Here is a 109,563-nt window from a genome sequence, read left to right as displayed (position 1 = left end):
CGCCACGTCTATCTGCCGTCGGCCACGACGTGGATCCTGTCCAGCCTGCGGGTGTCCGTCGGCATGGCGGTGATGGGCGCCGTGGTAGCCGAATATCTCGGCTCATCCGCCGGCCTCGGGCACCTGATCGCCCAGGCCGAGGGCGTGCTCGACGCTGCCGGCGTGTTCGCCGGCATCATCGTGCTGTCCGCCTTCGTGGTCGCCCTCGACGCGCTGGTCGATCGCGCCGAAAAGCGGCTCCTGGTGTGGCGTCCCGCACCTGCTCACGAAGTCTGATCGAACAATACGCAAACATGGAGGTTCGCATGCGTGTCTTCACCCGGCTGATCCTCGCCGTATCGGCGATCTGTCTTTCCGTCCTCACGGTGCAGGCCGGCGAGCCGGAAAAGGCGAAGCTCAAGATTGCGGTCGGTTCCCAGATCCTCAACTACATGCCCCTCGAGCTCGGCGTGAAGCTCGGCATGTTCAGGGACGAAGGACTGGATGTCACCGTCGAGAACTTCCAGGCCGGCGGCTCGAAGGCGCTCCAGGCGCTCATTGGCGGCTCGGTCGACGGCACTGTCGGCTTTTACGACCATACGATCCAGATGCAGGCGCAGGGCAAGGAGATCTCCTGCGTGTTCCTGCTCAACGACATTCCGGGCGTTCTGCTCGGCGTCCGGAACGACCTTGCCGACAAGGTCAGGACCGGCGCGGATCTGAAGGGCCTCAAGCTCGGCATCACGGCGCCCGGCTCGTCCACCGACACCATGGCACGCTATTACATCAAGAAAGCCGGGCTCGGGCCGCGCGACGTCAACATCATCGCGGTTGGCAGCGGCGCGCCGGGGATGGTCGCGCTCGAGGCCAAGAACATCGACGCGCTGGTGTATTTCGATCCGGTGGCGACGCTGCTCGCGCGCAAGAGCTCGGCGACGCCGCTGTTCGACGCGCGCACGATCGACGGCTCCAAGCAGGCCTTCGGCGGCATCTATCCGACGGCCTGCCTCTATCTCCAGCAATCCTTCATCGACAAGAACCCGGAGACGGTGCAGCGCCTCGTCAACGCGTTCCTGAAGACGCACCGGTGGATCAACTCGGCCCCGACCGAGCAGCTCGTCGATGCGATGCCCGCCGGCTACAAGACCGACAATCGCGACGTCAACATCGAGATCATGAAGGCGTCGAAGGCGCTGTTCTCGCAGACCGGCCAGATGGACGTCGAGGCCGCCAAGGTGCCGCTCGCGGTCCTGAGCGACTACGATCCCAAGATCGCGGCTGCCAAGATCGATCTCACCAAGACCTTCACCAATCGCTTCGCTGATCGCGCGGCTCAGCAGTTGAAGTAAGAGGATACTGGAATGTCTTTGCCGCTTACGGGTATCCGCGTCCTCGACCTGTCCAACGTGCTGGCGGGTCCGTTCTGCGGCTACCACCTCTCGCGCCTCGGCGCCGAGGTGATCAAGATTGAGAATCCGAATGGTGGCGACCTGGCGCGGCGCCTCGGCGCCGATCCGAAGCGGGCGCAGCGGCTCCAGGGCCTGTCCTTCGTCGCCGTCAATGCCGGCAAGCACTCGGTCGCGCTCGATCTGAAGTCCGAGGCGGGCAAGGAGGTATTCTTGCGCTTCGTTGCCAAGGCCGACGTGGTGCTGGAGAATTTCCGGCCCAAGGTGATGGAACGGCTCGGCCTCGGTTACGAGGTGTTGAGCCGGCGCAATCCGCGATTGATCTATTGTGCAATCTCGGGCTTCGGCCAGAGCGGACCCTGGTCGGCGAGGCCGGCCTATGACCAGATTGTGCAGGGCCTGTCGGGCGCCATGAGCGTGACGGGTGATGCGCGGTCCGCGCCACTGCGCACAGGATTTCCGATCTCCGATACCATCGCTGGGCTGACGGCAGCCTTCGCCATCTCGTCCGCGCTGGTCGATCAGCGGCAGACCGGCCGCGGCCGCTTCATCGATGTCTCGCTGCTGGAAGCCACAGTTGCGGCGATGGGCTGGGTGGTGTCCAACCATCTCAATGCCGGTGTCGAGCCGGAGCCGATGGGCAACGAGAATTTCACCGCGGCGCCGTCCGGCACGTTCAGCACGGCAACGGGGCCGCTCAACATCGCCGCGAACGAGCAGAAGCAGTTTCAGGCCTTGTGCGATCTGGTCGGCCGGCCCGAGCTTGCCACCGATCCACGCTTCGCCAAACGCGAGACGCGCAAAGCCAATCGTGTAGCGCTGAACGAGGCGCTGAACGAGGCGCTGGGTACGAAGGCGGCAGAGGTGTGGGAGCGTGAGCTGAATGCGGCCGGCGTGCCCGCAGGATGCGTGCTGACGGTTCCGCAAGTCCTAAGAGAGCCGCAACTGCTGGAGCGTCGCTTCGTGGAAACACTTCCAGCCCAGTCCGGCGAGCATGACCGGCTGCGGATCACCAGACCGGGCTTCCGGCTCGACGAGGACTTTCCGCCGCCAGCATTGCCTCCGGAGCTTGGCGCGGACACCGAGCGATGGTTGGAGCAGCTCGGCTATTCCGCGCAGGACATCGCCCAATTCGTGGCGAGCGGCGTCGTGGCGGGCACGCCAACGAACCAAAGCGTCGCAAAGGAGAACGTTCAGTGAGCGATGAATCCGCATTGCGAGAGGCGGCTGCACAATGGTGGCGGACGTCGATCTGCGATATCGCCCCCGGGCGGATCGCCTATCGGGGCTATCCGATCCAGGATCTGATCGGCCGGATTTCCTTTCCGGCGATGATCTGGCTGATGCTGCGCGGGGAGCTGCCCTCGGCGGCGCAGGAGCGATTGCTCCAGGCCGCGCTGGTCGCCTCCGTCGATCACGGGCCGCATGCGCCGTCGATCGCGATCGCCCAAATGGCGGTAAGCTGCGGCCTGCCGCTCAACGGCGCGATGGCCTCGGCCATCAACACGCTCGACGACGTCCATGGCGGCGCCGGCGAGCAGGCGGTCGAGCTTTATGACGACGTGCTGCGGCGGAGTGAAATCAAGGACATCGAGGCGGCGGCAGGCGCGGCCATCGATCATTTCACCGCGACGCGAAGCAAGTACCTGCCAGGGTTCGGCCACCGCTTTCATCCGGTCGACCCGCGCACCGCGCCGCTGCTGGCGCTGGTGGATGCCGCGGCGATCGAAGGCAGCATCAGCGGTCGCTATGCCGCCGCGGCTCGCGCGATCGAGCGCGTAATGCAGGCGCGCAAGGGCAAACTCATTCCGATGAACATCGACGGCGCCACGGCCGTCATCTATGGCGAGCTCGGCTTTGCGCCGCCGCTCGCGCGAGGGGTGTTCTGCCTGTCGCGCGCGGTTGGCATTTTGGCACATGCCTGGGAGCAGACCGGGCGCAAGGACCGCAACAAGGGGCCGATGCCAAAACAATTTGCCTATAAATACGAGGGGCAGCCGCGCCGCGCGCTCGGCGAGCGGCCATGATGTATCTCGACACACCGCCGCAGCGCCTTGAGACCCGCGTTTTCTCGCGATGCCGGCTGAGTTTCGCCGATCCGGCGTCCGCTCCGACTGGGCCGATGCCAACCGTGGCGGTCATCCCGTCGACAGTTTCATCGAGGGGCCGGCGTTCGATGCGAACGGCAATCTCTACGTCGTCGACATTCCGTTCGGCCGCATCTTCCGGATCGCGCCCGACGGCATGTGGTCTCTGATCGCGGAATATCGGGGATGGCCGAACGGCCTGAAGATTGCGCCCGATGGACGCATTCTCGTGGCCGACTACATGAACGGTATCATGGAGCTCGACCCCGACCGCGACACGATCAAGCCGCTGCTGGCGCATCGCAACTCGGAGTCGTTCAAGGGCTGCAACGATCTGCACATTGCCTCGAACGGCGACGTCTATTTCACCGACCAGGGCCAGACCGGGCTGCATGATCCGAGCGGCCGTGTCTTTCGCCTTCGCACCGATGGCCGTCTCGACTGCCTGATCGACAACGGACCGAGCCCGAACGGCCTCGTGCTGAGCCCGGATGAGACGGTGCTGTTCGTCGCGATGACGCGCGACAACAGCGTCTGGCGCGTGCCTTTGATGCGCGACGGCGGTGTTGCGAAGGTGGGCCGCTTCGCCTCGTTCTTCGGCACCAGCGGGCCGGATGGGCTGGCGATGGATCGTCAAGGACGGTTATTCGTCGCCCATGCATCGCTCGGCCATGTCTTCGTGCTGGCGCCGAACGGCGAGTGCATTGTGCGGATCAGCTCGTGTGCCGGCCCGACCTGCACCAATGTTGCGTTGGATCGGACTGGCACCGCCTTGGCGATTACCGAATCGTCGAGTGGTTCAGTCCTGATCGCCGACCGCAATTGATCGCGACGATTCTCACGTCCCGCAGAACGTCTGTAACACCCGCTGGTCCGGCAGCGGCGGATCGGCGTAGGCGGCGTAGTCCGGCTGGTCCTGGTAGGGTTTCGCCAGCACGCTCACCAGTTCCTCGAACGGGGCATAGTTGTCATCATTCATCGCCGCCTGGATCACCGCCTCGACGCGGTGGTTGCGCGGGATGAAGATCGGGTTGACGGCGTGCATCGCGGCTCGCCGCTCGGCCGCGCTCTGCGGCTCCAGCGCGGTGCGTTCACGCCAGCGTTTGGCCCACTCGTCAAAGGCCGCGGGGTCCGTGAACTGCGCACGCGCATCGCCGTTGCCGTTATCGCCTGCGGCATCGCCGAGCTTGCAGAAGGTGAGGGTGAAGTCCGCCTGGTTCTTCGCCATGGCGTCGAGCAGGTCCTGGATCAAGGCGTCGTCACCGTCGCGCTCGGTGAACAGGCCGACCTTCTTGCGCAGGCCGGCCTGATAGGCGTTGCTGAATGTCTCGCTGAACGCGCCGAGAATGTCCTGGGCTTCCGCGACCGCCTTCTCCTGCTCGTCCGAGAACAGCGGCAGCAGGCATTCGGCGAGCCGGGTCAGATTCCACAAGCCGATGCGCGGCTGGTTGGCATAGGCGTAGCGGCCCATCTCGTCGATCGACGAGAATACCTGCGAAGGGTTGTAGGCGTCCATGAAGGCGCAGGGGCCGTAGTCGATGGTCTCGCCGGAGATGGACGTATTGTCGGTGTTCATCACGCCATGGATGAAGCCGATCAGCAGCCAGCGCGCGATGAGCTCGGCCTGGCGTGCGACGACGCTGGCGAGCAGCGCGTGATAGGGCCGCTCGGCGTGAAGCAGGTCCGGGTAGTGCCTCGTGATGACGTGGTCGGCGAGCCGGCGGATCGCGTCGGTGTCGCGGCGGACGGCGAAGAACTGGAAGGTGCCGACGCGGATATGGCTCGACGCAACGCGCGTCAGCACCGCGCCGGGCAGCGCGGTCTCGCGAATGACGTGCTCGCCGGTGACGACCGCGGCGAGCGAGCGCGTGGTCGGGATGCCCAGCGCGAACATGGCTTCGCTGACGATGTATTCGCGCAAGACCGGCCCGAGCGCGGCGCGGCCGTCGCCGCGGCGGGAGAACGGGGTGGGACCCGAGCCTTTGAGCTGGATGTCGCGGCGGATGCCGTCCCTGTCGATGACCTCGCCGAGCAGAATGGCGCGACCATCGCCGAGCTGGGGCACGAAGTGCCCGAACTGGTGGCCGGCATAGGCCATGGCGATCGGATCGGCGCCTGATGGAACCGTCTTGCCGGCCAGGATCTCGGCCCCCTCCGGGGTCTCCAGCAGGTCAGGATCGAGCCCGAGCTGGACCGCTAAGGGCCGGTTCAGCTTGATCAGCCGGGGGGCGGCGACAGGGGTCGGCGCGACGCGGGCAAAGAAGCTGTCCGGCAGCGCCGAATAGGAGTTCTGAAAGGGGAAATGGACCGTCATGGGCTCAAGATAGGGCTGGAACGCCTGATGGCAAAGGCTCGGCCTCTGATAAGCCAAAAATGGGCATTCCGGGTCCAAAACAGGCCGTTCCATTAGTTGCCGCGTTGGGCCTCGTCGGGTAAACCCTGCCGCAACTTCGGACCGGCCGCTAGAGGTCGTTCGATTCGCTTCCTCCGACATTGATTTTGGGACGACCATGCATCGCTACCGGTCACATACATGCGGCGCGCTCCGCGAGAGCAACATCGGCGAGACCATCCGCCTCTCGGGCTGGGTCCATCGCGTTCGCGACCATGGCGGCGTGCTGTTCATCGACCTGCGCGACCATTACGGCCTGACCCAGTGTGTGGTCGATCCGGACTCGCCGGCGTTCTCGCTGGCCGAAAAGCTGCGCTCGGAATTCGTGGTCAAGATGGACGGCAAGGTCCGCCGCCGCCCCGAAGGCACCGACAATGATGACCTACCGACCGGCAAGGTCGAGGTCTATGTCAGCGAGATCGAGGTGTTGGGACCTGCCGGCGACCTGCCGCTGCCGGTGTTCGGCGATCAGGAATACCCTGAAGACATCCGCCTCAAGTACCGCTTCCTCGATCTGCGCCGCGAAAAACTGCACCAGAACATCATGACGCGCGTCGAGATCATCAAGTCGATGCGCCGGCGCATGGAGGGGCAGGGCTTTTTCGAGTTCAACACCCCGATCCTGACTGCGTCCTCGCCGGAAGGCGCGCGCGATTTCCTGGTGCCATCGCGCATCCATCCCGGAAAATTCTACGCGCTGCCCCAGGCGCCGCAGCAGTACAAGCAGCTGCTGATGATGAGTGGCTTCGACCGCTATTTCCAGATCGCGCCCTGTTTCCGCGACGAGGACCCGCGCGCTGACCGCCTGCCCGGCGAGTTCTACCAGCTCGACGTCGAGATGAGCTTTGTCACGCAGGAAGACGTCTTCGCGGCGATGGAGCCCGTGATCACCGGCGTGTTCGAGGAGTTCGCGAGAGGAAAGCCGGTGACGAAGGGCTGGCGGCGGATTCCGTTCGCGGAGGCCTTGCGCAAATACGGCAGCGACAAGCCGGACCTGCGCAACCCCATTGAGATGCAGGACGTCTCCGAGCATTTCCGCGGCTCCGGCTTCAAGGTGTTCGCGCGTATGCTCGAAGACCCCAAGAACCAGGTCTGGGCGATCCCCGCGCCGGGCGGCGGCAGCCGCGCGTTCTGCGATCGCATGAACTCCTGGGCGCAAGGTGAAGGCCAGCCCGGCCTCGGTTACATCATGTGGCGCGAGGGCGGCGAGGGCGCTGGTCCCCTTGCGAACAACATCGGGCCCGAGCGCACCGCTGCGATCCGCGGGCAGCTCGGCACCAAGGAAGGCGATGCCGCCTTCTTCGTCGCCGGCGATCCCGACAAGTTCTGGAAGTTTTCGGGCCTTGCCCGCAACAAGGTCGGCGAGGAGTTGAACCTCACCGACAAGGAGCGCTTCGAGCTCGCCTGGATCGTCGACTTCCCGATGTACGAGTACAACGAGGAGGACAAGAAGGTCGACTTCTCGCACAACCCGTTCTCGATGCCGCAGGGCGGCCTCGAGGCGCTGAAGGGCCAGGATCCGCTGACCATCAAGGCGTTCCAGTACGACATCACCTGCAACGGCTACGAGATCGCCTCGGGCGGCATCCGCAATCACGTGCCGGAAGCGATGGTGAAGGCGTTCGAGATCGCAGGCTACGGCGAGCAGGAAGTGGTCGATCGCTTCGGCGGCATGTACCGCGCCTTCCAGTACGGCGCGCCGCCGCATGGCGGCATGGCCGCGGGGGTCGACCGCATCGTGATGCTGCTCTGCGGCACCACGAATCTGCGCGAGATCTCGCTATTCCCGATGAACCAGCAGGCCATGGATTTGCTGATGGGCGCGCCCTCGGAAGCCACGCCCAAGCAACTCCGCGAGCTGCATGTGCGGGTGAACCTGCCGCAGAAGTGAGGCTGTGTTGGTTCTCCCTCGCTTGTCGCGCCGAAGCTCGGCGAAGGCGGATGCGGAGGGAGGTCGCGCTGTATCCATACCGTCATTGCGAGCGCAGCGAAGCAATCCAGAGTCCCTCCGCGGAAAGATTTTGGATTGCTTCGCTGCGCTCGCAATGACAGGGAGGAGGGATTGACGCCGTGCAGTCCAGGGAAAGCTAGCGCTGTCAGATATTTGGCCGTGCGTTCTGTGAATGGCATCGCAATCCGATGTTGCCACCGGGGCTTCTGCCGTGCTTCATCCCGTTTCCATGACCCGGAAATAGCGTCCGCAGGGGCGGCCGGGTGCATCTTGAGGCCGGTAACGCGAGGCGAGACACCGCATGTCGTCCTATTCTGAAGATCTCCACCAGGCGGCGCTGGCCTATCATCGTCTGCCGCGCCCCGGAAAGCTCGAGATCCAGGCGAGCAAGCCGCTTGCCAACCAGCGCGACCTCGCGCTGGCCTATTCTCCGGGCGTTGCCGCAGCCTGCACCGAGATCGCCAAGAACCCGGCGGAAGCCGCCTCGCTGACGACCCGCGCCAATTTGGTCGCGGTGGTCTCGAACGGCACCGCGGTGCTCGGTCTCGGCAATATCGGCCCACTGGCCTCCAAGCCGGTGATGGAGGGCAAAGCGGTCCTGTTCAAGAAGTTCGCCGGCATCGACGTGTTCGACATCGAGATCGCCGCCGACACCATCGACCGCGTGGTCGAGACCGTGGCGGCGCTCGAGCCGACCTTCGGCGGCATCAATCTGGAAGATATCCGCGGACCGGAGTGCTTCGAGATCGAGAGCCGGCTGAAGGAGCGCATGAAGATCCCGGTCTTCCATGACGACCAGCACGGCACCGCGATCATCGTTGCCGCCGCCATCACCAATGGCCTCCGGCTGAACGGCAAGAAGCTGTCCGACGTCAAGATCGTGGCGTCGGGGGCAGGGGCGGCCGCCATCGCGACGCTGAACCTGCTGGTGTCGATGGGCGCGCAACGCAAGAACATCTGGGTCTGCGACATCGACGGCCTGGTCTATGACGGCCGCAACACGCAGATGGACCGCTGGAAGGCGGTCTACGCGCAGAAGACCGACAAGCGCACGCTCGCCGATGTCATCGGCGGCGCCGACATCTTCATCGGTCTCTCCGCACCCGGCGTGCTCAAGCCGGAAATGGCCCAGGCGATGGGCGACAAGCCGCTGATCATGGCGCTGGCCAACCCGACGCCGGAAATCATGCCGGAGGAGGCGCGCAAGGTGCGCCCTGACGCCATGATTTGCACCGGCCGCTCCGACTATCCGAATCAGGTCAACAACGTCCTCTGCTTTCCCTTCATCTTCCGCGGCGCGCTCGACGTCGGCGCCAGCGCCATCAACGAGGAGATGAAGCACGCTGCCGTCGAGGCCATCGCGCAGCTCGCGCGCGAGGCGCCATCAGACGCTGTCGCGCAGGGCTTTGACACCGGCGAGACGCAAGGTTTCGGCCCGGGCTCGCTGATCCCGAGCCCGTTTGATCCCCGGCTGATTCTCCGCATCGCGCCGGCGGTGGCGAAGGCGGCGATGGAATCGGGCGTCGCGACGCGCCCCATCACCAATTTCGACGAATACACCGCACTGCTCGAGCGCTTTGCCTTCCGCTCCGGCCTCGTCATGAAGCCGATGTTCGCCAAGGCCAAGACCCAGCCGGTGCGCGTGATCTACGCCGAGGGCGAGGACGAGCGCGTGCTGCGCGCGACGCAAGTTGTGCTGGAAGAAAAGCTGGCGCGCCCCATTCTGGTCGGACGTCCCTCCGTCGTCGAGGCGCGCATCAAGCGCTTCGGCCTCTCGATCCGGGCCGGCAAGGACTTCGACCTCGTCAATCCCGAGGACGATCCGCGCTACCGCTCCTACGTGCAGTCCTATGTCGAGGTCGCCGGCCGCCGCGGCGTGACGCCGGATGCGGCGCGCACGGTGGTCCGCACCAACAACACGGTGATCGCGGCGCTCGCGGTGACGCGCGGGGAGGCGGACGCCATGCTCTGCGGCGTCGAGGGCCGCTACATGCACCATCTGCGTCATGTCCGCGAGATCATCGGCTTCTCGCCTGAGATCAGCGACTATGCCGCGCTGGCGCTGCTGATCACCACCAAGGGCGCGTTCTTCATCGCCGACACGCAAGTGCGCCCCAATCCGAGCGCGGAAGAGCTCGCCGAGATCGCCTCGCTCGCGGCGGTCCATGTCCAACGCTTCAACATCAAGCCGAAGATCGCCTTCGTCTCGCATTCGGATTTCGGCAGCTACGACACCGACTCCTCGCGCAAGATGCGGCGGGCGACCCAGCTCTTGAGGGAGAAGCATCCGGAGATCGAGGCCGACGGCGAGATGCAGGGCGACACCGCCCTCTCGGCCGCCGCGCGAAAAATGGTGCTGCCGCACTCCAAGCTGGAGGGCGAAGCCAACATCATGATCATGCCGAGCCTCGATACCGCCAACGTCGCCTACCAGATGATCAAGTCGCTGGCGGACGCGCTGCCGGTCGGCCCGATCCTGATCGGCCCGGCGCGCCCAGCGCACATCCTCACCCCCTCGGTGACCGCGCGCGGCATCCTGAACATGACCGCGGTCGCCGTGGTCGAAGCGCAGGAGCGCGCGGCCCGGCAGCAGCCGACGTTGTTTACGTAGGATGTCGTCGTACCCTCTTCCCTTGCGGGAGAGGGTGGCCCGCCGCGGAGCGGCGAGACGTGCCGATGCCGCCAACTTTGAATTGCGCGCAGTTCTTCATTTCCCCGTTTGTAAACCGGCCAATGACTCATCATAATCGCCAGGCGCTTTCGTCCAAATTCCGATTTCAATAAGCCCTGAGCCAAGAGGCCGATCATGCCAGCGTTCGTGACTTTCGGGCGGATCCTGTTCGCCGTGCTGTTCATCTACACGGGCGCGATCAAGCTGTTCGCCATCCAGGCGACGGCGGACGTCATCGCCGGCAAGATCGTGGTGCCCGAAGCGATCGCGCCATACGCCAAGCAGGTTGAGACAGTCACCGCCATGACCACGCCGCAACTGCTGGCGATCGCGGGCGGTGCACTCGAGATCATCGCGGGACTGCTGATCGCGCTGAATTTCGGGGCGCGGTTCTTCGCGATGCTTCTGATCATCGACGTCGCGGTCGGGACCTTCTTGTTCTCCGATTTCTGGAATCAGGTGCCGCCCGACAACGCCAAGATGGTGGTTGACGCGCTCAAGAACCTCGCCATCATCGGGGCGCTGTTCATGATTATGGGTTATGGTCGCGCCACGCGCCCGGCCGAGACGGCTTACGGCGACGTGTGAGGTGGGCGGGACTGCAAGTGGTCAGCGCTAGCGCAACCGCCACTTTTTCTTCGCGTCCGGCGGAGCAGGCGTGGTCATGCTGGCACCACACCGCGCGAAGCGTGAGTCAACGGGCGCCAAGAATCCGCTGCCAGAGCGTGCCACCCAGCACCTTCCAGCCGAGATAGAAATACAGGACGATCCCGGCGAACAGCACCAGCGCGGACGCGCCATGCAGGCTGAAGCCGTCCTTTGTCGTTTCGCCGGTCGCCGCGCCGATGACATAGCCGCCGGCGAAGAACACCGTGAGGAAGTCGAGAAATCCGGCGAGGCCGCGGCGCCAGAACGGTTTTGGCGTCGATGGAGCATCGTCTGGCATCGAAGCGTCCTCCTCCCGGCGAGCGCTGCCGCACCGGATTGCCGGCTCAGGATCCTGTCTTATGGCTTCTTGGCGTCGACGTCGATGCCGATGACCTTCCAGGCCTCGCTGTCCTGCGCGAAGCGCAGCTTGTATTTCAGCTGGACGTCGTCGTTCTTGAACTCGCCGGCCAGAACCAGCGCGCCTTCGGAATCAAGCTTCGCCTTCTGCTGCGATTCGTAATCGTCGGTGACGATGCCTTCGAAGAACAGCTTCTTGCTGCGAAAGGATTCGAACGCGACCGTCAGCTTCTCCACTGTCATTTGTTCCCGGAACTGCTTCGATGCCTTGGCCAGCAGGACCGAGTAGTTGCCAGTCATGTTGGCGTCGTTGAAGGTCATCAGTGTCGTGCGCACCAGGACATCCTGCTCGTCATCTGTCGGAAGATCTATGGCATAGGCCGGCGACAGCGACATCGCCGAGAGGAAGCTCAGCGACATCACGAGGGCGATCGCGGCGAAAAATTTGCGAGAAGCAACGGAGGTAAAAATCGAACGCATCGTTTCCTTGTCCTTAAAAAAGAGATCGTGCGCAGCGCCGGTCACGAAGCGATGTCGCTACGGTACGCCCTACCTAAGCGGAAAATCGCTGAGATTTCGCTGGGGCGCGGCCGGGTTTTGGGCTCGCTGCTTCACGCCGAATTAATGAGATGTCGGCTTGTCTGAGCGCAGCTATTTAGCCAATTTCGCTTTTCAATGTGACGACCGCGGAGATTGCGGCGCTAGCTGCGACGCCACGGCGTCACCGTGACCTCATGCGCCGCGTCGAGCAGGTATGGCGCGCCCGGCGTCATCCCGTGTGCGGCCAGCACCTGATGCGGCGTCCGCGCCGGTACGCCGACGAAGCAGCCTTCGCCGCCGGGCAGCCGCACATGCGGGGCTTCCGACAGCCAGAACGTGTCGTAGCGGTCCATGAACATGTCGAACACGACGGGGCCGCCGATGATCGCGACGGTGCCGGAGGCGACGTCGGCAAAGGCGCAGGCTTCCGCAAAGCTCGCGTGCTCCGGATTCCATAACGTCGCGTTCGGCATCTCCGGATCGACGGTCAGCGCCTTGATCTTGCGGGTCAGGATCAGGCGCTTGCGCTTGGACGAATTCGGCTGCTGCTCGTGCGAGTGCCGGCCGTGCACGACCAGCGTGGCGCGATCGAGCGCCTGCTCGAAGAACAGCTTGTCGCCTTCGAACTTCAGGCTGTCGGGCATGACGTGGCTGGCGTCGGCGAGCATGCCGTCCGCCGAGACGATGACGTAGCCTTCAAAGCGGAAAGACAATGTCTATTCGGAAACTGTGGTCACCACGGAATTGACCGGGCGCTGGCTCACGGTCGGCAACTTGACGTCTTTGAGCAGCTCCTGGTCGTATTCGGGCAGCGTCGAGGCCGGAAATTTGGCGCGCATCGCCACCACCTTGTAGCCGCCGGCCTTCAGGCGCTTGAGCAACTCGGGCAGGGCTTCGGCGGTGTGCTTCTGGAAGTCGTGCATTAGGATGATGCCCTTGCCCTTGTTCTCGAGCTTCTTCATCACGGTCTCGATCACCTTCTCGGGCTTGGAGGCCTTGAAGTCGAAGGAGTCGATGTCGCAGGAGAAGATCCCGATGTTGCGGTTGCCGAGATAGGTGACCATCTCCGGCGGATGCTGCAGCGCCGGGAAGCGGAAGAACGGCGCGGGTGAGATGCCGCCGAGCGCCCACTTCACCGCGGACAGGCCCTTCTCGATCTCTTCTTTGCGCTGCGCCTCGCTAAGCTTCTTGTTGTTGAGGTTGGCATGCGACCAGGTGTGGCTGCCGATGGTATGGCCGGCCGCATAGACCTGCTTGAGGAGCTCCGGCTCGTAGGTCGCGTGCTTGCCGATCGAGAAGAAGATGCCGGTGGTACATTCATCGGCGAGCGCCTTCAGCACGGCGGGTGTGTTCTTCGGCCAGGGGCCGTCGTCGAAGGTCAGCACGACCTCGTGGTCGCGCAGGAAGTCGAGCTCCTTGAAATGCTCGAAGCCGAAGCCGGGACCGCCTGTCGTGTCGATCTCGACGGTGCGAGCGACCCCGAGCGCGTCCGGAGTGTTACAGGCTGCGCGCGCGGGCTGCGGCGGCTGTTGCGGCGGCGGCGGATTGACGAAACCCGCCGGCGCAGCGGCGGCGGCGGGAGCAGGGGCAGCCGGGGCTGAAGCGGTCGCCGGGGTTGCCGGAGGAGCAGCCTGCGTCGCGGCAGCGGGCTTGGCCGCCGGGGTCTGCGACCATGCCGCGCCTGCCATCGCCAGAGACATCGCGCTTGCCAAAATCAGTCCTGCCGCTACACGCATGGTGTTGTCCTCGAGATTGATCCCGTTGTTCCGCCGTGGCTTTTCGCCTCCGGCAAAACCCTTCCTGCCCCAAGCGATCCTAGCCTAGATGGTAGGCCCTCGCCATTGCAACGGCTGTTTGGCGGCCCACCACAATTGTGCCCAACCGGATTGTCCCGTGGAGAAAATACCTCGGCGATATAGCGGCCAATCAGGTCCTTGTGGAAGTTCCAGCCGGGAACTTCACATGTTACTCCGCCGGCGCTTCAATACAGGCGAACGATGAAGTCGGTACCTTCGCCGGTCTCGCCCTGGTTGATGCCCTGGTCGGAGACGATGATCGAGCTGCCCGACGTCAGCATCTCGTTGATCTTCGCCATGGTGTCGGCGGGGATCGCGATGCGGTCGAGCGCCTCCGTCGGGCTGTCCGGCGTGACCACAGGCTTGGCTGTCACAGGCTTGGCTGTCATAGGCCTGGCGGCGACGGGAATCACGACGGCGCCACGCTGGCGGCGCGATACACGTCCGTCATCCTCGCGCGCGGCGGCGCGGACCGAGACCGGCAGCGACACCACCGACCAATGCAGCACGTTGGGATCGGTCTTGTCGGCTTCGGCGGTGAACACATGCGTGCCAAGCGGCCGGTCGCTCGCGGCGATCGTAACCGGCATCTCGAACAGCGGCGCGAAATTCTGCCGCACGTAGAGTTTTGAATCCTTGCGGCTGATGAAGACCGCGATCTGGCCGGCCCGCCTGGGCGCTTCCGGCTTCGCCGCGGGCGCAGGCTCTGCGGCCGAGCTCTCGTCTTTCCTGGCGTCGGGCGCAGGTGCGGCCGTTGTCGTCGGCGCCTCAGGCTTCTTCGCGGCTTCGACGGTATCAGTCTTGGCCGGCTCGGCTCTGGCGGCCTCGGACTTGGCTTCAGCATTCGCCGCCTTGGCACCGTCTTCCGATTGCGGCTTGGCCGCCTCGGATGCCTCGGCGGTCTTGGTCTCGGACGTTGCCTCGGCCTTGTCGGCCGGCGCGGTGGCCTCCTCGAGGACCGGCGCATTGCCGGTCGTCACGTCCGACATCACGGTGTGACCGACCGAGGAGCGCAGCTCGAGCACGCGGTCGGCGCTCGCTGTCTTCGTCTCGACGGGCTTTGTCTCAGCAGGCTCTATCTCAGCAGGCTCTATCTTAGCAGGCTTTATCTCAGCAGGCTTGGCTTCAGCGGCCTTGGTGCCGGCTGCGCCCCTGTCGGCCTTGTCGCCGACATTGGTTTGCGGCTCGAGGCTGGCGGCGGGCTGCGGCGGCACGCGCACCGAGGCGAGCAGCGGATGCGAGAAGTTCTGTGGCGACATCTGGCCCGGCGAAACGATCACGCGCGCGCCCATCCTGGTCCAGTTCCACATCTTCACCGCGAATGCCATTGGCATGCGGATGCAGCCATGCGAGGCCGGATAGCCCGGCAGCACGCCGGCATGCATGGCGACGCCGGACCAGGTGATCCGCTGCATGTACGGCATCGGCGCGCCGCTATAGATGTTGGAGTGGTGGAATTTGTGCTTCTGGATGACGCTGAACACACCCATTGGCGTCGAGTGGCCCTTCATGCCAGTCGACACCGGCGACTCCGCGAACAAGCCGTTGCCGTCGTAGATCGTCACCTTCTGCCGGTTGATCGAGACGACAACGACGAGCGGCCCTTGCGGCTTGGTGCCGGCTTCCTTCTCGGCAACGGCTTCCTTTTTCTTGCCGGAGGTGCCGTGCTTTTGCGGCTTCTGGCGCGGAATTTCGGGATGAGGCTCCTGCCGGGCGTAGTAGGAGCCGTCGGAATAATCGGTCCAATAATAAAATGCTGCGTCCGCCTGGCTGGTCGTGCCGATCGCACCTGCCGCCGTCAAGATGGCGACCTGCCACAGCCGCTCCGGCTTGGCAGAAAAACCGGACCCGTTCACGCTGTTCATCCTCGAATCCATAATCCAAATCAGACATTAGTGTCGCAGAGGGGATACGCGTTCACTAGCAGGGCGGTTCTGCCATCAGCTACTTTTGTCCAAGACGTAGCAAAAAAGCCTCACAGAGCGGTAAACGGCGGCCGCAGTTCGCCCCCAGCCGTCTTCCTGACCGGCCGCCCGATGTCTACATTGCTGGGACTTGTTACCGGAGAACTTCATGTCATCCCGTTTCCCCGATCTTTCCGGCATCCGCTTGAAAGGCCTCGCTTTATTCCTCCTGACCGTGGCGGTGCCGTTGGCCTCCGCATCTGCTGCCGACGAGCCCGATCTGATCTTCCGCCGCTCCACCGTCTTCAAATGGATGAGCCCGAACGACAAGCTCGCGACCTACGGTCTCGACGACCCCGAAGTCGAGGGCGTTGCCTGTCACTTTACCGTGCCGGAGAAGGGCGGCTTCAAGGGCTGGCTCGGCCTTGCCGAGGAGGTCTCGGACATCTCGCTGGCCTGCCGCCAGGTCGGCCCGATCAAGTTCAAGAACAAGATGGAGCAGGGCGATGACATGTTCCGCCAGCGCCGCTCGCTGTTCTTCAAAAAGATGCAGATCGTGCGCGGCTGCGACGCCAAGCGCAACGTGCTGGTCTACATGGTCTACTCGGACAAGCTGATCGAGGGCTCGCCGAAGAACTCGACCTCGACGGTGCCGATCATGCCGTGGGGACCGGCGGACGCCAATATCCAGAAATGCGGCGACTTCTTCACTCAGTGACGCGATTGCGTTCACTCAGTGACGCGCTTGCGTTGCCAGTGACGCGCTTGGGTTACGCGGTCACGGTGGCGCGGCTGGCCTGCGGTGACACGAGATGCGAGCCGGTCAGCCGCACGAAGGCTTGTGGCGCGGCGTCATAGCCGCGGCCAGACTGCAGCGACATTGCGCCGGCTGAGGCGTCGTAGCGCCTGGATTGTTGCTCGACGCGGCCCGTCTCTGCGTCGGGCGCCGCTGCGCGATCTTGCGCCATCATGATGGCCATCCCTCACGTGGTTGCGCCCGGTGTGCCGGGCGTTCTGGTTTCGATGGCTTGGGTCGCTGCCGAAGCGTCTCCCGCTTGGCCGGACCCAGCCTTCGTTCGGGCTTCTCTTCAGCAGAAAAACGTAAAATGCTTGTGAAGCGCGCAAGGCGCTGGCGCGCCGGCATGCTGTGCGCGGCATCCCCTGCCGCTTGGACGGAGCTTGCGAAGCGACTTTGATTCGCCGGGCGAGCTGCCTGAAAAGATTGGGATTTTCCGCCGAATGTTTCGTCCCGCCGGGTGCGACGAAACAATTCTCGCGAAGATGAAACCATTTTCAGCTTTTGGCGCATCACGCGCGAAACGACGCATGGTTATCAGCGTCACAACGACGACGCACCGCCGGCCACGGAATGGGACACAAGATCATGCGCGCGCTCAGCTTCATCCTTGCCTTCGGTTTCGTGCTCGCCGGCTCCTCGTTTGCGGGCGCGCCGGATGGCAATCTGCCCGGTGTCGGCACCTTCCAGTACAGCGGCTCGCCCGTCATTCCGGCGCCGCAGCCAGTCGTGCTTGCCGCGCGCTTCTGATCGCCTTCAAGAAAATCAGCCAATAAAGGCCATCATGATTGCCCGCTTCTGCGCCGCCGCATTCGTAGCTCTTCTGACCATCAACGCTGCCGAGGCGCAGGTGCGCGCTCCCTCCAGGCTACCGGATCCCCGCAGCGAATTCGTGCGCCAGTGCGCGCCGCGTATGCTCGGCCGATGGGAGCACCCCGAGGAGGTCTGCGGCTGCCTGCACGATCACGCCGCTGCCGCCGTCGAGGACCGCGATTTGCGCGACGCGCTACTGCGCGGGATCAGCGAGACCGGCGTGCCGACGATCGAGACCGAGTGGGTGCCGGCGTCCAAGCAGAGCGAGATCGGCCCGACCTTCACCAGGATCGCCAAGCCGACCCTTCAGTGCATGTTCGATCCGGCGAAATCCTAAGCCATCATTTCGATTTCGGACCGTAGCGCGGCACGCAGGCGGCGGTCCGCGCCACGCCCTTATCGGTCATCTTCGAGCCCCGCACTTCCTTGACCTGCCCGGCGGGGCAGGTTCCGTCATCCACCTGCACGCGTTGGCCGAGCTTGAGATCGGTGATGTCCTGCTCGCGTCCGACGGTGACGGCATGCGCTGTGGTCACGAGCGCGGCGGAGATCAGGAGCGAGAGGCAGGCTGCACGGCGCAGAAGCATGATGAGAGATCCCGGCATCGATACGACAGTGTAGGGATGAGCCGGCGATTCTGATAGTGAACCTTCGTCACGCCCGCCGGGCCGACCTCGCGCGCAGCGCCGTGCGCGATGCCCGCGCGAGCCGTTCGGCGGAGGCGACGAGCTGTGGAACCGCGTGTCCGGAAAATCCCAGCACGAAGCCGGGCAGGGAAGGGGCGCGCGAATAGGTGTCGGCGAGCAGCCAGCCCTCCGCACCCGCGGCCTGCTTGGCCTCTGCTGCGACCGACAGGTCGACCGCCGGATCGAAGCGGGCGACGAGGTGCAGCCCTTGCGAGGGCACCGGCACCGACAGCGCACCGCCGGAGGCGGCTGCCAGTGTCTCAGCCAGCGCATCGCGCGCCTCTCGATAAAGCTTGCGCACCCGCTTCAGATTCGCGGCGAAGGCGCCGGAATTGAGCATGTCGGCCACCGCGCCTTCCATCAGCGTGCCGGGAAAGCGGTCGAGCGCAGCGCGCGCGGCGGTCACGTTGGCGATCAGGCGCTCGGGCAGGGCGCAATAGCCGATGCGCAAGCCAGGAAACAGCGTCTTGGCGAACGTGCCCATGTAGATCACGCGCTGGAGGTGATCGATGCCGGCAAGCGACATCAGTGGCGCGCCGTCATAGCGAAACTCGCTGTCGTAATCGTCCTCCAGCACGAAGGCGCCGGCTTGCCTCGCCCAATCCAAAAGCTCCAGCCGCCGCGGCATCGACATCTGTACCCCCAGCGGAAACTGGTGCGACGGCGTGACGTACGCCGCGCGCGCGGACGGCGCTGCCGTGCGCCCCCTGGCGACCCGCAAGCCATGCTCGTCGACGGGAACGGGCACGGCGCGGTAGCCGCAATGCGCGATGGTGTTTCGCGCAGCGGGGTAACCTGGGTCCTCGCACCACACTGGGTCGTTGGGTTTCAGAATTGCGCCGAGCACGATCCGCAGCGCGTGCAGCGTGCCCGAGGTCAGCATGATCTGATCGGGATCACAGCGCAGTCCGCGCGCCGACAACAGATGATCAGTGATTGCCGCACGCAGCTCGCGGCTGCCGCGGGGATCGCCATAATGCAGATGTTCGGCCCCGAACGCGCGCATGCGCCTGCCAACGAAGGCGCGAAAGCGCTGCACCGCGCGCTCGTCGATATGAGTGCAGCCGAGCGAGAACGCGCCTTGCTTTGGAGCTTCCACTACGATCTTCGGCTTGTTCGGTTCAGTTGCGCGTGCCGGGATACGCTTAGCGACGAATGTGCCGGAGCCGACGGTCGCCGCGGCAAAGCCGTCGGCGATCAGCCGCTCGTAGGCGATGATGACGGCGTTGCGGCGGAAGCCCGTCTGCCTCGCCAGCGTCCGCGACGGCGGCAGCGCCTCGCCGGGCTTGACGAGGCCGGAGACGATGATCTCGCACAGCGCCTGATACAGCCGGTGCGCGGCCGACGCGCCTGGCGTGATATGCGCCCCGGTAAGGTCGAGCGGCAGCTCGGCTTTCGTCGGGGACTTGGCAGGCACGGGAGAATTGGTCGGAATTTTTTGCATGGAATTGGCACTATCGCAGACCAAATCGGCCGCTACAACTCGCCTGGAATTGTTCCAATCCCGACAGGAGCGGCCGTGGGCGAGACCGAGACTCAAAATTCCTATCCGACGTCGGCGCGCAGCCAGGTGAAGCGCCGCCACGACCGCGGCTTCTACGATCACGAGACGGTTCATCGCATCCTGGATTCCTCGATGCTCTGCCACGTCTCCTATGTCATCGACGGCCAGCCCTATTGCACGCCGACCTTCTTCTGGCGCGAGGGCACAAAACTCTACTGGCACGGCTCGAGCGCCAGCCGGATGCTGCGCAACCAGAGCAAAGGCGAGCGCGTCTGCCTGACGGTCGCGCATCTCGACAGCCTCGTGCTGGCGCGCTGCGGCTTCAACCACTCGGCGGATTATCGTGCCGTGATGGCGTTCGGCACCGCCTATCTCGTCACCGACGCGGCCGAGAAGGAGCGGGCGGCGGTCGCGATGGTCGATCGCTTCTTCCCGGCGCGCACCGCCGGCCTGCGGGCCAGCACCGCGCAGGAGATCAAGGCGACCTCCTTCATCGCGATGGAGATCGAGGAGGCCTCGGCCAAGATCCGCGCCAAGGGTGTTGCCGATGACGATGAGGACTACGAACTGCCAATCTATGCCGAGCGCATTCCGGTCCGCACCGTGCTCGGTGCGCCGGAACCGTGCCCGCGCCTGCTCGGCGGCGTGACGCGCCCTGCGACGCTGAGCGGCTATTCCGAAGGCCGGCTGCTCGAAGATGCATTGCGGGGTGCTTATTTTGTGGAGTACCCGAACGGCTGAAATCGGCTAGCTTCGCACTCCCTGAGCCATCCGAACGCCTGGAGTTGCCCGATGAATGCCGAAACGCAGCAGAGGATTCTTGACGCCGTCGACGCCGGCTTCGAAGCCCAGCTTGCGACCACACGCGATTTCGTCGCGATCCCTTCGACCCGCGGGGCGGAGGGGCCGTGCCAGGACATGATCGGCGACCTCCTGCGTGCGCGCGGCTATGAGGTCGACGACTGGCACATCAATGTCGATGATCTCAAGGCTCTGCGCGGCTTCGGTCCGATCGAGCATGATTTCTCCAAGGCGCGGACCGTGGTCGGCACGTATCGTCCGGGGACCGAGGCCGGCAAATCGCTGATCCTCCAGGGCCACTGCGACGTGGTGCCGGCAGGGCCGCTGGAATTGTGGGACACCCCGCCGTTCTCGCCTGTGATCAAGGACGGCAAGATGTTCGGCCGCGGCGCCTGCGACATGAAGTCCGGCACCATCGGCGCGCTCTATGCGCTGGATGCGATCAAGGCCGCGGGCCTCAAGCCGACAGCGCGGATTCACTTCCAGTCCGTGATCGAGGAGGAGAGCACCGGTGTCGGCGCGCTCTCGACGCTCCAGCGCGGTTATCGCGCCGACGCCTGCTTCATCCCCGAGCCGACCGGCGGCAAGATGGTGCGCTCGCAGGTCGGCGTGATCTGGTTCCGCCTGCGCGTGAAGGGCCATCCGACCCACGTCGCCTTTGCCGGCTCGGGCTCCAATGCAATCATGGCGGCCTATCATCTGATCCAGGCCCTCCAGAAGCTCGAGATCGAGTGGAACGAGCGCGCCAGGGCCGATCGGCACTTCAAGACGCTCAACCATCCCATCAACTTCAACCCCGGTATCATCAAGGGCGGCGACTGGGCCTCCAGCGTGCCGGCCTGGTGCGATGTCGATTGCCGCATCGCCATCCTGCCGGGCTGGTCGGTGGCCGATCACCAGAAGGAGATTCTGGCCTGCGTCGCGGCCGCGGCGCGCAACCACCGCTTCCTCGCCAACAACCCGCCGGAGATCGAATGGTCCGGCTTCCTGTCGGAAGGCTATGAGCTGACCGGCGCCGCCGCGCCGGAGGCCGCGTTCGGCAAGGCGTTCAACGCCGTCTATGGCGACGCCGTCGAGGATCTCGTCTTTACCGCGCTCACAGACACGCGCTTCTATGGCCTCAATCACGGCATCCCCAGCCTGTGCTTCGGCGCCAGCGGCGGCGAGATGCACGGCTTCAACGAATTCGTCGATCTGGATTCGCTGAAGAAGTCGACCAAGGCGATGGCGCTGTTCATCGCGGAGTGGTGCGGGGTGGAGAAGGCGTAACTCGAACGGCATCGGCGATGCGCTCCCTCTCCCGGTTGCGGGAGAGGGTCGGGGAGAGGGTGTCTCCGCTGGAAAGACCCCCCAACTGTGGAGAGAGCCCCCACCCGGCGCTTCGCGCCGACCTCCCCCGCAAACGGGAGAGGTGTTACGGAGAACCCCGCAGCCACCTGCCGCATCCAGATGCTTTAAGCTTAAAAGAAACACTAGGAGGTCGGGCGCACCAGTGGCAGACTGGCGCCCGAAGACCGGGGCCCTGGGAGCAATGATGCGCGATTGGGATGATGCTTATGCCAATTCAGCCCATGTCCCGGGCTCGGACAAGCTGCCGGCGCAATGGGCCGAGCGGGCTGCGGCCTACCGGGCTGGCCTCAAGGATTTTCACGCTGACATCGCCTACGGGTCCGGCGAGCGCCAACGCCTCGACCTGATCCGGCCCGACAGTGACAGCAAGGGGCTCGTCGTGTTCGTCCATGGCGGCTACTGGATGCGCTTCGACAAATCGACCTGGACCGATCTGGCCGAAGGCGCGCGCCATCACGGCTGGACGGTGGCGCTGCCGAGCTACACGCTGACGCCGGCGGCGCGCATCTCCGACATCACCGCCGAAATCACCGCCGCGATTGGCAAAGCGGCCGCGCTCGTCGCAGGGCCGATCCGGCTCGCCGGTCACTCCGCGGGCGGCCATCTCGTGACGCGCATGTTGTGCGACGACAGCCGGCTGGATGGCGCCATCTACAACCGTATCGCCGGCACGCTCTCGATCAGCGGGCTGCACGATCTGCGTCCGCTGCTGAAGACGAAGATGAACGACACGCTCCGCATGACCATGGAGGAGGCGAGCCTCGAAAGCGCCGCGCTGCATCTGCCGCGCGGACATTCGCCGCTCACCGCCTGGGTCGGCGGCAGCGAGCGGCCGGAATTCATCCGCCAATCCGACCTGATCGCCAACATCTGGACCGGGTTCGACGTGCCGACCCGCCTCGTCGTCGATCCCGGGCTCAACCATTTCAGCGTGATCGACGGATTGAAGGATCCATCGTCGCCGATCACCGCACGCCTGGTCGGCCTCGATTGAGCAAGGGCAGGGATGATCGATCGGGAGGGACTGTCATGACGTCCAGCGACTACGATCCCACGAGCGAAGGCGCGGAGACCGATTTCACCCGGCGCATGTCCTACGGTGACTATCTGGCGCTGGACAAGATCCTCGGCGCACAGCATCCGCTGTCGGAGGCGCATGACGAGATGCTGTTCATCATCCAGCATCAGACCACGGAGCTGTGGATGCGCCTTGCCATCCACGAGCTCAGCGCCGCGCGCCGCGCTATCGCCCAAGACGAGGTGCAGCCCGCGATGAAGATGCTGGCGCGGATGTCGCGCATCTTCGAGCAGCTCAACAACGCCTGGGACGTGCTGCGCACGATGACGCCGAGCGAGTACACCCGCTTCCGCTCGCAGCTCGGCCAGTCCTCCGGCTTCCAGTCGCGCCAGTACCGGCTGATCGAATTTTTGCTCGGCAACCGCAACCACGCCATGCTCAAGCCGCACGCGCACGATGCGGCGACCACAGAGCTGCTCGAAGCCGAGCTCGCGACGCCGAGCCTCTATGACGAGGTGCTGCGGCTTGCCGACCGCCACGGGCTCAAGATGCCGGCCGCGGTGCTCGCCCGCGACGTCCGCGAGACCCACAGTCTCAACGAAGGCGTGCTGCAGGCCTGGCGTATCGTCTACGAGGCGCCGGAGACGCACTGGATGCTCTACGAGCTCGCCGAAAAGCTGGTCGATTTCGAGGACTATTTTCGGCGCTGGCGCTTCAACCATGTGACGACGGTCGAGCGCGTCATCGGCTTCAAGCGCGGCACCGGCGGCACCGGCGGCGTCAGCTATCTCAAGCGCATGCTGGAGGTCGAGCTGTTTCCCGAGCTCTGGCGTGTCCGTACCATTCTCTAGAGATGACCATGACGAAGTTGCGCGTCTATGACGACACCAAATCGCTGTTTCATCTGCCTGACGGCGTGATCTATCTCGACGGCAACTCGCTCGGCGCGTTGCCGCTTGGCGCTGCCGCGCGGGTCAATCGCGTCATCACCGACGAGTGGGGCAATGAGCTGATCCGCGCCTGGAACAGTGCGGGCTGGTATGCCCAGCCGCGCCATGTCGGCGACCGTATCGCGCGGCTGATCGGCGCCGAGGCCGGCTCGGTGATGGTCGGCGACACGCTGTCGCTCAAGGTCTATCAGGCGCTCGCGGCCGCGCTCGAGATGAATGCATCGCGCAAGGTCGTGCTGTCAGACACCGGCAATTTTCCAACCGATCTCTACATGGCCGAGGGCCTGATCGCGACGCTCGGGCGTGGTCAAAAATTGCGCCTGGTGGCACCGGAAGAGATCGAGGCCGCGTTGTCGCAGGAGATTGCCGTCCTGTACATCACCGAGGTCGACTACCGCACCGGGCGCCGTCACGACATGGCGGGGCTCACCGCAAAGGCGCATGCGCTGGGGATCGTCACGGTCTGGGATCTCGCGCATTCGGCCGGCGCGCTGCCGGTCGATCTCGCCGGCTGCGGCGCCGACTTTGCGGCGGGGTGCACCTACAAATACATCAATGCCGGTCCCGGCGCGCCCGCCTTTCTCTACGCCGCGCCGCGCCATGCCGATCACGCGCGCGCCGCGCTGTCGGGTTGGATGGGGCACGCCAAACCCTTCGCATTCGAGCTTGGCTATGCGACCGCCGGCGGCGTCGAGCGCATGCGCATCGGCACGCCGCCGGTGCTGGCGATGGCGGCGCTGGAGGCCTCGCTCGACATCTGGGATCGGGTCGATATCGCCGAGGTCCACACGCGCTCGCTGGCGCTCGGCGATCTCCTGATCGCCGAGGTCGAGCGCCGCTGTCCGTCCTTGAAGCTTGTCACCCCGCGCGCGCACGAGCACCGAGGCTCGCAAGTCTCCTTCGCCTTCGAGGGCGGCTACGCCGCGATCCAGGCCCTGATCGCCCGCGGCGTCATCGGCGATTTCCGCGCGCCCGATATCATGAGGTTCGGGATCACGCCCCTGTATATCGGGAAGGATGAGATCATCCGCGCCGCCGAGCTCATCGAGGAGGTGATCGCAGGTGAGGTGTGGCGCCGGCCCGAGTACCAGGTGGTGAAGGCGGTGACGTGAGGGGGCAAAGTCAGCCCGGCCATTACCTCCGACGTCATTGCTTTGCCGCAAGGGGCCATTCACCTTGAGAACACAACGAATTGGGAGGAGATCCGATGACGCCGCTCGAGAAACTTAAAGCGATGAAGATGCCCTTTGCCGAGCTCAAGGGCGTCGAGTTCGTCGAGGCCGAGAAGGATCGCGTGGTGGCACGGATGACGGTCAGGCCCGATCTCTGCACGCTTCATCACACCGTTCACGGCGGTGCCGTGATGGCGCTGGCCGATTCCGTTGGCGCGGCGGCGACCGTGATCAACCTGCCCGAGGACGCCAAGGGCACGACCACGCTCGAGAGCAAGACCAACTTCATCGGCGGCGCCAAGGAGGGAACCACGATCATCGCCACCGCCACCCCAGTGCACCGGGGCCGGCGAACCCAGGTCTGGACCACCCGATTGGAGACCGAGGACGGCAAGCTGGTCGCCGTGGTGACCCAGACCCAACTGGTCCTGTGAAACTGCGGGATGCTTGATTTTGTTAACTAATTCGTCGCTCTGATGCCCAAAACTTGAGCGGGTTCCCTCTTGAAAGATTTGCTGCGTCGCACAATATTGGAGGCCTAGGGATTCGGAACGCCTCCTCGAGGGACACCAAGAGGAGTTTGATGTGATACTTGAAGACACCACCCGCATCGCGACCGTTCCCGGCTATGTGCGGACCCTGAGCCAGCAGGAAGAATTGCCGCTTCTGCGCGATCACTTGCTCAGGCTGGATGCCGCAAGCCGGCACGACCGCTTCAACGGCTTTCTCGACGACAGCTTCATCGAGCGTTACGCGGCCCGCTGCGCCGAGGATGGCACCGTGATTGTTGCCTATATCGTCGACGGCGTGGTCCGCGGCGCGGCCGAACTGCATCCGCCGGAAGGCGATTCGCTGCCTGAGGTCGCCTTCAGCGTGGAAGCATCCGTGCGCCGGCAGAACGTCGGCACCACTCTGTTCAGCCGCCTGATCGCCGAAGCGCGCTGGAAGGGTTTTAGGCGCCTGCGCATCACCACCGGCGCCGAGAATCACGCGATGCGAGCGCTCGCCAGGAAGTTCGGCGCGCATCTGGAATTCCACCATGGCGAATCGACCGGGACGATCGATCTGACCAAGACGACCGAAGCCGAACTTGCCGACCTCGCGGCCGCGCCGTTCAAGGCGGGGCGCGCGCTGATCAGCTTCAATTCGGCCTGCTGGAAGATCATCTCCAGCATGTACGGCAATCGCGCCGCCTGAACCGGAAAGCGGACTGGAATCAAAAAGCGGACCGGCAAAACCGGTCCGCTTTCGTATTCTGGGTCGTGAAATGAGCGTTCAGGTGCCGGTGCGCTTGTCGTTGCCGAATCGGCGAACGACACGGCGTTCGACCACCACCGAGCGCTGTGCGCCCTGTTCGCCGGCGATCACACGCGTCGCGGTGATGCGGCTGTTGGTGCGGGCCTGCTTCTTCACCTCGGCCTGGACCACGTCGAGCGGCATGCCCATCAGCGCTGCGGCGATCTCGGCCTGCTGCTCCTGGTCGTCGGTGATGCCGACGGCGGCGAAGATCGCCTCGTCCAGAGTGGGCGGATCGTGGCGCACGCGCCGCGTGCCATATTTGGTATTCCAGTCTGCGCTCATAACGGCCTCATCTTGATGCCGGGATACCTAGTGCCGCGGATGTTGCATTGCAATATGGAATCGGTGTGACATCACAGCTATGCGCCGGTCGGGTGTCACGGCGGTGACGTGACGCCGGAGTCGACCTCAACCCATTGCTGCGGCCAGCGTTTCAGGGCCGCGCGCCCGGCCTCGGTTAGCCCGTAGATTCCCCGGTCGGCACGCGCGAACCAGCCGTACACATTGTTAAGCAAGATCTTGCCGGCATCGGGACAGCGTTCGCGTAATTCGCGCACGCGCCGCGGACCGTCGGCGAGCGCCGAGGCGCAGGCCAGCGCCTGCTGCCGATAGGCTGTCATGATCGGCGCACGCGTGCTGCCGCCGAGCACCGGATCGCCCTGGCGGCGCTGATGTTCGGCAACGAGGCGAGAGCGCACCTTCGGCTCGCGGCGCGGTGCTGCGGTCGGCGGCTTGACCAGCACCTCGACCTGGCCGCGCTCGGTGATCCCGAGCATGCCGAAGCCGAGCCGGCGGCAGAGATTGCGATAGCGTGCATCGCTCTCGCGCCCCTTGCCGCGGATCGACATCTTGGCGGCGATCCAGACCTCATCGGCTGCCGATGCGCGATCGACCGCCTGCAGGATCAGCTCGAGATTGAACGCGAGCTTGAGTTCGCCGATCACGACGACCGGCGGATCGCCGGCGCTGAGGCCGACGAGATCGCAGCCGCCGATCTCACCCTTGACGGTGAAGCCGAGCTCTTCGAGGAAGCGTTTGACGGGAAGGTAAAGCGTAGTTTCCACGGCAGGTCCGATCGGAGAATCAGGTGCGGGGCAGTGTAGAGCCTTCCCGGCTCGGATTGAATCCAAGCCGGCGCGCAGCACTGCGATCCGACTGCAATTACACCCGCCCAGCCACCGGGATCAGCGCGCCGGAGATGCCACTCGCGGCATCGCTGGCGAGGAACAGGATGACTTCGGCGAGTTCCAGCGGCGTAACCCATTTGGAAAAATCCGCCTTCGGCATGTCGGCACGGTTCGCCTTGGTGTCGATGATCGACGGCAGCACCGCGTTCACGGTGACCTTGCCTTTCCATTCGTTCGCCAGCGCTTCGGTCAGGCGGTGCACGCCCGCTTTCGATGCCGCGTAGGGACCCATGCCGGAGCCGGCCTGAAGCGCGCCCATGGCGCCGATATTGACGATGCGACCAGCCTTCGAGGCGGCCAGATGCGGCAGCGCCGCGTGCGAGCTGTTGAGCGCGGTCAGCAGGTTGAGCGCGTGCATGCGCTGCCAGGTCTTGATGTCGCCGTCGCCGACGGTCTCGAAGGCGAAGCCGCCGGCGATGTTGATCAGCGCGTCCAGCTTGCCGAAATGTTTCGCAGCAGCTTCAATCGCAGCCTTCGCCTGCGCTGCATCGGACAGATCGACGCCACCGATCTCGATGCGCTCAGGCGTTGCGGGGGCTTGTGAGGGCGCATGGTCGATGCCGGCAATGCGCGCGCCGCGCGACAGCGCGGTCTCGGCGACCACCTTGCCGAGTGCGCCGAGCGCGCCAGTCACGACAATGACTTTTCCCTGCACGAGACTCTCCGTCGTTTCGCTTCGCGCCGACTATTGCGCGCGGTGAATTGGACTTGCAATGGCGGCGGCTTCAAGGCTGAATGATCGGTGCAACTTTAGATCGTTTCAGGGTTTCCCTGCATGGCAGATAATTTTCCGACCGTCGAATTTCCCGCAAGCATCGTCACCCTGGAACACCCGCTCGCACATTTCCGCCAGGCGCTGTGCGGAAGCGGCCCGGTGCAGATCGTAGCGATGGGATCGTCCTCGACCGCAGGTCTCGATAATGTCGTTCCCTATCCCGCCCGGCTCGAACTCTATTTGAGAAAGCATTTCAGGGATCACGATACTCATGAGAGCATCCGCATCGACGTGTTCAACCGCGGCCGGGGCGGCGAGGAGGCGCCAGAAGAGTTGGCTCGCTTCCAAACGGATATCTTTCAGGACAATCCCGCGCTGGTCATCTGGCAGGTCGGAACGAACGCGGTCTTTCACAAGGAAGACTACAAGGTCGCCGACGTGATGGCCGCAATCGAGGAAGGTCTGGATCGGCTGAGCGGCCACAACTTCGACGTCCTGCTGATCGATCCGCAATATACGACAGCAATGCTCACGGACGATCGCCGCGCGCTGTCCGAAGAGATCGTGCGGTTGATCCGCGCCGCGGCCGAAGATGCGGGCGTCAACCTGTTCCAGCGCTGGGCGCTGATGCAGCACTGGCACAAGCACAACAACGTCTCGCTCAAGCAGTTGGTCGCTCCGGACGATGGCTCGAAACTGCATCAGAGCGACTGGAGCACGATGCAGGTGTCGCGAGCCCTTCGTGCGGCGATCATCAAGGCGATCGGGTTGACGAGCTCGACGGGGTGCGATTGCTGGATCACGACTGAAGGTAACGTGTCTTCAACTCATCCCGCTCCGGCGGACCCAGCCTGAGCCCGTCGCGCAAATAGGTTTCGAGGTCGCCATATTCCTTGGCGATGGCGTCGAACGCCGCGGCAAGATACGACGCCTCGACGCTGCCGATGGCGTTGCGGACGTCCTCGGGCAAGTCGATGGCGACCGTCGCGTCGCGTTTGTAGTGCTGGTTGGTCAGCAGATAGTCCTCGGCAATGATGTCGTCGGGCACGCCGAGCGCATGCAGGATCAGCGCGCTGGCGAAGCCGGTGCGGTCCTTGCCGGCGGTGCAGTGGATCACGAGCGGCGCACGGTCTTCGAGGAGATGGCCGAACAGCATGCGGAAGCTGTGCGTGTTGTGGCGGACATAGTTGCGGTAGGAGTCGCGCATGATCTCGAGCGCGACCGGCGCCGTCAGCGTGCCCCTATCGAGCTCGGCGCGCAGCGCGGCGACGACCGTCGGCTCGATCGGCAGCGAATACACGGCGATCTCATCCATTACGCAGACGCCGGCGGCGCGTTCGTTCAGCCCCCGAAAGTCGAATGCGCTTTTAACGCCCAGCGCGCGCACGATCTCGACGTCGGCAGCCGTGAGCTGGCCGAGATGGTTGGACCGGAAGATGTGCCGCCAGCGCGTGGTGCGGCCGTCGACGGTCGGATAGCCGCCGAGATCGCGAAAGTTGCTGGCGCCTTGCAAAGCGAGGTGACGGGCAGGGCAGCCGCTTGAGGAAGAGTCTTGCATGGGCTCGGCTTGGGTTATGGTTCCACTGGACGCGCGGCTGGCGTCCTTTGAGTCTATTACGGGGGCGATCATGGACCGGCACAAGGCCATTGTTTTGGCGATCACCATGCTGGCGGGCGGAATTTCCGGCACGCGGCCGGCCGACGCGCAGACGTTCCGGACCTACCACTGCGCCGATGGTACGGAATTCATCGTGGGGTTTTATGACTACGACAAGCGCGCCTTCCTCCAGATCGACGGCGAGCCGGTCACGCTCGCCAAGCGGCTGGCGGTCTCGGGCGCGCGCTATTCGGGAGGCGGGATCACGCTGAGGATTCCCAGGAACGGCGCCACCACGGTCAAGCATCTGAAGCGGCCGGTGACGGCCTGCGCGGTGATCTGAACGGCGCCCCGCCTGCAAGAATCAAAAAGGGCCGAAACCTCGTGGCTTCGACCCTTTTTCCAATTGCCATCCCGCGCAGTGAAAGCGCGGCGGTAACCCTGCCACAGGCATCAGCGGTCCCATTTCGGCTTGGCTTCGTCGACCGCGTCCTGGTGGTACCAGCTGTCGCTGCAGATCGAGACGTTCGCGGGAGGCGATGTGTGATCAGCGGGAAGGCGGGTCTCGCCATCGCGGCGTCCGGCGAGAGCCGCGCGGCCCCCGACCGGAAATTGATAGATCTTCGCAGATCCCTGACTTAGACCATTGTTCATCATGGCGATTTCTCCTTGGTCAAAGCGCCTTGGCCTCCATGGTGCGCCCGACTCGTTCGATTGTGGTTACTGGAATCCCCATATCGGCCGCGCCCTTCGAATTGGAAAGTGCCCAAGAGGAAATCAGTTGCCGCCTAATTTTTGGGCAGCCGACCCTTTGCACCCTCCAAGGCATTGGCTTGGTGACCAACGCCTCGGCCATTCCAAAGGTTGCTGGGCAGGGGCGGGTCGCTTTACGGAAATTGCCGGGCGTTGATGCACGTTTGATCGGCAACCTCCGGCATGGGCCGGCATGCTTCAGAATCGTGCGTTTTCCGCGGGATTTTGCAGCGCAGCTTCACGCGAAGGTGCGCGGCTATGACGCACGTCACTATGGACGATCCGCCGGCGGCGGCGCGCGCCCCGCGGTGGTGGAAAACCTCGCGCTCTGCGGCCTTTTGGCACGCAAAATGCTTGTAAGGGGCCGGCCGATGATGGCCGGGTACAAACGTGCGGGGGCTCTCAACCCCACCTTTCGCATCATCTACAGAGAGGCTCAATGACCAAGTATAAGCTCGAGTACATCTGGCTCGACGGATATACGCCGACTCCGAACTTGCGCGGCAAAACCCAGATCAAGGAATTTGCGTCATTTCCGACGCTCGAGCAGCTTCCGCTCTGGGGCTTCGATGGCTCCTCCACCCAGCAGGCCGAAGGCCACAGCTCCGATTGCGTGCTGAAGCCGGTCGCGGTCTTCCCGGACGCCGCCCGCACCAACGGCGTGCTGGTGATGTGCGAAGTCATGATGCCCGATGGCAAGACACCGCATCCGTCAAACAAGCGTGCCACCATCCTCGATGACGCCGGCGCCTGGTTCGGCTTCGAGCAGGAATACTTCTTCTACAAGGACGGCCGTCCGCTCGGCTTCCCTGCCTCGGGTTATCCGGCGCCGCAGGGCCCGTACTACACCGGCGTCGGCTATTCGAACGTCGGCGACGTCGCCCGCAAGATCGTCGAGGAGCATCTCGACCTCTGCCTGGCTGCCGGCATCAACCACGAAGGCATCAACGCGGAAGTCGCCAAGGGCCAGTGGGAATTCCAGATCTTCGGCAAGGGCTCCAAGACCGCGGCCGACCAGATGTGGATGGCCCGCTATTTGATGCTGCGCCTCACCGAGAAGTACGGCATCGACATCGAGTTCCACTGCAAGCCGCTCGGCGACACCGACTGGAACGGCTCGGGCATGCATGCCAACTTCTCGACCGCCTATATGCGCGACGTCGGCGGCAAGGAGTATTTCGAGGCGCTGATGGCCGCCTTCGAGAAGAACCTGATGGACCATATCGCCGTCTACGGCCCGGACAACGACAAGCGCCTGACCGGCAAGCACGAGACCGCGCCCTGGAACAAGTTCAGCTACGGCGTGGCCGATCGCGGCGCTTCGATCCGCGTTCCGCACTCCTTCGTCAACAACGGTTACAAGGGCTATCTGGAAGACCGCCGTCCGAACTCGCAAGGCGACCCCTACCAGATCGCTTCGCAGATCCTGAAGACGATCGCGTCGGTGCCGACCGACAAGAAGGCCGCGGCCTGACATCCTCCCGGCCCGGGCTGGGGGCTGGCCCGGGCTGCTCTTCGATCCGCCGGAGCAGATAGGCTCCGGCGGATTTTTGCATTCTGATGACGGCCGTTGCGCGGTCGGCGGACCTTGCCTTGCGTGAAACTTGTCCGTCGCTGCCGAAACCGGGATAGACTGCCGGCGGGATGTGCGCTGGGGCCGGGGACACGGCTGGTGTTTGAGGGTTTCTACAAGGTGCGGTTTCAGCTCGGCGACGCCGTCGGCCACAGCGTGATGCATGCCGGCAACGGCACGATGCTCGGCGGCAATTCGGCGTTCGCCCATATCGGCACCTACGACAAAACCAACGACGGCGTCGACATCGTGATCAAGACGGTGCGCCACAACCCCGATCCGAACTACCGCGCCATGGCTGGTACCGACGATGCGACGCTGATCGCAAAAGGCTGGGCCGATGGCGATCTCTATCGCTTCAAGGGCGAGCTGAAGGAGTTGCCGGGCGTGCCATTCCAGTCGGTGATGACGCCGATCACCGAAGATGAGGTGCCGATCGCCGGCGGAGTCGGCGAAGGCGGCATCACCGATGGTCTCTACTCGATCCATCTGCGCATGCTCGACGGCGTCGACGGCGGGCTGACCGGCGTGATGCTGCTCAACCGGGGCCGCATCCTCGGCGGCGACGCCTCGTTCTATTATCTCGGCAGCTACACCGCTGCGAGAGGCCGCTGGAAGGGCCAGATCCTCAACCAGGAGCACACGCCGGCCAAGGACGATCCGATCTTCGGCGGGCACGAGGTCGGCATCGGCTTCTCCGGCAGTTATGACGGCGAAGGGGCGGTGCTGGACGCAACCGCGCTGGCCGGCAAGCGCAGCCTGCGCCTCACCGCTGCGCTCAAGCTGATGCACCGCGCCTGAAATTTATCCGGGAAGACACATGGCAAACACCATTCGCATGCTCTCGACGCTCGGCCTGATGGGTGCGATGCGCAGCCTGTCCTCCGCTTTCGAGACCGCCAGCGGCATAAAGGTCGATGCCGATTTCGCGCCGACCCTCGCGCTCGTCAAGCGTTTGCGCGCCGGCGAGGCCGCCGATCTCGTGATCCTCACCCGCGAAGGGCTCGACGAGATGATCGGCGAGGGCCGGGTCATTGCCGAGAGCGCGGCCGGTCTGGCGCGCTCCTTTGTCGGCATCGCGGTGCGGCCAGGACAGGCCCATCCCGACATCACGACCGCAGCCGCGCTGCGCACGACGCTGCTCGCGGCCCGGTCCGTCGCCTATTCGCGGCTCGGGGCGAGCGGGGTCTATTTCGCCCAGCTGCTTGTACGGATGGGGATCGCGGCCGAGATCAACGCCAAGGCCACCATCGTCGAGCAGGGCTTCACGGCGGAGCGGCTCGTCAGCGGCGAGGCTGATCTGGCCGTGCAGCAGATCAGCGAGCTGAAGCAGGTGCAGGGCATCGAGGTCATCGGACCCATCCCGCTCGATTTGCAGACACCGGCGGTGTTCTCCGCCGGCCGCATGGCGAACGCGGCACATGCCGAGGCAGCCGATCGTCTGCTGCGCTACCTGGCATCGCCGGAGGCCATACCCGTGCTGCGCCGGTCAGGACTGGAGCCTTGAATTTGCCGGGGCGGGGCCGCAACGTGGCACGCATGCGGACTTGTCTCATTGCCATCGTTCTTACGCTGGCCGCGCCGCTCTCGGCGCAGGCGCAATCGGCCGACCTCGTCCTGTGCGACCGTGTGGCCGCCGATCCGAGAGAGACGACGTCGCGGCGCGCGCGTTGTTCGAGAAGGCGGCGGCGCAAAACCATCCCGGCGCGCTGGAGCGGATGGGCGCCTTCGCGCAGGAGGGCAGGGGCGGGCCGAAGGACAAGGAGGCCGCAAAAGGCTATTACGAGCGTGCGGCGGCGCTCGGCGACGAGGACGCCAGGAAGGCGCTGGAGCGGCTGCGCTGCCCTTATGCGATCAAGAACAAGCAGGGCCAGTTCGTCACCACGCTGTGCTTCTGAACAGACCCGGCACGTGCCGGAACCTGGCTCGCGCGTCCGCCGTTGATAACCAGACAAGACGGAGCGCAACCATGATCCGCAAACTCGCATCCGGCGAATATCGCCTCTATTCACGCAAGGTGAATCCCAAGACCGGCAAGCGCCGTAATCTCGGCACGTTCAAGAGCCGCGCCGCGGCCGAGAAGCACGAGCGCGAGGTGCAGTACTTCAAGCGTCACTGACGCCCGATGAGCGCCGTCGGGGCCGCGCAAACAAAAGAGTCGAAAACAACCCCATGCACAGTAGCCGGGGCGCTGAAATCACAACGAAATCATGTTTTGCGGATTCACCGAAGCAAAGCTTGACCCGTCGGGCAAAACAGGGGCATGGATGGCATCATGCAGGGCGGAGTCCGCGAACGACCCTGCGCGGAAAAGCCGAGATGCTGAACCAGGAGCACACGCGGGTCATATCCGCATGGCGGACAGTCGCGCGGCAAGGACATCGATCGCGGCGCGGACCCGCCGGGGCATGGCGTCGGCGGCCCGCTTGGGCCAGACGATCTGGAGCGGAATGGGTGGCGGCTCGTGGCCAACCAGGATCTGCTCGACGTCGCCCCGATCGATCAGCCGACGCACCTGCCAGAGTGGGGCGAGGCCGATGCCAAGACCGGACGCGACGGCAGCGTTGCGTGCCGCCGCGCTTTCCGAGCGAAAACGACCGTGCACGTCGATGCGCCGCTTGGTGCCGCCAAAGGCCCATCTATCGTCGTCGCTGGCGCGCAACACGCATTCATGGCGGGTGAGCTCGCGCGGATGTTCGGGACGACCGTAAGCTTCCAGATAGGCGGGTGCCGCGAACACGGCCCAGCTCAGTCCACCAAGGCGGCGGATTCGCAGATTCGAGTCCGGCAAATGCCCGATGCGGATGGCGAAATCCAACTTTCCGGCGACGAGGTCGACATGCTCGTCGGACAGGACGAGTTCGATGGCGATGTCCGGATTCCGCGTCAGGAACTGGCCCAGGGCAGGGGTCACATATTCGGGGCCGAACAGGCTCGACGTGCCGATGCGGATGGTGCCGGCAAGCCGCCGGTCGCTGGCGAGCAGATCTTCGCGCGCGGCGTCGATGGTGGTGAGGGCGAGGCGGATGCGGCCGGCAAATTCGAGGCCGGCCGCCGTCGGACGCAGGCGCCGCGTCGTTCGCGATATGAGCTCGACGCCGAGATCGTCCTCGAGCCGCGCCAGCGACCGGCTGACCGACTGCAATGTTTTGCCGAGACGCGCGGCCGCCGAGGTCAGGCTGCCCTCGTCGATGACGGCCAGAAACGTGGTGTAATCCGCAAACGAGGTCAGGGCACTCTCCCGAAAAGCGAGATAATATATCCCTTTTGACGGATATTATCACGGCGGCTCGGACGTGTTGTGAGTGGGGCTCCCGATGACCAGGAGCTTCCCATGATGACGCCAGACGCCTCCACCGCAAGAGGCCCTCTCGCAGCCCTGACGCCTCTCTATGGCGACCCGATCACGTTCGATGAAGCAACGCTCATTGCGGAGGCGGCGCGTGCGGAGGCGCAGCGCCATGGCTGGCCCATGGTGATCGCCATTGCCGACAGCGGCGGCCATCTCGTTCTGCTGTACCGGCTCGACCAGGCGCAGCATGGCAGCGTGCTGGTCGCGCAGCAGAAGGCGAGGACCAGCGTCGATTTCAGGCGGCCGACCGGGGCGTTCGAAGCCGCGCTGGCGGATGGCGGCCTTCACCTGCGGCTGCTGGGCATGACCAATTTGACGCCGCTGGAAGGCGGCCTTCCGATCCTGCGCGAGGGCAAGGTGATCGGAGCGATCGGCGTATCGGGCATGCAGTCGACTCAGGATGCGCAGGTTGCCGCAGCTGGACTTGCGGCGTTCGCGGCTTGACGGCCCGCAGGCGGCCTCTTTGGAGTAGCCAGCTCTTCGGCTGAGAGCGCACGGGCAATCTCATCCGGTCGATTGCCCGCTGACCCCGCGAGTTATTGTCTCTCCAGGAGAACGAGCCGCTGCCGGATGCGCGAGGCGACCGCCGAGCGGCGCGACAACCACGTCCCGCGCTAGAACGTCTCCTCATGGCGTCCGGTTGCTCGATTCTTGGCGCTTCCAATTCTTGGCGCTTCCAATTCTTGGCGCTTCCAATTCTTGGCGCTTCCAATTCTTGGCGCTTCCAAGGATCGATGCGCCAAGGATTGACGGAATCCCCCCGTCCACCATACCCTCCCGCGACTGCCGTCGATGACTCCGGCGTGAGGGAATAGGGGAGGCGCCACGTGAAGATCCTTATGTTCGCGATTCCGGTCTTCATGGTCACGATCCTCGTCGAGGCGGCGATCGCGTGGCGGATGGGGCGTCGCGGGGTATACGACGTACCCGACACCATCACGAGTCTGCACCACGGCGTACTGAGCCAGGCCATCGGCGGCTTCGCCAAGCTTATCGACGTCGCGCTCTATGTCGCGGTCTACGAAGCCTTCCACCTCGTCGAATGGAGCCGCGACAGCGTCCTGCCATGGGTCGCCGCGTTGCTGCTCTACGACTTCTCCCATTACTGGTACCACCGCTTCAGCCACGAGATTCCCGTGCTCTGGGGCAGCCATGTCGTCCATCATTCGTCGGAATATTTCAACCTTTCGACCGCGTTGCGGCAGCCCGCGACCGCCGCGCTGTTCACCTGGATCTTTCACCTGCCGATGGCCGTGTTGGGCGTTCCGCCGGTGATGTATCTCATCGTCGGGCTGGTCGATCTGCTGTACCAGTATTGGGTGCACACCGAACTCATCGGCCGGCTCGGCGTGCTCGACCGCATCCTGGTCACTCCGTCGAACCATCGCGTGCATCACGGTCAGAACGACTACTGCATCGACAGGAACTACGGCGGGATCTTCGTCCTCTGGGACCGGATGTTCGGCACCTTCGTCGACGAGCGCGACGGCGAAAAGATCGCCTACGGAGTGCGCAAACCGCTGCGGAGCCTGAACCCGCTCTGGAGCAACCTTCAGGTGTACGCGGACCTGATCCGGCAGACCCGCGCGGCTCGCGGGCTCGCCGGCAAGTTAGCGGTCTGGTTCGGAAGGATACAGGCGCCGGAGCCGCTGGATCCGTCGGTCGTGCGTCGTTACGACCCCGAGACGCCGCGGGCGGTCGCCGCCTACGGAGCAGTCCAGTACACGCTCACGATGGCGATGCTTCTGCATTTCCTTTACGGCTTCGAAGCCTTTCCGGTGCAGGTCTCCGTCACCTATTCCATAGTCATCTTGGTTTCATGCGTGACCATCGGCGGCGTCCTGGAAAGAAGTCGGACCGCCTTCGCGGCCGAAACGGTGCGACTGGGCGCGCTCGCGCTGGCCTCGATGGCGTTGCCGGACTGGTTCGGCCTGCCGCTGCCGACGGCGGCCCGCGCCATCGCGACAGCGGGCGCGCTCGCCGCCGGAATCTGGTTGCTCGCGCTTCGCCGCGAGCGACGGTCCGCCCCGGCGGCGGCCTGACCGATCGGAGGCCGGAACGAAACCCAGGCGGCCCGTCGCGACGAACCGGGCTCGTTCTCCGGAAGGAGGGCCAGCGCCGGCGCTGTGCCGGAGAACGTCGAGCCCGTCACGTTCCGGGTCGAAGCGAGCGAACGCGCAGTCGCGAGAAATTCGCTGCGCACAACGTGATTGAGGCGGTCCCCGATTGAACGCGGCCCTTAGGCCGCGCCTTCCTCGACCGCCGCCGGAGCCGACCGGGGCGCGGAAACCAGCGCGGCGAAGCCCCCGAGCAGCGGCATGGCAACAAGAAGAGCGACCGCAGCGACGTCGAAGGCGACACCCGCACTGCCGGCGCGGTGCGCGAAGACGCCCGAGATCGGCGGCAACGCCAGCATGCTCCCGTAGAACGCGGAGAAGAAGATTCCCATTCCGACCGCGCGCGCCTGGACGGGAAGCGCCCATGACGGCAGGCTGGCGAACGTCGCTCCGGATAGCCCGGCCACCAGCCCCAGTGCTGCGAAGATGAGAACGTCGTGATCGGACACCGGAATGGCTGCCATCCCGACCGCGGCGAGCAGCAGAGATGCGGCAGCGATCCAGATGCCGGGGCCCCGCCGGATCGCAAGCGCGCCGCCGACTGGGATGGCCGCGATTGTGACCCACAGCGCGACGCTGACGTGAGAGGCGGCGATCTCGGCCGTATAGCCCCTCTCAGTGAGAAGCAACGGACCGAACGCAAACGCATTGGCGAAAGTGGCGTTGGCAGTGCCACCGACGACGCCTGCAATGGCCACCGCGGCCGTGACGGCCGCGCTTGGGAAGGCCGCGGACAACGGCGCGCCCGGTCGCGCCTGCTTCGGCAGCGCGAACAACAGGATTAGCGCCATCAGGGTCAGGATCACCAGTGCTACCGACGCCCCGATCAGCCCGAACTTGTCCGCGATCGGCGGCAACGCGATCAACGCCAGCGCTATCCCGCACGGCCACGAGCCGGCGAGAGCCGCCATCGCAAAGCCGAACTGCCTGCCTGCGAATATATCGGCGATCATCTTGGTGCCAGCGATGGTAAACACCACCGCGCCCGTGCCCGCGATGACTCTGGCCAGCAGGCGCGCGTTCCAGTCGCTCGACTGATCGACGACGGCGCCGGCGAACATCAGCGCCGCGCACAGGAGAAGCGTGGTTCGTTCGCCGAGCCTTTGGACCACTATTCCTCCAGGAAGCGCCACGAGGACGCTGGGCGCGAGATAAGCGCCGACCAGGATGCCGAGCCGGGCATAATCGAGGCCCTCCGCTCGAAGCAGCGGGCCGAGCGCTCCGACGCTTTCGAACTGCATGCCCATGACGCAACGCGCCGTGAAAAGCAGCGCTAGAATTCGCCATTTCGATTCCACAGGGCCTCCGCATCCGACGATTGCATCCAGCCAGTGTCACGTCAAAGCTTTCGCGAAGCAAGCCGCGATCTCGGCTTGACCAAAGGATCCTGAGCTCAAAAATCGAAAACGACGGGTCAACCGGGATGAAAATCCAATCAGTGTTACCGCATGTGTCGGCCCATTTCTGCCTTCGGGCCCCGGTCGCTGCTTCAGTGACGCATAGATGCGTAGTTGTCGCCATCATACTGCGTAGTCGCCCTCTGGCCCTTAGCCGTCTCGTTAGAGCGAGTGGATGATGTCCGCTCGCAAACCGTGGGGGAGATGGCAATGAAGCGGAGCTCGGCGGACGGCCGCTGGAAGGGCGAGATGCTGAACCATGAGCACACGCCGGTGAAAGGCGAGAAACCCGGTATTCGGCGGCTGTGAAATCGGGATCTGTTTCTCCGGGACCTGCACGGAGGCTAGCGGCGAGCTCGAACACATCGCGCTCGCCGGCAAGCGCAGTTTGCGGCTTGCGGCTTCGCTCAAGCTGTTGCGAAGAGCATAAGCTACCGATCATTTCGGCGCGTCTGCTCTGCTCTCAGAGGCGACATTGAGGTCGTGCATCTGGATGTCGCCGTTGGGCCAATTCCTGAAGTCGCTTCAACGGCAATTCCTGAAATCGCTTCAACGATGTCAGCTCGGGGTCAATGAGCGCCGTTGGCGGCTCGGCCGGCCGCTTCCGGTTTACCTCGATGAGCCGACAACAGGGAGGCCGCCCGGACCTGCGCCCTTCGGACCAATGGGTGACATGCAGCGCGATACTAGTCTACGAACAGCAGCCCGGCTCTTTATCGCCCTCGAACGTATTTCCACCGTCGAACAGCCGCTTCCGCTCGAGCAGCCCGACGGACGGCCGCCCGAGTTCTTTTGGGGTCAAGCAGGAAAGCGACAGCCAGTCGGACCCTTTTCCGCGGCGTCCCGAGACGTATCAGCGTCGAGATCGCGATGCTAGATTTCCTGCTCCTACCGAACAGGAGGCCGACATGGCTGATAGCGTCTACAAGGTCATTGAACTGGTTGGTACCAGCACCGATTCGTGGGAGAAGGCGGCTGCCAATGCGGTCGAGCAAGCTGCAAAGTCGCTCCGGGATCTTCGCGTTGCAGAGGTCGTCAAGCTCGATATGCAACTGGATGACAAGGGAAAAGTCGAGGCTTATCGCGCCAAGCTCAACGTGTCGTTCAAGTTCGAGGGATCCTGAGCCTCGGCACCTCGCCCCACTTGCGGGGCGAGGATGGCTCATTGGAAAAGGCGCGTTGCGCGGTCCGTCCAGCCGGGCGCTGTGGCCCATCTCGCGAGTTGGCCCTAGTCCGACAAGGACCGATATGCTTTGATGCGAGAGGGGCGCGTGGCGCGTGGTGGCCCCATGTACATGGTCATTCGCAAGTATGCCAAGGTTCGTTCGGTAGCGGACGCCGCTCGTCGCGCCAAGAGCGGCGTCGGTGAGATCCTGAGGCAATCGCAGGGATTCAGATCTTACCATGTGCTGGATGCGGGCGACGGTGTCGGTATCGCCGTGATGATATTTGACGACCGCGAAAGCGCCAACGCAGCCAATGCCAAGATACTGGCATTTGTTCAGGCGAGTCTACATGAGCTCGATCTTGGGGTTCCCGAAGTCACCAGCGGCGAGGTTTTGGTGAACATAGAGGCTGATAGGTCTTCAGGCATAAGGTAGCGGCAAACGTCACCGATGGCGTGGCGGGTGGCCCGCCTTGCTCTTGTAGTCGACCGGATGTCCCCCTCGCGTTTGCACGATCACGTCCTGGACATGTGCGTGCCGCCCGTCAGGGATATTCGACTGCGAGTGCTTTTCGAGGAGCAGCAACGACATGAAGCAACACACCTCCGAAGCATTTTCCACCACAGCGATCGGCTGGACACCGCTCCTGCTGATGGGCACCGCGATGCCGCCCCGGGATCCTGATGAAGACGAGGAGGATGAGGAAGACGACGATGAGGAAGATGATGCTGACGAACCGGCGGTCGTGCGCGACCCGGACGAAGACTAGACTAGCCCGTGTCTGGCAGTCGGCCCTATAATATCTGCCATGGGCTGGGATGCGAAAGACATAGCGCTTCTCAAAAAGCTCTGGTCCGCAGGACAGAGCGCGGCGCAGATTGCGCGCCGTCTCGGGTGCAGTCGTAACGCGGTCTGCGGCATGCTGACCCGTCTGAGCCTGAAGCGCGGCCACAAGCCGCCCACAGCACGACCCAAGATAAGGCCGGCCCCGAAGCTGAGGCCGTCGTCCGCAGCCTGCGCCCGTCCAGTCGCCCAGAAAGTGTCGTTCAGGACAGCAGAGAGGCAGCAGCCGAAGGAATTCAGCAAGCAGCAGCTTCACGCCATCTTGGCTGAGGCGGTCAGAAACACCGGCTAAGAGCTCACCACGAAATTCGTTGCGCTCCCGTGAGTGCCTAGCTCAGTTCGACGGGTTGGCTGTCGTGTACCTTCCCAAGCCCTCGTCTGCTTCGGGTCAAAAGCTGACAGTCGGCCAGTGTTGTGTTGAAGTCCCGCTAAGCGCCAGAAGCGGAACTGCGACAAACAATTTACCGAATTCTAGCGCTCATTGTTGCACATCCGAGGGATGTTGCCCTTTCGAACGACGGATCAAGGTGCTGAAACTGAACGCTGCGCGCGGCAGCGAACCATCGCGCAATCGCCAGCACTGCGAACTCATCTCGTGAGCAACTTTGCACCGGCGCTTCACCGCCGGTAGCGGCAATAGGACCTTTCGCTCACGTCAACAAACCGTACTGATGTGGCGCGAAAATAAAGTCCTGAGGCCTGAGTGCTTCCTCGCTATGGACAGCGACATCGTTGCCTGGGCTGAAGGTAATCAAGCTCTCGTGCGTTATCGGATCGAATTGCGAGATAGTAAGATCGGCGAAGCTCTGGATACCGAGCGCAGAGACATCGATGAGGTCGATACCTAAATTCGAGAGACCCTGCCCGAAATCCTCAACCCTGTCGTGGCCGTTCTCCAAATTGAATACGATCGTGTCGTTCCCGCCTTGTGCAAAATCAAACATCATCCGGGCATCTCCCCAGACGTCATCATTTCCGGTGCCGCTCACGATCTTGTCGCTGCCGCCGCGAGCGTGGTCGGACATGGATTGGGCATCGCCGACCAGAATGGTCTCGTAGCTGCCTGCTGGATGCGGATTCGGATCATCGCCACCTACCAGCGTGTCGTTACCGCCTTTCGCGTGGCCCGACATGGTCGACGCGTCCCCAAACGCCTGGTTGACGAGCTGCGGGAATACGTTGCCACCGATATAGATATCGTCGCCGCCAACGGCCCGATCACCCATGTTGCCGCCGGCGTCTCCGTAGAAGATATTTTGGTGTTGTGCGCCTGAGGCCTGGAATGTGTCATTGCCGCCCGCGGCACGATCAGACATATCGCCTGCGGCATCGCCATAGAATGTGCTCCCCCTAAGCCGGTCTTGTTGAACGTGTCATCCCCGCCGCGGGCAGAACCGGACATGTTCCCGCCAGCGTCGCCGGAGAAGACATTTCGATCGGCCAGCGTCGCGTCGCTCGAGTCATTGAACGTGTCATTCCCGCCGGCGGCGGAGCCGGATATGCTTCCACCGGCATCGCCAAAGACGAAATTGAACGGATTGGCTCCCGTGACCGCAAAATCGTCGCTGCCGCCAGCCGCATGGCCGGCCATGTCGCCGCCAGCATCACCATAGAGATAGCTATTGTACTCAGATCCGCTCGCAGCGAAGCTGTCATCGCCGCCGCGGGTGTGCCCGAGAAGGCTACCGCCGGCATCGCCGTAGAACACTACGTTACTATCCGGTCCGATGTGGCCGACGAACGTGTCGTTGCCGCCCGCCGCGCGGCCGATCAGGTTTTCACCGGCGTCTCCGTACACCGTGAGGGTTTGATGCGCGCCACCGGAAACGCGAAAGTCGTCGTCGCCACCAAGGGCGTGATCGGACAAGGTTTGGCCAGCATCGCCGTAGGCATTCACTTTCACCCCGGGCGTAAAGGTCTGGGGTAATTCGAGATTAAGGGTGTCCATCGCCGGCAATGGCCCAGTCCGAGATATCACTGCCGGCATCGCCGTACATGTTCAGGGTGAAAGTCTCCCCGACGGTCACAGCAGACGCGAGCACCTGGGCTGACAACGTATCATCGCCGCCCCGCGCATGATCGGAAATATTAGCGCCCGCATCGCCGAACAGACTTCCCGCGCCGGAAGTCACCAATGTGTCGTCACCGCCGACTGCGAAGTTGAGCAAGTTCAAACCGGCATCCCCGAACAACGTGTTCGTCGGGTCCGAACCAACCAGGGTTTGGCTTCCGCCATGCTGCCTTCCAGTCAGGGATCCACTTGTATCGCCAAATAGAACAGCCATAGGCCCCTCCATCGATTGCGGATTCCGTGGAGCTGCGTAGCGGAGGTTTACAACGTTTCGTTGTCAAAATTAAATTACATTTTAAATCAACTGAAATCATTAATTTAAATGGAGAGTTTCGATGAGTTCGCCCGCTGCCACTTCGGAACAATGCGCCGTTCCAGGAGGGGAATACAGCTTCTGCGGGATGTGTGAGGTATGTCACATCGTGTACGTGAAACGATGCTACCGTTGAAAGTCTTGTTTCCCGGCCCAAACGTCAGCATTTTTGGCAGCTGCAGTTCTAGGGGCTAGTAATGTGTAGTCGTCATCGGGTCTGTGACCGTATGGTCATTCTGCACGAACGTGTCTGGTCGCTTAATTCTCAACTTGCAGAGCTTCGAAACCTCAGCACTCAGGTGCAAAAGGCGTCGGGAAGAAACAGTCGCAAGCGTTTAAGACTCCCACGTATCGGGAAAGTGCGGCGTCGATCTCGGGGAAAGCTCGGCATTGACAGGTATGAGGCGTAGCTCGGCCGTGTGACCGTAAGCCGCAGAAGGTAAGGCTCTCTGTCAAACGTCTGCTATGGGCCAAAAGCGCTCTGTGCCGCGTACCGCCGCCAGCGTCGGCCTTGGATCAACAACAGGAGTCGATCGATAAAGCCGCGAGCTAATTCTTCATCTCGCTCCTGTCGAAAATAAATGCGGTCTGAAACACGCGCCCACCGTCGGTCCGCACTTCGACGGAAACATCTTGCCGTATGTCAGCGAATTCCTTCGCCAGATCCGCGAGCGACCTTGCGGCTTCGATTTCAGCCTCTTGCTGGGTGCGAAACTCCAACCCTTCCTCGTCGACAGAAAGGCCGGAATTGTCGCGGATATCGAAGTAGTAGCGGATCATGAGGGCATTCCCAATGCAGGCGGGAGCGCACGTCTCAGCCACCGATGGCCACGGCTTGGTCTTGGCCGGTGATGGAGAGAAAATAGAACAGCTCTGGGGAGGTTGCCATGATCTACTCTGGCGGTTGAAGCCTGGGGGATCGCAGCCACTCGCTCATATGTGAGCCAGTCTCGCATTGGTGGGCCTTCCGTAGAAGATCGTCACGAGCGGCTCCAGGTGTGAGCCTAGTGGCTTCCTCGCGCAGCCGTGTCGCTTCGGCTGCCAGACGCTCCTCGAGACCGACTGTCTGTTTGAAACGACGCCGCTTTTGAGTCATGGCGTGCACCTGATCAGTACTTCCGACGAGGCACGATTTTAAGATGCGGCAAAAAGCTCCGTCTTCAACATAAGTTAGATCAAATCGGGACTTCTGGAACTCAAGCTATGCAGCGAGTCAGGAACAGGCATCTTCCCCCCGAAGTGCGCCCTCGGTCAGGCGACCGGCTCCTGCCTCGCGGCGGTACCTGCCGATGGCAAGGGCAGTTCGATGTGGCACGTGACCCCGTCAGCGCCGAAATCAAGTTGAGCTTTTGCCCGCAGTGTGAAAGCGAGCGCCTTTTCAATCAAGGTTCTTCCGAAGCCCTTTCGGTTCGGTTCGGGCAGATCTTCAACTCCGCTCTCGATCCAATCCAGCAGCAGCACTGGTGCACTCTGTCCGTTGGTCTGAACACGCCACGACACATCGAGGTGCCCCCGGCCGTCCTTGAGAGCGCCATGCTTGACCGCGTTGGTCGCGAGTTCATGTAATGCGAGCGCAAATGTCTGGACGAGCTCGAGGCCTAGAGTGACGGGCGGCCCTGACACAGAGATCTTGTTCTCGACGGCGCCCATGGCTTCCAACTCCAGGCGAACGATGTCGCCGAGGTCAATCTGATCGCTCATGGTCCCGCCAACGAGGCTCTGAACGCGGCCGAGCGCCGCAAGCCGGGCGGAAAATCCTTCCAGCGACCCTCCTTTTCCAAGACTTTGTTGGGCCAAGGATTGCACGATTGCGAGCAGGTTCCGCGTGCGGTGTTGGAGCTCTGCAACGAGCATGCGCTGCTTCGCCTCCGAGCGCGTCAGGGTTGTGACGTCGATGAATGTAACGACGATTCCCTCGGTCTTCTGATCGCTGCCTCGATAGGGGGCGAGCCGGACCAGGTAGTGGGGACCCTTTCGGTCGCTGTCGATGCGGCGCTCGATCGGCTCTCCGCTCGAGAACACCTTGCGGATGTCATCGGCAAAACCTTCCAGACTCAAACGGCTCGAAAGGTCGGTGATGGGGCGACCGCGATCGGTCGGCAAAATATTGAAGATCTTGCTTACGGCCGGCGTGAAGCTCCGGATCACGAGCATCCGGTCGAGGAACACAGTTGCGACATCTGTGCTCTCAAACAGGTTTTGCAGATCGCTGTTGGCTCGATCGAGAGCGTCGATCTTTCCGTTAAGCTCGGCGTTGACGGTATGAAGCTCTTCATTGACCGATTGCAGCTCTTCCTTGGAAGCCTCCAGCTCCTCATTCGTCGACTGCATCTCCTCATTTACGGAAACCAGCTCTTCGTTCGAAGACTTCAGTTCCTCGAGCGCAGTCTCATATTCCTCGATCATGGATTGAAGGCGGTCGCGGGTTTCGCGCAGCTCCCGCTCGGTATGCACGGCCGCGCCGTCATGACCGGTTTGCGCGCGGTTGAGACCGTCCTCGCGGCTGAGCAGCGGTCCCTGGTCGGAGAACAGCACCAGAAAAAGCGGCTCGCCGACGCTCCGTTCTCCCAACGGCTCGATCGTAAGATTGACGAATTGGATGCCGCCTTCGTCGATGTCCAATGCGACGCCGTTGCGGCTGGCTGCACGGCCGGTCTCCACGACCTCGCGAAACAGCGTGCGCAGGTCGAGCCGCAGCCCCTTGCGCGCCATGGTCAGAAGTTGCCGTGTCGGTGCGCCGGCCGGCGCCTCCAGATACTTGCCTGTGCGGCTCGAATAATAGATCACGTCGCCGTCGTGATTGACGACGACGTGGGGCGGAGCAAAGCGTTCGACCACCTGCTCGTCCACGACCTGTCTCAGCGCGAGCCCTGACAGAGGCGATCGACGCGGCACCGATGCCGCGCCGTGCCCTGGGCGAAGGCCGTGAAGAACAACGGGAAGCCGCACCGAGGAGGCGCTATCTGCCCGTCGACGAAAAATGCGGTGCTGCTTTTCGATCGGCGAGAAAAGTTCGGTGAATTGGCTGACGTTTTCCGCCGTGCCCAGGAAGAGGTATCCGTCGGGGCGCAGCGCATAATGGAAGGTGGGGATGACCTGGTTCTGCACATCGATGCCGAAATAAATCAGCAGATTGCGGCAGGATACGAGATCGATGCGTGAAAACGGCGGGTCGCGAATGACGCTGTGGGGAGAGAAAATGCAGAGTTCGCGCACATCCTTGGCGACGACAAAGCTGCCGCCATCCGCGATGAAGAACCGTTTGCGGCGTTCGAGGGAAACGCTGTCCAGCAGAGCTTCCGGATAGCGGGCTGACCTCGCAACGGCGAGGGCGCGTTCATCGATATCGGTGGCGAATATCTGCACGCGCGGCAGCGCTGACAGCGTGTCCATATGTTCGCGCGCCAGCATCGCGATCGAGAACACCTCCTCGCCTGTGGCACAACCCGGAACCCAAATGCGTACGGTATCGTCCGCGCCTCGGCCCTCGAACAGCTTGGGGATGACCGACGTCGCCAGCGCCTGGAATGCGTCTTCATCCCGGAAGAAGTTGGTCACGTTGATCAGCAGGTCGCGGAAGAGAGCGCCGACCTCTTGCGGCTCCTGTCTCAGGCGTTCGAGATAGGCTTCGATGGTGCCGAGCTGCGTGACCTGCATCCGGCGCAGGACCCGGCGAACGAAGGTCTTGGTCTTGTAGCCGCTGAAATCGTGCCCGATCTGGTTACGCAGGATGCCATAGATTTCCGGCAACGACGGTCCGATCGTTTGATATTCCGCATCTTCCGGAGCTTCACCGACCATTCGCTCGAGCAATTCGATGCTTCGAACAAATTCGACGAGCTCGGGACCCATCTCCTCGACCGGGAGCGCAAAGTCGATCAGCCCGGACGAAATCGCAGCGTCAGGCATGTCGGCATGCTGCGGACCGTAGCCGTCAGCCACTTGAGCGAATGTAACCCCACCACGTTCCTTGATTGCCTTGACGCCCAGAGTGCCATCGGCGTCTCCGCCGGACAAAATGATGCCGCCAGCAAGCTCACCGACATCGACTGCGAGCGCACTCATGAAAATGTCGATTGGCTTGCGTTCCCTTCGGCTACTGTTCTTCTTGACCGAAAGGTGCCGATCCTCGATCGTCATGACGACGTCAGCCGGCATGACGTACACTTGGTTGTTTTCGACCTCCATTCCGTCCGAGGCGACGCTCACGGGGAGATCCGTATAGCGGGAAAGAATGTCGTGCAGGAGGCTTTCCCTGTCCGGGCTGAGATGGGTTACGATGACGAGCGCAACGCCGGGATGCGGCGGCAGCCCACGAAACAAGCCTTCTAATGCTTCGATGCCGCCCGCGGACGCTCCAACGCAAATGATCGGAAACCTGGGAGCGGATGTCACGATCGTGACCCCCGCATTCGCTTCGACAGGATTTGATGCGGACCCAACGCGCGGGGGGCGCCGGTCAGGGGCGCGCTTAGGCTGTGCTTCGTGGGCATCGGACTCCCCGAGGTGGCGACTTCCGCACCCTCGCAGTATACCGGGGCTTGTCAAGAACCCCGGGCGCCACGATCCGGTTCCTGGCCGGAAGGTCCATATTGCTGGCATTCAGCTTGGCGAGGGGTGCTCAGCGCAAAAAGAAGATCAAGGTGCGCTGCTCGAAGAAATTGGGGCCATGGCCGGTTATCCGCGTTATTGCTGGCCGGTCCGGACAAGCCGGCCGGGGCAGACGAGGAGAGGCCGAATGCCGCTATTCTTCTTCGACTTCACTTTTGACGGCATCATCGAGACGGACGATACGGGGGTACACTTCCCGTCCCTCGAAGCGGCCTACCTCGAAGCTTGCGCGGCGGCCCTCGACATGTCCTTCGAGAAGCTTCGGGCCCGCGGAAATCCTCAGTCGGATTCGGTTGAGATTTTGGACGGCAGTCGGCGGTTTCTAATGCTTGTACCGTTCTCTGAGGTGCTGCAGCCGAAAGCTGCGCATTTGGCTGTGCAACGCGATTTCGAGCGGCTTGCTCTGTCCTGCCGCCGGCAAATGGCGCGCGCAGAGCGGTTGAAGGCCGAGCTTGCCTCGGAGATCGAGAGTATTCAATCCGCCGCTGACCTCATGCGCGCCAGACTGGCAAGATTGCAGGCTGCGCCCACATTTTAGGAGTCGTCGGCCAGTTCGGTTTGCAGATACTGAGGATCGAATTCGGCAAACGCGTAGAGATCGTTCTTCTTCCAGATCACGAGGCGGCCGCGGCTGAACTCGACCAGTCTCCTCCCTCGCAGATGTTGCAGCACGCGATTGACGTGCACCGGTGAGAGACCGAGCAAGTCTGCAAGTTCGACCTGGGTCAAGGGGAGTTCGACCGCGTCGCCGTCGCGGGCATCTTTCTGCAGGCGATAGGCAAATTCACAGAGGACATGTGCCAAGCGGGCCTCGGCGGCTTTGCGTCCGAGGCCGATGAGCCGCTCCCGCTGAATGGAGGCCAGCAGCGCGGTCTCCCGCCACAGCGCACGAACGATCGAAGGCCGATGCGTGAGCAGCGACCGCAGCTCGTCAGCCGGGATCGATAGAACGAGTGAACTGGTGAGCGCACTGATCGTCGTCGGAGACCGGCCAAGCAGGACGTCTCCCGGATTGAGCGCATCTCCTGGCAGGAAGACCGACACGATCTGCAAATTTCCACCTTCCAAGGTCCGACTGGCGCGCGCCGCGCCACCGCACAGCATGTGCAAGGCGTCGCATCGTCCGCCTTCTGCCAAGACAACATCATCGCGTTCGAAAGTTCTTGCTCGCGCTGCGGAAATGAGCGCCTGTTCGTCTTCCGCCGAAAGCGCCATTCGAGACATCAAACGGCCCAGTGTCGAATGCCTGAGCGGGACTAACCCTGTCTCGGGCCGCGACGGAAGAGCGGATTCGCTAAGGGGGCGCGCGGACGAGACCATCCAGATTCTCAGATCTGCGTGAAACTCCAGTAGCTTAGCCTCATTTAGCAGGAGGGCTTTGAGGCGACCGGTCTTCGAAATGGCAAGTTCGCGCCGGTCTCGCGCCAAAGCGCGAAGCTCTTCCGGCTTACGGTTGTTGATCGAGAGACCATGCAGCAATGGCGATGCCTTTGCAGGTCAACGCACGAAGGGAACCGGAGTTCCAAGACCGACCGACGCTGATCGGGAGGGTCGAAAGCTAACAGCGCGGCCGGGCTTCCCCTCACGTCCCGCATGGCCTATGACGCTGCAACGCAAAAATCCCCGCAAAAAGACCCCATGATCCGCCTCGACAACGTCAGCAAGCAAGCCGGCCACCAGATTCTGTTCATCGAAGCCTCCGCGGCCCTCAACAAGGGTGAGAAAATCGGCCTTGTCGGCCCGAACGGCGCCGGCAAGACCACATTGTTCCGGATGATCGCCGGCGAGGAGCTACCCGACGAGGGGCAGGTCTCGACCGATCGCGGCATCACCATCGGCTATTTCAACCAGGACGTTGGCGAGATGTCCGGCCGCAGCGCCGTGGCCGAGGTGATGAATGGCGCGGGTCCCGTCAGCGAGGTCGCGGCCGAGCTGCGCGAACTGGAGGCTGCCATGGCCGACCCCGACAAGGTCGACCAGATGGACGAGATCATCGCGCGCTATGGCGAGGTGCAGCACGCTTTCGAAGAGCTCGACGGCTATGCGCTCGACGGCCGCGCGCGCGAAGCACTGTCCGGTCTCGGCTTCAGCCAGGAGATGATGGACGGCGACGTCGGCAAACTCTCCGGCGGCTGGAAGATGCGCGTCGCACTGGCGCGCATTCTCCTGATGCGGCCCGACGTGATGCTGCTCGACGAGCCGAGCAACCATCTCGATCTCGAAAGCCTGATCTGGCTGGAGAAATTCCTGCACGATTATGAGGGCACGCTGCTGATGACCTCGCACGACCGCGAGTTCATCAACCGCGTGATCTCCAAGGTTATCGAGATCGACAGCGGCTCGCTCACGACCTACACGGGCGACTACGAGTTCTACGAGCAGCAGCGCGCGCAGAACGAGAAGCAGCAGCAGGCGCAGTTCGAGCGTCAGCAGGCCATGCTCGCCAAGGAGATCAAGTTCATCGAGCGCTTCAAGGCGCGCGCCTCGCATGCCGCGCAGGTGCAGAGCCGGGTGAAGAAGCTCGACAAGATCGAGCGGGTCGAGCCGCCGCGCCGCCGCCAGACCGTCGCGTTCGATTTTCCGCCGGCGCCGCGCTCCGGCGAGGACGTGGTCGCGCTGAAGAACGTGCACAAGGGTTACGGCAGCAAGCGCATCTATGACGGGCTGGATTTCATGATCCGGCGCCGGGAGCGCTGGTGCGTGATGGGCGTCAACGGCGCCGGCAAGTCGACGCTGCTCAAGCTGGTCGCCGGTGCGAGCGAGCCCGACCAGGGCACCGTGGCGTTAGGGGGCAGCGTCAAGATGGGGTATTTTGCCCAGCATGCGATGGATCTGCTCGATGGCGAGCGCACCGTGTTCCAGTCGCTGGAAGATCAATTTCCGACCGCGGGGCAGGGGTCCTTGCGCGCGCTCGCCGGCTGCTTCGGCTTCTCCGGCGACGACGTCGAGAAGCGCTGCCGGGTGCTGTCGGGCGGCGAGAAGGCGCGGCTGGTGATGGCCAAGATGCTGTTCGACCCGCCGAATTTCCTGGTGCTGGACGAGCCGACCAACCATCTCGACCTCGCCACCAAGGAGATGCTGATCACGGCGCTGGCGGATTTCGAGGGCACCATGCTGTTCGTCTCGCACGACCGCCACTTCCTGGCGACGTTGTCGAACCGGGTGCTGGAGCTGACTCCGGAAGGCATCCACCAATATGGCGGCGGCTACACGGAATACGTCGCGCGCACCGGGCAGGAGGCGCCGGGGCTGCGGAGCTAGCATTCCGCGACATGCCTTGACGCGTCAAGACCTCTCGCTACGCTCCCCAAAAAAGGGAGCGAACACAACTATGAAGCAACTGCGGATCGGCGACATCACCATCGATGCGGTGATCGAGCGGGAGGGGCCGTGGCGGCGGCCGCAGGATTTCTTCCCGGCCTATGACGAGGGCGTGTTCGCCCGGCATTTGCCGAGCATGGAGCCCGAGGTCTTCGACGCTACGCGCGGCATGATGGTGATCACTTACCAGACGTTTGTGGTGCGCACGCCGCGCTATACCATCCTGGTCGACACCTGCACGGGCGAGGACAAGGGCCATCCGCCGCCGTTCGATTTTCCCGGCAAGGAGCGCTGGCGCAACGAGCTGTTCGCGCTCGGCATCGGCTTCGAGCAGATCGACTACGTGTTCTGCACGCATTTGCACATCGACCACACCGGCTGGAATACGACCCTGCGCGACGGCCGCTGGGTGCCGACATTTCCGAACGCGAAATACGTCTTCCACAAGGGCGAGTATGCGGCCTGGGAGGCGGAGCATGCCAAGGGCAACAATCCACCCGGCACCGTGTTTCGCGACAATTGCCTGCCAATCGTCGAGGCCGGGCAGGCGCTCCTGGTCGACGACGACTACGCGCTCGACGATACCGTGACGCTGACGCCGACGCCGGGGCATTCGCCCTGCCATTGCTGCGTCAACATCTTCTCGAAGGGCCAGCGCGCGGTGGTCGCGGGCGATCTCATGCATCACCAGATCCAGTGCCGCGAGCCGGACTGGTCGGCCAAGCCGGATTGGGATGCAAAGCAGTCAGCGGTGTCGCGGCGGAAGTTCTTCGCTTCCGTCGCCGACACCGACACGCTGGTCCTGCCGATCCATTTTCCGGCACCGACCGTCGGGCTGATCAAGCCGCTCGGCACCGCGTTCGACTATCGCTTCAGACGGGACTAGACCGACCGCGCTTCGGACGCTCTAGTACGTGTAAAACATCCGCTGGATTTCCTTGCTGTCGGTCGTCTTGGTCAGCGCCAGCATCAGCAAGATGCGCGCCTTCTGCGGATTGAGCGTATCCGAAACGATGAAGTCGTGTTCGTCGTCCTTGGCTTCGCCATTGCGCGCGACGATGCCGTTGCCGACACGGCTGCTGCGAACGATCGCGACACCCTTCTTGTGGGCCTCGTCGAGAGCCGGCTCGACCGCGGGCCGGGCCAGGCTGCCGTCGCCGACCCCGGCATGCACGATCCCCTTGGCCCCGGCGGCGACAAAAGCGTCGATCGCGACCCGGTTCATGTTGGCGTAGCCGTAGACGATATCGACCTGCGGCAGGGTATCGAGGTTGGACACGTCAAATTCGGAGTCCGCCGTGTGCCGGCGCGTCGATTGACGATAGAAATACGGCTTGTTGCCCTGCATGTAGCCGAGAAAGCCGAGCTCAGGGGTGCGGAAGGTGTCTGCCGTCGAGGTGTTGGTCTTGGTAACGTCGCGCGCGGCGTTGATCTGATCGTTGAGCGCAACGAGCACGCCCTTGCCGACGGCCTCGTCGCTGCCTGCCAGGATCACCGCATTGAAGAGGTTGATCGGCCCGTCCGCGCTGATCGCCGTCGACGGCCGCATCGCGCCGACGATGACGACGGGTTTCTTGCTCTTGACGACCAGGTTCAGGAAATAGCTGGTTTCCTCGATCGTATCGGTCCCGTGCGTGATCACGATCCCGTCGACATCGTCCTGAGCGAGCAGCGCGTTGACGCGCTTTGCAAGCTTGAGCCAGTAGTCATTGTTCATGTTCTCGCTGGCGATCTGGAAGACCTGCTCGCCCTTGACGTTGGCCACCGTTTTCAGTTCGGGGACGGCGTTCAGGAGGGTCTCGATGCCCACCGTGGCTGCGGTGTAGCCAACCACGGTCGTGCTGCTCGCCCCACTGCCGGCGATCGTGCCGCCGGTCGCGAGAACCATGACATTGGGCAGACCGGGCCCCCTTGCATTCGCGACGTCAAAACTGATGAGCAGCGCAACGAGCAAGCTCACTGTCGCAATGATCTGATTACGCACTCGAAGTTGCCACATCTTGACGTCCTTCTCCTGGAAAGCCTGGTCGATGCGCCCCAATTCGCTCAGCACGCCATGATCCGTCAGCCGGGGCTTGCTGTCCAGCGTTGCGATACGCGGGGAGGTTGCGAAAGTTTTTCCCTCTTTTCTTCGGAAACAAGAACGCCTTGTTCGGACGCAAGAACGTCGATGCCCGGGACAAGCCGGGCATGACCAGTTCGTAGAGCGATTGCTTGCTAAAGCAGCAGGGAATTCAAAGAAGCCGCAAATGCGCGGGGCGTCACGCGCCCATTTCGCACTTTTTCATGAAGCTGCTCTTGGCGGCCCCGGCGAGCGGCTTGCCGTCGGCGCTGACGGCCTTGGGTGCACAGGCATCGGCCTTGCACTTCTTCAGGAACGAGGTCTTGGCAGCGCCAGCCAGCGGCTTGCCGTCCTTGCCGACCGCCTTGCTCTCGCAGGTGTCTTCGGCGAGCGCCGAGCCCGCTGCAAAGGTGGCGACGATCGCTGCGAGGAAAATCCGCTTCATCATGGGTGTCTCCCTAACCAAAATTGGCGTGGAGATTGGAAACCGGAATCGTGGCGCAATCAAGCAGGATCGCGCGCCTTGAGGTCGATCGCCGCTTCTTGCATTCATCCATGGTTCAGACGCCGCGCGCGAGCAACGCCTTGAAGTCCGCGCGTGCGCGCTGCGCCTCGGCCCGCGCTACCTCGGAGGCGTCACCCATGCCGAAATAGCCATGGATCAGGCCGGGGCCTTCATGATGCCTGACCGGCACGCCGGCCGACTCCAGCGCCCGCGCATAGGCGGCGCCCTCATCGCGCAGCGGATCGAACCAGGCGGTGGTGACGATCGCGGGCGCGAGGCCCTTGAGCGAGGCGGCGCGCAGCGGCGAGACGCGCCAGTCGGCGGCGTGAGCGGGATCGGCAAGGTAATGGCCGCAAAACCATTCCATGGTGGCGCGCGTGAGGAAGAAACCTTCGGCATTCTCGCTGCGGGACGGAAAGCGCGCGTTCTCGCGCGCATCGGCATAGGCGCCGACAGTGTCGGTCACGGGGTAGACCAGCAGCTGCGCGGCGAGGTTGATGCCGGCATCGCGGCAGGCGAGTGCGGTGGTGGCGGCGAGATTGCCGCCGGCACTGTCGCCGGCGACGCCGAGGCGCCTGGCATCGCCGCCAAATTCCGCGATGCGGTCGACGATATCACGCACGGCCGCAAAGGCATCCTCGAACGCGCCGGGAAAGCGTGTTTCCGGCGGCCGCCGATAGTCGACCGAGACGACGACGGCGCCGGTCTCGATCGCGAGATTGCGCGCCTGCCGGTCGTGGGTTTCGAGATCGCCGGCGACCCAGCCGCCGCCATGGAAGAACACCACGGTCGGCGCAGGATTGCTGCCGATCCGGTAGAGGCGCGCATCGAGCAGGCCGGCGCCGCCCTTCACCTTGATATCCTGCACGGTGTCCACGGGCGGCGGTGGCACCGCCGCGCGCGAGGCAGCCAGTGCGCGCAAGGAATCGCGAGCGCTCTGTGGCGTCATCGTGGTGGGATCGCGCAGCGGCAGCAGCGGAATGATCTGGGCGATGACGGGATCGAGCGGCGCGGCCATTTGCGGGTCCTCCCAGGGTTCTTGGTCTTGCTTGGCCGCCAGCATAGAATTTGCGCGCCGGATCGGCAACCGCCGGTGCGGTGCGCTGCTGCGGGATGAAACGGGCAGGGGCGGTCCGAACTGAAATTCGAAACGCTGGTGCAGTCGCGCTGCAGCGTGCGCGGCTTCAGGAACGCGCTGCAGGACACCGTGCGTTCCGACATCGTGTGCGACGTCGCAGCACGATGCGGAGTTCGAGCGCTATGTCGATTTTGCCTGTCGGTACGAAGGACTCACGGAGGAGATTATTCTCTCACCGAAATTTTTGGTGCGGAGTCCTCACGGCCTCTTGCAATCTCGATCGTGCAGGAGGAACAATATCGGGACTGAAAGGTTTGTTGCTGGCGCGAGGGAATTGACATGCGGCGGCTGGCTAGCCTGGTTCGATGGTTCTTCGGTCCGCGATTGCGGCGCCCGATCGATGAGGATCCAACTCTTCCCTTCACACCCGATGAGTTCAGTAGACTCATTCGCAGCGGCAGACGCGAGGATATGAAGCTGCTTGCGGAAGGCCTGGCTTGCCGGTCGATGCCGCGGCGCGCGAAATTCCGGGCGACGCATTAGGCCCGCCCGCAAGACGAGATCGACGCGCTCACCGCGTGAGCGCGACCTGCTTGAATGAGGCGACCAACGCCTTCTCCAGCTTACCAGTCATGCCACATAGAATGTTGTAGGCTTCCGTCCGCGGCATGGTCGGCTTGTAGGAGCGGCGCTCGATCAGCGCCGCAAAGATGTCCGAGATCGTGAGGATTCGGACGACGTCACTGATGCTCGCAGCGCAGAGCGCATCCGGATAGCCGCTTCCGTCGAGATACTCGTGATGATGGCGCACGGCGTCGAGGATCTCCGGCGAAATTCCCTCGTGCCCTTTTAGAAATTCGAAGCCCGCGACCGGATGGGCCTCGATCGTGGCGCGCTCCTCCGGATCGAGCCGGCCGGGCTTTTCGAGGATGGCGAGCGGGATCCGGGCCTTACCGATGTCGTGGAACATCGCGGCCGAGCAGAGGCGCTCGAGATCGCGGCGGCCGAGGCCGAGGCTAAGACCGAAGTCGATGGTAACGCCGGTCACCAGCAGGCAGTGCTGATAGGTTCCCTCATGGTGGCGCCGTACCGTCGTGAGCCATTCGGACAGGCCATGCTGGGTGATGCGGTCGGCGATCTTCCGGCCGGCGGCCTTGGTAGCCTCGACCTCGAGCGGCTGGCCGAGGGTGGCGCAGGCGAACATCGAAGCGATCGCGGTCGCCGCGGTCTCGACGGCGTTATCGGGCTGCGCTGTGCCGTTTGGCGGGGCGGACGCCTCGTCGGCTGGATCGGTCAGTACCGCCAGCAGTTGAATCCGGTTGATGGTGCCGGGAAGGACGTGCGTTGCCCCAAGTGCGTAAGCCTGCGAGATGCCGACGTGGGAGGTGTGCTCGACTAGGAAGATCCGCTTCCTCGCCCTCGCCAGTTTGCCGGCGCGTCTTTTAATGGCCGCGATGTTGTCGACGTCGCGCAACTCCACTTGCGACAGCTTGGCATCGGCGTCGAGCCGTTCGCCCGCGACGGTAAATTTCCGTTCGAGGATCGAGCAGATGCCCGACAGCTTGTCGGACGTGTCGGCCAGCACATGCACGAACGGGCGGGCCGTCTCCGTCTCCCGGACGCCGTCGTCGCGATTCACAGGGCTGTGTATGGTTCGCGCGTTTTGCACGTTCTGACCTGGACCTGACCGTACTGGAGTTCAATGGGTGGGGTGAATTCTCGGGCCTATTTGCTCTGAGTGGAGTTCTGCGCGGCGGGCTGTGCACTCGCCGGTTTTCTCTTATTGTCCGTAATGAAGTGGACGCCGGCCATGGTGCCGTCGATCCAGACCAGCTCGCAGCGCCGGTAGGCGAGGCCGGTCGACGACAGCAGCATGAAGAATTCCTTTGCCTGGAGCACGTCGAGCGTGCCCTCGACCTCGAGCTTGGCGCCCGTCTGCGACACGTCGAGCAGGACGCAGCTGCGGCGCCAGGTGCCGTCCGAGCCCATCAGATTGACCGGCTGCTTGTGGTCCATTTTCACGCGAGATGCTTTGCGACCGTCGAACTTCATTGGCTATTCCCCCATTTGTTGCGCCGCGATTTCACAGACCGTTCGCTTTGGCGCGTGCTGCGATTTCCCCCCAGCGCACCGTCCATTGGCTGGTCGACAGAAGAAGTGTCTCGAAGATGTGTTGCGCGCGTTCGCGCTCGGCGAAGGACAGCCGTGTGCCGCCGCGATTGCTCAGGATCGCCAACGTCGTCGCCCAGCTCAGCCGCGATGCCCGGCAGGCCATAACTATGCCTTCGCAGTCGTCATCGGTCATGACGTGCTCGACGATCTCGATCGGAGCGCCCGACAGCACCGAGATCGCCGTGAACAGTTTGGCGGTCTCGCCGCGGATCGCAAAGCGGTTCACCGTGGAATCGTTGAGCTTGCCGACGCGGTTGAGCGCGACGATCTCGGGCCGCGCACTTGCGTAGTCGGCCGAGGAGGGCGGCTTGGGCGGAGCCGGCACGGCGGCTTGCGCGGGCGGTGCGGCGGAGGCGTTGGGCTTGGCCGGCGCCGTCGTCGCGGATGGCACCGAGAGCAGTTTCCGCACGACCAGGTCGGGCGTGCCGGGCCGGAGCGCCAGCGCCTTCATGATCTCGCCGTCCTGCTCGGCCTTGGCGATCAGCGCGGCATAGGCCGCCTCGGAGAATTTTGCTCCGGGGTTCTTGATCAATGCGAGGCAGATCAGGCTGCCGCGCGCGATCAGCGCCTCGGTTACTTCAGGCTCGATGCAGTTGCGCGCCGCGATCGCGTACTGGTGCCGCTCGCCGCAGGAGGAGGCGACCTCCGCGAGATCGGCCGCGGACAGCGCCTGTGATTTGAGCAGGACAGGGCTTGCGACGTCCGGATCATCGTGTGAGGCGAGACGCCGCAATGTCTCCGGCGGAGCCACCTTGAGCTCGGCCAGCGTGGTGCTGAGCTGCGCCAGCGCGCGGGCTTCGACCCGCTCCGTCAATCGCAGCAGAACGCCGTCGACGACACCGGCGAGCAATTCCTGGGACCGGTCGCGGCTGCCATTGAGCAACTGCACAATGCCGGAGAGGATGCGCGCGCAACGATCCGGCGCACACGTTTTGACCGCCTCTTGCAGCTCAACCAGAATATCAGCAGGCGAATTTGCCATCATGGCAGGAGCCTGTGCTCAAAAATAAACTTACACTCATGCAACGGCCTTCATTCCGCCCTAGAGGCGTTAATTTGAAACTTCCATCTTGGCGCCCCGGGTATTTCTGCACCACCGACGCCGTGGAAACGATATCGAAATTTGGCGAGGCTTGATGCGGCAGCTTGTCCTTTGTGCGGGACGCTCGCCAACTGATTGAGTGAGGTAGGATGATTCTTTCGGTCCAACGGGGTCACCGAAAGGGGGGAAATCTGATCGGCGCTATTGCCGGACGCGTCGTTTTCCGATGCGGTTTTTATTTGTCATGAATAACAGTGATAAAGTGCCCTTGCTGGCGCCAAAGATATTTCGCTTCTCCGACGTCGATGAGTTTCGAAATGCCATTCGCGGCCTGAACTTCGAATTCACGCCTTTCGTACGGAGGATTTCGGCCGAGCAGACCATTCTGTCGATGCCCGGCTGCGATGTGAATTTAACGCACGCGTTTCCCCGCGTCGTCGACGCGCAGCTCGTGGACAATTGTACGGCGATCGGGTTCACGATGGACGACCTCAACGTGCCCATTCGCTTCAATGGTTCGCAGCGCGCACGACCGGTCGTCGTCATCGGCAGCGGCGGCGCGGCTTACACCACCATCGAGGAAGTGCAGCGGCAAATCGCCTCGGTGGTGTTCAGGCCGGAGGTAACGGATCGGGGCTGGCCGCAAGCAGCCCTCAGCTTCAAGATTTTCGAGACGACGGCGTCAAGCTTGAACCTGTTGCGCAGTGTGGTTCGGGAGGTGCTGGCCGCGGCGTCCGAGCCCATAGCGGCGGCGGAGGTGCCGCTCAAGGCCGCGGCCATGAAGGAGTCCCTGCTCGGGGCCGTCGACGGAGTCTTCGAAAGCGTCGTGCCCGCGCGATGGGCCCTGCGCCCCAATGACGAGCGACAGTTCAAGCTGTTCCAGGGCATCCGCGCGCTGCTGTCCGACGACCTCTCGCAGCCGATCTACAGCGAGGAGATCGCGCGCAAGCTCGGCCTGTCCGTCCGCACCATGCACGACGTCGTCCGTCGCTATCGCGGCATGAGCCTGCATCGCTATTTGCGCCTGCGCCGGCTCTGGCTGGTACGCCGGCGGCTGCTCGCAGGCGCCGACAGTGTCAAGGCCGTCGCCCTGGCGTTCGGCTTCTAGCATCTCAGCGATTTCTCCGGAAGCTACCGCGATCAGTTCGGTGAGACCCCATCGGAAACGCTGGAGCGCGGACGCAGGCGATAGCGCGGCAAATCGGCTGGGGCCGCCCCGCCATTACGTGCTAGCCTGCCGCCCATGAGCAACCGCATCCTCGTCCTCTACGGATCCTACCGTTCCGACCGCATGGGTATCCGCCTTGCGAAGTTCATCATTGATGGCCTGCGCCGGCGCGGCGAGGAGGTCGAGTTCATCGACGCCAAGGCGATTGGCCTGCCGATGCTCGACCGCATGTACAAGGAATATTCCGTGGGCACCGCGCCCGAGGCGCTGGAGAAGCTGGCCGGCCAGATCCGCGGCGCCGACGGTTTTGTCTTCGTCACCGGCGAATATAATTGGGGCATCCAGCCTGGCCTGAAGAACCTCACCGATCATTTCCTGGAGGAGTGGTTCTGGCGGCCGGCCGCGATCGCGAGCTATTCCGCCGGCAGATTGTCTGGCGCGCGGGCTTCGACGGCCTGGCACGGTACGCTGTCGGAGATGGGGATGGTGGTGATCTCGAGCACCATTGGCGTCGGCCCGATCGCGCAGACGCTCTCAGCGGACGGAGAGCCGATCGGCGAGGGCGGCAAGGCGCTGGAACGCTCGTTCCCGCGCTTTGCCGATGATCTCGGGTGGTGGATCGAGGCGGCCAAGGCGCAGCGGGCAAGGAAGGCGCCGCCTTATTGAGGGGCACTCCGTGTCACCTCTCCCCAGCGGGGAGAGGTCGGATTGCTATGGCGCGCAATTGCGCGCCTGAGCAATCCGGGTGAGGGGCCGCAGCACCATGGTGGGACTGTAACCCCTCACCCGGATCGCATCGTCGATGCGCTCCGACCTCTCCCTACGGGAGAGGTGTACGGAGTTCCGCGCTTGATGGCTCAGTCAGGCGCTTGGCGTTCTTAAGCCGCCCTGACTTCGCCGAGGAAGCGTTCGAACTGGCCGGCGAGGTCGCGCGACTGGGTCGAGAGCTGCTCGGCCGCGCCCAGCACTTCCCTCGCGGCCGTTCCGGTGTCGTCGGCGGCGCGCTGCACGCCCGAGATGTTGGTGTTGACCTCCTGGGTGCCGCGGGCGGCTTCCTGGACGCTGCGGGCGATCTCCTTGGTCGCCGAGCCCTGTTCCTCGATCGCCGCCGCAATCGCGGTGCCGATCTGGTCGATCTCGGCGATGACATCGGCGACGTTGCGGATCGCGGCCACGGTCTCGTCGCTCGCGGCCTGGATCGCGGTGATCTGCTCGGAGATCTCGGTGGTGGCCTTGGCGGTCTGGCCGGCCAGCGATTTCACTTCGGAAGCGACCACCGCAAAGCCGCGGCCGGCATCGCCGGCACGGGCGGCCTCGATGGTGGCGTTCAGCGCCAAGAGATTGGTCTGCTCGGCGATGCTCTGGATCAGCGTGACGACGTCGCCGATCTTCTGTGCGCCCTCGGCGAGCGTACGTGCGGTGTCGCCAGTACGGCGCGCATTGTCGACGGCGCGAGCTGCGATCTCGGTCGATTGCGCGACCTGACGGCCGATCTCGTGAATCGAGGAGGTCAGCTCTTCGGTCGCGCTGGCGACGGTCTGGACGTTGGTCGAGGTCTGCTCGGAGGCCGCGGCGACGACCGCGGCCTGGCTGTTGGTCTGCGCTGCGGTCGAGGTCATCGACTGCGCCGTGCTCTCCATGGTGGAGGAGGCGCGGGACAGGCCGCCGACGAGCTCGGTGACCTTGGCCTCGAACGCGCGGGTGAACTCGTCGAGCGCCTGGGCACGGCGCATCTTGCCGTCGTTCTCGGCCTGCTTCTCGGCGGCGAGCCGGTCGGCCCGGATCATGTTGTCCTTGAATACCTGCACGGCCGCGGCCATCGCGCCGATCTCGTCGGAACGCTCGGCGCCGGGGATCTCTTCTGCAACCTCGCCGTCGGCAAGGCGCGACATTCGGCTTGTCAGGCCCACGATCGGCGCGCAGACGCGGCGGCGGACCGTCACGACGAGGCCGATGCTCGCGATCAGCACGGCGATAAGGCCTGCAAGTGCGATGGTGAAGCTGGTGCGCGCGGCCGACGAGGCGCCGGCGAGGATCTGCTCGGCGTTGTCATAGAAGGCATCGCGGACTCCGATGATCGCGCCGAGACCCCGTTGAGACGCCGCATAGTAGGTGTCGACGTCGTGCTCGTACTTGCCGCTGACGGCGCCGTCCTTGGCGAGTTTGACCTCGCGGCCGAATTCCTCGACGTAGATGGAATTCATCGTCTCCAGCGCGGCGGCGACATTCGCTGGCGTTGCTGGATTGCCGCGCAATTCCTGCAGCGACATCACGATCTGGTCGTTGCGCCCTTGCACGCGGGCGATGTCGGCCTTCTCGGCGTCGCTCGCAACCTTCTTGGAGGCGACGAGGTTCTTGTGCACGCTGGCGTTGAGGCCGCCGACGTCGCGCAGCGTCATGGCAATATTGGCGTAGCTGGCCTGCCGGTAGGCGTCCCCGTTAAGAATCGCCATGCGCCGGACCTGCTCGTTGAGCAGCGTGGTCACACTGCCGTTGAGCACGGCGTTGTCGGCGACGATCTTCCTGGCGGCGTCCTTGCGGGCATCCGCCGGGCCGGCGATGGCCTTGTCGACGGCCTCACGCAGGGCGGTGAACTTCGCATTGATGCTGTCGATGTCGCTGCCGATGGTCATGCCGTCATCGAACGGGCCGGGCAATTCCTTGCGCAGCGCATTCATCTTGTCGCGGGCGCCGTTGGTCTGCTTGCGCAGTCTGTCATGCTCGGAGAGCTGCGCGGGATCGACGGTCGCAGGGCCATAGAGGATATTGGTGGCAAAGCCGCGCTCGGGGTTGAGATAGCGCGGGATGTCGCTGACGGCGCGCACGATCGCGAGCCGCCCTTGCGCTTCGGTGATCCGCTCCATCGTCTGATACTTCGTCACGGCGACGTAAACCGCGAGGCCGCCGCCGACGGTCGAGAGCGAGACGATGGCGGTGGTCAGGAGCGTACCGATTTTCATGATTTTGTCCGGCAATTGGCGCGGGGGAGAAAGATATTCTCCGAAAAATAGGGGCAGCGTATTAATCGCGGGTTTACGCTGCTGGCCGGGGGCGCGCGCCTTACGCCGGTCGATCGAGCTCCGCAAGGAGCTCCAGCGTCGCCTCGTCGCGCTCGCCGCCGAAATAGCGGGCGAGCGCCTCGCCGAAAACCGGCTCGTCCGAGACCGCGCCGAACAGCGTCATCGAGGAGCGGAATTTGGCATCGTCGGGCGCGCCGAGGATGGCGTTGATGGTCCGCCCCTCGACGGCCAGCACGAGCCGGGTGCATTCGATGAGGCGCGGGCCGAGGATGGGATGGGCGAGATAGGCCCTGGCCTCCGCCCGCGAGCCGATGGCGTAGCGCTGCGACATGGCGCTGAAGCCGAGGCCGGCGATTTGCGGGAAGACGAACCACATCCAATGGCTCTGCTTCCGTCCGCGGGCCAGTTCGCCCTGGACGGCGCGAAAAACCGGGTCTTGGGCCTGAACAAAGCGTACTAGATCGAAAGGATCGGTCATGGGATACCTTGGGATGGCCTTGTCAGGCCTTGGCCGGCCGCGATTATGCCTAACTTTTGGCTCCCAATGTGGTAGCTGGTACAGAGTCTCCGGGTGGGGGTGGGTCTCCCCGGGGGTCGTTTTGGGGATCTGATGGTTTCCGACCGCGCACGCGCCGAGAGGCTGTTGTCGTCGCGCCGCCGTATTGGGCGGGCCGAGACGATACTGCTGTCTTTGGCGGCCGTTGCGCTGGCACTCGGTGCCGCCGCTTGGGTTGCGGATATCGGCGACTCGACCCCGCTGGTGACCGCCGCGCTGCCGCCGGCCAACGCTCCGTCGTTCGACGACCGCTTTGCATCGCTCTCAAGCAGTCCGCCCGCCCGTGACTTCGGGGGTGACTTCGGGGGTGACTTGGGCCTGCGCACGATGGAGCGCTCCGCCCTGAACGCCGTCCAGCTCAAGCTTCGCGACGCCAAGGCGATGTTGGCCCAGAAACTCCAGGGCGACGAGTGGCGCTCGACCCTGACCGATGATGACCGGACGGCGGTGGACGAGCGGCGACCGGCCTCGCAGCGTGCCGATGTCGTCCCGATGCCGCGCTCGCGCCCGGTGCAGGCGGACTTCTCGGCCCAGATCGCCTCCAGCCAGGCCTATGCCGAGACCAATCCCCGGGTCGACAACCGCAACTTCTTCGAGAAATTCACCGATAAGATCAAGCTGGCCTCCCTGACCCCCAGCGACGGCCTGTTCGGCAAGGCGCCGGATCTCGTCGCCCTGGGCTACGATTCGCGCACGGCGGTTTACGACATCAAGGCCAAGGCGCTTTACCTGCCGAGTGGCGTCGCGCTGGAGGCGCATTCGGGCATGGGCGCGCTGATGGACGACCCCGACCATGTCGACCAGCGCATGGTGGGCGCGACTCCGCCGGCGACCTACGACCTCAAGCCGCGTGAAAAACTGTTCCACGGCATCCGCGCGCTGCGCCTGACGCCGACCGACGGCACCAGCGCGCTCGGCCGCGTCGGCCTTCTTACCCACAGCTATATGCTGGGACCGCGCGGCGATTCCAACGGCTGCGTCTCGATCAAGGACTATGATCGCTTCCTCAAGGCGTATGACAACGGCGAGTTCAACCGCCTGGTCGTGGTGCCGAGCCTGAGCGGAGCGGCAACCGCTTCGCAGCGCGCCAGCACCGAATCCTGATATTGGCCTGCTCCGGCGGCGCTGCCGTTTTCTCTTCGTTAAGCCGTCATCCTCCAGAAGCAGCCCATGAGTGATCCATCCAGCTCCGAAACCCCGCTGCGCACGACGTTCAAGATCCGCCTGAACGGTGACACGCTGGCGATCGCGACCGTCGGCCAGGCCTATCAGTTCCTCACCAACTTCAAATCGGTCGAGTGGATGGAATTCCGCGCGCTGCATGAAGACGCGGTCGCGGCGCTCGAAGGCGCCGCCGATAACGCCATGCTCGCGGTGCAGGCGACCAACGCCGTCCGCGCGCTGTTCGTGAGCGCGAAGCTGCTCTGAGAGGGGCGCGTTGTTTTCATCGTGTCATCATCGCCACTCATTCGCGTGTCCCGGACAAGCCGCAGCGCGTGAGCGTTGCGGCGCAGAGGGACCTATAAAGCCGCAGACTACGCGGTGAGATGGGCCCCGGCTCAGCAGCGCATCACTGCGTGCTGCGCTGCGTCCGGGGCACACGAGAGAGGCTGACCGCGATCAGTGCCGGTCGTCGCCGCGCCCGTCGTCGTCCTCGTCGAAGTCGTGGTCGCCGCCGTGCTTGAAGCCGGGGTCGATGCAGGCAAAATTGCCGGCGCCGTTGGTCATGTCGCTGCCCTTGTAGGCCGTTCGGATTCCGGCAAGCCCTTGGTTTGGTGCGCTGCTTCGGCGGTCGATGGCCACGGCGCCATGCGCTCTCGCGGCTTGAACTCCGCTGCAGGAACGGGCAAACGGTCCGCGAAGACCATTCGAAGCTGACCTCAAGGGAGAAAGCCCATCATGAAACGCCGTACGTTCCTCAAGGGCGGCGCGGTTGCCGGCGCAACGACGCTGGTTGCTGCACCTGCGATTGCGCAGTCGCAGCCCGAGATCAAATGGCGCCTGACCTCGAGCTTCCCGAAGTCGCTCGACACCATCTACGGCACGGCGCAGACCTTTGCGAAATACGTGGCTGACGCCACCGACAACAAATTCCAGATCCAGACCTTTGCGGCCGGCGAGCTCGTGCCGGGGCTGCAGGCGCTCGATGCCGTCAGCGTCGCCTCGGTCGAGATGGCGCAGACGCCGCTCTATTTCTACATCGGCAAGGAGCCGGCGCTGGCCTATGCCACCGGTGCGCCGTTCGGCATGAACCATCGCCATCAGGAGTCCTGGTGGTTTTTCGGCGGCGGTGCCGAGCTCGCCAACGAGGCGCTGAAACCCTTCAAGGCGCACGCCATCCTCTGCGGCAATTCCGGCACTCAGATGGGCGGCTGGTTCCGCAAGGAGATCAAGACCGTCGACGATCTCAAGGGACTCAAATTCCGCATCGCCGGCATGGGCGGTCATGTGCTGGCCAGGCTCGGCATCGTGCCGCAGCAGCTCGCCGGCGGCGATGTCTACGCGGCGCTGGAGAAGGGCTCGATCGATGCCGCCGAATTCGTCGGACCCTATGACGACGAGAAGCTCGGCTTCCAGAAGGTCGCCAAGTACTACTACTTCCCGGGCTGGTGGGAAGGCGGCGCCATGCTGCACATGATCGTCAATGACGAGAAATGGGCGAGCCTGCCGAAGCACTATCAGGCGATTGTCAATCAGGCCGCCTCGGCCGCGGGCGCCTGGATGCTCGAAAAGTACGACAGCGTGAATCCGGCGGCCTTGAAGCGGCTGATCGCCAACGGCGCCGAGCTGAAGGCATTCCCGCAGCCGGTGATGGAAGCCTGCTACAACGCGACCCAGGACCACCTGAACGAGCTCGCCGCCAAGAGCGACTTGTTCAAGCGCACCAAGGACAGCCACGACGCCTATATGAAGGAGCTCTTGTTCTACACGCAGATCGCGGAGAATTTTTACGATAACTATCTGCTCGGCAAGATGCGCAACAAGAGCTGATGGTCAGGAGAGCGCGGTGTTTACGCCGCGCCCAGCTCCTGTAGGTGGGCAAAGGCGCCCTTGCGCCGTGCCCACCATTCCTTGTTTCACTTGCAATGGTGGGCACGCTGCGCTTAGCCCACCCTACGAGATCTCGTGTGACGTCTTACGCCACACCCAGCCCCAGCTTCGCATAGATCCGCCTTGCATAGGCGCCGAACGCATCCGTCGTCTTGAGCGGCAGGTCGCGCGGGAAGGGCAGGTCGATCGGGAAATAGTCGGCCATCTTCGCAGGTCCCGCGGTCAGTACCGCACAGTGCGAGGACAGGAACACGGCTTCCTGGATCGAGTGCGTGACGAAGATGATGGTCTTGCCGCTCTCGCGCCAGATCCGCAGCATCTCCAGGTTCATCTGCTCGCGCGTCAGCGCGTCCAGCGCACCGAACGGCTCGTCCATCAGGATCAGCTTGGGATCGTGGATGAAGGCGCGGGCAATGGCGGTGCGCTGCTGCATGCCGCCGGAGAGCTCCCGGGGATATTTCTGCTCGTAGCCAGCTAGCCCAACGAGATTGAGCAGGTCGCGCGCCCGCTCGCGCGCGGCCTTCATCGGCAGTCCCACGATCTCGGCTGGCAAGAGCACGTTGTCCAGGATGGTGCGCCACTTCAACAGCAGCGCCTGCTGGAACACCATGCCGATGTCGCGCGTGGGATCGAACGGGGTTTTGGCGTTGCCAATGCTGACGCGGCCGCCGTCGGCGCTGTGCAGGCCCGCAAGAATCTTCATCACCGTGGTCTTGCCGCAGCCGGAAGGGCCGACCAGCGACACCAGCTCACCTTCCTGCACGTCCATGGTGACGTCGGACACCGCCAGGAACTCGGCGCCGCCGGTCCGATAGACTTTCCGGACGCCTTGCAGGCTGATGAAGGCCTCGGGGCTCATGCCAGCCATTTGCTCAAATTGGCAGCGACGAAGGCATCGTCGCTGAGGTCGGCATGCTCGCCGCAGACGCGGTCGATTTCATCCTTCTGGCCGGGGCTGAGGCCCTCGTTGGGATCGAGGCACCACAGACCCTGCATCAGGCCCTGGCGCCGCAGCACCTCGTGGCAGCCGGCGATGCAGCCGTGAAAATTGTTGGCGACGTCGAAGAAGGCGCTGTTGCAATCGGTGACACGGGCATCGAGCGCGAGCAGGTCGGCCGGCACGCTGTCCTTGTGCCGCGCGGCCTTGCAGCGCTCGAACTGCTTGATGGCGCTCGCGGTCCACACCGACCAGTGGCCGAGCAGGCCGCCTTTGAAATAGATGCGCGTGGTGACGCCCTTGTCGCGCAGATCGAACGGCAGCGTCAAATCGAGCAGGATGTGGTCGTCATTGCCGGTGTAGAGCGCGACGCGGTCGAGCGCGCCAGCGGCCGCGACGCCGCGCAGCACATCGAGCGTGCGGTAGCGGTTGAACGGCGCGATCTTGATGGCGATGACATTGTCGATCGCGGCAAAGCGCTGCCAGAACCGGCTCGACAGGATGACGCCGCCGACCGCCGGCTGGAGATAGAAGCCGACCAGCGGGATCTCGGCGGCAACCGCCGTGCAATGCGCGATGATCTCGTCCTCGGAGGCGCTCTTCATCGCGGCGAGGCTGAGCAGGCCGGCGTGATAACCGATATCGTGGGCGGTGCGGGCCTCAGCCGTTGCTTGGCTTGTCGGCCCGGCAAGGCCCGCGACCAGCGCGAGCGGTCGCTTGGTCCAGCTCGCTGCGGTCTCGGCGGCGAGCTCGAGCACCGGGCGATACAGGCCGACATCGCGGATCGCGAACTGCGTGGTGTGCACGCCGACGGCGAGGCCGCCGGAGCCGGCGTCGATGTAATAGCGCGTCAAGGCGCGCTGATGCTGTTTGTCGAGCTGGCGCGCGGCGGTGAGCGCGAGCGGATGCGCCGGCAGCACGGTGCCCTCGGCGATCAGCTTGCGGACGTCTGCGTTGATCTGGCTGTGGTGCATGATGTCCTATCCGAATTCAGGGCCGGCGACGGCGAATGGCATTTCCTCAGCCATGGCAGTGGCGGGGCCGAACCGCATGCGCTGGAACGGCCGCTCGATGGTCCAGCCCGATGCGGTCAATCCTTCCAGGAACGCAGCTTGCGAAGCGATGGCGTCGATCAGGAGAGGGCGGGGCTCGGAGTGCGCGATGGCGTGGACAAGGTCCAGCGCTGCCGCGGCATTGTCTGCAAACAACGGGCCGATGTGGCGGGCGGTCCGGCCGTCGCGCACCAGCGCGATGGCGCCGTTCGCAGCGACAATGCGCGAGCCGGAGCGTTGTGCGAAGGCGGTCAGGAGCACGGTGCGGTCGAACCCGGTGGCCCGCATGTCGCGCGCACGAAGCGCGTCGAGCGTGGTGGCTGACAGCGCCGGCGCGGAGGCCTGCGCCGGCTTTACCAGCTTGAGCCGGCGCAGTTGCAGCGTCGGCGTGAAGCCGAGCGGGCCATAGACGGCCGCGCCGTCGGGCGTCGCGTCGAGCCAGCTGGTCAGACCGTTCTTGCGCGCGGTCTCCAGGCAGGCATCGACGAGGCGCGTGGCAAGGCCGCGGCGGCGGTGGGTGCCTGAGACCAGCACCATGCTGATCCAGGCGTTGTGGCCGGAGTAGGGGAGCAGTGCCGCGGTTGCGACCAGCCGCATACCTTCGCGGATGCCGAACACGATTCCGTCGCGCAGGAAGATGCGCCAGTCCTCTTCGGTCTGGTTCCAGTGCGCTTCGGTCGACAGCGCCAGCCCGGCGATCGCGTCCTCGATGCCGAGCTTGAGGATGGGCGGAGCGTCAGTAGCGTCCATCGCGCACCTCGTATTTGGTCGGCTTGCCGAGGTTCGGCATGGCGCGCGACACCCAGTCCGCGGTCCAGGCGATCAGCTGCTCGGTGTCGACGACCGGCAGGCCGAACAGCTCGACCGCTTTCGACGTGTCCGTGAGCCATGCCGTCGGCTCTTCCTTGCCCGTCAGCACCGGCGCGCGGCCGAAGCGCGCGCCGAATTTTGCTGCGAGATCGCGCACCGCAAGGATTTCGTGGCCGCTGACGTTAATCGGCGAGGTTGGGGACGTGCAATGCGCGAGGCAGCGTAGCGCCTGCGACGACGCATCACCCTGCCAGATGAAATTGACATGACCGAGGCTGAGGTCGATCGGCATGCCGGTCAGCACTTTTGTGGCGATGTCGTGCAGCACGCCGTAGCGCATGTCGATCGCGTAGTTGAGGCGGAACAGCCGGCCCGGCGTTCCAAACTTGCGCGAAAAATATTCGAACATGCGCTCGCGGCCAACGCAGGACTGGGCGTATTCGCCGGGCGGGTTCGGCGCCATCTCCTCGGTCGCGCCTTTGCCGTCGACGGGCACGAACGGATAGATGCAGCCGGTCGAGAACGCCACGATCCGCGAGGACGGGAACGCCTGCGCCACCAGTGCCGGGACATGTGCATTCATCGCCCACGTCAGCGACAGATCGCCCTCGGCCCCGAACTTGCGGCCGGCCATGAAGATGATGTTGGGCGCCTTCGGCAGCGCCTGAATGGCCCTTTCGTCCATCAGATCGCAATTGATGGTCTCGACGCCGCGCTCGTGCAGCCAGTCCTTCACGCCGGCTTCGCTGAAGCGCGCGACGCCGATGACGCGGCGGTCCGGTGCGGCCGCTTTGGCAAGTCCCGCCAGCGTTGGGCCCATCTTGCCGCCGACGCCGAGGATCATGATGTCGCCCTCGACCCCCGCGAGGTCGTCGATCAACGCCTGGGTGGGCCGGCACAAGAGATCGTCGAGCGCCGCGATGTCGGGGATGGTCTTCGGCAGGTTCTCGCGGGTGAGCAGCATGGATCGGTCCTTCGTTCGTTCTGCCGTTTTCAGTTTTGTCTGGCGTCGCCGACCACGAACATGCGTTCGAGAGCGAGCACAAAGCCGTAGAGGGCGACGCCGAGCAGGGTCAGCAGCACGACGGCCATCAGCATCGCAGGCGTGTCCAGCGAGGATTGCACCTGGATCATGAGATAGCCGAGCCCGCGCTCGGAGGCGATGAACTCGCCGACGATGGCGCCGGCGACCGCGAGGATGGCGCCGACCTTCATGCCGGAGAACACGTAAGGCAGCGATCCCGGCAGCTGGATCTTGCGGAACAGCGTCCAGCGCGAGCCGCGCAGCGATTTGACGAGGTCGAGCAGGTCAGGCTCGACCTCGCGCAGGCCGCGCGCGATGGTGAGCAGGATCGGGAAGAAGCAGATGCTGAAGGCGATCAGGATGTTCGGCACGATGCCGTAGGAGAACCAGACGATGAAGAGGGGGCCGAGCGCGACCTTCGGGATCATGTTCAGCGTCACGAACAGCGGCAGCAGCATCAGACTCAGCAGCGGCGCCCAGCTGAAGATCACCGCGAGCGCGACGCCGACGACCGCGCCGAGCCCGAAGCCGCCGAGGATCTCGATGGCGGTGACCAGCGTGTTGGCGCCCCAGGCATAGCTTGCGGTGCCGAGCGTCTGGATCGTTGCGAGCGGGGAGGGCAGGATGAATTTCGGAACGTGGAAGGCATCGACCGCGACCTGCCACAGCACGAGCACGGCGAGGTGCACGATCAGGATGACCGCAAAGCTGCGCGAGGTGCGGGCTGCGTCTCCTGCCACCGTTTGCTCCTTGTTGCCAGCTGCGACAATGCCGCTGGTCGTCAGCCTAACCGGCCTTGCGGCAAGTTTCAACCAGTTGGTTGATTATGGCCGGAGCGAATGCAGCACGAGGTCGGCGACGTGCCTGCGGCGCGCGCGCCGTGCGGCCCGGCTCGACAGGTCCTTGCCGAAGATCGCCGACAGCGTCGGCGTGTTGGAGAGATAGAAATAGCTGAGGCCGGCGATGGAGATATAGAGCTGGACCGGGTCGATCCCCTTGCGGAACACGCCGCTGCGGACGCCCTCGTGCAGGATGTGGGACACGCTCCGGACAAGCGGCGAATGCATCGCCTCCAGCCGCGTCGAGCCGCGGACGTGACGGGCGCCGCCGCGGTTCTCGTCGTTCAGCAGCACGATGAAATCGGGGTTGGTGGCGAGGTAATCGAACGAGGCCTCGATCAGCTTGCGGATTGCCTTTTCCGGCGGCAGGCCTTCAAGGTTGAGCTGGCGCTCCTGCTCGCGGATGTCGGCGTAAACCCATTCCAGCACGGCGAGATACAGCGCGTCCTTGTCGCCGAAATAGTGGTAGACGAGCTGCTTGTTGACGCCGGCGCGCGCGGCGATCTCGTCGACGCGGGCACCGGCGAAGCCGTGCCTGGCGAATTCCAGGCGTGCCGCGGTGAGCAGCTTGTTGCGGGTGGCGACGGGATCGCGCCGTTGCGGCACGGTGTCGCCAGAACGTTTTGCGGGCATTTCCAACCAAACAGTTGACAAGTAGGGGGCGGCCTTGTTGCATTGGTATCCTCACACGGGGAGAGCGACAAGCCGGGTCGCCGGCATAGGGAGAGATGCGATGAAGCGTTTGCAGGCGGCTGTTGTGGCGCTCGTGCTAGGTCTGCCGGCGGTGCCGGCGAATGCCGGCGAGGCGGTCAATCTGATCCTGAACTGGACCCCGACGGCCGACCATTCGCCGTTCTATTACGCCAAGGCGCAAGGATGGTACGAGAAGGCCGGCATCGACCTCACCATCGAGGTCGGCAAGGGCTCCGGCGTCTCCGCCGCCAAGGTCGGCTCCGGCGGCTCGCCGTTCGGCATCGCCGATCTCGCCACCATGCTGGTCGCCAAGAGCAAGGGCGCCGACGACGTCGCGCTGATGAGCATCTACGCCAACACCGGGCAGACCTTCTACTGGCTGAAGAGCTACGGCGTGAACGGCGTGAAGGATTTCCCGAACCACAAGATCGGCAATCCGCCCGGCGACGCTTCGCGCGTGATGTGGCCGGCTTTCGCGAAGGCCGCCGGCATCGCGCCTGACTCCGTCAGCTTCGTCAACATCGGGCCGACCGCGAAGATCGCGGGGCTCAAGAGCCACACCGTCGACATCATCAGCGACTTCTACAACGAGCACGATCTCAAGGTGATCGAGTTCGGACCGGACCTCGGCTACATCAACTGGAAGGAGATCGGGCTCAACCCGTACGGCAACTCGCTGATCGTCAACGGCGCTTACCTGCAGAAGAACCCGAAGCTGGTCGAGGAGTTCGTGCGCATCTCGCAGAAGGCTTTTGCGGCCTGCGTCGCCGACGCCGCGCCGTGCCTGAAGGCGCTGCTCGACCAGGTCTCCGGCCTCGACAAGGCGAACCAGGAGCGCCAGTGGGAGCGCATCAAATATTTGATGACGGATGAGTTCACCACCAACAAGGGTCTTGGCTGGATCGACGGCGAGCGGATGAAGAAGGATTACGATCTGGTCCAGACTTATCTGGGCATGGAGAAGCCGTTCGACGTGACCACGGCGTTCACGACCAAGATGCTGGATCCCAGTATCAAGATGGATGCGAGCAAGGTGAAGAAGTAGGGGGCTGCAGGGCAGGGCGCCCGCCCCATACGCCGCTGTCATTCCCCGCGCAGGCGGGGCATCCAATACGCCGCGGCCTGTCGATCACCACAACCGTCTCGGAGTACTGGATCGCCCGCCTTCGCGGGCGATGACGGCTGCGGGCTGGGCGGCAGCGCCGGCCAAAGCGCGCCTGCCCATACGCGGCCCGCCACGCACCCCCCACGTAACCCCACGGAGAAATTAACCGCCCGTTAACCATCCCGGCCGCATCGTTAACCATTCAATAACGGGAACGAGTCGGCCGCCATGGAGGCTGCAGCAAAAGTCCAACGCCAAATGGTGCGCCTGCGCGGGCGCTCCTATGTGGCCTTCGTGTTCGTCCCGACGGTCCCGATCCAGGACTGGCTCCAGGAGATCGACACCACCATCGCCCGCTCGCCGGGCTTCTTCGCGGGCCGGCCGGTGGTGGTCGACCTGTCCTCTGTCGACCTCAGTCAGGCCGGCATCGGCCATCTGCTCACCAGCCTTCAGGATCGCAACATCCGCGTGCTCGGCATCGAGGGCGTCGACGAGGGCCGGCTGACGCCGTCGATGCCGCCGCTGCTCTCGGGCGGGCGCAGCTGCGTGGTCGAGCCGAGCGCGCCGAGGAAGGTGGAGGCGAAAGCCGAGCCCAAGCTGACCTCGCTGCTGCTCGAGGCGCCCGTGCGCTCCGGCCAGACCGTGATCTTTCCCGAAGGCGACATCACCATTCTGGGATCGGTCGGCTCCGGCGCCGAGGTCGTCGCCGGCGGCTCCATCCACATCTACGGCGCGCTGCGCGGCCGCGCCATGGCCGGCGTCAACGGCCACACCAGCGCGCGCATCTACTGCCAGAAGATCGAGGCGGAACTGCTTGCGATCGATGGATTTTACCAGACTGCGGACGACATCGACGCCGTCTTACGCGGCAAGCCGGCGCAGGCCTGGCTGCAGGGGAATACCATGCGAATTACAGCACTGAACTGACCAGAAGGAGATATTTGAGATGACCAAGGTACTGGTCGTGACGTCAGGCAAGGGAGGCGTCGGCAAGACGACGACGACCGCCGCGCTGGGGGCCGCGCTCGCGCAACGCGGCGACAAGGTCGTCGTCGTCGATTTCGACGTCGGCCTGCGCAACCTCGACCTCGTGATGGGCGCCGAACGCCGCGTCGTGTTCGACCTCATCAATGTGGTGCAGGGCGTCGCGAAACTCCCGCAGGCGCTGATCAAGGACAAGCGGCTCGAGAACCTGTGGCTGCTGCCGGCCTCGCAGACCCGCGACAAGGACGCGCTGACGGAAGAGGGCGTCGGCAAGGTCATCGCCGACCTGCGCAGCCGTTTCGACTGGGTGATCTGCGACAGCCCGGCCGGCATCGAGCGCGGCGCCTCGATGGCGATGCGCTTTGCCGATGAAGCCGTGATCGTCACCAATCCGGAAGTCTCCTCCGTGCGCGATTCCGACCGCATCATCGGCATGCTCGATTCCAAGACGGTGCGGGCCGAGAAGGGCGAGCGGGTCGAGAAGCACATTCTCATCACCCGCTATGATCCCTCGCGCGCCGCGCGCGGCGAGATGCTGACCATCGACGACATCCTGGAGATCCTCGCAACGCCCCTGCTCGGCATCATTCCCGAGAGCCAGGACGTCTTGCGCGCCTCAAACGTCGGCACGCCGGTGACGCTGTCGAACGCCGAAGGCGCACCCGCGCGGGCCTATATCGACGCGGCGCGGCGGCTGTGCGGAGATACCGTGCCGATGCAGGTGCCGACCGAGCGCAAGGGCTTCATGGATCGCCTGCTGCGACGGAGGGCCGCATGAGCATGGGTCTGCTCCGGCTTCTTCGCGGCAACAAGGCCTCGTCTGCACCGGTCGCGCGCGAACGGTTGCAGATCCTGCTTGCGCATGAACGCGGACTGCGCGGCCAGCCCGATCTGCTCGGTGTGCTGCGCGAGGAAATTCTGGCCGTCGTCTCCAGGCATGTCACGCTGGATCCGACCAAGGTCATCGTCCGGCTCGAGCGCGGCGACGAGGTGTCGACCCTCGAGGTCGATATCGAGGTCCCCAACGATTTCGAGCGCAAGAAGGTCGCGGTCGCGTAGGGACCTGACTGACGGCCGTCAGTCCTGACAAATCATCTTGGGGTGGGTGAGAAGGCGGTCCGCCGGGCATGGCGGGCCGCTTTTGTTTTTGCGTGCGCATGCACCGTGCGGAACGAGGGCCGCGGCTCAATCGTTGTTACGGGCCCGCGGGACAGCCGAGCGATGTCCCGTGCTTTCTTTCGATGGAGGCGCCCATGATGTCCGAGGTCCAGGTCCACACCGTCGCGCGCCAGATGCTGGAACAGCATGGTTTCGCTGCGATTGCGAAGGCCGCCGAACAGGCGCAGGCTTGCGAGGGCCGGGGCGACGCCGAGGAGGCCCGGGAATGGCGTCACATCGCCGACGCCATGAAGATCATGCGCGGGCCCGCCCACAGCTGACGGCTGTCAGTTCCGCAACGTGGTGCCGCTCAGCGCTCGGCCTGACCGCCGCCGTGCGCACTTGACTTGTGCTGGGTCTGCGGCTGGCTGCGCTCGCCGGTCTCTTTGCAGGGCAGGGGCTCCCATGATCCATCCGGCGCCTGCTGATAGGCGCTGCACGATGAGGACGAGGCCGATTTGTCCTCGCCTTTCTGGGCGTCGGAATTTTTCGCAAGCGCCGGGGCAGTCAGCGCGGAGCCGGCCACGAGAGCTCCGGCGAAAACGAGATAGGCAATCCGCATGGGGTTCTCCTGTTCGAAGCAGGCCGCATGCTGGCCAGAATTGTGACGATTATTTGCCAGCGCGGCGGTTCCGCCGCGCGATGCTTAACGCGGGCCTCACGGCCCGGCGGGCTCAATGGCAATCGCGTTGCGCCGGGCGCAGGCGCGCAGCCAGCCGATCACGCCCGGCTGCACCGAAAACTCGTAATTGTCCTCGATTGTCTTGGCCCTCATCGCCAGCACTGAACGCGTCTCGATCGCTTCGGCCAACGCCGCGCCATGCTGCGGGAACAGACCGATCTCGTCGGCCCCCTCCACCTGCGCGGAGAACCCGTCGTACGGCACATTGCCGATCTTCAGCGTCGCCTCGAGGGCCTGGCCTTCCGGCCGGTTGAGCTTGGAATCCTTCAGCATCATGGTCAGCCCCTTGGCGCGGCTGACGATCAGGAAGATTCCGAGACGGCGTTGCGGCCCGGGCGTGTCGGCGCCGATCAGATAGCGCCGACGGATGAAGCAGGCGACGATCGCCCCGTCACTGCCTCGCAGCTCGGATGCATCCCAGCCTTCGATCTTCTGCCTGTCCTCGATCCCGGGCGGGCCGGCCGGCGTCGGCTGCATCACCGCGATCTTCGGTGAGCGCGGCCGCGGCACCGGCATCTCCGGCGCGTCGGGATCCGTCGGCTTGTCGATCGCGATATCGAAGGTCTTGCCGCATTGCTTCAGCCAGCTCAGCGCATCCGCCGGCAGATTGAGCGCGATGGGTCCGGAATTGACGCCGGCGCCGTCCGAGCGCAGCGTCACGTCCCGTGCCTTGCCGAGCGCCGCGAGCACGCCGGCGGCCTCGCCCGGATGCAGCGCGAAGGCGTTGCCGACCGGGAAGGCGAGTGAAGGGAAGCTGCGGCCGTCGATGACGATCTCGGCTTGGTCGTCCAGCACGCGCTCGCTCGGCATGCCGTCATCCATCATCATGATGGAGAGGCCCGAGCCGCGGCTGATGTTGAGTGCGAAGGCGGTGTCGACCTTGCCGCCTGCCTTGCTGCGTTGCCTCGGCGCGACCAACACGCATTGTCGCACCTTGCCGTCAGGGCCGACCTGGGGCAGGGCGCTCCATACCCCTTGCGGAAAGCGCACCTGCTTGCTGGCGACCGGATTGTCCGCGGTCGCGGCATGCGCGGGCAGCGTCAGGTTGGCGGCGACGAGCGCCGCAAGCGCCGCCATCCGGCGCGTGCAAAGCATATCGGTGGGCATGGCCCCTCTCGCATCGTCCTCAGCTCGCAGCATTGGACTCGGAGGGGAGCCCCGAGGTTCATCCGAAGGCTGTGGAGGCGTCGAGAGCCGCTAGCCGCCCTTGCTGCGGATCAGGCCGGCGGTCTTCTGCTTTTCGCACCAATTGCTCATGCCGAGCCGGCGCTGGTCGAGATCGGTCGTTTGGGTCGCGACCGCGACCTCCGCCATGATGTCGTCGGCCTGCTTCTCGCCCATCTTGCCGCCGGTGTGCATCCAGGCAATCGCCTTGCGCACCTGCTCGGTGGTGCCGTCGGGCAGCTGCATCTGCTGCGCCTTCTGCACCAGGTCCTGGTAGACGACGTCGGTCCCCGGGCATTCGACTTTGGCGGCGAAGGCCTGCAGGACCATCGTCACATAGGTCGAGCGGGTATGGTCGTCGGCCGCCTCGGCTGGAGCTGCGATCAGCAACAGGCCTGCCATCAGAAAACGGGCGCGCATTCTTGGGTTACCTCCGCGATTTTTTACGGAGGCTAGCGTCCGGCGCGCCGCTCCGCAATGGTGCGGAGTCGGAAACCCGGTGGTCTAACGCTGCCAGGCCGGCACGGGATCGAGCGGGGTGCGGTAGACCTCGTTGTGATCCCGATCGGTGACGCGCACCGCGCAACCCTTCTGCTGCAGCTCCGGCTTCACCTGCGACAGCTCGCATGCCAATTGATCGGCGCGATCGGAGGCAACCTCGATGTCTTCGAGGATGATTCCGCCCTGGTTCTTGAACTCTTCACCAACCACGAGATCGAAGGAATAGTACGGCATCCGAATTCCCCGGTGTGACGACCCAAAATTCCGAACGAAGCCTTCAACGGAAGTCTTCAAAACATGCTGGATCGTACCACTGAGTCGATCTCTATCCGATGAACGGGCCGCACAATCTGTGTGCCTATGGCGCAGAAATGATGTGCGGTGAGCAGCGACGGTAAGATTTTATTAAACATGTTCGCGTGATCATGAGGCATGGAATTGCAGCAGAACCGGGCTCCGGGAACCGGCAGCTGCAAGAGAAGGCCGCCGGCATAAATCCCGACGGCCTTTTCTCTTGACGGAAGACGATCGAAACATCGCTCCCCGTAATCGCCCGGACTCAACGCACCCTATCGACTCGGACAGCGTGCAGCGGCGTTGCGTCATTGCTCGTTTAGTGCACCGGCATCGGCGGACGCACCACAGGTCCGTCGTCATCGGCGACGGCCTGTGTCGTGGTGACAGGTGCGACCGGCGGCGGGACTGCCGCAGCCTGTGACGGTGGCGGTGGCGCCAGCGGCGCGGGCGAATAGGCCGGCATGTAAGTATGCGACACCACCGGCTTCGGTTTCCGAACCGGCGGCGGCGCGGGGCGCGGCGGAAGCGCCGACAGGCGAGCCGGCGCAGCGACCGGCTTGGCCTCGGCCACAGGCTTCGGCGCGGGCGGCTTGGTCATCTCGCGGGCCATCTGCTCCTGGCCGGCCTTCAACTCGGCGATGGTCGTCTTGAGCTGCTCGATCTGCTGCGCCATCGCGGCGATGTCGCGCGTCATCGACTGCACCGATTGCGCTGCATCGGGCTGCGTCGCCGCGACAGCGGCGGCAGGCTGAGCCGGAGGCGGCGATGCGGATTGATCGGCGGTTTGATCGGTCGCCGCAGGCGGAGCATCAGTTGCCGCGGGCGGGGCGGCCTGCGCAGCCGCGACCGGCGCCGTCTGCGACGTCGAAGGCAGCAGCGAGGTCAATGCCGGCGTCCATTGGGCGAGCATCTGCCTTGCGGTCTCGCCTTGCTGATCCCAGGCGATTGCCGCCGCGGCGCTGCCGCCCGCGAACAGAAACGCGACGAATGCGCCGCGCAGCCACTTGCCGACCGCGGATCGCTTCTGCCGCCCGTGACCGCTGGCCTCGACGCGCACCGCGGTGTCGACCGATGGGGCCGCAGCTTGCGTCCCGTAGACGATGTTGATCTTGGGCTCCGGCGTGAATTTCGGCTCCGGGCGGATCGCGATGTCAGGCGCCAGCGCCGGAGAAGCGCCGATCGGGCGCGAAGCCCGCACCATGTCGGGCGAGATCTGAACCGCATCATGCGGATCGTTGTCCTTGACCGTGTCCTTCACGATCGCATCGACGATTTGCTTGCTGTTCAGCGTCGCGAGCATCGCAGCTCCTTTGAAGCGCTCTTCGTCCGCATTGGCGCGAGCCGATCTGTTGAGGTGAGCCCATCCCAAACCCATGACGCACGAGTCCAGCCGGGTTTGACCAAAGCAAGGCAAGGCGGTGGAGATGATGCGGCAGTCTTCCGCCGTTTGTGGTGATGGAACCGGGCCGACTGAACACGCGCAATTGTTCCAGCCTGCCTTGCTTTCAGCACGATTTGGGCAGCATCTGGTGAGGCTGGGGTGCTGCTAACCGCTATCGGGGGGCCGGTGGTGCCAAAATCTCTGATCGCCTTGTTCGTCGTTGCCTTGCTGCCGCTCGGCGGTTGCATGCAGGCAACGCTTTCGCCGTCGACCGACGCGAGCATGACGCCGCGCGACCGGCAGTTGCTCGCGCATACGCCTTACGCGCAGGCGAGCGTACCTGAGCAATATCTGCGTCACATCGTCGACTATCCGCGCAAGGAGCAGCCGGGCACGATCCTGGTCGATACCGATGCGCGCTATCTCTATTACGTGCTGCCTGATGGCAAGGCGATCCGCTACGGCGTTGCGGTCGGCGAGGAGGCGATGGCCTTCTCCGGCGTCGCGCGCGTCGGCCGCCTGGCGGAATGGCCGGACTGGGTGCCGACTGCGGAGATCCAGGCGCGACTCGGGCCGTATCCGGCGCGCGTTCCCGGCGGTCCCGCGAATCCCCTGGGTGCACGCGGCATCTATCTCTATGTCGGCAACAAGGACACGCTCTACCGCATCCACGGTACCAACCAGCCCGAATATATCGGGCAGGCGATCTCGTCCGGCTGCATCCGGATGCGCAACGAGGACGTGATCGATCTCTATGACCGCGTGAAGCTCAATTCGACGGTGGTGGTGCTGCCGCCGGGGCAGAACGCGCGCGTCGAGGCGGGACCCAGCTGGCGCGGGTGAGCAGCGGGAGTTCTGCCCGAAGCGTAGCGGTCGCAACGCTCACTCAAGCGTGAAAGGCGGGCGCTATCCGCGCTTAGTCCAGAGTGAATGCCTCACAGCCGTTTTGCTGCACTTGCGCTATGCCTCCCTGGCTCGTTGCCATTGGAGGCATCATGCAGAAATTCTTTTATCCATTGAATGAGACCGACCGCCGAATTGTTCGCAAGTGGCGGCTCGCTGCACTCGGCTTTTACGGATCGATCCTGGCCGCAATGGCGCTCTATGCGGCGATGCATTGGAATGCGGAGGTCAATTTCGCCTCGGTCGATTCCGGCGCACAGCAGAAGGTCGTCGCCGGCACGCCGAGACGCTGACCGGCATCGTCCGCGTCTTACTCGTCAGGCCGGGCAATGCGCCATTGCAGTGTCGTGGCGTTGCCGTTGGCATCGCCCGGCGCCTTGTCGGCGGGTGACGTATAGAGCGGGCGATAGCGGTAGGCCCACATCTTGCTGCCGTCGCTGCGGCCGATCACGGTGAAGTCGCCGACCGGCTTGGCGTCGGCGGTGGCGGGCAGCGGCACCCAGCTCTCGGCGCACTTGCCGTTGCAGTTCGAGGTCTTTCCGGTGGTGTCGCGCTCGTAATAGTAGAGCGTCATGCCCTTGAGATCGACCAGCTTGGGACCCTGCTTGGTCAGGACCACCTTGGCCGGTGCGCTGGTCGCCTCGGCTTTTGGCGGAGGAGGGGCATCGCCGCCGCCATGGCCGTTCGCAAGCGCAGGGACGGTCGAGAGGGCGACCGCCGCGGCAAAGATGACCAATCTGCGCATTCCAAGCTCCCGAGCGGCAAAGTTAATCACGCCTTAAGCACCGAGTGTTGCCGACGGTAGCAGCCGAAGGTTAGTTCCAGGTTTCGCAGGCCTGCGACAATTACGGACAAACGGCAGGACCAGAACGACGGGACTAGGCCTGCGCCTCGCGCAGCGGGGCGCGGCTGAGCTCGTTGCCGGCTGCGATCGCTTTGCGCAGCAGCCGCATCAGCTCCTCGCCTTCCCTGGGCGTCAGGCCGCGCAGCATGATGCGCTGGGCGGATTCCACCGCCGGCGCGATCTTGCGCAACGTGCGGCGACCCTCGTCGGTGATCTCGAGCTCGCGGGCGCGGCGGTCACGGCTGGAGGCGCGGCGTTCGGCAAGGCCCTTCTGCACGAGGCGATCGATCACGCCGGTGATGGTGGTGCGGTCGTAGGCGATCAGGCCGGCGAGCGTCACCTGGTCGAGCCCCGGATTGGCCTCGATGGTCGCCAGCGCGGCATATTGCACCGGCGTGAGGTCGAAGCCGGCATCGCCGACCTCGGCCAGAAACACCGCAACCGCGATCTGCTGGAACCGGCGCGCCAGATGTCCGGGCATGTCGTTGTTGTCTTTCACCGGATTCTCCTCCTGGGCAGGGCGGCGCGCGTCGTTGACAAGTATACTGATAGTCAGCATACTGAGCAATATCCAAACAGAACGTTGGCCGGGAGAGGTGTTCATGCAATTCCATCTCAATGGATTCCAGCCGGGCGATCCTGAAATCGCCGATCCCGCCGAGCGCGTGCAACCCTCGGGCGCGGCGGGCGCGTTGCCTGCCGAAGTCGACGTTCTCATCGTCGGCTGCGGCCCTGCGGGTCTCACGCTCGCCGCCCAGCTTGCGCAATTCCCCGATATCAAGACCTGCATCGTCGAACAGAAGCCGGCCCGCCTGCTGGTCGGGCAGGCCGACGGCATCGCCTGCCGTACCATGGAGATGTTCCACGCCTATGGCTTCAGCGAGCGCGTGCTGAAGGAGGCCTATTGGGTCAACGAGACCACGTTCTGGAAGCCCGACGAGCGGTCGCCGGACAAGATCGTCCGCAGTGGACGGGTGCAGGACGTCGAGGACGGACTGTCCGAATTCCCGCACGTCATCCTCAACCAGGCGCGCATCCATGACGGCTTTCTCGACGTCATGCGCAGATCGCCGGCTAAGCTCGAGCCGCATTACAGCCGCCGCCTGATCGATCTCGAGCTCGATCCGGCCGCAGGGCCCAGCGACCATGCCGTGACCGTGCGGCTCGAACGCGTCGATGCTGCGAACGAGGGCAAAGTCGAGATCGTCAAGGCCCGCTACGTCGTCGGCTGCGACGGCGCGCGCAGCACGGTGCGCAAGTCGATCGGCCGCGAGTTGCATGGCGATTCCGCCAACCACGCCTGGGGCGTGATGGACGTGCTGGCGGTGACCGATTTTCCGGATATCCGCTTCAAGGCACTGATCCAGTCGGCGAAGGACGGGAGCCTGCTGATCATTCCGCGCGAAGGCGGCTACATGGTCCGCCTCTATGTCGAGCTGGCCAAGCTCGACGTCGGCGAGCGTGTCGCCAATCGCAACATCACCGCCGAGGACGTGATTGCGAAAGCGCAGCGGATCCTGAAGCCGCATACGCTGGAGGTGAAGGAGATCGCCTGGTGGTCGGTCTACGAGATCGGCCAGCGCCTGACCGACAAGTTCGATGACGTGGCGGAGGCCGAGATCGAGAGCCGCCTGCCGCGCATCTTCATCGCCGGCGATGCCTGCCATACCCACAGCCCAAAGGCGGGGCAGGGCATGAACGTCTCGATGCAGGACGCCTTCAATCTCGGCTGGAAGCTTGCCGCCGTTCTCCGCAAGCAGTGTGCGCCGCACCTGCTGCATTCTTATTCGGCCGAGCGCCAGGCCGTGGCGAAAGAGCTGATCGATTTCGACCGCGAATGGGCGGGCATTTTGGCCTCCGCCGCCAAGGCCGGCGGTGCCGATGCCGCCAAGACGCAGGACTATTTTGTCAGGCACGGCCGCTACACTGCGGGCACTGCTACGCATTACCGTCCGTCGGTTCTCACGGGTGCCGGGACATATCAGCATCTCGCCGAAGGCCTCGTCATCGGCACGCGCTTCCATTCCGCACCTGTCATTCGGCTGGGAGACGCCAAGCCGGTCCATCTTGGGCATGCCGGGCAGGCCGACGGCCGCTTCCGTATCTATGCGTTCTCGCCCGCGGAAGATCCTGCGGCCGCCGGCTCGGCCATTCGCGTGTTGTGCAACTTCCTCGCCGAAGCCCGGGAGTCGCCATTGAGGCGCTATACGCCCGGCGGCGCCGATATCGACAGCGTGATCGATTTGCGCGCAGTCTTCCAGCAGGATCATCGCGCGCTCGCCATTGAGGCGATGCCGGCGCTGCTGCTCCCGCGCAAGGGCCGCTACGGTCTCATCGACTACGAGAAGATGTTCTGTCGGGACCTCAAGAGCGGCCACGACGTCTTTGCGATGCGCGGCATCGACCGGAAGACGGGCTGCATGGTCGTGGTCCGGCCGGACCAGTACGTCGCCGCCGTGCTGCCGATCGACGGCTTTGCTGCGCTTGCGTCGTACTTCGACGGCTTCATGCGGAAGGCGAATTGACGGACGCGCAGCGCTCCTGCGCGCTGCGCCGATGAACGGCGAATGAATATTGAACCGCGCGCGACGTGCATCTCGATCTTTCGGCTGATGCGACGACTGCGCGCGGAACGCCCATTCCGCTGGCGCGTTCCGACCTGCACAGGAGGACTACGCCATGAGGCTCAAAACCGCTTTAGTTGCAGCATTGCTGCTCGCCCCGACGGCCGCGCTGGCCGCGCCGGGCATCGTCACCGTCTCGACCGGCCTGCGCGCCGGTCCGGGGTCGGGCTTTCCCCTGGTCGATCGCATCCCCGGGGGCGCCCGCGTCAACATCCATGGTTGCCTGCGCGGCAATGCCTGGTGCGACGTGAGCTTCTCCGACGATCGCGGCTGGGTGTCGTCGCAATATCTCGAATATCTCTACCGCAATCATTACGTCTATCTCCCCGACTATGTCGATGAGGTCGACGTGCCGGTCGTGCCCTTCGTGCTGAGCTCGTACTGGTCGAGCTATTATGAGGGGCGGCCCTGGTATCGGCGCTACGCCTACTGGAATAATTACTGGACCTCGCACGAGCGCCTGGCGACGCGGATGACGATCGATCCGCGCGCGGCCCGGATCGGCCGCGCGGCGACGCGCGATGCGGCGGTCGCACTGGAACGCGAGGGCGTGCGCGGAAGGACCAACGTCAGGAGCGACGCCGCGATCTCCGGGCGTGATGCCGCGACGGTGCGCCACGACGCCGCGATCGCGAGGCGCGACGCCGCGGTGACGGCCGACCGGACGCGCGCCGGACAAAGCGAGCGTTTCGCGCATGAGCGGACCAATATACAGAGCCGCAATCCGCGCGACGCACAGGCCCGCATGATGCACGAGCAGGCCGCCGGCCGCGCCGCGGTCCATGCGCAGCCGATGGCGCGTGCGCATGAAGCGCCGCGTGTCTCGGCGGCGCCTGCAGCGCGTTCCGCAGCGCCGCACATGGCTCAGCCGAATGTCAGTCGTGGCGCGCCGATGAACGCCCATGCGCAGATGCCGGCGCCGCGCGCGGCGGCACCTGCGATGCCGCACGGCGGCGGCGGTGCGCCGCACTTCAACGCTGCTCCGCATGGCGGCGGCGCGCCGGCCGGCGGCCCCGGTGGCGGTCACGACAAGCGCTGATGTTGCCAGGGAAAGCCCGGCCCTCGCGCCGGGCTTTCTTTTTGAGCCGCGGCGAGTTCCCTGCGCGCACAATTTGAGTCAGTTCTTCGCGGGCAGATTTCATCGATCGTAAGATGTGTACCCAAAGATGTAAGCATCCACTCGGGGCAGCGGGGCACACGGGAGGATGCAAATGAGACAGAGCCAGGCGGAAACGCGCCGCCAACAGAATGTCGCGAAGCGGTCGATGACCAAGGAGGCCAAGCAGCTGGCGGGACTGATCGCCGGATTGCGCAAATCCCTCGACGGGATTCACAAGGAGCGGACGAGCACCAAGCTTACCGGCGCCGAGATGGGCATGCTCGACGAGCGCCGGAATAATTTGCTGCTCACCATCGCAGCCCTCGACGATCGCCTCTCGGCGGTGCAGGGGTTGATCGATCTCGGCCGCCCTCACATTATCCGCGTGCACTGAGCGGACCTGCGGGCGCTAGCGGTTCCGTCGCGGCGGCGATGGACCCAGGCCCGGCTGACGGTTTTTGCATGGCACAGGGTTGGCTTAGCAACGGGCGGACTGCCCGGACGCGGTCACCGCGCATTGTGCCATCGACGTGAAGCCGCAATCGATCGAGCTGCCGTCGATGGTGTAGACCTCGATACAGACGGGCCAGCACGGATCGTAGGTCTGCGCCTCTGCCAGTGGAGTGCCGAGCATGGCCGCACCAGGCAAGCCCGCGACAAGCAGAATCGCATTCAGATGCCTGGCATGATCAGCTTCCGTGGCTCAGGCTGGACCAAAGCACAATGCCCTCGTGGATGGCACCAAATTGCCACGCTCCCGGCGAATTGCCGCCAAAGCCCGCTGCCACGAGGAGAGCGGGTGCAGGCAACGCAAGGGGATGCGCATTGGCCTATAAGATGGTCGCAGAACGCGACAATGAGAAGTGCAGTTTCGCCCGCGAGAGCCGGCTGCTGATCGTGGCAAAGGCCAAGGTATGGGCCAGCGAAGGATGGCAGGTTGTCATCACCGACCAGGACGGCAAGGCCTATACGCCGCCCGAATTCGATCAGCTATTGGCGGCGTGACCGCGCGACGGGGCAGGGGAAGGATTTGGATTCGCTATTTCGACCGGGGCGCGATGTGATCGCGCCTGTGATGACTTTGGCAGCCGCCGCAGCGCTGACGGCGACGGTCGCGTCTGCGCAAAATCTGGACGCTGGCAAATCGCCCGAAAAGCTCTTTGCCGACGGCTGCGCGACCTGCCATCGCAGTCCGCGGGGGCTTGCGAAGGGGCGCTATAGCCTCACGCTGTCCTGGTTCCTGCAGGACCATTATTCCGCGAGTTCCGACTCCGCCAAGGTCCTCGCGGCCTATCTGGTATCGGTCGATACGCCGCCTCCTGGCGCCGCAGGAAAACCTGCCAAAAGGCCTTCGCGATCCAAGCCGCATCCGCCCCAACCAGTACAGACTCAGTAATCGCCGCCCGGCTACGTACGCCGATAGGTCTGCGCGATCAGGCGGTCGTGCACGGCGCGCAGGTCGGCATTCATCCGCGTCTGTCCCGTGGTGATGTAGGACAGCCAGGCGCCGTCGGCAGCGAGGCGGACGATATGGAGCTCGGGCGCGCCGTCGGTCGTGCGATGGCGCTTCAAGCGGGCCTTGATCCAGTCGTTCCAGAGCCGCCGCAGTGACGGATCGGTGACGACGACCATGCTGAGCGCCGCCCAGGGCGTGGCGAATCCGAAAGCCTTGCCGGTGAACACCGCGTTGACATAAGCGCGGGTAAAGCTGCCGTGCGGCTTGGGATCGGCCTCGATGGCCGCGTCGATCTCGGCATCGACGCGGGCGAGGAGGTCGGCGAACAGGCCCTCGATCAGCGCCTGCTTGCTGCCGAAATGATGAAACAGCCCGCCCTTGGTGACGCCGGCGGCCGCCGCGACCGCCTGCACCGTCACCCCCGATACGCCGTGGTCCACGGCGATCGCCGCGGCGCAGTCGAGCAGGGCGCGCCGCACCTGCTCGGGCTGCTTGGCGCGGGTGTAGGCGCTTTCCGCCATCAATGCACGCTCGTCTCCGAGAACAGGTTGATGACCACGACCCCCGATACGATCAGGGCGATGCCGACGAAGGCCGCTGCGTCCAGCATCTGGCGGAACAGCACGAAGGAAACGGTGGCGGTGAGGATGATGCCGACGCCGCCCCAGATTGCATAGGCGATGCTCAGCGGAATGACCCGGATCGCCACCGACAGCGCATAGAACGAGGCGACGTAGAACAGTACCATGGCCAGCGTCGGCCACGGCCGCGTGAACTGTGCGGACTGCTGCAGGAAGGCGGAGGCCGTGACCTCGAACACGATGGCGAGGGCAAGCGCTGTATAGGCGTTGAAGGCGGAGCTCATGGTCGATCCGGGTATGGCACAAAAGATACCGCGCGGTAGGTATGTTTAGGATCTAGACTGTGGCTTTTCGGTGGGCTGGCGGCGTCCGGAAGGTATCACCCGGACGTGACGAACCCGCGACGAATCGCTAGCCTTGTCCCGTCCGACAGATCGGGTGCCGCCATGCATATCCTCCGTCCCCAATTCCGCATCGAGAAGCAGCGTGCGCTGGAATTTGCCGGCCAGCGCGGTTTTGGCGTGATCGTGGCGGCGGACGAGCGTGGGCCGCGCGCCTCGCACGTGCCGTTCGTGCTGAGCGAGCGCGACGGACGTGCAATCGTGCAGATCCATTTCACGGCCAAAAATCCGCTGGTTGCGCTGGCGGATGGCACACGCCGCTTCCTGTTGATTGTTGCCGGCGACGACGCCTACATCTCCAACGACTGGTATTCCTCGCGCGACAACGTCTCGACCTGGCTCTACGAGGCCGTACACCTGTCCGGCGTGGCGCATCTGCGCGGCCTGGACGAGAACCGCGGACATGGCGATGCGCTGCTCGCGGTGTCCGAGGCGCGGCTGCCGAAGACGCCGTGGGACCTCGCGCAGATGGAGGGCGGCAAGCGCGAGAGCATGCTGGCAGCGATCCGGGTCGTCGATCTCGTGGTGGATCAGATCGAGGGCCAGGCCAAGCTCAACCAGCACAAGCCCGATGCAGACCATGTCGCGGTGGCAAACCAGCTGGCGCGGTCGCAGGAGAGCGGGCATCGGCGGCTGGCACAGAAGATGCGGGCGCTGCGGCCCGGACTTGGGTACGAAGGCCTGTAGCTTGCCAGATCCAGCGTTTGATCCTACGGACCTCTGATGCTCGTCATCTCGATTCAAAGTCAGGTGGTCCACGGCCATGTCGGCAACAGCGCGGCCGCTTATGCCATGCAGGCGGAGGGCGTGAACGTGGCGGCGGTGCCGACCACGCTGCTGTCGAACCATCCGCGCTATCCGAGCCTGCGCGGACGCGTGCTGGAGACCGAACTCGTCGCCGATCTGCTGAAGGGTGTCGAGGAGCGCGGTCTCGTTGATGAGGCGGCCGTGCTCGTCACCGGCTATCTCGGCTCGCCAGGCAATGCAGCCGTCATCGCCGATTTCGTCGGGCGGGCGCTCACGCGCAATTCGAAGCTGGTCTATCTCTGCGATCCCGTGATCGGCGACGACGGCCGCGTCTATGTCGCCGACGGCATTCTGGACGTTTTGAGACACCGTCTGCTGCCGGCAGCTAAGATCGCCACGCCGAACCAGTTCGAACTCGAGCTGCTGTCGGGCGTCGCGGTCGCGGATGCACGGGATCTGCGCGCAGCGTGCGCGGCGCTCGCAGGAACCCGTCGTATCGATGTCGTTGCCACCGGTTGCACGCTCACTGACACGGCGGCGGAGCAGGTGGAGACGATCCTGTGCGCCGACGGTCAATTGTCACGCTTTGCGACGCCGCGTCTGCCGATCCGCCCCTATGGCACTGGCGATCTCTTCACCGGCCTGATCGCTGCGCATCTGGCCAAGGGCCGGCCGATGGAGGCGGCAGCGAGTCTTGCGGTCGAGACCATCTTTGCGGTGCTGGTGCGCACGCAGGAAGCAGGCACAGCCGAGATGCGGCTCGTGCCGCTGCCGGGATCACAGGGCAATGCGTAGCGGCGTCAGGTCGTGCGCTTAGCCGCTGACTGCGCCGCTCTTTGCGGCTTGGCCCGGAGCTTCTGTTCGCGAGCGGCTTGTGCCTTTGGCGGCTTTGCGCTGGCTACGGCCCGCACCTTCTTCGGCTTGGTATTGGCGGCTTCCTTGCGATCGGTCGCAACGCCACGCTTGGACACGTATTCCTGGCCGTCGATCGGGCCAACATGCGGCGGATCTCGGCCGAGATAGGGCCGGCCGATGCCGAGCGCCTTACCATTGGCATCAACCCATTTCCACAGCACTTCGGTCGAAACCCAGCGCTGCGCGCGGTTGTTGCCGGCGGTCGAAACGATGTCGGCGGCCATGCCGTGACCATAGCCGCCGCGCATGCTGCCGCCATGATAGGAACGATCGGAGGCGGCTTTCAGGCCGCTCGCGATCGACTGGCGATAGTCGTCACGGAACGCACTGGTGATGCCCGGCGAGAGGCCGGCGGCCTCGGCCGCCAGCAGCGTGCGGAACAGCTTTCGCTTGAAGCTCTTGTCCATGCCGCCGATGACGTAATCCATCATCGACATGCCGGCGTGCTCGGCCGCCTTCGGATCCTTCCAGCTGAAATCCTCGTCGACCAGCTTGGTGAAGCTGCGCATCACGGTGACGGTCTTGCCCCTGCGCTTGACGGTCACGGCGCGGCGCTCCTCGACCTTGATCGAGTCTTCCTTGGGCGTGCGCTGGTAGAGCGTCCAGAGATAGCGGTCGATGCAGGCGTCGATGACGAAACATTCGTCGAGCACGGCGACGGTATCGGCCGGCGGCGAGGCCTTCTCGGCCGCTGCAGGCCCGCTGACGATCGCTGCGGGCGACAGCGCATCTGGCGCGACGATCGCGGTGGGATCGGCGGAGGCAACCTTGACGGGCTCCGGCTCCGGTGGAGCCTCGCTGACGACGGGCTCCGGTTCAGGCGAAATCTGCGCCGCAGGCGGCACTTCCGCTGGCAAGATCAGCGCAGGATCCGCTGAGGCGAGCTTGATGGCGGGGGCGGGCGCTTCGGGCGCGGCTGCTTCGGCAATTGGTGGGCTTGCTGCGACAGAAGCCGCGATGTCGGCGGTCAGCGCGATGCCATCTTCGATGGTCGCAGCGCGCGGGACATCGGCGAGTTCGAGACGGGTGAGATCTTTCGCACGGGACACCGCAGCCGCATTGGCGCCGCTGTTCTCGATCAGCGCCGGAGCGTAGGCGGAGAGGGAGAGCGCCAGCCAGCCGGCCATCACGGCCGAGGGGCAGGAGACCGCCACAAGAAGAGACCGCCGATCGTTCATGATCCCTGCCTCCAAACGGTTCTGTTCAAAACTCGTCTTGTCCGAACAGTCTTGATGCAAACAGTCTTGCATGAAAAGGCATGTAGCGCGTCGATTGTTCGGAGGATGATGTGGCGGCGCAATGGCGCAAATCACCGAAATCGGGCTTTTCAGGTGGGTGTTGCGCAAGGGCAACGCGGGTTCCATCGCGATTTGAGGGTGAGAGCACGGGAAAAAGCCCGCAAATACAGGTTCTTTGTCGAGAAATTGAGCAACCTCAATTTACTCGATCTTAGATTGAGGCAGTGCATGTCTCCCGCGCCGGCAACGTCCGGTAGAGTTGGGAAGGATACGATCGTGAAATTGAAATCCAAGCTGGCCGCGTTCGCCACCGATGAATCCGGCGCCACCGCAATCGAATACGGCCTGATTGCAGCGGGCATCGCGCTCGCCATCATCGAAGTGATTTACGCACTCGGCACTAACTTGGTCGCAAAACTGCAGGCGCTGGCGACGGCCTTGAATAGGCGTTGCGCGGCCTCTTCGCGTTCTTGCTTGATTGCGCTCCCTAATGTCGGAGTGGAGAAAGCGCCGCGGCGTTTACCCGGCGCCGCGCCGCAACCTTGCTGCTGGCGGTGCGTTGATCGGCCATGACGCATTCCTCGCTTCGTCCGATGGACGCCTTCGATCCCTCCGAGCCCGCTATCCTGCATGATCGTGTCTCCGGCACGATCATCACCTGGACCGCCGAGGAGGCCGAGGACTATCGCCGGGCCAGCCGGCCGCGCGCCGATGGAACCGTGGCCTGGAAGGCCTATGTCTTCGACGGCTGGGGCAACGTGATGGGTGGCTGAGCTTACGGCCGGCCGAGGAATGAAGCCGGCCGGGGCGTTAAACATATCGCCATGCGTGATGCGCGATGTTGCGTTGCAACAATGCATGTCGCACTGCAGCAAATCAGGCTTACATGTGCTCCGCACTTCCTTCAGGAGCATCACCATGAACAAGACTTTGTCCCTCGCCATTGCCGCTCTCGCCATCGCGGGCTCGACTGCCGCCTTCGCCGGCGAGCTGCCCACGTATCAGGCCAGTGGCATTCCGGTCTCGCCGGTGCAGGTCCGCGTACTCGGCGCCAACAATGTCGAGCAGCAGGTGACTGCGCCCGCCACCAGCGTGACAGCGCACCAGGCGAGCGTCCTGACCCCGCGCAAGGTGAAGACCGCGACCGCCACCACAGGCAGCGCCCGCTAAGTCGACATCGTACCGAGCCGAGAGCTTGGTGCCGCAGCTTTCCACGACGTCATGGCCGGGCTTGTCCCGGCCATTTTTTTGGGCGCGCATGTTCCATCGCATGTCGATGCGCTCACTGAGAACCCGTCGGCAGAAAGCTCATCGCAACGCGCGCGGTGTGGATCGCCGTTCGAAGCGAGTGTGATCTCTTTAATAGTTGCTTGGCGGATCGCGGTGCTTGATGCGGGCGCCGCTCATTGGCGGCCAAGAAATGATTTGAGCATCGCTTTGATATTGGAGGCCGTCATGCCCGTTGCGCAGAAAGTGGTTGTTGCCAGCACCTCGCCGCGTACTTTGATTCTGCGGCATCTGACGTTGTTCGCAGCCGCCGCACTGTTCGTGCTCCTGCTGAGCCTGACCTATGGGCTCGATCTCAGCCCCGGATTCTTCTGAGCGCTGCGCAAGCTCGAGGGCGAGCGGCCGTAGAGCTCGGCGAAGGTGGCGTTGAAGCGGCGCAGGCTGCTGAAGCCGGCTTGGAACGCGATGTCAGTCATGCTGTGACGGCCGGCGTCGAGCAGGCGCTTGGCGCGCTGGATGCGCAGCGTCTTCGCAAGCTGCTGTGGCGTGGCGCCGACATGCCGCTCGAACAAGCGCGCCAGATGGCGCGAGGAGATGCCGAGCCGCATCGCCAGCGTCACGACCGAGTCTTGGTCGAGCGCGCCTTGGTTGATCAGCTTCACCGCGCGCGCGACCGTCGAGCGCGTGCCGTTCCATGCCGGGCAGAACGGCGCGGTTTCGGGCCGGCAACGCAGGCAAGGGCGGAAGCCGGCGGCTTCGGCTGCGGCGGCTGTCGGATAATAGACGACATTGCGCGTCAGCGGCTGCTTGGCCGGACACACCGGGCGGCAATAGATGCCGGTCGTCTTCACCGCGGTGAAGAAGCGGCCGTCATAGCAGGGGTCCCTGCGCAGGCGCGCGGCATTGCAATCTTCAAAACTCAGCATGGCCGGATGATAGCGCATGCCGGCGCGGGGGAAAGGCCTGGGGGATGACCGAGTCCGATTGTGGCGAGCCGCGGCGTGGGCGCCGGCTTAGAACGCGGCTCTCAAATGCAAGCCGGGGAATCATCGTGACCAGCTCGAAAGACATCGTCCTCAACGCCTGGAAGACCTTTTCATCGCGCGACAAGGACCGCATCGCGGCACTGTTCACCGATGACGCCGAATGGATCGCACCGAAGGGCAACGCCACCGCCGTCGCGCTCGACCACACCGATCACATGGTCGGCGCGAAGCAGATCGCGCGCTTCATCGCGCAGGAGATGCACAGGATGTTTTCCGAGATCGACATCGCTTTTCGCGGCGTCTATGCCGACGGCGACGTCGTGATCGTGGAGGAGCGGATGCGCGCGAGGCTTGCGGGCGGCAGGCCGTACGAGAACGACTATTGCTTCGTGTTCACCTTGGCCGGCGACAAGATCCGCGAAGTCAGGGAATACATGGATACGCGCAAGAGTTGGCGGATGGTGTTTGGCGAGGACGTGCGATGAGTGGGTCTGCCTGGAGCAATCTCACCGCGGCCCAGCTCTGCAGCCGCGTCGGTTGAGCCGGTTCACATCCTGACATAAGGCATCCTAATGGATCAGCGGACGAGCGGCGCTGACGCTCCCACTCACACAAGCCATGCGACGCCGGCGCTGCTCGGTGTCGTCTGCGGCCTGTCGGCGGCGCTGTTCTGGGCGCTGGGCTTTGCCGGCACGCGGCATGGTCTCAAGGTCGGCTTCACGCCGGTCGATCTGCTCGTGCATCGCTATGTCTGGTCGGGGATCGCGTTCCTGCCGCTGGTCTTGCGCGCCGGCATCTCCGATCTCTGCGGCATCGGCTGGGGCAGGGGCCTTGCGTTGATGGTGCTGGGCGGGCCCGTGATGGCGCTGATCTCCTATGCTGGTTTCATGTTCGTGCCGCTCGGCCACGGCAGCGTGATCCAGCCGTCCTGCGCCACGCTCGGCGGCCTCTTGCTGGCGGCAGTGTTTCTCAAAGAGCGGATCTCCGCCTCGCGCCTGGTCGGCGCCCTCGTCATCGTCGGCGGCCTCGGGGTGATCGGCGCCGAATCGATCCGCCACATCGGCGCCGACGGGGTGCAGGGCGATCTGATCTTCGTGCTGACCGGATTGATGTTCGCGGGTTTCGGTGCGCTGCTGCGCCACTGGCGCGTCTCCGCGGTCTCGGCGGCACTCGTGATCAACGTGCTGTCGCTGCTGCTCCTGCCGGTCTATCTCGCAACCGGAGGGCTCGCCCGCCTGGCAGCAATTGGCATCAGCGAAAACGCGATCCAGGCGCTGGCACAGGGCGTTCTCGCCGGGCCCGGCGCGCTCTATCTCTATGCCGTCTCGGTCCAGCGCCTTGGCGTCGCCCGCGCCGCCGTGTTCCCGGCGATCGTGCCGGCCCTGACGCTGCTGGTCGGCTGGCCGCTGCTAGGCGAGGCCCCGACCACGTTGCAACTGGCGGGCCTGGGGACAGTGCTGTGCGGATTTTACCTGGCGCAGCGGCAGCGCTGATTCCCGTTGAGGGATCAACCTTCCGTCATCGTGAGGCGGCAATTGGCTGCTAGTGCTTGTGCCCCACCATGGCAAGCTTAGCTATCGGGATGCGGATTTCCGCGCCGCCTCCTTTCAGGTAAAACCGTTGCATGAGCGAGATCGAAACGCTGTTCGGTGTGCTGCGCCAGTCGGTCGACGAGAGCATCGCCGGCCTGATCGAGCGCATGGTGCGGGAGGCGCCGGACCATGCCCTCTCCAAGATCAACCCGTTGCACCTCGCCGGCCAGCACGGCCTCGACGAGGAGCAGGTGATCGGTGCCCTGCTGCACGCGGTCGGGCTCGGCATCCTCGAGATGACCTGGAGCGTGATGTGCCCGAGCTGTGCCGGCGTGCTCTCCGCCAACAAGAGCCTCAAGACGGTCAACAGCCCGCAGTATCACTGCGCGTTCTGCGCGGCCGGCTATGAGACGACGCTGGACAATCTGGTCGAGGTGACCTTCACGGTCAGCCCGCGCGTGCGCAAGATCGCCGCCCACAATGCCGACGAGCTCTCGCTCGCCGAATATTATCGCCAGGTGTTCTGGAGCTCGGCGATCGACCTGCCTGATGACGTCGATGGGCTGCTGCGCGAGCTCACGCTGGAAGCCGTCGACCTGCCGCCGGGCGAGCGGGCGATCCTGTCGCTGCAGGTGCCGGCGGGCATGCTGATCCTGTTCGATCCGGTGACGCACACCGCGCAGTTCATAGAGGTCAAAGGCGAGGAGACCGCGGAGCGCCAGAACCTGGCGCTGATCTTCAACAAGGCCGACGTGCCGGTCGACGCCGTCATGCTTCGCCCCGGCGCGCTGCGACTCACTTTGGAGAACCGTACCGACACGCGCGTGCTGCCGGCGGTGTGGGTCGCCAACGAGCGGCTCGATGCAATCCTGACGCGGCGCAAGCCCAGCCTCACCGCAAAACGCCTGCTCACCAACCAGACCTTCCGCGATCTCTACCGCACCGAGACGCTCGCGATCGGCCAGCGGCTGAAGATCCTGAGCCTGACCTTCCTGTTCTCCGACCTCAAGGATTCCACCGGGCTCTACGAGCATGTCGGCGACCTCGTCGCCTTCGATCTCGTCAACGAGCATTTCCGCCTGCTGCAGGAGATCATCGCCGCCGAGCGCGGCGCCGTGGTCAAGACCATCGGCGATGCCGTGATGGCGACGTTCGAGACTCCCGACCGGGCGATTGCGGCGGCGATCCGCATGCGCGAGGCCATGAGCGAGCTCGGCGCCCAGCGCCAGCAGCAGGGCCTGCTGCTCAAGATGGGCATCCACGAGGGATCGTGCCTGGCGGTCACGCTCAACGGCCAGCAGGACTATTTCGGCCAGACCGTCAACATCGCCTCGCGCATCCAGGGCCTCGCCGCCTCGCGCTCGATCGTGGTGACCGAGCAGGTGATCGACAACGCGCACACGCGGACCCTGCTCGAGGCCGGCGGCCTCGTCCCGACCCGCCGCAGCGTCGCGCTGAGCGGGATCGCGGAGCGGGTGTCGGTGTACGAGATCCCGTGAGGGTGCTCCGCCATGACCATCCTCCTCAACATCGACGTCCCTGACGTCGCCGCCGCGACGACCTTCTACACCGCCGCCTTCGGCCTGACGGTCGGCCGCCGCTTCGGCACCGACTTCGTCGAACTGCTCGGCTGGCCGGCGCCGGTGTACCTGCTCGCCAAAGACGCCGGCACGCTTGGCGCGGGCGGCGATCGCCGCCGCTATGAGCGGCACTGGACGCCTGTGCATATCGACGTCGTCGTCGACGATGTCGATGCCGCCGTCGAACGCGCGCTTGCCGCCGGTGCGGTGCTCGAGGCGCCTGCGCGCGATGCGCCCTATGGGCGGATCGCGATGCTGGCCGATCCGTTCGGACACGGGTTCTGTCTGCTGCAATTCAGCGAACGCGGCTACGACGCGCTGCTCGGTTAGAACGAGCCGCTTGCAGCAAATCCTTTACCATGGCGTCCGGTCGCGGCTCGCCCTTTGCAACATTAGGAATTTTGCGAAAAGCTCTGCGCTAGGCTTCGCCCGGATTTTACGGCTGACGGGAGCTGTCATGAGCGAGCATCGCGCTGCGAGGAGGCATCACACGCTGCGGACCGGGATGGTCGAGTTCGACAACGGCACCGGCAGCAGCATCAGCGTGCCCTGCACGATCCGCGACGTCTCCGCCACCGGCGCGCGCCTGCAGCTCAACAGCTCGCTCTGGGTGCCGGATCGGTTCGCGGTGATCTTCTCGAGCGGCCTGCGCAAGGACTGCCGGCTGGCCTGGCGCAAGGGCCGGCTGATCGGCGGCGCGTTCACGGACGGCTATGCGAGCGCGGACGAGCAGGCCGCGATGATGACCGCGGACGAGCAGTCCCGACAGCGGCTTGGCATCGGCGCGCGCGTCAAGGCGGCGCGCGAAATGCGTGGCTATACCGAGGCGCAGATCGCCGAGCGCATCGGCGTCACGCCCGCCTTCGTCGCACTGGCCGAGCAAGGCGAGGCGGACATTCCGCTTTATCAGCTGATGCACATTGCCGATCTGCTGATGGTTAGTGTCGATGATCTCGTCGCGGGGCCTGCGCCCGAGGACGCCGACGCGGCGTAGGCGCGCGCTCCGCACTTTCCGGAGCCGCTGCCAACAAAAATGTCGAAAACAACCCCATGCATAGTAGAAATCTCCAAGGATTTCAACAAGGATTTCAGCGGTTCGCTAAAACCGAAGTTTTGTTTGACCCGTCGGGCAAAACAGGGGTATGGTGGCATGGTGGGGCGGTGCGGCTGAGAGCCCCGCGTGGCGCGGCTGTTTCCCTTTCGCTCACGGACTCGTTTGCTGGACCGGTGCCGGACGCCACGTCGAGAGCGAATTGACTTGCCTTGCATCCTTGCGCACTCTTCCCGGGAAGGAGACCAAGCCATGAAGATCATGACTGCCGCGTGTGCGCTCGGAACGGCGCTGGTGCTGGTAAGCCTGGGAACATCAGGTGCGGAAGCGAGGGCGCGGAAGGCCGTCGTCGTTCGCGCACCACAAGAGAGGCTGATCGTCACGGCGCCCGTGCTCCGGCCAACGCCGTGGGATTACAACATCGTTCCGCGCTATCGTTATCGCCCCGAGGACGACCGCGTCGATCCCTACGGTCCGCCGCTGGTGCCGTCCTATGTGCGCTATGAGGGCTGGCGCTGGCCGTATTGGTGGTGAAGGCCAGCGACGATGCGTTGGGTGGGCAAAGGCGCAGAGCGCCGTGTCCACGACATGCAGATGGTGGGCACGCTTTCGCTTCGCCCACCCTGCGAGAGCCAGGGCAATCGCATATGGCGCGTACGATGCGGCGGCATCGGCGCTGGACTCCCTCTCCCGCTTGCGGCGGGGCGAGCGCCGCACCGCGATTCCACGGGTTGCCCGATATAACCGGCCTCTGTACCCTGCGTTGCAGCAGCGTTGGTTTTCTACGGACATGGATCGGCTGAAATGACCGTGATCGAGGGCGTGGCTCCGGAGCAGGATGCCCAGGCGATGCCGCCAAAAATGCCGCCGGGCGTGCTGGTCGACGGACCGGTGGTCGACGCCAAATTTCGCGATTCCTACATCTCGTTCGCGATGATGATCGGAGGTTCGATCGGGGCGCTGATCTGGGCTTTCACGTATGGCATCGGGTGGGTGGAGATCTCGGTCTTCGCCGGCATGTTCGTGCTGACCACGCTGGGGATCGGCTTCATGCATCGCTACTTCGTGCACCGCAGCTACCGCTGCGGGCCGGTGATGCGGACGATCCTCGCGGCGATCGCCACGATGGCGGTGCAGGGCTCGATCCTGAAATGGGTGAGCAATCATCGCCGGCACCATCTTCACTCCGACCGGCCCGGCGACGTCCACAGTCCCTACTATGACGGCTTCGGCAATCCCATCGAAAGCTTCGCCAAGGGCATGGGGCATGCGCAGGGCGGCTGGGTGTGGGACAAGGCCACCACCGATGCCGAATACTACGCCAGGGACATCCTGGCCGACCCGATCGCCATGTTCTTTACGAGGACGCGCTGGTACTGGTACGCGCTGTCGGCGCTGATCATTCCAGCCAGCATCGGCTACGCCTTCGGCGGCGTGCGCACGATGATCGGATGCGTGCTGTTCTCCGGCCTGTTCCGCAGCTACCTCATGACCATGGCGACCTCGCTGGTCAACTCGGTCTGCCATAGCGACGGCCGCTGGGGCTACCGCCGCTTCGACACCAATGACGGCACCACCAACGAGCTCGTGACCACGATTCTCACCTTCGGCGAAGGCCTGCACAACAACCATCACCGCTTCCCCCGCGACGCATACATCTCGCACGCCTGGTACGAGATCGACATCAACGGGCTGATCATCTTGGGGCTGGGGAAGCTCGGGCTGGTGCACGACATTTTCGCGGCGGGAAGCCGGTCGCGCGGGACAGACGGCGGAAAGAGCTCGATGCCGGATACGGAAGCAACGGTCTGAAGCATGTAGGATGGATAGAGCGAAGCGGAACCCATCATTCCACGACGGCTATTGGTGGGTTTCGCTGCGCTCTACCCATGGGTACAGCGACTTGTCCGCCGTAGCCCGAAGAGCGAAGGCCGCTGGCGATCTATCCATTGACGATCGCCAACGGTGTATCTACATTGTATCATTGATTTCGGAGATCGAGGATGAAGGTTGCATTTCAGAAATGGGGCAACAGCCTCGCGCTGCGCGTACCGAAAGCGTTCGCCGATGAAATCGGGGCCCGCGACGGGAGGGCGGCGGAGATGACCGTGAGCGAGGGCAAACTGGTCATCGAGATCGCGCGCGCGCAGCGGCGCAAACGTCGCTATGCGCTGGACGATCTGGTCGCGGGGATCACGCAGGCCAACCGTCATGATGAGATCGATTGGGGGCCGGCCGTTGGCAACGAAGCCTGGTGACTATTGTCCCGAGGCCGGAGACGTCATCTGGATCGATCTGGACCCGACGGTCGGACACGAGCAGAGGGGCCGGCGACCGGCCATCGTCGTGTCGCCGCGGAGTTACAATGCCGTCGCCGGCCTTTGCGTGATCTGCCCGATCACCAGTCGCGTGCGCGGTTATCCGTTCGAAGCCGTCCTGCCCGAAGATGCAAGCGTCCGTGGCGTCGTGCTTGCAGACCAGCCTCGGAGCATCTCCTGGGAGAAACGACCGATCACGCCTGCCGGACGGGCACCTGATGCGCTGCTCCTCGAAGTCCGCGAACAGTTGGCTGCGTTGCTGGGAATTGAGTGAACTTTTCGCCAGGCCGTGAGACGACATGCCAAGAAAGCGGTCAAGAAAGCTGAAGACCTATCAGACCTCGCTCGGCTTCTACGACCAGGCGGTCGCCGCACCCTCGATGAAGGCGGCGCTGGAGGCCTGGGGCGCCAGGTCCAACCTATTCCATCAGGGCATCGCGAAACAGACCGACGATCCCGATATTGTCGCCGCGACCATGGCAGCACCCGGCGTCGTGCTGCGCCGCCCGGTCGGATCGGACGGCCCGTTCACCGAGCACGCCGAACTGCCGACCGATCTCGCCGATGACGAGGACAAGCCAAGATCCAGGTCCAGGCCAAAGTCCAAGTCGAAGTCGAAGCCAAAGAAGCGTCCGGCCAGGATCGCGACGAAGTCCTCCCGCACAGACGACGATCAAGACGCGCGCAGGGCCGCCGCGGCCTTCGCGAAGGAAGAGCAGCGACGCGAAAGCGCGCGCCGCAAGGAAGAGGCCGCCCGCGCCAAAGAGCGCGCGCGCCGGGACAAGGCGGTCGCGGCCGCCGAGGCGGCGCTGGATAAGGCGAGGCACGAACATCAGGCGCGGACAGACGAGATCGAAGCGGAACGGGCCGCGCTGGATGAACGTGCCGAGGCGGAGGAAACGCGCTGGGACAAGCAGAGGATGAAGCTGGAGGACGCGGTTCGTCGGGCGCGAGAGTAGGGGCGAGCCGGGTCGGACAGGCAGATGGAGCGATCGATTTAGTGCACTGTCACCGTGATCCCAGTGCAGCCCTTCGCCGGCTTCAGCCAGTCGAGAAAGACCTCGCCGACCGAACGGCTCCAGACGCCCATCATCTGCTCATAGGCGGCACCGTCATCGAAGCGAAGCTCGGGCATGGAACAGCTCCCTCGGCGTTTTTCCACAGGGCAACGTCGGCGGCGGCGAGGTTAACACATTGGTTATTTCTTTGCGGTCATTTTCGCGACCTCAGTCAGCAAAGAGGCACCATGTCCGACATCACCATTCCCGGCGGCAAGATCCGTTCCTTCGTCGAGCGGATCGAGAACCTCGATAGCGAAATGCAGGAGTTGAGCGAGCAGAAGAAGGAGGTCTTCGCGGAAGCCAAGGGCGAGGGTTTCGACGTCAAGATCCTCAAGGAGATCATCAAGCTGCGCAAGGAAGACAAGAACGAGCGCGACGAGCGCGAAAGCCTGCTCGACCTCTACATGCGCGCGATGGAGACGGCACAGCCGGAGCAGGCGAAGGCGGCGTGAGACGATCGGCGTGATCTGCGAGGAGAGGTAGCCGCGGCCTGCGGCTATCGCTCCTCCAGAACGACGACGAGCTGGTCGATTTATCAATAGCGGCCGCCGCTGCCCTTTTGCTGCGTGATCCAGGCCGACAATGTTTTCGGTGCCGATCTTACAGTCCGGCCCGGTGATGCCTTCGGTTTGTCGCGGCCGCCTTTCGTCGGACGGGTGCGCGGCGCTTCCGATGCGCTGACGCTCCTCGATGCGGCCGTCGATGCCTCTGCGGCTTCCTTCTCGAGGCGCAACTGTTTCAATCGCGCCATCTTGATGCGCTCGGCCTCGACTTCGGGCCGTTCCGCGAGCTGCGGCTTGTGTTGCGCGAGCTCGGCCGTGACGACGACCCCGAGAATGGTCGTCTCGCCGAGCGCCTTGCAGGCCTCTAACCGATGCAGTCCCTCGACCAGAACGAGGCGGTCTCCGTCGCGCCGAACGGAAATGGGAGCCTGCTGTCCGATGTCCAAAATACTTTCCGCAATCTCCGCGACGATCTCGGGCTTGATGGCTTTCTTCTGCTTCGTGGGAACGAAAATCTCCTCGATCGGGAAGCTTTCCGGTTTGGGCATAAGTCGACTCCGCTTCTACCGGGCCCGTCGGAACCCATGCCGGTAGTGGTGGGAGTTTAGGAGGGATGAGGTCGGGCGCAAAGAGGGAATTTCGGCGGCTGGGTATTTGATAAGCGTCGAAGCCGAAACCAATCTCGATGACAGTGACAATTCGAAGGTTGGTTAGAGAGAAGCGAAAGCTATCGCCCTCCCTGCGGACGGATGATAGTTTTCACAACCATACTACGGTTTGCTACGTGAAGTCCTTTCCCTTTGACGCATTTTTTCCATCCAAGCCATGGCTTTCAAAACGGGCGCGGTGGGTTGATCGGGTGGAATAACAGGGGGGTCATCAGCACTAAGCACGACAGCGTCCGGGTCGTTCTCCGAAATTTGCCACGCTTCACGAACCACGAGGTGATATTTCCCAAGGGCGCCGTCTAGTAATTCTGGCACGCTTTCGCGAGTTGGAAGATGTGCTGCGGTCAATACAAAGCGGCCATGTCGAGTAAATTCTGCGAGAAACATGTCGAGGTTTCGGCTGCTAGCCGGTCTCATGACATTGATGCGCGACACGAAACCGACGGCGGAATCCCTCGTTATCGGAAGTTTTTCGGGGTTTGGGCCGATAATCACCGCGTAAGCGCTGGGATGGGAAATATAGATGCCTCTGATAATCGCAACGCGAAGAGCATTGTCAGGGTCGTGTGGCCCAAATCTCCCCTTGAACCCCTGAAATATGCCTTCAGCTGCTGTCCGGTTCTCGAACGCCAGGGCCAACACTGGTGGCTTATTGGGCGCGTCCGATGCAAAGAGAACACCGTTCCACCCGGCTGCATTCCATTTATGAACGTCAATTGGTGTAACGACCTGCACGTCAGAGTGCTTCATGCGTTCAGGATTGAGCATCGACTCGGGTGGTGCACCTTCGCCGAATTTCGCTGCCTGCGTCCGGCCGTTCGCTGCAGCCTGCAATTCGGGCTGCCATGGCGACAAACGCCTGACTTCAAAGGTACGATCGCTCGCCTCAGTCCATTGGCCGATGGAAAGCCGCGGGATGTCGCCAAAGATGATTCTGAGCATATTTGGTACATGCGAGAAGGTTAGAGCCCGCGAAAACCCGTTCTCTTCGCCTAAGACGCTTGTCGCCCAATCGTCCATATTTGCGGGAATAGCAAAGCGGACGAACATCTCTACGACGGCTTCTTGCAGCCAACGGGGAAAGGTCATCGCTTCCTCGCGGGTCGTACAAGCCAACGTCGGTGCGTGTGAGACAACGCCAACAGCAAAACCGTCCCTATCAATAAATTCTAAAGTCGGCGTGAGCACTGCTCCCTCACACGGATTTACCTGCAAACGTAGAACATCCAGATGCGGAAGCATAAAATACGGTAGCCGCGTCAGCAGCGAAATCGCGTGAGCATGCAAAGCATTGTTGGGTCGAGACGTATCAGCGCGCACACGATCAAGCGCTTTCAGAAGGCTCTCCGTCCGCGTTTCAAGTCTCGCTGCCTCTGCTAGCAATGTTCCCGAAGTGACGGAGTTTCGAACAAGCTGTAAGAGGTTTGAGACCCGCTCTAGGTCTTCTGAAATATCGGACGGCAAGGCTAGCGATTCTACTTCGTCGAAAAGGGCATTTAGCATGGCAAAATCGTCAAACCAGAAGAATGACGTCCACGCGAGGGTATAAGTTGCAGCAAGTAAGTGACTTTCAAGCTTGTTGTCACGGGCAACGCGAATTGCTCGATGAAAGAGTCCTTCAACTTCATATCGTGGCCGCTCGATACCGCGGGCGAGTAAAGCCGCCTTCAGGCAATCCTCCGCAAGCGCAGAAGTCGTGCCGCTATATTGCGTACCGTCACCGATGGCTTTTTGCAGCGTCTCAAGTTCGTTAGCGCGCCTAAAATCCTCAGGCCCTTGCTTTCGTACTTCATGCTCAGTCCCCGCACCTACACCGAGTGCGTCGATGGCGATGTCAAGGCTGTCGTGATCGAAGACGCTTTCCAGCAGCCAGGTTCGGTCAAGAATTGTGACCGGGACCTGGTGCTTTGCCAGAAGCTCATCTTGAATCGCTGCGCTGTCTTTGGAGGGTGCGAACTGATTCGTGATGAAGTACACGCGCGGATAGCCACGGCCCGTACCAACAATGCTGGCAACGTCTGTGCGGACCTTGCCCCGCCAGTCCTTCTTGGCACTAAATGCGAACGCCCACCGCTCGTGAGCTCCTGCTAGATCTGGAACGTACCACCGGCTGGCAATTTCAGTCGTTACTGGGTAGGTCTCAGAATCTGTTTTACCGTCGCCGCCTCCGACCGGGCCGGTCTGTGGACGAAGGTTCGGCGAGATAAATCGCTCGGCAAGGCCTTGCGCGAAGTCCTCAAACTTCGTTTCATCTTTTTGGTTGGTCAGAGTCTCGAGGTGATGTGAGAGCACTTCGCGCGTGACCGTGCGTTCAATTGTGGTCACGCTATCCGAAAACAGATGCGGACGCCGACCGCGCATATAGCGTGATGGCTTAAAATCCGTTGCTTCTTTTGGCCCCCTCGGGGGAAGAGTCATTGACTTTGCCCCGTGATCTACCTCGCGTCCGTCTTAAGACCAATGGGCTGCATTGGTTTGGGCGGAGCGACGCTCCCTCGAACCCATGATTAGGTATCACGGGAACGAGGGTCATCTTCTTCAATGGTGGAGGCCGACTATCAGCTGCACCCAGTCGTGCTGCCGCACGTATCGCACTTCATGCAGGTCCCATTCCGCACCAGCGTGAAGTTGCCGCACTCGCTGCACATCTCGCCCTCGTAGCCCTTGGCCTTGGCTTCCGCGCGGCGCTCGGCCTTGCTGGGCACCGCGACGGTTGCGGCGCTGCCGGCCTTGCTCCACTGGAGGGCTTCCAGCTTCTCGGTGGGCGAGAGGTCGTGGCTGACTTCCTGCTTCAAGGCGACCGCGCCTTCCAGGGCATCGCCTGCGCCGCGGGAGGCGAGCGAGGTGACGCGGCTGCCGCCGGCGGGGGCGTTGTCGCTGGTGGATGCGACCGCGGCGGAGCCGCCGCGCATCACCACGAGGTTGTCGGTGCGGGAGCGGGTGAGGCCGCGCGAGACCAGCTTGGTGGCGTGCTGGGCCTCGTCCGGCTCCTTGCCTTCTTCCACACCCTTGCCGAGCGCGTCGAAATTCGACTCGGTCGGGTCGACATGGGCGAGATCGAAGCGCGACATGTAGCTCACCGCGAGCTCGCGGAAGACATAGTCGAGGATGGACGTCGCATACTTGATGCTGTCGTTGCCCTGCACGGGGCCCGCCGGCTCGAAGCGGGTGAAGGTGAAGGCGTCGACATATTCGTCGAGCGGCACGCCGTATTGCAGGCCGAGCGAGACCGCGATGGCGAAGTTGTTGATGAAGGAGCGGAGCGCGGCGCCTTCCTTGTGCATGTCGATGAAGATCTCGCCGAGCCGGCCGTCGTCATACTCGCCGGTTCTCAGATAGACCTTGTGGCCGCCGACGACCGCCTTCTGGGTGTAGCCCTTGCGGCGATCCGGCATTTTCTCGCGCTCGCGCATCACGACGATGCGCTCGACCAGCTTTTCGACCACCTTTTCGGAGATCTGCGCGGTACGCGCCGCCATCGGCTTCTCGTAGAGCGCCTCGACCGCATCGTCCTCGTCCTCATCGTCGCTGATGAGCTGCGAGTTGAGCGGCTGAGAGAGCTTGGAGCCGTCGCGATAGAGCGCGTTGGCTTTCAGCGCCAGCTTCCACGACAGCATGTAGGCGGACTTGCAGTCCTCCACCGTGGCGTCGTTCGGCATGTTGATGGTCTTGGAGATCGCACCCGAGATGAAGGGCTGCGCCGCCGCCATCATGCGGATGTGGCTCTCGACCGACAGATAGCGCTTGCCGATCTTGCCGCAGGGATTGGCGCAGTCGAACACCGGATAGTGCTCGGCTTTCAGATGCGGGGCACCTTCGACCGTCATCGCGCCGCAGATGTGGACGTTGGCGGCTTCGATCTCGCGCCTGGTGAAGCCGACGGCCTGGAGCAGGTCGAAGCCGGGGGCTGCGATGGCTTCGGCGCCGATGCCGAGCTGGTCGCGGATGAAGTCCTCGCCAAAGGTCCATTTGTTGAAGGCGAACTTGATGTCGAAGGCCGTCGGCAGGGCCTTTTCGACCTTGGCGATGGCCTCATCAGTGAAGCCCTTGGCCTTCAGCGTGGAGGCGTTGATGCCGGGGGCATTGGACAGCGAGCCGTGGCCGACGGCGTAGGCTTCGATCTCCGCGATTTCGCTCTCGCGATAGCCGAGCGCGCGCAGCGCGGCGGGGACCGCGCGGTTGATGATCTTGAAGTAGCCGCCGCCGGCGAGCTTCTTGAACTTGACAAGCGCGAAGTCGGGTTCGATGCCGGTGGTGTCGCAATCCATCACGAGGCCGATCGTGCCGGTCGGCGCGATCACCGTGGTCTGGGCGTTGCGATAGCCGTGCTGCTCGCCGAGCTCCAGCGCCGCATCCCAGGCCGCCTTGGCGTGGGCGACGATGTTGGCCTGCGGGCAGGAGGCGTGGTCGAGCGGCACCGGGTTGACCGAGAGCGCTTCGTAACCGGAGGACTCACCGTGCGCGGCGCGGCGGTGGTTGCGGATCACGCGCAGCATGTGCTGGGCGTTCTTCTTGTAGCCGGGGAAGGTGCCGAGCTCGGCCGCCATCTCCGCCGAGGTCTTGTAGGTGATGCCGGTCATCACAGCGGTCAGCGCGCCGCAGAGCGCGCGGCCTTCCTTGCTGTCGTAGGACAGGCCCATGGTCATGAGGAGGCCGCCGATATTGGCGTAGCCGAGGCCGAGCGTGCGGAATTCGTAGGAGAGCTCGGCGATCGCGCGCGAGGGGAACTGCGCCATCATCACAGAGATTTCCAGCACGACGGTCCAGAGCCGGCAGAGATGCTCGTAGCCTTCGACGTCGAACTGTTTTGTCGTGGTGTTGTAGAAGGTCAGCAGGTTGGCGGAGGCGAGGTTGCACGCCGTGTCATCCAGGAACATGTATTCCGAGCACGGATTGGAGGCGCGGATGTCGCCCGATGCCTTGCAGGTGTGCCAGTCGTTCATGGTGGTATTGAAGTGCAGGCCCGGGTCGGCCGACGCCCAGGCGGCGTGGCCGATCTTCTCCCAGAGGTCACGCGCCTTCAGCGTCTTCGTCACCTTCTTGCTCGTGCGGGCGGTCAGATTCCAGTCGCCGTCGGTCTCGACCGCGCGCAAGAAATCGTCCTTCAGCGAGACCGAGTTGTTGGAGTTCTGGCCGGAGACGGTGAGATAGGCTTCGCTATCCCAGTCGGTGTCGTAGGTGTCGAACTGGATGTCCTTGTAGCCCTGTTTTGCAAATTGGATAACGCGCTTGATGTAATTATCGGGCACCAGCGAGCGACGGGCCAGCTTGATTTCCCGGCGCAGGGCAGGGTTCTTCTCCGGATCAAAACAATCGTCGCCCGAGCCTTCGCAGTTCACGCAGGCCTTCAGCACCGCCTTGAGGTGCTTCTGGTTGATCTTGGATCCTGTGACGAGGGCGGCGACCTTCTGCTCCTCTTTCACCTTCCAGTCGATATAGGTCTCGATGTCGGGGTGATCGACGTCGACGACGACCATCTTGGCGGCGCGCCGCGTCGTGCCGCCACTCTTGATGGCGCCGGCGGCGCGGTCGCCGATCTTGAGGAAGCTCATCAAGCCGCTCGAGCGGCCGCCGCCGGAGAGCTTCTCGCCTTCGCCGCGCAGGCGCGAGAAGTTGGAGCCGGTGCCGGAGCCGTATTTGAACAGGCGGGCTTCGCGGACCCAGAGGTCCATGATGCCGCCCTCGTTGACGAGGTCGTCACCGACGCCCTGGATGAAGCAGGCGTGCGGCTGCGGATGCTCATAGGCCGACTTGGACTTGGTCAGCTTGCCGGTGAAGGGGTCGACGTAATAATGGCCCTGGCCGGGGCCGTCGATGCCATAGGCCCAGTGAAGACCGGTGTTGAACCATTGCGGCGAGTTCGGCGCGACCATCTGCATGGCGAGCATGTAGCGGAGCTCGTCGTAGAAGGCCTGCGCGTCCTCGTCATGGCTGAAATAGCCGCCCTTCCAGCCCCAATAGGTCCAGCAGCCGGCGAGGCGGTCGAACACCTGCTTCGCGGAGAGTTCGCTGACATAACGCTCTTTCTCCGGCAGCGCGGCGAGAGCTTCGGTATCGGGCACGGAGCGCCACAGGAAGGAGGGGACGGATTCCTCCTCGACCTTCTTCAGGCGCGCGGCGACGCCCGCTTTGCGGAAATATTTCTGGGCCAGCACGTCGGAGGCGACCTGCGACCATTCGGCCGGGACCTCGACATTGTCGAGCTTGAACACGACCGAGCCGTCGGGATTGCGAATCTCCGACGTGGTCAGGCGGAAATCGATTCCCGCGTAAGGAGACTGTCCTTGGGTGGTGTGGCGCCGCTCGATCCGCATTGTCTTGCCCCGTCCTTATTTTGCCCGGGTCCGCCCCTCGTTGGAGACGTGCCGGGTCGTCATTTCTCTTTCGCGCTTCCTTGCGGGCCACCGGCCCAAAGGCTTCGCAGTTCAGCCGGTGGTTTCCGGCCCGGTTTCTCCCGGCGCGATGGTCGGTGCGAGCACCTCATCCGCCGGCATGTCCACGCACATCCGCCCCAACGGGATGTCCGCGACATGCGTTCAACGCCCCACAACGTCACGTCTTCTACCGATGCCATTCGAGCCTTTTGCCGGCCCGTTCTGGCGCCCGAAAAGTCCGCTTTCGCGGGCAGACAAGCCCTCATCCCGCTGCCTTTGTCTGGCCTGGCGGAGTGCAGTTCTGCGAACCCTTTGGGGGAGTGCCGGCGGGACGCAAACTCACTCGCGCCGAACGGACCGAAAGCTAGGACTCTCCGTTGCGCCCGTCAAGAACTAGTGCGAGTTCCTGAATCAAATACTAAATATGGTGGATTGCGGGGGATAACAGGGGCAAGGGCCGCGCCTGTTGTGGAGCCAAGTATCAGTGAGTCCTCAGGGATTCCCAACCGAAAAAATTTGCCGGCCGTGACGATACGGAGCCTTCATCCCGCTGTTCACAGGGCAGGTATATTTTTGAGCATTGGGATTGCGTCAGCAGGACTCACGTAGCCCTACGGAAGGTGAGGGCAGGCATGCCCGCCAGGGTGGTGGTCCGGGGTGCGAATCCGGTCCAAGCTGAGCTCGATTTTGCCGGACCTCCCACATGCTTGATTCGACTCAGCCGGTGCGAGCGCGCATCGCGCCGGCCGGCCTGATGTTCCTTGCCATCACCTCGATCGGCTGGGGCTTCAATTGGCCGGTGACCAAATTCCTGCTCGCCGAGCTGCCGCCGCTGACGCTCCGCGGGGTCACCGGCGTGCTCGGCGCGCTGCTGTTGGCGGCGCTGGCGGTGATGCGACGGCAGAGCTTGCGGGTGGAGCCCAAGATCTGGCCGCGGCTGCTCACCGCCGCCGTGCTCAACGTCACCGGCTGGATGGTGCTGATGGGTCTCGCGCTGCTCTGGCTGCCGGCGAGCGAGGCGGCGCTGATCGCCTACACCATGCCGGTCTGGGCCTCGATCATCGCCTGGCCGGTGCTCGGCGAGCGGCCGACACTGCTGCGCACGCTCGGGCTGGTAATGGCCTTTGCCGGCCTTGCCTCGATCATGGGCGGCAACGGCCTCGCCGCCAGCACCGAGAAAGCGCCTGGAATCATCATGGCGCTCACTGGCGCGCTCGGCTTTGCCGTCGGCACGGTGTTCTCGAAGAAATACCCGATCCATCTGCCGCCGCTCACGGCGGCGGCCTGGCAGATCGGAATCGGCTGCCTGCCGATCTCGATCATCGGCCTCCTGGTCGAGACCACGCAGCTGGACAAGGTGACGCCGCTCGGCTGGTGGCTCCTGGTCTATTCGACCGTGGTGCAGTTCTGCATCGCCTATGTCAGCTGGTTCGCCGCGCTGGCGCGCCTGCCGGCCTCGGTCGCTGCGATCGGGACGATGGCGGTGCCCGTGATCGGCGTCGTAGCGTCCGCGATTGCACTGCACGAGCCGCTCGGGCCGGGGCAGATCGCGGCGCTGATCTTCACGCTGGCCGCCGTGGTGCTGGCGACGCGGTAGCTAACTCGCAGTCGTCCCGCCGCCCAGCGCCTTCCTGATCATCTCGGCGAGCTGGTTTCTCCGATACGGCTTCGTCAGCAGCAGCACGCCATCGTCCAACTTGCCGTGATGCACGATGGCGTTGTCGGTATAGCCGGAGGTGTAGAGCACCTTCACGCCGGGGCGGCGCTTGGCCACTTCGTCGGCGAGCTCGCGTCCGCTCATGCCGCCGGGGATGACGACGTCGGTGAAGAGCAGGTCGAAGGCCTGGCCGGCCTCGATCAATTCCAGCGCGGCCTTGCCGTCGGCAGCGGCGACCGTCTTGTAGCCGAGGCTCTGGAGCTGCGCGGTGACGAAGTTGCGCACCAAGGGATCGTCCTCGACGACGAAGATGGTCTCGGCGCCGCCCTCGGCCTGCGGCGCTGCGGGCGCGGCGACCTCCGCCGTGCCTTCGCCCGGCGGCAGATAGAGCTTGATCGTGGTGCCGTGGCCTTGCTCGCTGTAGATCTTGATGTGGCCGCCGGACTGCTTGACGAAGCCGTAGACCATGGAGAGGCCGAGGCCCGAGCCCTTGCCGACCTCCTTGGTGGTGAAGAACGGCTCGAACGCCTTCTGCTGGATGTCGGACGACATGCCGGTGCCGGTGTCGCTGACCGCGAGCATCACGTAAGGGCCCGCCACCACCTCGGCATTGGCCTGGGCATAGGCCTCGTCCAGCACGACGCGGTGGGTCTCGAGCAGCAGCTTGCCGCCGTTCGGCATGGCATCGCGGGCGTTGATCGCCATGTTGAGCACGGCATTGGTGAGCCGGGACGGATCGATGTGCGCGGTCATCGGTCCCTGTTGCAGCACGGTCTCGATCTGGATCTGCTCGCCGAGGGTGGGCCGCAGCAGCTTGGCGATGTCGGCGATCGCCGCGTTGATTTCGACATTGCGCGGCTGCAGCGGCTGCTTGCGCGCGAAGGCGAGCAAATGCTGGATCAGTTCGGCGCAGCGCTCGGCGGCATCGTCGATCAGACGCGCCACGCGCTGCAGATCCGGCTGCTGCTTCAGGCTCTCCACCAGCGTCTCGGTGTTGCCGGAGATCACGGTCAGCATGTTGTTGAAATCGTGCGCGACCCCGCCGGTCAGCTTGCCGATCGCATCCAGCTTCTGCGACTGATGCAGCTGCCGCTCGGTCTCGCGCGAGATCGTCGCGTCATGATAGACCAGCACCGCGCCGGAGATGTCGCCCTGCGCATCGCGCATTGGCCGGCCACTGATCATGAGATGGCGCGGAGAGTTGCCGCTGTGCGGGCGGACGATCATCTCCATGGCCTCGAACTGCTCGCCGCGCAGCACGCGCGCGGACGGCAGCTCGTCGGCCCTCAGCGGCGTGACGCCGTCGCCACGGAAGACGTCGGACAGCGCGCGCAGATTGCGCAGGTTCATGCCGGTGCGATGCAGCAGCATGCGCTCGGCG

Annotated in this window: 122 protein-coding genes and 5 pseudogenes (2 of these 127 cut by a window edge); 72 read left to right on the top strand and 55 right to left on the bottom strand. The window is 64.1% G+C overall.

The annotated features are described in order from the left end of the window. The 5 genes and pseudogenes from JJB99_RS21500 to JJB99_RS21480 all read left to right on the top strand — a co-directional run. Positions 1–276 carry the final stretch of an ABC transporter permease gene (locus tag JJB99_RS21500; protein ID WP_200494319.1) on the top strand. The gene continues 498 nt to the left of window position 1, outside the view, so 276 of the gene's 774 nt are visible here — the last part of the coding sequence; the start codon falls outside the window, past its left edge; its stop codon occupies positions 274–276. A 29-nt stretch (positions 277–305) separates the two neighbouring features. After that, a complete protein-coding gene (locus JJB99_RS21495; RefSeq protein WP_200494318.1) occupies positions 306–1,328 on the top strand; it encodes an ABC transporter substrate-binding protein in 1,023 nt (340 codons plus the stop codon). A gap of 12 nt (positions 1,329–1,340) precedes the next feature. Further along, on the top strand, positions 1,341–2,585 hold the full coding sequence (locus JJB99_RS21490) for a CaiB/BaiF CoA transferase family protein (RefSeq protein ID WP_200494317.1): 1,245 nt from the start codon (positions 1,341–1,343) through the stop codon (positions 2,583–2,585). Further along, positions 2,582–3,412 carry a citryl-CoA lyase gene (locus JJB99_RS21485; RefSeq protein ID WP_246774937.1) on the top strand — a complete coding sequence of 277 codons (831 nt, stop codon included), beginning with the start codon at positions 2,582–2,584 and terminating at the stop codon, positions 3,410–3,412. Before JJB99_RS21490 ends, JJB99_RS21485 begins: the two co-directional genes overlap by 4 nt. After that, a pseudogene (locus JJB99_RS21480) lies at positions 3,409–4,298 on the top strand (SMP-30/gluconolactonase/LRE family protein). Before JJB99_RS21485 ends, JJB99_RS21480 begins: the two are co-directional and overlap by 4 nt. Positions 4,299–4,310: 12 nt before the next feature. Here the strand turns inward: JJB99_RS21480 and JJB99_RS21475 are convergent. Then, positions 4,311–5,786: a protein adenylyltransferase SelO gene (locus JJB99_RS21475; RefSeq protein WP_200494315.1), complete on the bottom strand. Its 1,476-nt coding sequence runs from the start codon at positions 5,784–5,786 to the stop codon at positions 4,311–4,313. Between the two features lie 196 nt (positions 5,787–5,982). Here JJB99_RS21475 and aspS point away from each other — a divergent pair, with 196 nt between their 5' ends. The 3 genes from aspS (at position 5,983) to JJB99_RS21460 (ending at position 11,074) form a co-directional block, all read left to right on the top strand. Beyond that, positions 5,983–7,755: an aspartate--tRNA ligase gene (aspS, locus tag JJB99_RS21470; protein WP_200494314.1), complete on the top strand. Its 1,773-nt coding sequence runs from the start codon at positions 5,983–5,985 to the stop codon at positions 7,753–7,755. Between the two features lie 361 nt (positions 7,756–8,116). Then, the gene (locus JJB99_RS21465) at positions 8,117–10,426 is read left to right on the top strand and encodes an NADP-dependent malic enzyme (RefSeq protein ID WP_200494313.1); all 2,310 of its coding nucleotides are present in this window, start codon (positions 8,117–8,119) and stop codon (positions 10,424–10,426) included. Positions 10,427–10,621: 195 nt separating this feature from the next. After that, positions 10,622–11,074 carry a DoxX family protein gene (locus JJB99_RS21460; RefSeq protein ID WP_200494312.1) on the top strand — a complete coding sequence of 151 codons (453 nt, stop codon included), beginning with the start codon at positions 10,622–10,624 and terminating at the stop codon, positions 11,072–11,074. A gap of 106 nt (positions 11,075–11,180) precedes the next feature. On the opposite strand, the gene JJB99_RS21455 is transcribed toward JJB99_RS21460, so the two are convergent. From JJB99_RS21455 to JJB99_RS21435, 5 genes are all read right to left on the bottom strand, one after another. Further along, entirely contained in the window at positions 11,181–11,432 is a 252-nt protein-coding gene (locus JJB99_RS21455) for a hypothetical protein (RefSeq protein ID WP_200494311.1), read from the bottom strand. A 59-nt stretch (positions 11,433–11,491) separates the two neighbouring features. Next, entirely contained in the window at positions 11,492–11,971 is a 480-nt protein-coding gene (locus JJB99_RS21450; RefSeq protein ID WP_200494310.1) for a hypothetical protein, read from the bottom strand. 221 nt (positions 11,972–12,192) lie between these two features. Then, a complete protein-coding gene (locus JJB99_RS21445) occupies positions 12,193–12,744 on the bottom strand; it encodes a dihydrofolate reductase (RefSeq protein WP_200494309.1) in 552 nt (183 codons plus the stop codon). 3 nt (positions 12,745–12,747) lie between these two features. Next, the gene (locus tag JJB99_RS21440) at positions 12,748–13,767 is read right to left on the bottom strand and encodes a polysaccharide deacetylase family protein (RefSeq protein WP_200494308.1); all 1,020 of its coding nucleotides are present in this window, start codon (positions 13,765–13,767) and stop codon (positions 12,748–12,750) included. Positions 13,768–14,012: 245 nt separating this feature from the next. Beyond that, a complete protein-coding gene (locus JJB99_RS21435; RefSeq protein ID WP_200494307.1) occupies positions 14,013–15,692 on the bottom strand; it encodes a L,D-transpeptidase in 1,680 nt (559 codons plus the stop codon). A 208-nt stretch (positions 15,693–15,900) separates the two neighbouring features. On the opposite strand from JJB99_RS21435, the gene JJB99_RS21430 reads away from it, so the two are divergent. Then, the gene (locus JJB99_RS21430) at positions 15,901–16,449 is read left to right on the top strand and encodes a CreA family protein (protein ID WP_200494306.1); all 549 of its coding nucleotides are present in this window, start codon (positions 15,901–15,903) and stop codon (positions 16,447–16,449) included. A 52-nt stretch (positions 16,450–16,501) separates the two neighbouring features. On the opposite strand, the gene JJB99_RS21425 is transcribed toward JJB99_RS21430, so the two are convergent. Continuing rightward, on the bottom strand, positions 16,502–16,702 hold the full coding sequence (locus JJB99_RS21425; protein ID WP_200494305.1) for a hypothetical protein: 201 nt from the start codon (positions 16,700–16,702) through the stop codon (positions 16,502–16,504). Between the two features lie 413 nt (positions 16,703–17,115). Between JJB99_RS21425 and JJB99_RS21420 the strand changes: the two genes are divergently transcribed. Continuing rightward, positions 17,116–17,277 (top strand): hypothetical protein, encoded by a 162-nt coding sequence (locus JJB99_RS21420; protein WP_200494304.1) that lies wholly within the window; start codon positions 17,116–17,118, stop codon positions 17,275–17,277. Between the two features lie 34 nt (positions 17,278–17,311). After that, positions 17,312–17,677: a hypothetical protein gene (locus JJB99_RS21415; protein ID WP_200494303.1), complete on the top strand. Its 366-nt coding sequence runs from the start codon at positions 17,312–17,314 to the stop codon at positions 17,675–17,677. A gap of 4 nt (positions 17,678–17,681) precedes the next feature. Here JJB99_RS21415 and JJB99_RS21410 read toward each other — a convergent pair whose 3' ends face one another. Both JJB99_RS21410 and JJB99_RS21405 read right to left on the bottom strand, forming a co-directional pair. Then, a complete protein-coding gene (locus JJB99_RS21410; RefSeq protein WP_200494302.1) occupies positions 17,682–17,927 on the bottom strand; it encodes a DUF6719 family protein in 246 nt (81 codons plus the stop codon). A 67-nt stretch (positions 17,928–17,994) separates the two neighbouring features. Further along, the gene (locus tag JJB99_RS21405; RefSeq protein WP_200494301.1) at positions 17,995–19,470 is read right to left on the bottom strand and encodes a PLP-dependent aminotransferase family protein; all 1,476 of its coding nucleotides are present in this window, start codon (positions 19,468–19,470) and stop codon (positions 17,995–17,997) included. A gap of 75 nt (positions 19,471–19,545) precedes the next feature. Here JJB99_RS21405 and JJB99_RS21400 point away from each other — a divergent pair, with 75 nt between their 5' ends. The 7 genes from JJB99_RS21400 to JJB99_RS21370 all read left to right on the top strand — a co-directional run bounded on the left by JJB99_RS21400 (position 19,546) and on the right by JJB99_RS21370 (position 26,018). After that, positions 19,546–20,271, top strand: a complete 726-nt coding sequence (locus JJB99_RS21400) for a pyridoxamine 5'-phosphate oxidase family protein (RefSeq protein ID WP_200494300.1) — start codon at positions 19,546–19,548, stop codon at positions 20,269–20,271. 51 nt (positions 20,272–20,322) lie between these two features. Next, a complete protein-coding gene (locus JJB99_RS21395) occupies positions 20,323–21,600 on the top strand; it encodes an ArgE/DapE family deacylase (RefSeq protein ID WP_200494299.1) in 1,278 nt (425 codons plus the stop codon). A gap of 265 nt (positions 21,601–21,865) precedes the next feature. Further along, positions 21,866–22,675 (top strand): alpha/beta hydrolase, encoded by an 810-nt coding sequence (locus JJB99_RS21390; protein WP_200494298.1) that lies wholly within the window; start codon positions 21,866–21,868, stop codon positions 22,673–22,675. A gap of 35 nt (positions 22,676–22,710) precedes the next feature. Further along, the gene (gene kynA, locus JJB99_RS21385) at positions 22,711–23,550 is read left to right on the top strand and encodes a tryptophan 2,3-dioxygenase (RefSeq protein WP_200494297.1); all 840 of its coding nucleotides are present in this window, start codon (positions 22,711–22,713) and stop codon (positions 23,548–23,550) included. Positions 23,551–23,558: 8 nt separating this feature from the next. Beyond that, a complete protein-coding gene (kynU, locus tag JJB99_RS21380) occupies positions 23,559–24,761 on the top strand; it encodes a kynureninase (RefSeq protein WP_200494296.1) in 1,203 nt (400 codons plus the stop codon). Positions 24,762–24,856: 95 nt separating this feature from the next. Continuing rightward, entirely contained in the window at positions 24,857–25,255 is a 399-nt protein-coding gene (locus tag JJB99_RS21375) for a PaaI family thioesterase (RefSeq protein WP_200494295.1), read from the top strand. 151 nt (positions 25,256–25,406) lie between these two features. Further along, positions 25,407–26,018, top strand: coding sequence for a GNAT family N-acetyltransferase (locus tag JJB99_RS21370; RefSeq protein ID WP_200494294.1), 612 nt, complete (start codon positions 25,407–25,409; stop codon positions 26,016–26,018). 78 nt (positions 26,019–26,096) lie between these two features. Here JJB99_RS21370 and JJB99_RS21365 read toward each other — a convergent pair whose 3' ends face one another. The 4 genes from JJB99_RS21365 to JJB99_RS21350 form a co-directional block, all read right to left on the bottom strand. After that, a complete protein-coding gene (locus JJB99_RS21365) occupies positions 26,097–26,402 on the bottom strand; it encodes a hypothetical protein (RefSeq protein ID WP_015686575.1) in 306 nt (101 codons plus the stop codon). A 95-nt stretch (positions 26,403–26,497) separates the two neighbouring features. Continuing rightward, entirely contained in the window at positions 26,498–27,184 is a 687-nt protein-coding gene (locus JJB99_RS21360) for a DUF2161 domain-containing phosphodiesterase (protein ID WP_200494293.1), read from the bottom strand. A 97-nt stretch (positions 27,185–27,281) separates the two neighbouring features. Next, positions 27,282–27,962, bottom strand: a complete 681-nt coding sequence (locus JJB99_RS21355) for an SDR family oxidoreductase (RefSeq protein ID WP_200494292.1) — start codon at positions 27,960–27,962, stop codon at positions 27,282–27,284. 105 nt (positions 27,963–28,067) lie between these two features. Further along, positions 28,068–28,295, bottom strand: a complete 228-nt coding sequence (locus JJB99_RS21350) for a hypothetical protein (protein WP_200494291.1) — start codon at positions 28,293–28,295, stop codon at positions 28,068–28,070. Between JJB99_RS21350 and JJB99_RS21345 the strand changes: the two genes are divergently transcribed. Next, entirely contained in the window at positions 28,197–28,877 is a 681-nt protein-coding gene (locus tag JJB99_RS21345) for an SGNH/GDSL hydrolase family protein (RefSeq protein WP_349629026.1), read from the top strand. The two genes, JJB99_RS21350 and JJB99_RS21345, sit on opposite strands and share 99 nt — an antisense overlap. On the opposite strand, the gene JJB99_RS21340 is transcribed toward JJB99_RS21345, so the two are convergent. Continuing rightward, entirely contained in the window at positions 28,822–29,580 is a 759-nt protein-coding gene (locus tag JJB99_RS21340) for a tyrosine-protein phosphatase (RefSeq protein ID WP_200494289.1), read from the bottom strand. The genes JJB99_RS21345 and JJB99_RS21340 overlap by 56 nt on opposite strands. A 70-nt stretch (positions 29,581–29,650) precedes the next feature. Between JJB99_RS21340 and JJB99_RS21335 the strand changes: the two genes are divergently transcribed. Then, complete coding sequence (locus tag JJB99_RS21335; protein WP_200494288.1) at positions 29,651–29,962, top strand: MliC family protein; 312 nt, start codon at positions 29,651–29,653, stop codon at positions 29,960–29,962. A 110-nt stretch (positions 29,963–30,072) separates the two neighbouring features. Here JJB99_RS21335 and JJB99_RS21330 read toward each other — a convergent pair whose 3' ends face one another. Next, a complete protein-coding gene (locus JJB99_RS21330) occupies positions 30,073–30,276 on the bottom strand; it encodes a DUF2735 domain-containing protein (protein ID WP_200494287.1) in 204 nt (67 codons plus the stop codon). Between the two features lie 26 nt (positions 30,277–30,302). Between JJB99_RS21330 and JJB99_RS21325 the strand changes: the two genes are divergently transcribed. From JJB99_RS21325 to JJB99_RS21300, 6 genes and pseudogenes are all read left to right on the top strand, one after another. After that, entirely contained in the window at positions 30,303–30,815 is a 513-nt protein-coding gene (locus tag JJB99_RS21325; protein WP_200494286.1) for a hypothetical protein, read from the top strand. Then, positions 30,812–31,846: a glutamine synthetase beta-grasp domain-containing protein gene (locus JJB99_RS21320; RefSeq protein WP_200494285.1), complete on the top strand. Its 1,035-nt coding sequence runs from the start codon at positions 30,812–30,814 to the stop codon at positions 31,844–31,846. The genes JJB99_RS21325 and JJB99_RS21320 overlap by 4 nt, the downstream gene beginning before the upstream one ends. Before the next feature lie 198 nt (positions 31,847–32,044). Then, positions 32,045–32,746, top strand: coding sequence for a GrlR family regulatory protein (locus tag JJB99_RS21315; protein ID WP_200494284.1), 702 nt, complete (start codon positions 32,045–32,047; stop codon positions 32,744–32,746). Positions 32,747–32,765: 19 nt separating this feature from the next. Further along, positions 32,766–33,452, top strand: a complete 687-nt coding sequence (locus JJB99_RS21310; RefSeq protein WP_200494283.1) for a substrate-binding domain-containing protein — start codon at positions 32,766–32,768, stop codon at positions 33,450–33,452. After that, positions 33,356–33,843: pseudogene (locus JJB99_RS21305) on the top strand (tetratricopeptide repeat protein); the annotation flags it as partial. The gene JJB99_RS21310 and the pseudogene JJB99_RS21305, both read left to right, overlap by 97 nt. A 71-nt stretch (positions 33,844–33,914) precedes the next feature. Further along, positions 33,915–34,064 carry a hypothetical protein gene (locus tag JJB99_RS21300; RefSeq protein WP_007609497.1) on the top strand — a complete coding sequence of 50 codons (150 nt, stop codon included), beginning with the start codon at positions 33,915–33,917 and terminating at the stop codon, positions 34,062–34,064. 225 nt (positions 34,065–34,289) lie between these two features. Here the strand turns inward: JJB99_RS21300 and JJB99_RS21295 are convergent, their stop codons facing one another. Continuing rightward, positions 34,290–35,123 (bottom strand): LysR family transcriptional regulator, encoded by an 834-nt coding sequence (locus JJB99_RS21295; RefSeq protein WP_246775313.1) that lies wholly within the window; start codon positions 35,121–35,123, stop codon positions 34,290–34,292. A gap of 156 nt (positions 35,124–35,279) precedes the next feature. On the opposite strand from JJB99_RS21295, the gene JJB99_RS21290 reads away from it, so the two are divergent. Continuing rightward, positions 35,280–35,741 (top strand): GlcG/HbpS family heme-binding protein, encoded by a 462-nt coding sequence (locus JJB99_RS21290; protein WP_246774936.1) that lies wholly within the window; start codon positions 35,280–35,282, stop codon positions 35,739–35,741. Positions 35,742–36,124: 383 nt separating this feature from the next. After that, the gene (locus JJB99_RS21285) at positions 36,125–37,339 is read left to right on the top strand and encodes a sterol desaturase family protein (protein ID WP_200494282.1); all 1,215 of its coding nucleotides are present in this window, start codon (positions 36,125–36,127) and stop codon (positions 37,337–37,339) included. 197 nt (positions 37,340–37,536) lie between these two features. On the opposite strand, the gene JJB99_RS21280 is transcribed toward JJB99_RS21285, so the two are convergent. Beyond that, complete coding sequence (locus JJB99_RS21280) at positions 37,537–38,655, bottom strand: MFS transporter (RefSeq protein WP_210347624.1); 1,119 nt, start codon at positions 38,653–38,655, stop codon at positions 37,537–37,539. A 375-nt stretch (positions 38,656–39,030) separates the two neighbouring features. Between JJB99_RS21280 and JJB99_RS21275 the strand changes: the two are divergent. From JJB99_RS21275 to JJB99_RS21255, 5 genes and pseudogenes are all read left to right on the top strand, one after another. Then, a pseudogene (locus tag JJB99_RS21275) lies at positions 39,031–39,241 on the top strand (GrlR family regulatory protein); the annotation flags it as partial. A 478-nt stretch (positions 39,242–39,719) separates the two neighbouring features. Then, positions 39,720–39,935, top strand: coding sequence for a dodecin family protein (locus JJB99_RS21270; RefSeq protein ID WP_200494280.1), 216 nt, complete (start codon positions 39,720–39,722; stop codon positions 39,933–39,935). Positions 39,936–40,100: 165 nt separating this feature from the next. Beyond that, positions 40,101–40,412: a hypothetical protein gene (locus JJB99_RS21265; protein ID WP_200494279.1), complete on the top strand. Its 312-nt coding sequence runs from the start codon at positions 40,101–40,103 to the stop codon at positions 40,410–40,412. 154 nt (positions 40,413–40,566) lie between these two features. Continuing rightward, a complete protein-coding gene (locus tag JJB99_RS21260; RefSeq protein ID WP_200494278.1) occupies positions 40,567–40,746 on the top strand; it encodes a hypothetical protein in 180 nt (59 codons plus the stop codon). A 39-nt stretch (positions 40,747–40,785) separates the two neighbouring features. Continuing rightward, a complete protein-coding gene (locus JJB99_RS21255; RefSeq protein WP_200494277.1) occupies positions 40,786–41,112 on the top strand; it encodes a GcrA family cell cycle regulator in 327 nt (108 codons plus the stop codon). 358 nt (positions 41,113–41,470) lie between these two features. Here JJB99_RS21255 and JJB99_RS21250 read toward each other — a convergent pair whose 3' ends face one another. Then, entirely contained in the window at positions 41,471–42,136 is a 666-nt protein-coding gene (locus JJB99_RS21250; RefSeq protein ID WP_200494276.1) for a hypothetical protein, read from the bottom strand. A gap of 263 nt (positions 42,137–42,399) precedes the next feature. Here JJB99_RS21250 and JJB99_RS21245 point away from each other — a divergent pair, with 263 nt between their 5' ends. Then, the gene (locus JJB99_RS21245) at positions 42,400–42,747 is read left to right on the top strand and encodes a hypothetical protein (protein ID WP_200494275.1); all 348 of its coding nucleotides are present in this window, start codon (positions 42,400–42,402) and stop codon (positions 42,745–42,747) included. A 7-nt stretch (positions 42,748–42,754) separates the two neighbouring features. Here the strand turns inward: JJB99_RS21245 and JJB99_RS21240 are convergent, their stop codons facing one another. The 4 genes from JJB99_RS21240 to JJB99_RS21230 form a co-directional block, all read right to left on the bottom strand. Beyond that, positions 42,755–43,105: a hypothetical protein gene (locus JJB99_RS21240; RefSeq protein ID WP_200494274.1), complete on the bottom strand. Its 351-nt coding sequence runs from the start codon at positions 43,103–43,105 to the stop codon at positions 42,755–42,757. Between the two features lie 648 nt (positions 43,106–43,753). After that, entirely contained in the window at positions 43,754–43,984 is a 231-nt protein-coding gene (locus JJB99_RS21235; protein WP_200494273.1) for a DUF6894 family protein, read from the bottom strand. Between the two features lie 112 nt (positions 43,985–44,096). Then, entirely contained in the window at positions 44,097–44,300 is a 204-nt protein-coding gene (locus JJB99_RS36280) for a hypothetical protein (RefSeq protein ID WP_246774935.1), read from the bottom strand. Positions 44,301–44,455: 155 nt separating this feature from the next. Further along, positions 44,456–47,599 carry a CheR family methyltransferase gene (locus JJB99_RS21230; RefSeq protein ID WP_200494272.1) on the bottom strand — a complete coding sequence of 1,048 codons (3,144 nt, stop codon included), beginning with the start codon at positions 47,597–47,599 and terminating at the stop codon, positions 44,456–44,458. A 343-nt stretch (positions 47,600–47,942) separates the two neighbouring features. On the opposite strand from JJB99_RS21230, the gene JJB99_RS21225 reads away from it, so the two are divergent. Beyond that, a complete protein-coding gene (locus JJB99_RS21225; protein ID WP_200494271.1) occupies positions 47,943–48,353 on the top strand; it encodes a DUF6894 family protein in 411 nt (136 codons plus the stop codon). Here JJB99_RS21225 and JJB99_RS21220 read toward each other — a convergent pair. Further along, on the bottom strand, positions 48,350–49,294 hold the full coding sequence (locus JJB99_RS21220) for a Crp/Fnr family transcriptional regulator (protein WP_200494270.1): 945 nt from the start codon (positions 49,292–49,294) through the stop codon (positions 48,350–48,352). The genes JJB99_RS21225 and JJB99_RS21220 overlap by 4 nt on opposite strands. Before the next feature lie 159 nt (positions 49,295–49,453). On the opposite strand from JJB99_RS21220, the gene abc-f reads away from it, so the two are divergent. Next, positions 49,454–51,076: a ribosomal protection-like ABC-F family protein gene (gene abc-f / locus JJB99_RS21215; RefSeq protein WP_200494269.1), complete on the top strand. Its 1,623-nt coding sequence runs from the start codon at positions 49,454–49,456 to the stop codon at positions 51,074–51,076. 70 nt (positions 51,077–51,146) lie between these two features. Beyond that, positions 51,147–52,022, top strand: a complete 876-nt coding sequence (locus JJB99_RS21210; RefSeq protein ID WP_200494268.1) for an MBL fold metallo-hydrolase — start codon at positions 51,147–51,149, stop codon at positions 52,020–52,022. Positions 52,023–52,043: 21 nt separating this feature from the next. Here JJB99_RS21210 and JJB99_RS21205 read toward each other — a convergent pair whose 3' ends face one another. The 6 genes from JJB99_RS21205 to JJB99_RS21180 all read right to left on the bottom strand — a co-directional run bounded on the left by JJB99_RS21205 (position 52,044) and on the right by JJB99_RS21180 (position 57,938). After that, positions 52,044–53,189, bottom strand: a complete 1,146-nt coding sequence (locus JJB99_RS21205) for a type II asparaginase (RefSeq protein WP_283815978.1) — start codon at positions 53,187–53,189, stop codon at positions 52,044–52,046. 208 nt (positions 53,190–53,397) lie between these two features. After that, positions 53,398–53,646 carry a hypothetical protein gene (locus JJB99_RS21200; RefSeq protein ID WP_200494267.1) on the bottom strand — a complete coding sequence of 83 codons (249 nt, stop codon included), beginning with the start codon at positions 53,644–53,646 and terminating at the stop codon, positions 53,398–53,400. A 112-nt stretch (positions 53,647–53,758) separates the two neighbouring features. Beyond that, complete coding sequence (locus JJB99_RS21195) at positions 53,759–54,721, bottom strand: alpha/beta hydrolase (RefSeq protein ID WP_200494266.1); 963 nt, start codon at positions 54,719–54,721, stop codon at positions 53,759–53,761. Positions 54,722–55,352: 631 nt separating this feature from the next. Further along, a complete protein-coding gene (locus JJB99_RS21190) occupies positions 55,353–56,450 on the bottom strand; it encodes an HD-GYP domain-containing protein (protein ID WP_200494265.1) in 1,098 nt (365 codons plus the stop codon). A gap of 56 nt (positions 56,451–56,506) precedes the next feature. Beyond that, a complete protein-coding gene (locus JJB99_RS21185) occupies positions 56,507–56,833 on the bottom strand; it encodes a PilZ domain-containing protein (RefSeq protein ID WP_200494264.1) in 327 nt (108 codons plus the stop codon). A 31-nt stretch (positions 56,834–56,864) separates the two neighbouring features. Continuing rightward, a complete protein-coding gene (locus tag JJB99_RS21180; protein WP_200494263.1) occupies positions 56,865–57,938 on the bottom strand; it encodes a DUF2336 domain-containing protein in 1,074 nt (357 codons plus the stop codon). A 301-nt stretch (positions 57,939–58,239) separates the two neighbouring features. Here JJB99_RS21180 and JJB99_RS21175 point away from each other — a divergent pair. Together JJB99_RS21175 and JJB99_RS21170 are read left to right on the top strand one after the other, a co-directional pair. After that, positions 58,240–59,187 (top strand): annotated as a pseudogene (locus tag JJB99_RS21175) (helix-turn-helix domain-containing protein). Positions 59,188–59,238: 51 nt separating this feature from the next. Next, positions 59,239–59,829, top strand: a complete 591-nt coding sequence (locus JJB99_RS21170; protein WP_200494262.1) for an NADPH-dependent FMN reductase — start codon at positions 59,239–59,241, stop codon at positions 59,827–59,829. Between the two features lie 212 nt (positions 59,830–60,041). Here JJB99_RS21170 and JJB99_RS21165 read toward each other — a convergent pair whose 3' ends face one another. Further along, a complete protein-coding gene (locus JJB99_RS21165) occupies positions 60,042–62,123 on the bottom strand; it encodes a methyl-accepting chemotaxis protein (protein ID WP_200494261.1) in 2,082 nt (693 codons plus the stop codon). 100 nt (positions 62,124–62,223) lie between these two features. Further along, positions 62,224–62,661 (bottom strand): DUF1810 domain-containing protein, encoded by a 438-nt coding sequence (locus JJB99_RS21160; RefSeq protein ID WP_200494260.1) that lies wholly within the window; start codon positions 62,659–62,661, stop codon positions 62,224–62,226. A 204-nt stretch (positions 62,662–62,865) separates the two neighbouring features. On the opposite strand from JJB99_RS21160, the gene JJB99_RS21155 reads away from it, so the two are divergent. Together JJB99_RS21155 and JJB99_RS21150 are read left to right on the top strand one after the other, a co-directional pair. Then, positions 62,866–63,843, top strand: a complete 978-nt coding sequence (locus JJB99_RS21155; protein ID WP_200500236.1) for a DUF2778 domain-containing protein — start codon at positions 62,866–62,868, stop codon at positions 63,841–63,843. A 66-nt stretch (positions 63,844–63,909) separates the two neighbouring features. Then, positions 63,910–64,167 carry a hypothetical protein gene (locus tag JJB99_RS21150; protein ID WP_200494259.1) on the top strand — a complete coding sequence of 86 codons (258 nt, stop codon included), beginning with the start codon at positions 63,910–63,912 and terminating at the stop codon, positions 64,165–64,167. Between the two features lie 192 nt (positions 64,168–64,359). Here the strand turns inward: JJB99_RS21150 and JJB99_RS21145 are convergent, their stop codons facing one another. Further along, positions 64,360–64,542, bottom strand: a complete 183-nt coding sequence (locus tag JJB99_RS21145) for a hypothetical protein (RefSeq protein WP_200500455.1) — start codon at positions 64,540–64,542, stop codon at positions 64,360–64,362. 96 nt (positions 64,543–64,638) lie between these two features. Here JJB99_RS21145 and JJB99_RS21140 point away from each other — a divergent pair, with 96 nt between their 5' ends. Further along, positions 64,639–65,730 carry a TRAP transporter substrate-binding protein gene (locus tag JJB99_RS21140; protein WP_200494258.1) on the top strand — a complete coding sequence of 364 codons (1,092 nt, stop codon included), beginning with the start codon at positions 64,639–64,641 and terminating at the stop codon, positions 65,728–65,730. Between the two features lie 145 nt (positions 65,731–65,875). On the opposite strand, the gene JJB99_RS21135 is transcribed toward JJB99_RS21140, so the two are convergent. From JJB99_RS21135 to JJB99_RS21110, 6 genes are all read right to left on the bottom strand, one after another. After that, entirely contained in the window at positions 65,876–66,658 is a 783-nt protein-coding gene (locus JJB99_RS21135) for an ABC transporter ATP-binding protein (protein ID WP_200494257.1), read from the bottom strand. Then, entirely contained in the window at positions 66,646–67,701 is a 1,056-nt protein-coding gene (locus JJB99_RS21130; RefSeq protein WP_200494256.1) for a dihydrodipicolinate synthase family protein, read from the bottom strand. The genes JJB99_RS21135 and JJB99_RS21130 overlap by 13 nt, the downstream gene beginning before the upstream one ends. 6 nt (positions 67,702–67,707) lie before the next feature. Then, a complete protein-coding gene (locus tag JJB99_RS21125) occupies positions 67,708–68,529 on the bottom strand; it encodes a GNAT family N-acetyltransferase (protein ID WP_200494255.1) in 822 nt (273 codons plus the stop codon). Then, the gene (locus JJB99_RS21120) at positions 68,516–69,553 is read right to left on the bottom strand and encodes an NAD-dependent epimerase/dehydratase family protein (RefSeq protein ID WP_200494254.1); all 1,038 of its coding nucleotides are present in this window, start codon (positions 69,551–69,553) and stop codon (positions 68,516–68,518) included. Before JJB99_RS21120 ends, JJB99_RS21125 begins: the two co-directional genes overlap by 14 nt. A 29-nt stretch (positions 69,554–69,582) precedes the next feature. Further along, on the bottom strand, positions 69,583–70,353 hold the full coding sequence (locus JJB99_RS21115) for an ABC transporter permease (RefSeq protein WP_200494253.1): 771 nt from the start codon (positions 70,351–70,353) through the stop codon (positions 69,583–69,585). 84 nt (positions 70,354–70,437) lie between these two features. Next, entirely contained in the window at positions 70,438–71,085 is a 648-nt protein-coding gene (locus tag JJB99_RS21110) for a TetR/AcrR family transcriptional regulator (RefSeq protein WP_200494252.1), read from the bottom strand. A 100-nt stretch (positions 71,086–71,185) separates the two neighbouring features. Between JJB99_RS21110 and JJB99_RS21105 the strand changes: the two genes are divergently transcribed. The 5 genes from JJB99_RS21105 to JJB99_RS21085 all read left to right on the top strand — a co-directional run bounded on the left by JJB99_RS21105 (position 71,186) and on the right by JJB99_RS21085 (position 74,673). Continuing rightward, the gene (locus JJB99_RS21105; protein ID WP_200494251.1) at positions 71,186–72,190 is read left to right on the top strand and encodes an ABC transporter substrate-binding protein; all 1,005 of its coding nucleotides are present in this window, start codon (positions 71,186–71,188) and stop codon (positions 72,188–72,190) included. 288 nt (positions 72,191–72,478) lie between these two features. Then, a complete protein-coding gene (minC, locus tag JJB99_RS21100) occupies positions 72,479–73,177 on the top strand; it encodes a septum site-determining protein MinC (RefSeq protein WP_200494250.1) in 699 nt (232 codons plus the stop codon). Positions 73,178–73,196: 19 nt separating this feature from the next. After that, a complete protein-coding gene (gene minD, locus JJB99_RS21095) occupies positions 73,197–74,012 on the top strand; it encodes a septum site-determining protein MinD (RefSeq protein WP_200494249.1) in 816 nt (271 codons plus the stop codon). Beyond that, positions 74,009–74,293, top strand: coding sequence for a cell division topological specificity factor MinE (gene minE, locus JJB99_RS21090; RefSeq protein ID WP_200494248.1), 285 nt, complete (start codon positions 74,009–74,011; stop codon positions 74,291–74,293). The genes minD and minE overlap by 4 nt, the downstream gene beginning before the upstream one ends. Before the next feature lie 194 nt (positions 74,294–74,487). Next, entirely contained in the window at positions 74,488–74,673 is a 186-nt protein-coding gene (locus JJB99_RS21085; protein ID WP_200494247.1) for a hypothetical protein, read from the top strand. Between the two features lie 29 nt (positions 74,674–74,702). On the opposite strand, the gene JJB99_RS21080 is transcribed toward JJB99_RS21085, so the two are convergent. From JJB99_RS21080 to JJB99_RS21060, 5 genes are all read right to left on the bottom strand, one after another. Next, entirely contained in the window at positions 74,703–74,954 is a 252-nt protein-coding gene (locus JJB99_RS21080; protein WP_200494246.1) for a hypothetical protein, read from the bottom strand. Positions 74,955–75,050: 96 nt separating this feature from the next. After that, positions 75,051–76,181: a hypothetical protein gene (locus tag JJB99_RS21075; protein WP_200494245.1), complete on the bottom strand. Its 1,131-nt coding sequence runs from the start codon at positions 76,179–76,181 to the stop codon at positions 75,051–75,053. Between the two features lie 90 nt (positions 76,182–76,271). Then, positions 76,272–76,658 carry a hypothetical protein gene (locus JJB99_RS21070; protein WP_200494244.1) on the bottom strand — a complete coding sequence of 129 codons (387 nt, stop codon included), beginning with the start codon at positions 76,656–76,658 and terminating at the stop codon, positions 76,272–76,274. Positions 76,659–76,742: 84 nt separating this feature from the next. Next, positions 76,743–76,973, bottom strand: a complete 231-nt coding sequence (locus tag JJB99_RS21065; protein ID WP_200494243.1) for a DUF6894 family protein — start codon at positions 76,971–76,973, stop codon at positions 76,743–76,745. A gap of 379 nt (positions 76,974–77,352) precedes the next feature. Beyond that, positions 77,353–78,336, bottom strand: a complete 984-nt coding sequence (locus JJB99_RS21060; protein ID WP_200494242.1) for a hypothetical protein — start codon at positions 78,334–78,336, stop codon at positions 77,353–77,355. Positions 78,337–78,663: 327 nt separating this feature from the next. Here JJB99_RS21060 and JJB99_RS21055 point away from each other — a divergent pair, with 327 nt between their 5' ends. Together JJB99_RS21055 and JJB99_RS21050 are read left to right on the top strand one after the other, a co-directional pair. Next, positions 78,664–79,260, top strand: a complete 597-nt coding sequence (locus tag JJB99_RS21055) for a L,D-transpeptidase (RefSeq protein ID WP_200500235.1) — start codon at positions 78,664–78,666, stop codon at positions 79,258–79,260. Positions 79,261–79,412: 152 nt separating this feature from the next. Continuing rightward, positions 79,413–79,613 carry a hypothetical protein gene (locus JJB99_RS21050; RefSeq protein ID WP_200494241.1) on the top strand — a complete coding sequence of 67 codons (201 nt, stop codon included), beginning with the start codon at positions 79,413–79,415 and terminating at the stop codon, positions 79,611–79,613. Positions 79,614–79,630: 17 nt separating this feature from the next. Here the strand turns inward: JJB99_RS21050 and JJB99_RS21045 are convergent, their stop codons facing one another. Continuing rightward, entirely contained in the window at positions 79,631–80,065 is a 435-nt protein-coding gene (locus JJB99_RS21045) for a COG4315 family predicted lipoprotein (RefSeq protein ID WP_200494240.1), read from the bottom strand. 133 nt (positions 80,066–80,198) lie between these two features. Beyond that, the gene (locus JJB99_RS21040) at positions 80,199–80,663 is read right to left on the bottom strand and encodes a MarR family winged helix-turn-helix transcriptional regulator (protein ID WP_200494239.1); all 465 of its coding nucleotides are present in this window, start codon (positions 80,661–80,663) and stop codon (positions 80,199–80,201) included. Positions 80,664–80,766: 103 nt separating this feature from the next. Between JJB99_RS21040 and JJB99_RS21035 the strand changes: the two genes are divergently transcribed. From JJB99_RS21035 to JJB99_RS21025, 3 genes are all read left to right on the top strand, one after another. Beyond that, a complete protein-coding gene (locus JJB99_RS21035) occupies positions 80,767–82,689 on the top strand; it encodes an FAD-binding monooxygenase (protein ID WP_200494238.1) in 1,923 nt (640 codons plus the stop codon). 154 nt (positions 82,690–82,843) lie between these two features. Next, positions 82,844–83,827, top strand: a complete 984-nt coding sequence (locus tag JJB99_RS21030) for an SH3 domain-containing protein (protein ID WP_200494237.1) — start codon at positions 82,844–82,846, stop codon at positions 83,825–83,827. Between the two features lie 172 nt (positions 83,828–83,999). Beyond that, the gene (locus JJB99_RS21025) at positions 84,000–84,281 is read left to right on the top strand and encodes a hypothetical protein (protein ID WP_200494236.1); all 282 of its coding nucleotides are present in this window, start codon (positions 84,000–84,002) and stop codon (positions 84,279–84,281) included. 84 nt (positions 84,282–84,365) lie between these two features. Here the strand turns inward: JJB99_RS21025 and JJB99_RS21020 are convergent, their stop codons facing one another. Further along, positions 84,366–84,521, bottom strand: coding sequence for a DUF3551 domain-containing protein (locus tag JJB99_RS21020; protein WP_200494235.1), 156 nt, complete (start codon positions 84,519–84,521; stop codon positions 84,366–84,368). Between the two features lie 191 nt (positions 84,522–84,712). Between JJB99_RS21020 and JJB99_RS21015 the strand changes: the two genes are divergently transcribed. Both JJB99_RS21015 and JJB99_RS21010 read left to right on the top strand, forming a co-directional pair. Continuing rightward, on the top strand, positions 84,713–84,892 hold the full coding sequence (locus JJB99_RS21015; protein ID WP_200500454.1) for a hypothetical protein: 180 nt from the start codon (positions 84,713–84,715) through the stop codon (positions 84,890–84,892). Between the two features lie 70 nt (positions 84,893–84,962). Continuing rightward, the gene (locus JJB99_RS21010) at positions 84,963–85,283 is read left to right on the top strand and encodes a hypothetical protein (RefSeq protein ID WP_200500234.1); all 321 of its coding nucleotides are present in this window, start codon (positions 84,963–84,965) and stop codon (positions 85,281–85,283) included. A gap of 11 nt (positions 85,284–85,294) precedes the next feature. Here JJB99_RS21010 and JJB99_RS21005 read toward each other — a convergent pair whose 3' ends face one another. Beyond that, positions 85,295–85,864, bottom strand: coding sequence for a TetR/AcrR family transcriptional regulator (locus tag JJB99_RS21005; RefSeq protein WP_200494234.1), 570 nt, complete (start codon positions 85,862–85,864; stop codon positions 85,295–85,297). Then, complete coding sequence (locus JJB99_RS21000; protein WP_200494233.1) at positions 85,864–86,208, bottom strand: DMT family transporter; 345 nt, start codon at positions 86,206–86,208, stop codon at positions 85,864–85,866. The genes JJB99_RS21005 and JJB99_RS21000 overlap by 1 nt, the downstream gene beginning before the upstream one ends. A 162-nt stretch (positions 86,209–86,370) precedes the next feature. On the opposite strand from JJB99_RS21000, the gene JJB99_RS20995 reads away from it, so the two are divergent. Both JJB99_RS20995 and pdxY read left to right on the top strand, forming a co-directional pair. Next, on the top strand, positions 86,371–87,012 hold the full coding sequence (locus tag JJB99_RS20995; protein WP_200494232.1) for an FMN-binding negative transcriptional regulator: 642 nt from the start codon (positions 86,371–86,373) through the stop codon (positions 87,010–87,012). A gap of 36 nt (positions 87,013–87,048) precedes the next feature. Then, a complete protein-coding gene (gene pdxY, locus JJB99_RS20990) occupies positions 87,049–87,867 on the top strand; it encodes a pyridoxal kinase (RefSeq protein WP_200494231.1) in 819 nt (272 codons plus the stop codon). 5 nt (positions 87,868–87,872) lie between these two features. Here pdxY and JJB99_RS20985 read toward each other — a convergent pair whose 3' ends face one another. After that, positions 87,873–89,165: a hypothetical protein gene (locus JJB99_RS20985; protein WP_200494230.1), complete on the bottom strand. Its 1,293-nt coding sequence runs from the start codon at positions 89,163–89,165 to the stop codon at positions 87,873–87,875. A gap of 336 nt (positions 89,166–89,501) precedes the next feature. Here JJB99_RS20985 and JJB99_RS20980 point away from each other — a divergent pair. The 4 genes and pseudogenes from JJB99_RS20980 to JJB99_RS20965 form a co-directional block, all read left to right on the top strand. Next, positions 89,502–89,666, top strand: a pseudogene (locus JJB99_RS20980) (Flp family type IVb pilin); the annotation flags it as partial. 128 nt (positions 89,667–89,794) lie between these two features. Beyond that, positions 89,795–89,998, top strand: a complete 204-nt coding sequence (locus JJB99_RS20975) for a hypothetical protein (RefSeq protein ID WP_200494229.1) — start codon at positions 89,795–89,797, stop codon at positions 89,996–89,998. A gap of 145 nt (positions 89,999–90,143) precedes the next feature. After that, positions 90,144–90,395, top strand: a complete 252-nt coding sequence (locus JJB99_RS20970) for a hypothetical protein (RefSeq protein WP_200494228.1) — start codon at positions 90,144–90,146, stop codon at positions 90,393–90,395. Between the two features lie 51 nt (positions 90,396–90,446). Then, on the top strand, positions 90,447–90,827 hold the full coding sequence (locus tag JJB99_RS20965; RefSeq protein WP_200500453.1) for a hypothetical protein: 381 nt from the start codon (positions 90,447–90,449) through the stop codon (positions 90,825–90,827). On the opposite strand, the gene JJB99_RS20960 is transcribed toward JJB99_RS20965, so the two are convergent. After that, on the bottom strand, positions 90,794–91,378 hold the full coding sequence (locus JJB99_RS20960; protein ID WP_246774934.1) for a bifunctional transcriptional activator/DNA repair enzyme AdaA: 585 nt from the start codon (positions 91,376–91,378) through the stop codon (positions 90,794–90,796). The two genes, JJB99_RS20965 and JJB99_RS20960, sit on opposite strands and share 34 nt — an antisense overlap. A gap of 125 nt (positions 91,379–91,503) precedes the next feature. Between JJB99_RS20960 and JJB99_RS20955 the strand changes: the two genes are divergently transcribed. The 10 genes from JJB99_RS20955 (at position 91,504) to JJB99_RS20910 (ending at position 98,878) form a co-directional block, all read left to right on the top strand. After that, positions 91,504–91,923, top strand: coding sequence for a nuclear transport factor 2 family protein (locus JJB99_RS20955; protein ID WP_200494226.1), 420 nt, complete (start codon positions 91,504–91,506; stop codon positions 91,921–91,923). An 87-nt stretch (positions 91,924–92,010) separates the two neighbouring features. Next, positions 92,011–92,931 (top strand): DMT family transporter, encoded by a 921-nt coding sequence (locus tag JJB99_RS20950; RefSeq protein WP_200494225.1) that lies wholly within the window; start codon positions 92,011–92,013, stop codon positions 92,929–92,931. Positions 92,932–93,062: 131 nt separating this feature from the next. Beyond that, positions 93,063–94,469: an adenylate/guanylate cyclase domain-containing protein gene (locus JJB99_RS20945; RefSeq protein WP_200494224.1), complete on the top strand. Its 1,407-nt coding sequence runs from the start codon at positions 93,063–93,065 to the stop codon at positions 94,467–94,469. Between the two features lie 12 nt (positions 94,470–94,481). Beyond that, on the top strand, positions 94,482–94,880 hold the full coding sequence (locus tag JJB99_RS20940; protein WP_200494223.1) for a VOC family protein: 399 nt from the start codon (positions 94,482–94,484) through the stop codon (positions 94,878–94,880). 127 nt (positions 94,881–95,007) lie between these two features. Then, positions 95,008–95,544, top strand: a complete 537-nt coding sequence (locus JJB99_RS20935; protein ID WP_200494222.1) for a helix-turn-helix domain-containing protein — start codon at positions 95,008–95,010, stop codon at positions 95,542–95,544. A gap of 309 nt (positions 95,545–95,853) precedes the next feature. Beyond that, positions 95,854–96,135, top strand: a complete 282-nt coding sequence (locus tag JJB99_RS20930; RefSeq protein ID WP_200494221.1) for a hypothetical protein — start codon at positions 95,854–95,856, stop codon at positions 96,133–96,135. 270 nt (positions 96,136–96,405) lie between these two features. Next, positions 96,406–97,413 carry an acyl-CoA desaturase gene (locus tag JJB99_RS20925; protein ID WP_200494220.1) on the top strand — a complete coding sequence of 336 codons (1,008 nt, stop codon included), beginning with the start codon at positions 96,406–96,408 and terminating at the stop codon, positions 97,411–97,413. Positions 97,414–97,604: 191 nt separating this feature from the next. Beyond that, the gene (locus tag JJB99_RS20920) at positions 97,605–97,859 is read left to right on the top strand and encodes an AbrB/MazE/SpoVT family DNA-binding domain-containing protein (protein ID WP_200494219.1); all 255 of its coding nucleotides are present in this window, start codon (positions 97,605–97,607) and stop codon (positions 97,857–97,859) included. Then, entirely contained in the window at positions 97,840–98,193 is a 354-nt protein-coding gene (locus tag JJB99_RS20915) for a type II toxin-antitoxin system PemK/MazF family toxin (protein WP_200494218.1), read from the top strand. The genes JJB99_RS20920 and JJB99_RS20915 overlap by 20 nt, the downstream gene beginning before the upstream one ends. Before the next feature lie 25 nt (positions 98,194–98,218). Beyond that, the gene (locus JJB99_RS20910) at positions 98,219–98,878 is read left to right on the top strand and encodes a cell envelope biogenesis protein TolA (RefSeq protein ID WP_200494217.1); all 660 of its coding nucleotides are present in this window, start codon (positions 98,219–98,221) and stop codon (positions 98,876–98,878) included. 38 nt (positions 98,879–98,916) lie between these two features. Here JJB99_RS20910 and JJB99_RS20905 read toward each other — a convergent pair whose 3' ends face one another. Continuing rightward, complete coding sequence (locus JJB99_RS20905) at positions 98,917–99,054, bottom strand: hypothetical protein (RefSeq protein WP_200494216.1); 138 nt, start codon at positions 99,052–99,054, stop codon at positions 98,917–98,919. Positions 99,055–99,165: 111 nt separating this feature from the next. On the opposite strand from JJB99_RS20905, the gene JJB99_RS20900 reads away from it, so the two are divergent. Further along, entirely contained in the window at positions 99,166–99,432 is a 267-nt protein-coding gene (locus JJB99_RS20900; protein ID WP_200494215.1) for a DUF2312 domain-containing protein, read from the top strand. 83 nt (positions 99,433–99,515) lie between these two features. On the opposite strand, the gene JJB99_RS20895 is transcribed toward JJB99_RS20900, so the two are convergent. The 3 genes from JJB99_RS20895 to JJB99_RS20885 form a co-directional block, all read right to left on the bottom strand. After that, on the bottom strand, positions 99,516–100,031 hold the full coding sequence (locus JJB99_RS20895; RefSeq protein ID WP_200494214.1) for a ParB N-terminal domain-containing protein: 516 nt from the start codon (positions 100,029–100,031) through the stop codon (positions 99,516–99,518). 222 nt (positions 100,032–100,253) lie between these two features. Further along, positions 100,254–102,569 (bottom strand): hypothetical protein, encoded by a 2,316-nt coding sequence (locus JJB99_RS20890; protein WP_210347623.1) that lies wholly within the window; start codon positions 102,567–102,569, stop codon positions 100,254–100,256. 140 nt (positions 102,570–102,709) lie between these two features. Further along, a complete protein-coding gene (locus JJB99_RS20885; protein WP_200494212.1) occupies positions 102,710–106,465 on the bottom strand; it encodes a vitamin B12-dependent ribonucleotide reductase in 3,756 nt (1,251 codons plus the stop codon). Between the two features lie 763 nt (positions 106,466–107,228). On the opposite strand from JJB99_RS20885, the gene JJB99_RS20880 reads away from it, so the two are divergent. Beyond that, positions 107,229–108,122 carry a DMT family transporter gene (locus tag JJB99_RS20880; protein WP_200494211.1) on the top strand — a complete coding sequence of 298 codons (894 nt, stop codon included), beginning with the start codon at positions 107,229–107,231 and terminating at the stop codon, positions 108,120–108,122. On the opposite strand, the gene JJB99_RS20875 is transcribed toward JJB99_RS20880, so the two are convergent. Further along, a protein-coding gene (locus JJB99_RS20875) for a CHASE3 domain-containing protein (protein ID WP_200494210.1) crosses the window boundary here: on the bottom strand, positions 108,123–109,563 show its 3' portion. Its footprint extends 815 nt past the window's final position; the window shows 1,441 of its 2,256 coding nt (coding positions 816–2,256); its start codon lies off the right edge, out of view; it ends in the stop codon at positions 108,123–108,125. It lies immediately after the preceding gene.

It is taken from the genome of Bradyrhizobium diazoefficiens (genome assembly GCF_016616235.1).
Lineage (GTDB): Bacteria > Pseudomonadota > Alphaproteobacteria > Rhizobiales > Xanthobacteraceae > Bradyrhizobium > Bradyrhizobium diazoefficiens_H.
The sequence above is the reverse complement of the archived record's forward strand: the minus strand, read 5'-3'. Positions and strand labels throughout refer to the sequence as shown.

Coding starts and splice junctions, on each gene's coding strand:
- JJB99_RS21495 (WP_200494318.1), top strand. CDS start 306: ATGCGTGTCTTCACCCGGCTGATCCTCGCCGTATCGGCGATCTGTCTT.
- JJB99_RS21490 (WP_200494317.1), top strand. CDS start 1,341: ATGTCTTTGCCGCTTACGGGTATCCGCGTCCTCGACCTGTCCAACGTG.
- JJB99_RS21475 (WP_200494315.1), bottom strand. CDS start 5,786: ATGACGGTCCATTTCCCCTTTCAGAACTCCTATTCGGCGCTGCCGGAC.
- aspS (WP_200494314.1), top strand. CDS start 5,983: ATGCATCGCTACCGGTCACATACATGCGGCGCGCTCCGCGAGAGCAAC.
- JJB99_RS21465 (WP_200494313.1), top strand. CDS start 8,117: ATGTCGTCCTATTCTGAAGATCTCCACCAGGCGGCGCTGGCCTATCAT.
- JJB99_RS21460 (WP_200494312.1), top strand. CDS start 10,622: ATGCCAGCGTTCGTGACTTTCGGGCGGATCCTGTTCGCCGTGCTGTTC.
- JJB99_RS21455 (WP_200494311.1), bottom strand. CDS start 11,432: ATGCCAGACGATGCTCCATCGACGCCAAAACCGTTCTGGCGCCGCGGC.
- JJB99_RS21450 (WP_200494310.1), bottom strand. CDS start 11,971: ATGCGTTCGATTTTTACCTCCGTTGCTTCTCGCAAATTTTTCGCCGCG.
- JJB99_RS21440 (WP_200494308.1), bottom strand. CDS start 13,767: ATGCGTGTAGCGGCAGGACTGATTTTGGCAAGCGCGATGTCTCTGGCG.
- JJB99_RS21435 (WP_200494307.1), bottom strand. CDS start 15,692: ATGAACAGCGTGAACGGGTCCGGTTTTTCTGCCAAGCCGGAGCGGCTG.
- JJB99_RS21430 (WP_200494306.1), top strand. CDS start 15,901: ATGTCATCCCGTTTCCCCGATCTTTCCGGCATCCGCTTGAAAGGCCTC.
- JJB99_RS21425 (WP_200494305.1), bottom strand. CDS start 16,702: ATGATGGCGCAAGATCGCGCAGCGGCGCCCGACGCAGAGACGGGCCGC.
- JJB99_RS21420 (WP_200494304.1), top strand. CDS start 17,116: ATGCGCGCGCTCAGCTTCATCCTTGCCTTCGGTTTCGTGCTCGCCGGC.
- JJB99_RS21415 (WP_200494303.1), top strand. CDS start 17,312: ATGATTGCCCGCTTCTGCGCCGCCGCATTCGTAGCTCTTCTGACCATC.
- JJB99_RS21410 (WP_200494302.1), bottom strand. CDS start 17,927: ATGCTTCTGCGCCGTGCAGCCTGCCTCTCGCTCCTGATCTCCGCCGCG.
- JJB99_RS21405 (WP_200494301.1), bottom strand. CDS start 19,470: ATGCAAAAAATTCCGACCAATTCTCCCGTGCCTGCCAAGTCCCCGACG.
- JJB99_RS21395 (WP_200494299.1), top strand. CDS start 20,323: ATGAATGCCGAAACGCAGCAGAGGATTCTTGACGCCGTCGACGCCGGC.
- JJB99_RS21390 (WP_200494298.1), top strand. CDS start 21,866: ATGCGCGATTGGGATGATGCTTATGCCAATTCAGCCCATGTCCCGGGC.
- kynA (WP_200494297.1), top strand. CDS start 22,711: ATGACGTCCAGCGACTACGATCCCACGAGCGAAGGCGCGGAGACCGAT.
- kynU (WP_200494296.1), top strand. CDS start 23,559: ATGACGAAGTTGCGCGTCTATGACGACACCAAATCGCTGTTTCATCTG.
- JJB99_RS21375 (WP_200494295.1), top strand. CDS start 24,857: ATGACGCCGCTCGAGAAACTTAAAGCGATGAAGATGCCCTTTGCCGAG.
- JJB99_RS21365 (WP_015686575.1), bottom strand. CDS start 26,402: ATGAGCGCAGACTGGAATACCAAATATGGCACGCGGCGCGTGCGCCAC.
- JJB99_RS21345 (WP_349629026.1), top strand. CDS start 28,197: ATGGGATCGTCCTCGACCGCAGGTCTCGATAATGTCGTTCCCTATCCC.
- JJB99_RS21350 (WP_200494291.1), bottom strand. CDS start 28,295: ATGAGTATCGTGATCCCTGAAATGCTTTCTCAAATAGAGTTCGAGCCG.
- JJB99_RS21340 (WP_200494289.1), bottom strand. CDS start 29,580: ATGCAAGACTCTTCCTCAAGCGGCTGCCCTGCCCGTCACCTCGCTTTG.
- JJB99_RS21335 (WP_200494288.1), top strand. CDS start 29,651: ATGGACCGGCACAAGGCCATTGTTTTGGCGATCACCATGCTGGCGGGC.
- JJB99_RS21330 (WP_200494287.1), bottom strand. CDS start 30,276: ATGATGAACAATGGTCTAAGTCAGGGATCTGCGAAGATCTATCAATTT.
- JJB99_RS21320 (WP_200494285.1), top strand. CDS start 30,812: ATGACCAAGTATAAGCTCGAGTACATCTGGCTCGACGGATATACGCCG.
- JJB99_RS21310 (WP_200494283.1), top strand. CDS start 32,766: ATGGCAAACACCATTCGCATGCTCTCGACGCTCGGCCTGATGGGTGCG.
- JJB99_RS21300 (WP_007609497.1), top strand. CDS start 33,915: ATGATCCGCAAACTCGCATCCGGCGAATATCGCCTCTATTCACGCAAG.
- JJB99_RS21290 (WP_246774936.1), top strand. CDS start 35,280: ATGATGACGCCAGACGCCTCCACCGCAAGAGGCCCTCTCGCAGCCCTG.
- JJB99_RS21280 (WP_210347624.1), bottom strand. CDS start 38,655: ATGCAGTTCGAAAGCGTCGGAGCGCTCGGCCCGCTGCTTCGAGCGGAG.
- JJB99_RS21270 (WP_200494280.1), top strand. CDS start 39,720: ATGGCTGATAGCGTCTACAAGGTCATTGAACTGGTTGGTACCAGCACC.
- JJB99_RS21265 (WP_200494279.1), top strand. CDS start 40,101: ATGTACATGGTCATTCGCAAGTATGCCAAGGTTCGTTCGGTAGCGGAC.
- JJB99_RS21260 (WP_200494278.1), top strand. CDS start 40,567: ATGAAGCAACACACCTCCGAAGCATTTTCCACCACAGCGATCGGCTGG.
- JJB99_RS21255 (WP_200494277.1), top strand. CDS start 40,786: ATGGGCTGGGATGCGAAAGACATAGCGCTTCTCAAAAAGCTCTGGTCC.
- JJB99_RS21250 (WP_200494276.1), bottom strand. CDS start 42,136: ATGTCTGATCGTGCCGCGGGCGGCAATGACACATTCCAGGCCTCAGGC.
- JJB99_RS21245 (WP_200494275.1), top strand. CDS start 42,400: ATGGCCGGCCATGTCGCCGCCAGCATCACCATAGAGATAGCTATTGTA.
- JJB99_RS21240 (WP_200494274.1), bottom strand. CDS start 43,105: ATGGCTGTTCTATTTGGCGATACAAGTGGATCCCTGACTGGAAGGCAG.
- JJB99_RS21235 (WP_200494273.1), bottom strand. CDS start 43,984: ATGATCCGCTACTACTTCGATATCCGCGACAATTCCGGCCTTTCTGTC.
- JJB99_RS36280 (WP_246774935.1), bottom strand. CDS start 44,300: ATGACTCAAAAGCGGCGTCGTTTCAAACAGACAGTCGGTCTCGAGGAG.
- JJB99_RS21225 (WP_200494271.1), top strand. CDS start 47,943: ATGCCGCTATTCTTCTTCGACTTCACTTTTGACGGCATCATCGAGACG.
- abc-f (WP_200494269.1), top strand. CDS start 49,454: ATGATCCGCCTCGACAACGTCAGCAAGCAAGCCGGCCACCAGATTCTG.
- JJB99_RS21210 (WP_200494268.1), top strand. CDS start 51,147: ATGAAGCAACTGCGGATCGGCGACATCACCATCGATGCGGTGATCGAG.
- JJB99_RS21200 (WP_200494267.1), bottom strand. CDS start 53,646: ATGATGAAGCGGATTTTCCTCGCAGCGATCGTCGCCACCTTTGCAGCG.
- JJB99_RS21195 (WP_200494266.1), bottom strand. CDS start 54,721: ATGGCCGCGCCGCTCGATCCCGTCATCGCCCAGATCATTCCGCTGCTG.
- JJB99_RS21185 (WP_200494264.1), bottom strand. CDS start 56,833: ATGAAGTTCGACGGTCGCAAAGCATCTCGCGTGAAAATGGACCACAAG.
- JJB99_RS21180 (WP_200494263.1), bottom strand. CDS start 57,938: ATGATGGCAAATTCGCCTGCTGATATTCTGGTTGAGCTGCAAGAGGCG.
- JJB99_RS21170 (WP_200494262.1), top strand. CDS start 59,239: ATGAGCAACCGCATCCTCGTCCTCTACGGATCCTACCGTTCCGACCGC.
- JJB99_RS21165 (WP_200494261.1), bottom strand. CDS start 62,123: ATGAAAATCGGTACGCTCCTGACCACCGCCATCGTCTCGCTCTCGACC.
- JJB99_RS21160 (WP_200494260.1), bottom strand. CDS start 62,661: ATGACCGATCCTTTCGATCTAGTACGCTTTGTTCAGGCCCAAGACCCG.
- JJB99_RS21150 (WP_200494259.1), top strand. CDS start 63,910: ATGAGTGATCCATCCAGCTCCGAAACCCCGCTGCGCACGACGTTCAAG.
- JJB99_RS21140 (WP_200494258.1), top strand. CDS start 64,639: ATGAAACGCCGTACGTTCCTCAAGGGCGGCGCGGTTGCCGGCGCAACG.
- JJB99_RS21135 (WP_200494257.1), bottom strand. CDS start 66,658: ATGGCTGGCATGAGCCCCGAGGCCTTCATCAGCCTGCAAGGCGTCCGG.
- JJB99_RS21130 (WP_200494256.1), bottom strand. CDS start 67,701: ATGCACCACAGCCAGATCAACGCAGACGTCCGCAAGCTGATCGCCGAG.
- JJB99_RS21125 (WP_200494255.1), bottom strand. CDS start 68,529: ATGGACGCTACTGACGCTCCGCCCATCCTCAAGCTCGGCATCGAGGAC.
- JJB99_RS21120 (WP_200494254.1), bottom strand. CDS start 69,553: ATGCTGCTCACCCGCGAGAACCTGCCGAAGACCATCCCCGACATCGCG.
- JJB99_RS21110 (WP_200494252.1), bottom strand. CDS start 71,085: ATGCCCGCAAAACGTTCTGGCGACACCGTGCCGCAACGGCGCGATCCC.
- JJB99_RS21105 (WP_200494251.1), top strand. CDS start 71,186: ATGAAGCGTTTGCAGGCGGCTGTTGTGGCGCTCGTGCTAGGTCTGCCG.
- minC (WP_200494250.1), top strand. CDS start 72,479: ATGGAGGCTGCAGCAAAAGTCCAACGCCAAATGGTGCGCCTGCGCGGG.
- minD (WP_200494249.1), top strand. CDS start 73,197: ATGACCAAGGTACTGGTCGTGACGTCAGGCAAGGGAGGCGTCGGCAAG.
- minE (WP_200494248.1), top strand. CDS start 74,009: ATGAGCATGGGTCTGCTCCGGCTTCTTCGCGGCAACAAGGCCTCGTCT.
- JJB99_RS21085 (WP_200494247.1), top strand. CDS start 74,488: ATGATGTCCGAGGTCCAGGTCCACACCGTCGCGCGCCAGATGCTGGAA.
- JJB99_RS21080 (WP_200494246.1), bottom strand. CDS start 74,954: ATGCGGATTGCCTATCTCGTTTTCGCCGGAGCTCTCGTGGCCGGCTCC.
- JJB99_RS21075 (WP_200494245.1), bottom strand. CDS start 76,181: ATGCCCACCGATATGCTTTGCACGCGCCGGATGGCGGCGCTTGCGGCG.
- JJB99_RS21070 (WP_200494244.1), bottom strand. CDS start 76,658: ATGCGCGCCCGTTTTCTGATGGCAGGCCTGTTGCTGATCGCAGCTCCA.
- JJB99_RS21065 (WP_200494243.1), bottom strand. CDS start 76,973: ATGCCGTACTATTCCTTCGATCTCGTGGTTGGTGAAGAGTTCAAGAAC.
- JJB99_RS21060 (WP_200494242.1), bottom strand. CDS start 78,336: ATGCTCGCGACGCTGAACAGCAAGCAAATCGTCGATGCGATCGTGAAG.
- JJB99_RS21055 (WP_200500235.1), top strand. CDS start 78,664: ATGCAGGCAACGCTTTCGCCGTCGACCGACGCGAGCATGACGCCGCGC.
- JJB99_RS21050 (WP_200494241.1), top strand. CDS start 79,413: ATGCAGAAATTCTTTTATCCATTGAATGAGACCGACCGCCGAATTGTT.
- JJB99_RS21045 (WP_200494240.1), bottom strand. CDS start 80,065: ATGCGCAGATTGGTCATCTTTGCCGCGGCGGTCGCCCTCTCGACCGTC.
- JJB99_RS21035 (WP_200494238.1), top strand. CDS start 80,767: ATGCAATTCCATCTCAATGGATTCCAGCCGGGCGATCCTGAAATCGCC.
- JJB99_RS21030 (WP_200494237.1), top strand. CDS start 82,844: ATGAGGCTCAAAACCGCTTTAGTTGCAGCATTGCTGCTCGCCCCGACG.
- JJB99_RS21025 (WP_200494236.1), top strand. CDS start 84,000: ATGAGACAGAGCCAGGCGGAAACGCGCCGCCAACAGAATGTCGCGAAG.
- JJB99_RS21020 (WP_200494235.1), bottom strand. CDS start 84,521: ATGCTCGGCACTCCACTGGCAGAGGCGCAGACCTACGATCCGTGCTGG.
- JJB99_RS21010 (WP_200500234.1), top strand. CDS start 84,963: ATGACTTTGGCAGCCGCCGCAGCGCTGACGGCGACGGTCGCGTCTGCG.
- JJB99_RS21005 (WP_200494234.1), bottom strand. CDS start 85,864: ATGGCGGAAAGCGCCTACACCCGCGCCAAGCAGCCCGAGCAGGTGCGG.
- JJB99_RS21000 (WP_200494233.1), bottom strand. CDS start 86,208: ATGAGCTCCGCCTTCAACGCCTATACAGCGCTTGCCCTCGCCATCGTG.
- JJB99_RS20995 (WP_200494232.1), top strand. CDS start 86,371: ATGCATATCCTCCGTCCCCAATTCCGCATCGAGAAGCAGCGTGCGCTG.
- pdxY (WP_200494231.1), top strand. CDS start 87,049: ATGCTCGTCATCTCGATTCAAAGTCAGGTGGTCCACGGCCATGTCGGC.
- JJB99_RS20985 (WP_200494230.1), bottom strand. CDS start 89,165: ATGAACGATCGGCGGTCTCTTCTTGTGGCGGTCTCCTGCCCCTCGGCC.
- JJB99_RS20975 (WP_200494229.1), top strand. CDS start 89,795: ATGACGCATTCCTCGCTTCGTCCGATGGACGCCTTCGATCCCTCCGAG.
- JJB99_RS20970 (WP_200494228.1), top strand. CDS start 90,144: ATGAACAAGACTTTGTCCCTCGCCATTGCCGCTCTCGCCATCGCGGGC.
- JJB99_RS20965 (WP_200500453.1), top strand. CDS start 90,447: ATGGCCGGGCTTGTCCCGGCCATTTTTTTGGGCGCGCATGTTCCATCG.
- JJB99_RS20960 (WP_246774934.1), bottom strand. CDS start 91,378: ATGCTGAGTTTTGAAGATTGCAATGCCGCGCGCCTGCGCAGGGACCCC.
- JJB99_RS20950 (WP_200494225.1), top strand. CDS start 92,011: ATGGATCAGCGGACGAGCGGCGCTGACGCTCCCACTCACACAAGCCAT.
- JJB99_RS20945 (WP_200494224.1), top strand. CDS start 93,063: ATGAGCGAGATCGAAACGCTGTTCGGTGTGCTGCGCCAGTCGGTCGAC.
- JJB99_RS20940 (WP_200494223.1), top strand. CDS start 94,482: ATGACCATCCTCCTCAACATCGACGTCCCTGACGTCGCCGCCGCGACG.
- JJB99_RS20935 (WP_200494222.1), top strand. CDS start 95,008: ATGAGCGAGCATCGCGCTGCGAGGAGGCATCACACGCTGCGGACCGGG.
- JJB99_RS20930 (WP_200494221.1), top strand. CDS start 95,854: ATGAAGATCATGACTGCCGCGTGTGCGCTCGGAACGGCGCTGGTGCTG.
- JJB99_RS20925 (WP_200494220.1), top strand. CDS start 96,406: ATGACCGTGATCGAGGGCGTGGCTCCGGAGCAGGATGCCCAGGCGATG.
- JJB99_RS20920 (WP_200494219.1), top strand. CDS start 97,605: ATGAAGGTTGCATTTCAGAAATGGGGCAACAGCCTCGCGCTGCGCGTA.
- JJB99_RS20910 (WP_200494217.1), top strand. CDS start 98,219: ATGCCAAGAAAGCGGTCAAGAAAGCTGAAGACCTATCAGACCTCGCTC.
- JJB99_RS20905 (WP_200494216.1), bottom strand. CDS start 99,054: ATGCCCGAGCTTCGCTTCGATGACGGTGCCGCCTATGAGCAGATGATG.
- JJB99_RS20900 (WP_200494215.1), top strand. CDS start 99,166: ATGTCCGACATCACCATTCCCGGCGGCAAGATCCGTTCCTTCGTCGAG.
- JJB99_RS20895 (WP_200494214.1), bottom strand. CDS start 100,031: ATGCCCAAACCGGAAAGCTTCCCGATCGAGGAGATTTTCGTTCCCACG.
- JJB99_RS20890 (WP_210347623.1), bottom strand. CDS start 102,569: ATGACTCTTCCCCCGAGGGGGCCAAAAGAAGCAACGGATTTTAAGCCA.
- JJB99_RS20885 (WP_200494212.1), bottom strand. CDS start 106,465: ATGCGGATCGAGCGGCGCCACACCACCCAAGGACAGTCTCCTTACGCG.
- JJB99_RS20880 (WP_200494211.1), top strand. CDS start 107,229: ATGCTTGATTCGACTCAGCCGGTGCGAGCGCGCATCGCGCCGGCCGGC.